This window comes from Sideroxydans sp. (genome assembly GCF_054604835.1).
Map to the genome: position 1 here is coordinate 57,672 of NZ_JBTSFG010000003.1, position 112,731 is coordinate 170,402.

Annotated in this window: 115 protein-coding genes and 1 other RNA gene (2 of these 116 running past the window's edge); 32 read left to right on the forward strand and 84 right to left on the reverse strand. The window is 58.8% G+C overall.

The window, feature by feature from the left end; genetic code table 11:
• On the reverse strand, positions 1-243 hold the beginning of the coding sequence (locus tag ACYCZ5_RS05865; RefSeq protein WP_461543860.1) for an HD domain-containing phosphohydrolase. It extends 1,674 nt beyond the left edge of the window; 243 of the gene's 1,917 nt are visible here — the first part of the coding sequence; it begins with the start codon at positions 241-243; the stop codon falls past the left edge of the window.
• A 119-nt stretch (positions 244-362) separates the two neighbouring features.
• On the opposite strand from ACYCZ5_RS05865, the gene ACYCZ5_RS05870 reads away from it, so the two are divergent.
• Positions 363-1,970, forward strand: coding sequence for an NAD(P)/FAD-dependent oxidoreductase (locus ACYCZ5_RS05870; RefSeq protein WP_461543861.1), 1,608 nt, complete (start codon positions 363-365; stop codon positions 1,968-1,970).
• Between the two features lie 12 nt (positions 1,971-1,982).
• On the opposite strand, the gene cysC is transcribed toward ACYCZ5_RS05870, so the two are convergent.
• From cysC to ACYCZ5_RS05935, 13 genes are all read right to left on the reverse strand, one after another.
• Positions 1,983-2,582: an adenylyl-sulfate kinase gene (gene cysC / locus ACYCZ5_RS05875; protein ID WP_461543862.1), complete on the reverse strand. Its 600-nt coding sequence runs from the start codon at positions 2,580-2,582 to the stop codon at positions 1,983-1,985.
• Positions 2,583-2,655: 73 nt separating this feature from the next.
• Positions 2,656-3,537, reverse strand: coding sequence for an Hsp33 family molecular chaperone HslO (gene hslO / locus ACYCZ5_RS05880; protein ID WP_461543863.1), 882 nt, complete (start codon positions 3,535-3,537; stop codon positions 2,656-2,658).
• Positions 3,538-3,733: 196 nt separating this feature from the next.
• Positions 3,734-4,756, reverse strand: coding sequence for a M48 family metallopeptidase (locus ACYCZ5_RS05885; RefSeq protein ID WP_461543864.1), 1,023 nt, complete (start codon positions 4,754-4,756; stop codon positions 3,734-3,736).
• A 1-nt stretch (position 4,757) separates the two neighbouring features.
• Complete coding sequence (locus tag ACYCZ5_RS05890) at positions 4,758-5,741, reverse strand: YjgN family protein (RefSeq protein ID WP_461543865.1); 984 nt, start codon at positions 5,739-5,741, stop codon at positions 4,758-4,760.
• A 165-nt stretch (positions 5,742-5,906) separates the two neighbouring features.
• A complete protein-coding gene (locus tag ACYCZ5_RS05895; protein WP_461543866.1) occupies positions 5,907-6,461 on the reverse strand; it encodes a diheme cytochrome c in 555 nt (184 codons plus the stop codon).
• A gap of 21 nt (positions 6,462-6,482) precedes the next feature.
• Entirely contained in the window at positions 6,483-6,881 is a 399-nt protein-coding gene (locus ACYCZ5_RS05900; RefSeq protein ID WP_461543867.1) for a DUF1924 domain-containing protein, read from the reverse strand.
• 9 nt (positions 6,882-6,890) lie between these two features.
• Positions 6,891-7,520: a hypothetical protein gene (locus ACYCZ5_RS05905; RefSeq protein WP_461543868.1), complete on the reverse strand. Its 630-nt coding sequence runs from the start codon at positions 7,518-7,520 to the stop codon at positions 6,891-6,893.
• 49 nt (positions 7,521-7,569) lie between these two features.
• Positions 7,570-8,160: a cytochrome b/b6 domain-containing protein gene (locus ACYCZ5_RS05910; RefSeq protein WP_461543869.1), complete on the reverse strand. Its 591-nt coding sequence runs from the start codon at positions 8,158-8,160 to the stop codon at positions 7,570-7,572.
• A 166-nt stretch (positions 8,161-8,326) separates the two neighbouring features.
• Complete coding sequence (locus tag ACYCZ5_RS05915; RefSeq protein ID WP_461543870.1) at positions 8,327-10,777, reverse strand: EAL domain-containing protein; 2,451 nt, start codon at positions 10,775-10,777, stop codon at positions 8,327-8,329.
• A complete protein-coding gene (locus tag ACYCZ5_RS05920; protein WP_461543871.1) occupies positions 10,755-13,952 on the reverse strand; it encodes an EAL domain-containing protein in 3,198 nt (1,065 codons plus the stop codon). Before ACYCZ5_RS05920 ends, ACYCZ5_RS05915 begins: the two co-directional genes overlap by 23 nt.
• Positions 13,949-15,655, reverse strand: a complete 1,707-nt coding sequence (locus ACYCZ5_RS05925; RefSeq protein WP_461543872.1) for a GGDEF domain-containing protein — start codon at positions 15,653-15,655, stop codon at positions 13,949-13,951. Before ACYCZ5_RS05925 ends, ACYCZ5_RS05920 begins: the two co-directional genes overlap by 4 nt.
• Before the next feature lie 4 nt (positions 15,656-15,659).
• Positions 15,660-18,461: a bifunctional diguanylate cyclase/phosphodiesterase gene (locus ACYCZ5_RS05930; RefSeq protein WP_461543873.1), complete on the reverse strand. Its 2,802-nt coding sequence runs from the start codon at positions 18,459-18,461 to the stop codon at positions 15,660-15,662.
• Positions 18,462-18,591: 130 nt separating this feature from the next.
• Positions 18,592-21,846, reverse strand: coding sequence for a bifunctional diguanylate cyclase/phosphodiesterase (locus tag ACYCZ5_RS05935; RefSeq protein WP_461543874.1), 3,255 nt, complete (start codon positions 21,844-21,846; stop codon positions 18,592-18,594).
• Positions 21,847-22,017: 171 nt separating this feature from the next.
• On the opposite strand from ACYCZ5_RS05935, the gene acnA reads away from it, so the two are divergent.
• Positions 22,018-24,705 carry an aconitate hydratase AcnA gene (gene acnA / locus ACYCZ5_RS05940; protein ID WP_461543875.1) on the forward strand — a complete coding sequence of 896 codons (2,688 nt, stop codon included), beginning with the start codon at positions 22,018-22,020 and terminating at the stop codon, positions 24,703-24,705.
• Positions 24,706-24,781: 76 nt separating this feature from the next.
• Here the strand turns inward: acnA and ACYCZ5_RS05945 are convergent, their stop codons facing one another.
• The 22 genes from ACYCZ5_RS05945 to rpoE form a co-directional block, all read right to left on the reverse strand.
• Positions 24,782-26,722 carry a diguanylate cyclase domain-containing protein gene (locus ACYCZ5_RS05945; RefSeq protein WP_461543876.1) on the reverse strand — a complete coding sequence of 647 codons (1,941 nt, stop codon included), beginning with the start codon at positions 26,720-26,722 and terminating at the stop codon, positions 24,782-24,784.
• A gap of 234 nt (positions 26,723-26,956) precedes the next feature.
• Complete coding sequence (locus tag ACYCZ5_RS05950) at positions 26,957-27,421, reverse strand: cytochrome C (protein WP_461543877.1); 465 nt, start codon at positions 27,419-27,421, stop codon at positions 26,957-26,959.
• Positions 27,422-27,499: 78 nt separating this feature from the next.
• The gene (gene def, locus ACYCZ5_RS05955) at positions 27,500-28,033 is read right to left on the reverse strand and encodes a peptide deformylase (protein WP_461543878.1); all 534 of its coding nucleotides are present in this window, start codon (positions 28,031-28,033) and stop codon (positions 27,500-27,502) included.
• Positions 28,023-28,769 carry an S-methyl-5'-thioinosine phosphorylase gene (locus tag ACYCZ5_RS05960; RefSeq protein WP_461543879.1) on the reverse strand — a complete coding sequence of 249 codons (747 nt, stop codon included), beginning with the start codon at positions 28,767-28,769 and terminating at the stop codon, positions 28,023-28,025. The genes def and ACYCZ5_RS05960 overlap by 11 nt, the downstream gene beginning before the upstream one ends.
• 1 nt (position 28,770) lies before the next feature.
• Positions 28,771-29,319, reverse strand: a complete 549-nt coding sequence (locus ACYCZ5_RS05965; RefSeq protein ID WP_461543880.1) for a hypoxanthine-guanine phosphoribosyltransferase — start codon at positions 29,317-29,319, stop codon at positions 28,771-28,773.
• A 64-nt stretch (positions 29,320-29,383) separates the two neighbouring features.
• The gene (locus ACYCZ5_RS05970; RefSeq protein ID WP_461543881.1) at positions 29,384-29,728 is read right to left on the reverse strand and encodes an SWIM zinc finger family protein; all 345 of its coding nucleotides are present in this window, start codon (positions 29,726-29,728) and stop codon (positions 29,384-29,386) included.
• A 1-nt stretch (position 29,729) separates the two neighbouring features.
• Complete coding sequence (gene ligA / locus ACYCZ5_RS05975; RefSeq protein WP_461543882.1) at positions 29,730-32,087, reverse strand: NAD-dependent DNA ligase LigA; 2,358 nt, start codon at positions 32,085-32,087, stop codon at positions 29,730-29,732.
• Complete coding sequence (locus ACYCZ5_RS05980) at positions 32,087-33,139, reverse strand: cell division protein ZipA C-terminal FtsZ-binding domain-containing protein (protein ID WP_461543883.1); 1,053 nt, start codon at positions 33,137-33,139, stop codon at positions 32,087-32,089. The genes ligA and ACYCZ5_RS05980 overlap by 1 nt, the downstream gene beginning before the upstream one ends.
• Before the next feature lie 39 nt (positions 33,140-33,178).
• Positions 33,179-34,234: a beta-N-acetylhexosaminidase gene (gene nagZ / locus ACYCZ5_RS05985; protein WP_461543884.1), complete on the reverse strand. Its 1,056-nt coding sequence runs from the start codon at positions 34,232-34,234 to the stop codon at positions 33,179-33,181.
• Complete coding sequence (gene acpS / locus ACYCZ5_RS05990; protein ID WP_461543885.1) at positions 34,234-34,617, reverse strand: holo-ACP synthase; 384 nt, start codon at positions 34,615-34,617, stop codon at positions 34,234-34,236. The genes nagZ and acpS overlap by 1 nt, the downstream gene beginning before the upstream one ends.
• On the reverse strand, positions 34,614-35,330 hold the full coding sequence (gene pdxJ / locus ACYCZ5_RS05995; RefSeq protein ID WP_461543886.1) for a pyridoxine 5'-phosphate synthase: 717 nt from the start codon (positions 35,328-35,330) through the stop codon (positions 34,614-34,616). The genes acpS and pdxJ overlap by 4 nt, the downstream gene beginning before the upstream one ends.
• Positions 35,327-36,058, reverse strand: a complete 732-nt coding sequence (recO, locus tag ACYCZ5_RS06000; RefSeq protein WP_461543887.1) for a DNA repair protein RecO — start codon at positions 36,056-36,058, stop codon at positions 35,327-35,329. Before recO ends, pdxJ begins: the two co-directional genes overlap by 4 nt.
• On the reverse strand, positions 36,051-36,944 hold the full coding sequence (gene era, locus ACYCZ5_RS06005) for a GTPase Era (protein ID WP_461543888.1): 894 nt from the start codon (positions 36,942-36,944) through the stop codon (positions 36,051-36,053). The genes recO and era overlap by 8 nt, the downstream gene beginning before the upstream one ends.
• A complete protein-coding gene (gene rnc, locus ACYCZ5_RS06010; RefSeq protein ID WP_461543889.1) occupies positions 36,941-37,615 on the reverse strand; it encodes a ribonuclease III in 675 nt (224 codons plus the stop codon). The genes era and rnc overlap by 4 nt, the downstream gene beginning before the upstream one ends.
• Before the next feature lie 7 nt (positions 37,616-37,622).
• The gene (locus tag ACYCZ5_RS06015) at positions 37,623-37,991 is read right to left on the reverse strand and encodes a DUF4845 domain-containing protein (RefSeq protein WP_461543890.1); all 369 of its coding nucleotides are present in this window, start codon (positions 37,989-37,991) and stop codon (positions 37,623-37,625) included.
• Between the two features lie 23 nt (positions 37,992-38,014).
• A complete protein-coding gene (lepB, locus tag ACYCZ5_RS06020) occupies positions 38,015-38,818 on the reverse strand; it encodes a signal peptidase I (protein ID WP_461543891.1) in 804 nt (267 codons plus the stop codon).
• Positions 38,819-38,832: 14 nt separating this feature from the next.
• The gene (lepA, locus tag ACYCZ5_RS06025) at positions 38,833-40,626 is read right to left on the reverse strand and encodes a translation elongation factor 4 (protein ID WP_461543892.1); all 1,794 of its coding nucleotides are present in this window, start codon (positions 40,624-40,626) and stop codon (positions 38,833-38,835) included.
• Between the two features lie 89 nt (positions 40,627-40,715).
• Complete coding sequence (locus ACYCZ5_RS06030) at positions 40,716-42,107, reverse strand: DegQ family serine endoprotease (protein WP_461543893.1); 1,392 nt, start codon at positions 42,105-42,107, stop codon at positions 40,716-40,718.
• A gap of 23 nt (positions 42,108-42,130) precedes the next feature.
• Complete coding sequence (locus tag ACYCZ5_RS06035; protein WP_461543894.1) at positions 42,131-42,571, reverse strand: SoxR reducing system RseC family protein; 441 nt, start codon at positions 42,569-42,571, stop codon at positions 42,131-42,133.
• A complete protein-coding gene (locus ACYCZ5_RS06040; RefSeq protein ID WP_461543895.1) occupies positions 42,564-43,553 on the reverse strand; it encodes a MucB/RseB C-terminal domain-containing protein in 990 nt (329 codons plus the stop codon). Before ACYCZ5_RS06040 ends, ACYCZ5_RS06035 begins: the two co-directional genes overlap by 8 nt.
• A 5-nt stretch (positions 43,554-43,558) precedes the next feature.
• Positions 43,559-44,032, reverse strand: a complete 474-nt coding sequence (locus tag ACYCZ5_RS06045) for a sigma-E factor negative regulatory protein (RefSeq protein ID WP_461543896.1) — start codon at positions 44,030-44,032, stop codon at positions 43,559-43,561.
• A 2-nt stretch (positions 44,033-44,034) separates the two neighbouring features.
• On the reverse strand, positions 44,035-44,634 hold the full coding sequence (rpoE, locus tag ACYCZ5_RS06050; RefSeq protein WP_461543897.1) for an RNA polymerase sigma factor RpoE: 600 nt from the start codon (positions 44,632-44,634) through the stop codon (positions 44,035-44,037).
• A gap of 188 nt (positions 44,635-44,822) precedes the next feature.
• On the opposite strand from rpoE, the gene nadB reads away from it, so the two are divergent.
• A complete protein-coding gene (gene nadB / locus ACYCZ5_RS06055; protein ID WP_461543898.1) occupies positions 44,823-46,400 on the forward strand; it encodes an L-aspartate oxidase in 1,578 nt (525 codons plus the stop codon).
• Here the strand turns inward: nadB and ACYCZ5_RS06060 are convergent.
• The 10 genes from ACYCZ5_RS06060 to ACYCZ5_RS06105 all read right to left on the reverse strand — a co-directional run bounded on the left by ACYCZ5_RS06060 (position 46,391) and on the right by ACYCZ5_RS06105 (position 54,810).
• Entirely contained in the window at positions 46,391-46,825 is a 435-nt protein-coding gene (locus ACYCZ5_RS06060; protein WP_461543899.1) for a protein YgfX, read from the reverse strand. The genes nadB and ACYCZ5_RS06060 overlap by 10 nt on opposite strands.
• Before the next feature lie 14 nt (positions 46,826-46,839).
• On the reverse strand, positions 46,840-48,012 hold the full coding sequence (locus ACYCZ5_RS06065) for a serine/threonine-protein kinase (protein WP_461543900.1): 1,173 nt from the start codon (positions 48,010-48,012) through the stop codon (positions 46,840-46,842).
• A 22-nt stretch (positions 48,013-48,034) separates the two neighbouring features.
• A complete protein-coding gene (locus ACYCZ5_RS06070) occupies positions 48,035-48,442 on the reverse strand; it encodes a TssQ family T6SS-associated lipoprotein (RefSeq protein WP_461543901.1) in 408 nt (135 codons plus the stop codon).
• 25 nt (positions 48,443-48,467) lie between these two features.
• A complete protein-coding gene (locus tag ACYCZ5_RS06075) occupies positions 48,468-49,643 on the reverse strand; it encodes an adenylate/guanylate cyclase domain-containing protein (RefSeq protein WP_461543902.1) in 1,176 nt (391 codons plus the stop codon).
• A 97-nt stretch (positions 49,644-49,740) separates the two neighbouring features.
• Positions 49,741-50,565 (reverse strand): 23S rRNA pseudouridine(2605) synthase RluB, encoded by an 825-nt coding sequence (gene rluB / locus ACYCZ5_RS06080; protein ID WP_461543903.1) that lies wholly within the window; start codon positions 50,563-50,565, stop codon positions 49,741-49,743.
• Positions 50,562-51,161: a recombination mediator RecR gene (gene recR, locus ACYCZ5_RS06085; protein ID WP_461543904.1), complete on the reverse strand. Its 600-nt coding sequence runs from the start codon at positions 51,159-51,161 to the stop codon at positions 50,562-50,564. The genes rluB and recR overlap by 4 nt, the downstream gene beginning before the upstream one ends.
• A complete protein-coding gene (locus ACYCZ5_RS06090; RefSeq protein ID WP_461543905.1) occupies positions 51,162-51,479 on the reverse strand; it encodes a YbaB/EbfC family nucleoid-associated protein in 318 nt (105 codons plus the stop codon). It abuts the gene before it with no gap.
• 16 nt (positions 51,480-51,495) lie between these two features.
• The gene (gene dnaX, locus ACYCZ5_RS06095) at positions 51,496-53,097 is read right to left on the reverse strand and encodes a DNA polymerase III subunit gamma/tau (RefSeq protein ID WP_461544162.1); all 1,602 of its coding nucleotides are present in this window, start codon (positions 53,095-53,097) and stop codon (positions 51,496-51,498) included.
• Between the two features lie 53 nt (positions 53,098-53,150).
• Positions 53,151-53,249: signal recognition particle sRNA small type (ffs, locus tag ACYCZ5_RS06100), an RNA gene on the reverse strand.
• A 40-nt stretch (positions 53,250-53,289) separates the two neighbouring features.
• The gene (locus ACYCZ5_RS06105) at positions 53,290-54,810 is read right to left on the reverse strand and encodes a fumarate hydratase (RefSeq protein ID WP_461543906.1); all 1,521 of its coding nucleotides are present in this window, start codon (positions 54,808-54,810) and stop codon (positions 53,290-53,292) included.
• A 97-nt stretch (positions 54,811-54,907) separates the two neighbouring features.
• Here ACYCZ5_RS06105 and ylqF point away from each other — a divergent pair, with 97 nt between their 5' ends.
• Positions 54,908-55,801: a ribosome biogenesis GTPase YlqF gene (gene ylqF / locus ACYCZ5_RS06110; protein ID WP_461543907.1), complete on the forward strand. Its 894-nt coding sequence runs from the start codon at positions 54,908-54,910 to the stop codon at positions 55,799-55,801.
• A complete protein-coding gene (locus ACYCZ5_RS06115) occupies positions 55,788-56,525 on the forward strand; it encodes an MlaA family lipoprotein (RefSeq protein ID WP_461543908.1) in 738 nt (245 codons plus the stop codon). The genes ylqF and ACYCZ5_RS06115 overlap by 14 nt, the downstream gene beginning before the upstream one ends.
• A 50-nt stretch (positions 56,526-56,575) precedes the next feature.
• On the opposite strand, the gene htpX is transcribed toward ACYCZ5_RS06115, so the two are convergent.
• A complete protein-coding gene (htpX, locus tag ACYCZ5_RS06120) occupies positions 56,576-57,460 on the reverse strand; it encodes a protease HtpX (protein WP_461543909.1) in 885 nt (294 codons plus the stop codon).
• Between the two features lie 185 nt (positions 57,461-57,645).
• Between htpX and ACYCZ5_RS06125 the strand changes: the two genes are divergently transcribed.
• Positions 57,646-58,185, forward strand: a complete 540-nt coding sequence (locus ACYCZ5_RS06125) for a cytochrome b (RefSeq protein ID WP_461543910.1) — start codon at positions 57,646-57,648, stop codon at positions 58,183-58,185.
• 11 nt (positions 58,186-58,196) lie between these two features.
• Here the strand turns inward: ACYCZ5_RS06125 and ACYCZ5_RS06130 are convergent, their stop codons facing one another.
• The 8 genes from ACYCZ5_RS06130 to ACYCZ5_RS06165 form a co-directional block, all read right to left on the reverse strand.
• Positions 58,197-59,513, reverse strand: a complete 1,317-nt coding sequence (locus ACYCZ5_RS06130) for a diguanylate cyclase domain-containing protein (RefSeq protein WP_461543911.1) — start codon at positions 59,511-59,513, stop codon at positions 58,197-58,199.
• On the reverse strand, positions 59,510-60,436 hold the full coding sequence (locus tag ACYCZ5_RS06135; RefSeq protein ID WP_461543912.1) for an ABC transporter substrate-binding protein: 927 nt from the start codon (positions 60,434-60,436) through the stop codon (positions 59,510-59,512). Before ACYCZ5_RS06135 ends, ACYCZ5_RS06130 begins: the two co-directional genes overlap by 4 nt.
• Positions 60,437-60,597: 161 nt before the next feature.
• Positions 60,598-61,197: a LexA family protein gene (locus ACYCZ5_RS06140; protein ID WP_461543913.1), complete on the reverse strand. Its 600-nt coding sequence runs from the start codon at positions 61,195-61,197 to the stop codon at positions 60,598-60,600.
• A gap of 146 nt (positions 61,198-61,343) precedes the next feature.
• Complete coding sequence (locus ACYCZ5_RS06145; protein ID WP_461543914.1) at positions 61,344-61,598, reverse strand: YfhL family 4Fe-4S dicluster ferredoxin; 255 nt, start codon at positions 61,596-61,598, stop codon at positions 61,344-61,346.
• A 3-nt stretch (positions 61,599-61,601) separates the two neighbouring features.
• A complete protein-coding gene (gene coaD, locus ACYCZ5_RS06150) occupies positions 61,602-62,087 on the reverse strand; it encodes a pantetheine-phosphate adenylyltransferase (RefSeq protein WP_461543915.1) in 486 nt (161 codons plus the stop codon).
• Positions 62,084-62,623, reverse strand: coding sequence for a 16S rRNA (guanine(966)-N(2))-methyltransferase RsmD (gene rsmD, locus ACYCZ5_RS06155; RefSeq protein WP_461544163.1), 540 nt, complete (start codon positions 62,621-62,623; stop codon positions 62,084-62,086). Before rsmD ends, coaD begins: the two co-directional genes overlap by 4 nt.
• On the reverse strand, positions 62,620-63,927 hold the full coding sequence (locus ACYCZ5_RS06160) for a M16 family metallopeptidase (protein WP_461543916.1): 1,308 nt from the start codon (positions 63,925-63,927) through the stop codon (positions 62,620-62,622). Before ACYCZ5_RS06160 ends, rsmD begins: the two co-directional genes overlap by 4 nt.
• On the reverse strand, positions 63,917-65,269 hold the full coding sequence (locus tag ACYCZ5_RS06165) for a M16 family metallopeptidase (RefSeq protein ID WP_461543917.1): 1,353 nt from the start codon (positions 65,267-65,269) through the stop codon (positions 63,917-63,919). The genes ACYCZ5_RS06160 and ACYCZ5_RS06165 overlap by 11 nt, the downstream gene beginning before the upstream one ends.
• Before the next feature lie 67 nt (positions 65,270-65,336).
• Between ACYCZ5_RS06165 and ftsY the strand changes: the two genes are divergently transcribed.
• The 4 genes from ftsY (at position 65,337) to rpoH (ending at position 68,776) form a co-directional block, all read left to right on the forward strand.
• Positions 65,337-66,290 (forward strand): signal recognition particle-docking protein FtsY, encoded by a 954-nt coding sequence (gene ftsY, locus ACYCZ5_RS06170; protein ID WP_461543918.1) that lies wholly within the window; start codon positions 65,337-65,339, stop codon positions 66,288-66,290.
• On the forward strand, positions 66,287-66,952 hold the full coding sequence (gene ftsE, locus ACYCZ5_RS06175; RefSeq protein ID WP_461543919.1) for a cell division ATP-binding protein FtsE: 666 nt from the start codon (positions 66,287-66,289) through the stop codon (positions 66,950-66,952). The genes ftsY and ftsE overlap by 4 nt, the downstream gene beginning before the upstream one ends.
• Entirely contained in the window at positions 66,949-67,854 is a 906-nt protein-coding gene (gene ftsX / locus ACYCZ5_RS06180) for a permease-like cell division protein FtsX (RefSeq protein ID WP_461543920.1), read from the forward strand. The genes ftsE and ftsX overlap by 4 nt, the downstream gene beginning before the upstream one ends.
• 64 nt (positions 67,855-67,918) lie before the next feature.
• The gene (gene rpoH, locus ACYCZ5_RS06185; RefSeq protein WP_461543921.1) at positions 67,919-68,776 is read left to right on the forward strand and encodes an RNA polymerase sigma factor RpoH; all 858 of its coding nucleotides are present in this window, start codon (positions 67,919-67,921) and stop codon (positions 68,774-68,776) included.
• A gap of 44 nt (positions 68,777-68,820) precedes the next feature.
• Here the strand turns inward: rpoH and ACYCZ5_RS06190 are convergent, their stop codons facing one another.
• The 7 genes from ACYCZ5_RS06190 to ACYCZ5_RS06220 all read right to left on the reverse strand — a co-directional run bounded on the left by ACYCZ5_RS06190 (position 68,821) and on the right by ACYCZ5_RS06220 (position 74,146).
• Positions 68,821-69,216 carry a ClpXP protease specificity-enhancing factor gene (locus ACYCZ5_RS06190; RefSeq protein ID WP_461544164.1) on the reverse strand — a complete coding sequence of 132 codons (396 nt, stop codon included), beginning with the start codon at positions 69,214-69,216 and terminating at the stop codon, positions 68,821-68,823.
• An 8-nt stretch (positions 69,217-69,224) separates the two neighbouring features.
• Positions 69,225-69,824 carry a glutathione S-transferase N-terminal domain-containing protein gene (locus tag ACYCZ5_RS06195; RefSeq protein WP_461543922.1) on the reverse strand — a complete coding sequence of 200 codons (600 nt, stop codon included), beginning with the start codon at positions 69,822-69,824 and terminating at the stop codon, positions 69,225-69,227.
• A 125-nt stretch (positions 69,825-69,949) separates the two neighbouring features.
• Positions 69,950-70,657 carry a cytochrome c1 gene (locus ACYCZ5_RS06200; RefSeq protein ID WP_461543923.1) on the reverse strand — a complete coding sequence of 236 codons (708 nt, stop codon included), beginning with the start codon at positions 70,655-70,657 and terminating at the stop codon, positions 69,950-69,952.
• Positions 70,658-70,676: 19 nt separating this feature from the next.
• Positions 70,677-71,912 (reverse strand): cytochrome b, encoded by a 1,236-nt coding sequence (locus tag ACYCZ5_RS06205; RefSeq protein ID WP_461544165.1) that lies wholly within the window; start codon positions 71,910-71,912, stop codon positions 70,677-70,679.
• A complete protein-coding gene (petA, locus tag ACYCZ5_RS06210) occupies positions 71,912-72,541 on the reverse strand; it encodes a ubiquinol-cytochrome c reductase iron-sulfur subunit (RefSeq protein WP_461543924.1) in 630 nt (209 codons plus the stop codon). Before petA ends, ACYCZ5_RS06205 begins: the two co-directional genes overlap by 1 nt.
• Before the next feature lie 206 nt (positions 72,542-72,747).
• Entirely contained in the window at positions 72,748-73,179 is a 432-nt protein-coding gene (locus ACYCZ5_RS06215; RefSeq protein ID WP_461543925.1) for a c-type cytochrome domain-containing protein, read from the reverse strand.
• A gap of 220 nt (positions 73,180-73,399) precedes the next feature.
• Positions 73,400-74,146, reverse strand: a complete 747-nt coding sequence (locus tag ACYCZ5_RS06220; protein ID WP_461543926.1) for a Nif3-like dinuclear metal center hexameric protein — start codon at positions 74,144-74,146, stop codon at positions 73,400-73,402.
• Between the two features lie 38 nt (positions 74,147-74,184).
• Between ACYCZ5_RS06220 and ACYCZ5_RS06225 the strand changes: the two genes are divergently transcribed.
• On the forward strand, positions 74,185-75,345 hold the full coding sequence (locus ACYCZ5_RS06225) for a Do family serine endopeptidase (protein ID WP_461543927.1): 1,161 nt from the start codon (positions 74,185-74,187) through the stop codon (positions 75,343-75,345).
• Between the two features lie 27 nt (positions 75,346-75,372).
• On the opposite strand, the gene ACYCZ5_RS06230 is transcribed toward ACYCZ5_RS06225, so the two are convergent.
• From ACYCZ5_RS06230 to hisC, 12 genes are read right to left on the reverse strand one after another with little or no spacing between them, the layout of a single operon-like run.
• Entirely contained in the window at positions 75,373-77,949 is a 2,577-nt protein-coding gene (locus ACYCZ5_RS06230) for a tetratricopeptide repeat protein (RefSeq protein ID WP_461543928.1), read from the reverse strand.
• On the reverse strand, positions 77,939-78,688 hold the full coding sequence (tatC, locus tag ACYCZ5_RS06235) for a twin-arginine translocase subunit TatC (RefSeq protein WP_461543929.1): 750 nt from the start codon (positions 78,686-78,688) through the stop codon (positions 77,939-77,941). The genes ACYCZ5_RS06230 and tatC overlap by 11 nt, the downstream gene beginning before the upstream one ends.
• Complete coding sequence (gene tatB, locus ACYCZ5_RS06240) at positions 78,685-79,026, reverse strand: Sec-independent protein translocase protein TatB (protein WP_461543930.1); 342 nt, start codon at positions 79,024-79,026, stop codon at positions 78,685-78,687. Before tatB ends, tatC begins: the two co-directional genes overlap by 4 nt.
• 4 nt (positions 79,027-79,030) lie before the next feature.
• Positions 79,031-79,228, reverse strand: coding sequence for a Sec-independent protein translocase subunit TatA (gene tatA, locus ACYCZ5_RS06245; RefSeq protein WP_461543931.1), 198 nt, complete (start codon positions 79,226-79,228; stop codon positions 79,031-79,033).
• 17 nt (positions 79,229-79,245) lie between these two features.
• Positions 79,246-79,596 carry a histidine triad nucleotide-binding protein gene (locus ACYCZ5_RS06250; protein WP_461543932.1) on the reverse strand — a complete coding sequence of 117 codons (351 nt, stop codon included), beginning with the start codon at positions 79,594-79,596 and terminating at the stop codon, positions 79,246-79,248.
• Positions 79,593-79,907, reverse strand: coding sequence for a phosphoribosyl-ATP diphosphatase (locus ACYCZ5_RS06255; protein ID WP_461543933.1), 315 nt, complete (start codon positions 79,905-79,907; stop codon positions 79,593-79,595). Before ACYCZ5_RS06255 ends, ACYCZ5_RS06250 begins: the two co-directional genes overlap by 4 nt.
• A complete protein-coding gene (gene hisI, locus ACYCZ5_RS06260; RefSeq protein WP_461543934.1) occupies positions 79,904-80,293 on the reverse strand; it encodes a phosphoribosyl-AMP cyclohydrolase in 390 nt (129 codons plus the stop codon). Before hisI ends, ACYCZ5_RS06255 begins: the two co-directional genes overlap by 4 nt.
• Positions 80,290-81,048: an imidazole glycerol phosphate synthase subunit HisF gene (gene hisF / locus ACYCZ5_RS06265; protein WP_461543935.1), complete on the reverse strand. Its 759-nt coding sequence runs from the start codon at positions 81,046-81,048 to the stop codon at positions 80,290-80,292. Before hisF ends, hisI begins: the two co-directional genes overlap by 4 nt.
• Complete coding sequence (gene hisA, locus ACYCZ5_RS06270) at positions 81,048-81,806, reverse strand: 1-(5-phosphoribosyl)-5-[(5-phosphoribosylamino)methylideneamino]imidazole-4-carboxamide isomerase (RefSeq protein WP_461543936.1); 759 nt, start codon at positions 81,804-81,806, stop codon at positions 81,048-81,050. The genes hisF and hisA overlap by 1 nt, the downstream gene beginning before the upstream one ends.
• Before the next feature lie 16 nt (positions 81,807-81,822).
• On the reverse strand, positions 81,823-82,458 hold the full coding sequence (hisH, locus tag ACYCZ5_RS06275; RefSeq protein WP_461543937.1) for an imidazole glycerol phosphate synthase subunit HisH: 636 nt from the start codon (positions 82,456-82,458) through the stop codon (positions 81,823-81,825).
• Positions 82,459-82,463: 5 nt separating this feature from the next.
• Positions 82,464-83,051, reverse strand: coding sequence for an imidazoleglycerol-phosphate dehydratase HisB (hisB, locus tag ACYCZ5_RS06280; protein WP_461543938.1), 588 nt, complete (start codon positions 83,049-83,051; stop codon positions 82,464-82,466).
• 8 nt (positions 83,052-83,059) lie between these two features.
• Positions 83,060-84,154, reverse strand: coding sequence for a histidinol-phosphate transaminase (gene hisC / locus ACYCZ5_RS06285; protein WP_461544166.1), 1,095 nt, complete (start codon positions 84,152-84,154; stop codon positions 83,060-83,062).
• A gap of 97 nt (positions 84,155-84,251) precedes the next feature.
• On the opposite strand from hisC, the gene ACYCZ5_RS06290 reads away from it, so the two are divergent.
• From ACYCZ5_RS06290 to ACYCZ5_RS06340, 11 genes are all read left to right on the forward strand, one after another.
• Complete coding sequence (locus ACYCZ5_RS06290) at positions 84,252-85,760, forward strand: sensor histidine kinase (RefSeq protein WP_461543939.1); 1,509 nt, start codon at positions 84,252-84,254, stop codon at positions 85,758-85,760.
• A 10-nt stretch (positions 85,761-85,770) separates the two neighbouring features.
• Positions 85,771-86,403: a response regulator gene (locus tag ACYCZ5_RS06295; RefSeq protein ID WP_461543940.1), complete on the forward strand. Its 633-nt coding sequence runs from the start codon at positions 85,771-85,773 to the stop codon at positions 86,401-86,403.
• A 102-nt stretch (positions 86,404-86,505) separates the two neighbouring features.
• Positions 86,506-88,146 carry a GGDEF domain-containing protein gene (locus ACYCZ5_RS06300; protein WP_461543941.1) on the forward strand — a complete coding sequence of 547 codons (1,641 nt, stop codon included), beginning with the start codon at positions 86,506-86,508 and terminating at the stop codon, positions 88,144-88,146.
• A 127-nt stretch (positions 88,147-88,273) separates the two neighbouring features.
• Positions 88,274-88,990 (forward strand): flagellin, encoded by a 717-nt coding sequence (locus tag ACYCZ5_RS06305; RefSeq protein WP_461543942.1) that lies wholly within the window; start codon positions 88,274-88,276, stop codon positions 88,988-88,990.
• A 59-nt stretch (positions 88,991-89,049) separates the two neighbouring features.
• Entirely contained in the window at positions 89,050-89,406 is a 357-nt protein-coding gene (locus ACYCZ5_RS06310) for a flagellar protein FlaG (protein ID WP_461543943.1), read from the forward strand.
• A gap of 16 nt (positions 89,407-89,422) precedes the next feature.
• Positions 89,423-90,841, forward strand: a complete 1,419-nt coding sequence (fliD, locus tag ACYCZ5_RS06315) for a flagellar filament capping protein FliD (protein WP_461543944.1) — start codon at positions 89,423-89,425, stop codon at positions 90,839-90,841.
• A 6-nt stretch (positions 90,842-90,847) separates the two neighbouring features.
• Positions 90,848-91,318: a flagellar export chaperone FliS gene (gene fliS / locus ACYCZ5_RS06320; protein WP_461543945.1), complete on the forward strand. Its 471-nt coding sequence runs from the start codon at positions 90,848-90,850 to the stop codon at positions 91,316-91,318.
• Positions 91,319-91,321: 3 nt separating this feature from the next.
• The gene (locus ACYCZ5_RS06325) at positions 91,322-91,642 is read left to right on the forward strand and encodes a flagellar protein FliT (protein WP_461543946.1); all 321 of its coding nucleotides are present in this window, start codon (positions 91,322-91,324) and stop codon (positions 91,640-91,642) included.
• Between the two features lie 19 nt (positions 91,643-91,661).
• Complete coding sequence (fliK, locus tag ACYCZ5_RS06330; RefSeq protein ID WP_461543947.1) at positions 91,662-92,711, forward strand: flagellar hook-length control protein FliK; 1,050 nt, start codon at positions 91,662-91,664, stop codon at positions 92,709-92,711.
• A complete protein-coding gene (locus ACYCZ5_RS06335) occupies positions 92,708-93,004 on the forward strand; it encodes an EscU/YscU/HrcU family type III secretion system export apparatus switch protein (RefSeq protein ID WP_461543948.1) in 297 nt (98 codons plus the stop codon). The genes fliK and ACYCZ5_RS06335 overlap by 4 nt, the downstream gene beginning before the upstream one ends.
• Positions 93,005-93,046: 42 nt before the next feature.
• On the forward strand, positions 93,047-93,826 hold the full coding sequence (locus ACYCZ5_RS06340) for a flagellar brake protein (RefSeq protein ID WP_461543949.1): 780 nt from the start codon (positions 93,047-93,049) through the stop codon (positions 93,824-93,826).
• Between the two features lie 280 nt (positions 93,827-94,106).
• Here ACYCZ5_RS06340 and ACYCZ5_RS06345 read toward each other — a convergent pair whose 3' ends face one another.
• The 10 genes from ACYCZ5_RS06345 to fliE form a co-directional block, all read right to left on the reverse strand.
• Entirely contained in the window at positions 94,107-96,560 is a 2,454-nt protein-coding gene (locus ACYCZ5_RS06345; RefSeq protein WP_461543950.1) for a glycosyltransferase, read from the reverse strand.
• Positions 96,561-96,642: 82 nt separating this feature from the next.
• Positions 96,643-97,470 carry a phytanoyl-CoA dioxygenase family protein gene (locus tag ACYCZ5_RS06350; RefSeq protein WP_461543951.1) on the reverse strand — a complete coding sequence of 276 codons (828 nt, stop codon included), beginning with the start codon at positions 97,468-97,470 and terminating at the stop codon, positions 96,643-96,645.
• A 3-nt stretch (positions 97,471-97,473) separates the two neighbouring features.
• Entirely contained in the window at positions 97,474-98,421 is a 948-nt protein-coding gene (locus tag ACYCZ5_RS06355; RefSeq protein ID WP_461543952.1) for a glycoside hydrolase family protein, read from the reverse strand.
• Between the two features lie 6 nt (positions 98,422-98,427).
• Positions 98,428-99,231: an FkbM family methyltransferase gene (locus ACYCZ5_RS06360; RefSeq protein WP_461543953.1), complete on the reverse strand. Its 804-nt coding sequence runs from the start codon at positions 99,229-99,231 to the stop codon at positions 98,428-98,430.
• A gap of 10 nt (positions 99,232-99,241) precedes the next feature.
• Positions 99,242-99,901, reverse strand: a complete 660-nt coding sequence (locus ACYCZ5_RS06365; RefSeq protein ID WP_461543954.1) for an acetyltransferase — start codon at positions 99,899-99,901, stop codon at positions 99,242-99,244.
• Positions 99,894-100,535, reverse strand: a complete 642-nt coding sequence (locus tag ACYCZ5_RS06370; RefSeq protein WP_461543955.1) for a class I SAM-dependent methyltransferase — start codon at positions 100,533-100,535, stop codon at positions 99,894-99,896. Before ACYCZ5_RS06370 ends, ACYCZ5_RS06365 begins: the two co-directional genes overlap by 8 nt.
• The gene (locus tag ACYCZ5_RS06375; RefSeq protein WP_461543956.1) at positions 100,532-101,233 is read right to left on the reverse strand and encodes a WbqC family protein; all 702 of its coding nucleotides are present in this window, start codon (positions 101,231-101,233) and stop codon (positions 100,532-100,534) included. The genes ACYCZ5_RS06370 and ACYCZ5_RS06375 overlap by 4 nt, the downstream gene beginning before the upstream one ends.
• Before the next feature lie 8 nt (positions 101,234-101,241).
• Positions 101,242-102,354 carry a DegT/DnrJ/EryC1/StrS family aminotransferase gene (locus ACYCZ5_RS06380; RefSeq protein ID WP_461543957.1) on the reverse strand — a complete coding sequence of 371 codons (1,113 nt, stop codon included), beginning with the start codon at positions 102,352-102,354 and terminating at the stop codon, positions 101,242-101,244.
• Positions 102,351-103,466, reverse strand: a complete 1,116-nt coding sequence (locus ACYCZ5_RS06385) for a methyltransferase domain-containing protein (RefSeq protein ID WP_461543958.1) — start codon at positions 103,464-103,466, stop codon at positions 102,351-102,353. The genes ACYCZ5_RS06380 and ACYCZ5_RS06385 overlap by 4 nt, the downstream gene beginning before the upstream one ends.
• A gap of 53 nt (positions 103,467-103,519) precedes the next feature.
• On the reverse strand, positions 103,520-103,855 hold the full coding sequence (gene fliE, locus ACYCZ5_RS06390; RefSeq protein WP_461543959.1) for a flagellar hook-basal body complex protein FliE: 336 nt from the start codon (positions 103,853-103,855) through the stop codon (positions 103,520-103,522).
• Positions 103,856-104,085: 230 nt separating this feature from the next.
• Here fliE and fliF point away from each other — a divergent pair, with 230 nt between their 5' ends.
• From fliF to fliO, 10 genes are all read left to right on the forward strand, one after another.
• On the forward strand, positions 104,086-105,705 hold the full coding sequence (gene fliF / locus ACYCZ5_RS06395) for a flagellar basal-body MS-ring/collar protein FliF (RefSeq protein WP_461543960.1): 1,620 nt from the start codon (positions 104,086-104,088) through the stop codon (positions 105,703-105,705).
• Positions 105,702-106,694 (forward strand): flagellar motor switch protein FliG, encoded by a 993-nt coding sequence (gene fliG, locus ACYCZ5_RS06400; RefSeq protein WP_461543961.1) that lies wholly within the window; start codon positions 105,702-105,704, stop codon positions 106,692-106,694. The genes fliF and fliG overlap by 4 nt, the downstream gene beginning before the upstream one ends.
• Positions 106,687-107,328, forward strand: a complete 642-nt coding sequence (locus tag ACYCZ5_RS06405; RefSeq protein ID WP_461543962.1) for a flagellar assembly protein FliH — start codon at positions 106,687-106,689, stop codon at positions 107,326-107,328. The genes fliG and ACYCZ5_RS06405 overlap by 8 nt, the downstream gene beginning before the upstream one ends.
• 3 nt (positions 107,329-107,331) lie before the next feature.
• Positions 107,332-108,735, forward strand: a complete 1,404-nt coding sequence (gene fliI / locus ACYCZ5_RS06410; protein WP_461543963.1) for a flagellar protein export ATPase FliI — start codon at positions 107,332-107,334, stop codon at positions 108,733-108,735.
• An 8-nt stretch (positions 108,736-108,743) separates the two neighbouring features.
• Positions 108,744-109,208: a flagellar export protein FliJ gene (gene fliJ, locus ACYCZ5_RS06415; protein ID WP_461543964.1), complete on the forward strand. Its 465-nt coding sequence runs from the start codon at positions 108,744-108,746 to the stop codon at positions 109,206-109,208.
• Between the two features lie 12 nt (positions 109,209-109,220).
• Positions 109,221-110,381 (forward strand): flagellar hook-length control protein FliK, encoded by a 1,161-nt coding sequence (locus ACYCZ5_RS06420; RefSeq protein WP_461543965.1) that lies wholly within the window; start codon positions 109,221-109,223, stop codon positions 110,379-110,381.
• 92 nt (positions 110,382-110,473) lie between these two features.
• Entirely contained in the window at positions 110,474-111,103 is a 630-nt protein-coding gene (locus ACYCZ5_RS06425) for a flagellar basal body-associated FliL family protein (protein ID WP_461543966.1), read from the forward strand.
• Positions 111,104-111,118: 15 nt separating this feature from the next.
• Positions 111,119-112,117 carry a flagellar motor switch protein FliM gene (fliM, locus tag ACYCZ5_RS06430; RefSeq protein WP_461543967.1) on the forward strand — a complete coding sequence of 333 codons (999 nt, stop codon included), beginning with the start codon at positions 111,119-111,121 and terminating at the stop codon, positions 112,115-112,117.
• A complete protein-coding gene (fliN, locus tag ACYCZ5_RS06435; protein WP_461543968.1) occupies positions 112,110-112,511 on the forward strand; it encodes a flagellar motor switch protein FliN in 402 nt (133 codons plus the stop codon). The genes fliM and fliN overlap by 8 nt, the downstream gene beginning before the upstream one ends.
• A 14-nt stretch (positions 112,512-112,525) precedes the next feature.
• Positions 112,526-112,731: the 5' end (the start) of a flagellar biosynthetic protein FliO gene (gene fliO, locus ACYCZ5_RS06440; protein WP_461543969.1), read on the forward strand. It continues 244 nt past the right edge of the window; 206 of the gene's 450 nt are visible here — the first part of the coding sequence; the start codon lies at positions 112,526-112,528; the stop codon falls past the right edge of the window.

Genomic DNA, 112,731 nt, shown 5'->3' on the forward strand with positions numbered 1-112,731 from the left:
TTGCCGCAGATCGTTCTCGCTGGCCCGCGTGCGCGTCCCGTCCTGCATGGCGACCTGGCGGGACTGCTCGACCATGCTGCGCATGGTCACGCGCATCTGCCCGGTCAGGTTCAGGATCAGGTAATCGTGCTTGCGCAGGTTGAGCTCGTAGAAGGTAAAGCCGAGCACACTGCACAGCACGACCGCCATGAGCGCGATCACCCCCCATAACTGGAGGCGCAGGGAAGAAGTAGGTTCGGTCATCGGCACCTCTTGGGACACAGGAAGGACGGCTGCCATGCACTGCCATCCGCATGGCTGGAATCTACCAGCATTCGCTACAGCCAACCACCCTGAACTGCCTCTCGGGTAGAATCGCGCCCATGTTACGACTCACCGAGATCCGCCTCCCGATCACCCATCCCGCCAACGACCTGCCAGCCGCCATCCTCAAGCGGCTGGGCATCGCGGCGAATGATCTGACCGAAATTTCCGTGTTCCGGCGCGGCTTTGATGCGCGCAAGAAGAACGCCATCGTGTTCGTCTATACGGTCGATGTGGCAGTGAACAACGAAGCGGCGCTGCTGAAAAAGAACATCACGCATGTGACGCAAGCGCCGGACATGAGTTACCGCGTGGTGGCGCAGGCACCGCAAGGTTTGACTGAGCGGCCGGTGGTGATCGGCACCGGACCCTGCGGCATCTTCGCCGGGTTGCTGCTGGCGCAAATGGGTTTCAAACCCATCATCCTCGAACGCGGCAAGGAAGTAAGAGAGCGCACCAAAGACACCTGGGGCTTGTGGCGCAAGGGCAAACTCGATCCTGAATCGAACGTGCAGTTCGGCGAGGGCGGTGCGGGCACTTTCTCCGACGGAAAGTTGTACAGCGGCATCAAGGACCCGAAGTTCTATGGTCGCAAGGTGATGACCGAGTTCGTCAAGGCGGGCGCTCCGGAAGAGATCCTGTACGTGAGCAAACCGCACATCGGTACCTTCCGTCTGGTCGGTATGGTGGAGCAGATGCGCCACGAGATGGAGGCGCTCGGCGCGGAGATCCGCTTCCAGAGTCGCGTGGAAGACATCGAGATCGAGAACGATGAAGTGCAAGGCGTGGTGCTGGCCAACGGCGAACGCATCGCCACCAAGCACGTGGTGCTGGCCGTCGGCCACAGCGCGCGCGACACCTTCGAGATGCTGCACAAGCGCGGTGTCTATATGGAGGCCAAGCCCTTCGCCATCGGCTTCCGCATCGAACATCCGCAATCGCTGATCGACCGCGCGCGCCTCGGCGCGAATGCGGGCAATGAATTGCTCGGGGCGGCGGATTACAAACTGGTGCACCACGCCAGCAACGGCCGTGCGGTGTATAGCTTCTGCATGTGCCCAGGCGGTACGGTGGTGGCGGCGACTTCCGAGGAAGGCCGCGTGGTGACCAACGGCATGAGCCAGTATTCACGCAACGAACGCAATGCCAACAGCGGCATCGTGGTCAACATATCGCCGGACGATTATCCGGGTGATGTATTGGCGGGCGTGGCGTTCCAGCGCCAGTGGGAATCGCGCGCGTTCGAACTGGGCGGAAAAAATTATTCTGCGCCGGCGCAGCGCGTCGGCGACTTCCTCGCCGGACGACCCTCGACACACTTGGGCGAAGTCGTGCCCTCCTACACCCCGGGCGTGACGCCGACCGACCTCTCCACCGCCCTGCCCGACTACGCCATCGCCGCCATCCGCGAAGCGCTACCCGCGTTCGGCAAGCAGATCAAAGGTTTCGACATGGACGACGCGCTGCTCACCGGCGTGGAGACACGCACCTCGTCGCCGGTGCGCATCAAGCGCGGCGACAACTATCAGAGCATCAACATCAAGGGCTTGTATCCGGCCGGAGAAGGCGCGGGTTATGCGGGCGGGATTTTGTCGGCGGCGGTGGACGGCATCGAGGTGGCGGAAGCCGTGGCGCTGGATATGACGGCCGGCGCTTCAGGCAAATAGATTCAAACCCGGCTATCCATTTTCGGGCAGCAGCCCGATCAACTGCGCGAGCGCCTCTTCGCGCGAAAACTTACTTGTGTCGAGTTCGAGTGACGGGGCTTCTGGGGCTTCATAGGGCGCGCTGATGCCGGTGAAGTCGGCGATCAGACCTGCGCGGGCTTTTTTATACATCCCTTTCGCATCGCGTTGTTCGCACACTTCGATGGGGGTGTCCAGATGCACTTCGATGAATCTGTCAGCACCGATGATCTCTTTCGCCATCGCGCGATCCGAGCGGTAAGGTGAAATGAATGCCGCCATCACGATCAGTCCCGCATCATTCATCAACTTCGCCACCTCCGCGATGCGGCGGATATTCTCGCTGCGATTCGTTGCCGTGAAGCCAAGATCCCGATTCAGTCCGTGCCTTACGTTATCGCCATCCAGAACGTAACAGGCGCGCCCCCTGTCCACCAGTTCGCGCTCCAGAAGAAAAGCAATGGTGGACTTCCCCGCCCCGCTCAAACCGGTGAACCAGAATGTCGCGGGCTGCTGGCCGAGCAACACGGCACGCTCTGCCGAAGTCACATGCCCGTTGTGCCACACCGCATTGGATGATTGTCTTTCACTCATGCTTGCTACCTCAGTAAGCGGCATCGGACGGCATCGAAGTGGCCGAGGCGATGGCGCCGGAAATGGTCTAAAGCTAGTGCAGCGTCTTGCTGGCGCTCACCGCCGGCACATCCACGAACACCGCATCGGCATCCACCCTGTCAAACACGTAGCGTTCGTTGCAGAACTCGCAATGCACTTCGATCTCTTCGCGCTCGGCCAGTATCTCGTCCACTTCTTCGCGCCCGATCATGCGTAGCATGTTGGCCACGTTGTCGCGCGAGCAGGTGCAGCGGAACACCACGGACTGCGGGTCGAACATGCGGATGTCTTCTTCGTGGTAGAGGCGGTGCACCAGTTCTGTCGCGGGCAGCCCCAGCAATTCTTCCGGCTTGAGTGTATCGGCGATCTGTGTCGCGCGCCCCCAGGCATCCTCGTCTTCAGTCTCGCCCTGCTCCGGCAGTTTCTGCAGCAGCATGCCGCCCGCGCTCGAACCGTCCGCCGCCAGCCACAGGCGTGTTTCCAACTGCTCGGAGCGTGCCATGTAGCCTTCCAATATCTCGGCGATGCTGTTGCCTTCCAGCGGCACGATGCCCTGATAGGCCTGGCCGCCGTCCTTGGGATCCAGAGTGATGACGAAGCGTCCGTCGCCGACCAGTTCCGGCAGCGTGCCGTGGGTGATCTCGCCTTCCCACTTGGCGGTGGCGCGCAATTCCATATCGCCCGTGCACTCCACCACCAGCAGCTTCACCGCGCCCTTGCCATGCACTTGCAGGATCATGGAACCGTTCAGCTTGAGCGTGGCGGCCAGCAGCACGGCTGCGGCGCATAGCTCGCCCATCATGTCGCGCAGGATGGGCGGATAGTCGTGGCGGTCGATCACATGCTGCCAGACGGCGTCGAGACGCACGATCTCGCCGCGCAGCGGCAGGTGTTCGAACAGGAAACGGGAAAGGGAGTCGGCTGATGTTTTCATGGCGCGCGATGATACCGCAGCGAGCGGTTCAAGGAAAAATTCAGTTGTCCACGAAAGGCACTAAAAGACACGAAAAAACCAAAGGCCGCGATAGTTTTTCGCCATCACCTGAAGTGCGACTACTGCAATGTAGTGCAACAGCCGGCCTCACATTTCGTGAATTTCGTGTCTTTCGTGGACGAATGAGGTTTTGGAATCAATGCGCGGGGCAGAGCAGTGCGGAACGTTCCTGCGTGGCCGGATGGCTGGCCAGATAGTCCATCACCGAGCCGCCGTTGTCCTTGCGCGCATCGGCCTGGCGTTTGGCATGCGCGGCTTCCAGTTTCTGCAGGATGTCGGGCAGCAGGCAAGGAGACTTCGCGTTCAACTGCAGGGTGCGCGCCGCGTATTCATCGGCTTCGCGTTCCATGTCGCGCGAGTAGCTGGCTTGCACCAGCATGGCCGGCACCGTCGCCAGTAATGAACTGACGTCGCCCATATACCAGGTCATCGCCAGACCCACCGCCGAGCTCTGCAACACCATGCGCAGGGCGTGGCGCTGTTCGACATGGCCGCGTTCATGGGCCAGCACTGCGATGATCTCGTCATCGTCCTGCGTGAGCGCCACCAGTTCGTCCAGCATGACGATGTTGCCGTCCGGCAGAGCGAAGGCGTTGGGACCGATCTGCGGGGCGCTGCGGAATTCGATGCGGTAGGCTAGCTGCGCGTCGGGCAAGGGCGACAACTTGGCATAGGCGTCACGAAGTGCCTGCTGGCGCTCGGGGGCGAGCTTGCTGGGTTCGAGCATCAGCTTGTCCAGCGTCTGCAAGGAAGACGCGCCCATCTTCTGCAACATGTTGGGCGGTATGCTGCGCGCGACGACCTCGCCCCCCCATGGCAACAGGTAACGGTAGGCGGCGGCAAAAACCAGCACGATGAGCACTGCGGAGATCAGCGCCCAGCGCATGCTGTGCTGCATGCCGTCCAGCCAGCTGCTGCGGTAACCGCCTTGCTTGAGCAACACATCCAGCGCGGCATGGTCAGTCACTTCACAGTGACCGCCATCCGGCAAAGTTATCCGGCGCGGCGTATCACCCAAACGCTCACTGACCTTCACATCCCGCAACGGCCACTCGCGCGCCAGCAGATCACCGCGCAGTTGCAACCACTCGCCGTCCAGTGTCAGCGTCACCGCGTGCGCGGCGGCAGTGCGCCCGTCGAAATATTGCGCAGCGACCATATCAGAGCGAGATATCCAGATCGAACATCTCGGCCGTCTCTTCGCCGGTGGCGCTGTCCGTCTGCACCTGCCCTGCCACGAACTCGGCCAGATCGCCCTGCGCCAGCAGTCCCATGCAACTGAACTTGTAGTGCGCCATGCGGATCTGCGCGAACGGGATGTACAGACCCAGCGTCAACACGATGCCCAGCAGGTTGGTGAAAGCGATCCACAGGTACTTGCCGACTTCCATGCGACTGTACAGGTCGTGCTCGCCCAGACCGGTCTTGCTCCAGATCAGGTTGGGCAGCCGCACCGCCAGAAAGCCGACGATGTACAGATAGAGCAGCGGCAGGACCACCACCAGGACAGGCATGTTCAAGGCGACGGAGATGCCGAAGAACACACCGGCCAGCAGAAGCAAACCCAGAGCTTTGAGATAGATGCCGTAAAAGTTGCCCGCCGTGGCGTCGAAACGGAAGAAGGTGTCGCCGAAGCGGCTGTTGTTGTGCTGGTACTGTTTGATCTTGAACTGCGTGAACGGTGTCAGCAGTGACAGCGTTGGAATGGCCAGAATAGGCCACAGCAGAAACACCACATAGGCACCACCGTCACTACCGGCAAAGCCGAAACGCAGACCGCGATAGCTACTGTTATAGAGCTTGAAGCGTAGCGAGCGCACGATCAGCCAAGGCATGACAGCGACAAGTAGCAGGAAGGTCGACACACCCAACAGCAAGTTCATCTGGGCGGCAATGGTGTATATCAACAGCAGCACGAAAGCGATGATGCGGCCCTTGAGGATGGTGATGGGCGTGCCGTGGTATTCGAAGCTGGCACCGACCAACTGTGTGTTGCGGTAGAAATATTGCAGACGGCGCACCTTGGCCCAAGCGCTGTAGATACCCAGCGTGAGGATGGACAGCAGCAGGTTGACGATCCATATCCTGAAATATTCCCAGCCCTTGCCGGTGAACTCGAATGCATGTTCCTGTTGTGTCTGCATAACGTCTCCAAATGAAATGATTGCCCTCCCATGGGCAAGCGCCCGCGCACTATAACTGCGGCACTTTCAATTATCGATATATACCACGGCCTATATACCGGCCTATACCCGCCATGAAAAAAAGCAGCCGAAGCTGCCTTTTTTCATGCGATCAACAAGATACGATCAGTCTTCCCAATCCGGATAGTTGGGGATACGCACGGTGTCCTCGTCGAACACGCCCTTCTTGGCCTGGGTGTGGCAAGCGTCGCAGTAGCTCAGCGACTTCACATCCTTGTTGCCCTTGATCATCTTCTCGGGAATGTCGTGGTGCTTGCGCTTGATGTAACGCACCTCGGTGATACGCAGCGGTGCTTCGCCGTTCTCGGTCGACTTGGCGATCTTGCGGGCACGCTTGTACCAGGACTTGTCGGCCGCATTCTCCAGCGCGAAGGCACGCACTTCCTTCAGCGTGTCGGCATCCAGCTCGGCGTTCTCGCCGAAATGGTCTTCCAGCGCCTTGGCGTCCAGCAGCTTCTCCCACGACTGCGTGGGCAGCAGGCCGGGCTGGTAGGCGAAGTGGCAGGAACCGCATTCCTCCTGCCAGGCCGCATTGCTTACGGGGTTCACTTCGTTCTGGCGCCAGATGGTGCCCAGCCAAGTCCACACGGATTCTTCGGCGTGCGCCGCGCCGGTCGCGCCCAACAGGGCCGCCAGCAGGATCATGGATTTAATCTTCATATACATATTCGTTCTCCGGAATTATTGAGCCAGCATGAAGGTCAGGAAATCAACCTTCTCCTGCACGGTACATTCGCGCCCCCAGGCATCCTTGCAGTTGCGCTTGAACCATTTCTCGATCTTCTTCACGTCGCTATAGCGCTCCGCGTTGACCTTCATCGACATCGGTTCGATCACCTTGCCGGTGCGGTGGTGCTTGCCCGGCTTGCTGAAATCGGTACCGTGGCAGGTGGCGCAGGACATCTTCTCGCCTTCCACCACTTCCTCGCGCGTCCAGTCCTTCTTCGCCTTGGCGGCATCGGGTGCTTTCGCGCCCTCGGCCTTGTAGCGCGCCAGCAACGTGTCGCTGGCCGGCGTGGCGACCGCCGGCAACGCAACGAACAGCCCCAGCACCATCAACATCGCAGTAAGTCTCTTCATGATGTGTCCTTACCAGGCGATCTTGACGGCGGCGATCATGCCGTAGGCACCGGCCATACCCATGCCGGCATGACTCACCGGTGTGGTCGAACCGGCCGACTTGGCGGTGGCATAGGCCATCAGCGCCGCACCGGTCATGCCGAGGATGACGTGCAGGTTATCCGGATCGGTCAGACCGTCTTCCAGATGGAAGTCGTCCCAGTGGTAGTACAAGCCGGTTGCCACGGTCGCGATGGCCAGCGCCGTAGTGACCTTGGCCAGCTTGGCATGCGTGCCGTCGGTCTCGCGCGGGGGGGCAACATAGCCGGGCGGACATGTGTCTTCGCATCCTTCGCCGGGAGCGGTCGCACCGGTGGCGAGTGCCGTCACGATGGTCGCCAGACCCAGCGCCATGTGGGCGTTGCTGCCCGTGAACAGCGAAGGTTCGAATTCCGGCTGCGCGGCCGGCTTGACGATATTGGATGACGTCTGGGTTGTTGCCACACTGTCGTTCGCGGCCAGCATCATCGGCATCGCGCGTTGTGCGTAGGCCTGCGCCGGTGTGGAAAGATCGAGCGGCGCTTCCTGCGCGGATGCCAGACCTATCCAAGCCAGCAGTGCGACGGCCAGCATCATTCTGTAGCGTTGATTCACTTGCATTGCTTCCTCCTGTTGAAAAATCGAACTTACTTTTATTGAACTCTTTAACTCATCCTTCTGTCGGCACCTTGCGCTTCATGCCCGTCACCATCGCCCGCACCAGATTCTCCTTGTGCTGCAGGCTGCCGCTCACCACCCCCAGCAGATGCAACGGGATCAGAATCAGCGCGATATTCACCATCCAGTCATGCGCATCGCGGAACAGATACGCCGTCTCGTCGCTGACCTCGTTGGCCAGGAACAACAGCGGCCCTTCGAAATCGATCACCGCCAATGTCACCAGACCGCTACCGAAGATCGCCAGCAGCACCGCGAGCAACGCGAACACCATCAGCGCCCCGGCCGGGTTGTGGCCGTAATAATGCTTGGCGTGACCGCTGCGTATGCCGCGCACATAGGCCAGCGTCTCCTGCAGCGTGAAGATAAAAGACTTGAAGCGCGCGTACTGGTTGCCGGTGAATCCCCACACCACACGGAACAACAGCAAGGCGACCAAGGTATAGCCCACCCAGACATGCAGCCCCATCTTGTGCATCTCGGCGGAGAGATAGGCGGTGACGAATCCCGCCACCAGCATCCAATGGAACACCCTGACCGGCACGTCCCAGACCTTCACCTGCGTTGCTTCTTTATCCGACATCGTTCTACGGCTCCTCGAAAACGGGCGCGATTCTATAGGCGTTTTGATTTTTGCAAAGTTGACAATCTCGCGCGCATCGTTTAGCGCCGCATCGGCAAGCGCGACACACCCGACGCCTGCGACCGGGCGGCATGGAATTGGTTCAATCCGACGGAGAGGAAGTTGCTCAGGAGGCCTTGCCACTATCCTGCAGCAAGGCCTGGAAAGCTTGCAGCGGCAGCGGTTTGCTGAACAGATAACCCTGATAGTCGTGACAGCCGTTGCGATGCAGGATGTCGCGTTGCACCTCGGTCTCGACACCCTCGGCGATCACGTTCAATCCGAAGTTGCGCGCCATATCGATGATAGTGCGCACGATCACCTCATCGCTGCTGTCCGATTCCAGTTCGCGCACGAAGCTCTGGTCGATCTTGAGTTGGTCCAGCGGCAGACGCTTGAGGTAAGACAGCGAGGAATAGCCGGTGCCGAAGTCGTCCATGGAGAAGCGCACGCCCAACGCGCGCAACGCCCCCATCTTGGCGATGGTGTCGTCCACATCGGCCAGCACCAGACTCTCGGTCAGCTCCAGTTTGAGCATCTCCGGCTGGATGCCGAAGCGCCGCAGCGTCTGCGCCATCAGCGTGACGAAACCGGGCTGCCGGAACTGGCGGGCACTGACGTTGACCGACAATGACAGATGACGCAGCGCGGGCTGTTGTGCCCACTGCTGCAACTGTGCGCAGGCTGACTCCAGCACCCAGGCACCGATGGGCAGGATCAGTCCGCTGTCCTCGGCGATGGGGATGAACTCGGCCGGCGAGATGAAGCCTTGTTCGGCGTTGAACCAGCGCAGCAGCACCTCGGCGCCGACGATGCGCCCGCCCTCGCCGACCTGCGACTGGAAATACAGCTCCAGTTCGTCGCGCGCCAGCGCATGGCGCAACCGCCCTTCCAGCATCGCGCGCGCTTCCACCGCCACCTGCATCGCGCGCTCGAAGAAGCGCACCATGTTGCGGCCGCTCTGCTTGGCCTGATACATAGCGGTGTCGGCCCGCTTCAGCAGTTCTTCCAGACTGGCATCGTGCCCGTGGTACAGGCACACGCCCAGGCTGACACTGGCGTGATGCTCCAGCCCCTTCAACTGATAGGGCAGGCCCAGTTCCTCCACGATCTTCTCGGCCAAGATCTCCGCCTGGCTCGCCGCCTGCATCGGCGCATCACCCAGCTCATGCAGGATCACCACGAACTCGTCGCCGCCCAGCCTCGCCACCGTGTCGCTCTCGCGCACGCACTTTTGCAGGCGCTGCGCCACCTGAACCAGCAGCAGGTCGCCCATATCGTGGCCGCGCGTGTCGTTCAGCACTTTGAAATTGTCCATATCCATGAACATCAGCGCACCGTAGCCGCCGCTGCGCTGGCTACCGGCCAGCGCCTGCTGCAGGCGGTCGGTCAGCAGGCGGCGGTTGGGCAGGCCGGTCAGCGTGTCGAAGAAGGCCAGCCGGTGGATCTCCTCCTCCGCCCGCTTGCGTTCGCTGATGTCCATGAAGATGGCGACATAGTGGGTGACCTCTCCGCCCACACTGCGCACTGCGGACATGGTCACCCATTTCGGATACAGCGTACCGTCACGGCGCCTGTCCCACATCTCGCCCGACCAGGCATCCTTGGTCAGCAGATCGCTCCACAACGCCCGGTAGAAGGCCTTGTCGTGCTTTCCCGACTGCAGGATGTTGGGGTTCTTACCGATGGCCTCGGCGGCGGAATAACCGGTCAAGCGCTCGAACGAACGGTTGACGCTGATGATGCGCGGCTCCGTGTCGGTGACCATGATGGCTTCCTGCGTCTCGAAGGCGATGGCCGAGATGCGCAACTGCTCCTCGGCCTCCTTGCGCTCGCTGATGTCCTGCACCGTACCCATCGAGGTCAGCGGTTTCCCCTCCGCATCGTAGTCGGTGTGGCCGTGCTCGCTCACCCACTTGACGCGCCCGTCGGGGAACAACAGGCGGTGTTCGATGGCGTAATCGCTGCGCTCCAGCACCGAGCGCTCGTAACTGTCCGCCACCAGCGCGCGGTCCTCGGGGTGGATCAGATTGAGGAAGGCCTCGTAGGAGGCACCGAAGCGCGCCGCATCGATCTCGAAGATGCGGTAGATCTCGTCCGACCAGGTCAGCTTGCCGTTGAGCAGGTCCAGCTCCCAGTAACCCAGCCGCCCCAGCCGCTGCGCCTCTTCCAGCATGCGCTGCTGGCGCATGCTCTCGGTGATGTCTGTGCGGATGCAGATGAAATATTCGAACTTACCCTGCGCGTCGGACACCGGCACGATGGTGGTGCGCACCCAGAAACGGTCGCCGCGCTTGGTACGGTTGCAGATGTCGCCCTGCCACACCTCGCCCGCATACAGGCTGCGGTAGACGGCCTCGAAGAACGCAGCCGGCTGCACGTCAGCGAGCAGGATGCGGTGATGCTGGCCGACCAGTTCCTCGCGCGTATAGCCGCTGATGGCGCACAGATTGTCGTTGACATGCACGATGCGGTCGTTGGCATCGGTGATGGAGACCAGCGCGTGCAGGTCCAGCACCTCCTGCATCTTCTGCAGGATGGCCGGGATGTGCAGGTCAGTGCCCTGCCGCTTTGCCATGTTGCACCATCTCGATGATATGTTCCTCGAACGTCGCGCAGGGCAGCGGCCTGCTGAACAGATAACCCTGGAAATAACCGCAGCCGTAACGGTGCAGCAGGGCGAACTGTTCTTCCGTCTCCACGCCTTCGGCCACCACATCCAGTTCGAAGTTCATGCCCAGGTCTACGATAGTCATCACCATCACCCGGTCGGCATTGTCGCTGGCGATGCTGCGCACGAAGCTTTGGTCGATCTTGAGCTGGTCCAGCGGCAGGTTCTTGAGATAGGAGAGCGAGGAATAGCCGGTGCCGAAATCGTCCATCGCGAAACTGACGCCGAACTCGTGCAGCGCCTTCATCTTGGCGATGGAATCCAGCACATCCTCCAGCACCAGACTCTCGGTCAGCTCCAGCTTGAGCGAGGTCGGCGCGATGCCGTGACGCATCACCGCCGCCTGCACCTGCTCCACGAAATCCGCCTGGCGGAACTGGCGCGCGCTGACGTTCACCGACAGCGCGAGGTTGCCCAATTGCGGATGGTTGCGCCAGACCTTGAGCTGCGCGCAGGCCGTGTCCAGCACCCAGGCACCCATGGGCAGGATCAGCCCGGTCTCTTCCGCCAGCGGGATGAAGTGCATCGGCGACACCAGCCCGCGCTGCGGATGACGCCAGCGCAACAGCGCCTCCGCCCCTTGCGGACGGCGCGCCGCATCCACCTGCACCTGATAGAACAGCTCGAACTGCTGCTGCGCCAGTGCAATGTGCAGATCGGCCTCCAGCGCGGCACGTGTCTCCACCGCCGCCTGCATGGTCGGATCGAAGAAACGGATGCTGTTGCGCCCAGCATCCTTGGCGCGGTACATCGCCATGTCGGTCCATTTGAGCAACTGGTCCACGCCGTCCGCCTGCTCACGGAAGATGGTGATGCCGATGCTGGACGAACAGTGATGGATGATGGGATCGCCGGCATCGCGCGTCAGCAGATAAGGCTGTGCCAGCGCCAGCCTGATCTTCTCTGCCACCGCTTCCGCCTGCACCACCGCTTCCTGCGTTTCGCCAGACAGTGCTTCCAGCATCACCACGAACTCGTCGCCACCGAAGCGCGCCACGCTGTCCTCCTCGCGGATGCAGGTGCGCAGCCGTTGTGCCACCTCGAACAGCATGCGGTCGCCGATGTCGTGGCCGTGCAGGTCGTTCAGCGTCTTGAAATGGTCCAGATCGAGGAACATCAGCGCGGCATGGCGGCGCGTGCGTTCGCAGGCCGCCAACGCCTTGTGCAGGCGGTCTAGCAGCAGGCGGCGATTGGGCAGGCCGGTCAGCACATCGTAGAACGCCAGTTCGTGCATCTGCTGTTCCAGCCGCTGGCGCTCGGTGATGTCGTGGATGATGGAGAACAGCAAATTACGTCCGTCCACCTCGACGGGCGAGGAATGTACCTCCACCGAGCGCATGCTGCCGTCGGCCAGCCGGTGCGGGAACACGAAATAGTTGCGCTCCTCGCGCAGGGCCAACTGGCGTTCGTGCAACAGCTCCTCGCGCGTCTGGGTGTTGATGTCGGCGATGTTCATCAGCCGCATCTGCTCTATCCCGTATCCGTAGAACACTGCGGCGGCATCGTTCGCGCTCACGATGGCGCCGCTGTCGGGATCGATCAGCAGCATCGGTGAAGAATGGCTCTCGAACATCTGGCGGAAACGCGCCTCGCTCTGCTGCAAGGCCTGCTCGATCTGCTTCATGGGCGTAACGTCATAGAACCAGCCAAGGATGGCCGGCTGCCCCTCGAAATCGAAGTGCATATACGAAGCCAGCGCCCAGCGCGTGCCGCGCCGCGCGAAATTCAGCTCGACCAGCCGGTCGTTGATGCGCTCGCCTGACTGCAGTCTGCGCAACAGTGCCTGATAGTCGGCCGGATCAGCGTAGAACTGTTGCGGATCGGCACCGATCGCCTCGCCGCTCGCCACCCCCAACAAGGTCTCGTAGGCGGGATTAGCGAATGCCACACGATGCCCGCCATCCACCGCGATACGGATGGCGATCGGGCTGGACTGCATGATCTCGCGAAAACGCGCCTCGCTCTTTTGCAGATCCTGCGTGCGTAGCGCCACCTTGTTTTCCAGCGTGGCATTGGCCTGCTGCAACGCTTCGTCCAGTCGCGCCTGCTCCTGGAAACTCGCACGCAGACGCCGGTTGACACGCGCCAGATGGATGGCCGCCCACAACACCAGCAACAGCGCTCCCAGGCCGGACAACAGCATCGGGAACATGTATTTGTTGAGAATGTCGCGCAGATCGAACTCGACTTTTTGGTCCGGCATCATGCGCAGCCGCGTCATCACCGCCTCCACCGGCGCGTAGTTGCCCGGCGGCGAGAAGCCGAAATAGTTACCTGAGCGCGCGGCCTTGTCGGCGGAGTCGATGCTGAACAATGCCTGCGCAACCTGCTTCTTCAGGCGCTCCGGCACGCGCGGCATGGCGGAGAACGCCCATTCCGGATACAGCTCGGTCGACAGGGCTTGCGGGAAACTATCCACCGGCTGACGGTTGATGACCTTCACCTGATCCATCTTCAATTTGCCTTCGCGCACCATGCGTTCCAGCATGCCGGTGCGCACGAAGCCCACGTCCGCTGCGCCCGACAGCACGTCTTGCACCGCATTGTCCTGCGGCATGCCGGTGAAACGCATGCGGCCGATCTCGCCGATGTTGATGCCATGTTTGTACAAGGTCCAGCGCTGCATCATGTAGGCGCCGAACGACTTGTCCTGCACCGACGACACCACCTTGCCGCGCAGGTCTTCCAGCGTCGCGATGTCGGCGCGGTCGGCGCGCGTGAAGATGACGCCGCCGAACTGACCGACAGGATGACCTTCCGCCAGCGGCATCAGCGTGGAGATCGCCGACAGGCCGTAGCTGGCGCGCAGCGCGATGTAATGTTCGGGATTGGTCAGCACGAAATCGAAACGCCCGTGCTCCATCGCCTGTTCCATATCCGGGAAGAACAGCACTTCGACAGTGAAACGGTGACCGGCGATGCGCGCGTTCAAATGGTCCGCCGTCGCCTGCCATTGCTGCCGCGCCTGCTCCAGCGGCCGGAAGGACAGCACGCCGATGCGCACTTCCTGAGCAGCTTGTGCCGCTGTGGCAAGCAGCGTCAGCGCAACAAACAGGGAGAGGAAATAACGCAATACGCTCACACCTTCCCCGTCCCGGAAGACAACCGCACGCAGTTGCGTCCATCCGCCTTGGCCGCATACAGCGCACGGTCCACCTGCTGCAACATGGCATCCGGCGTCTGCGGCGTCTGCGGCCTGTGTGCGCCGATACTGGCCGTAAAGGAGAACTGATGCTTGCCGGTATCGATCTGCAGCGCTTCGATACGGGTGCGGATGCGCTCGGCGATGGCGAGCAGGTCATCCTCGCTGCAGTCCGGCAACAGAATGAGGAACTCCTCCCCCCCCCAACGCGCGGCATGATCATAGGCACGCATCACACCGCCCAATACTTTTGCGGTAGCGCACAACGCAAGGTCTCCCGCAGCGTGCCCGTACGTATCGTTCACATTTTTGAAATAGTCGAGGTCGAGCAACAACAGACCGAGCGTGCCATCCTGACGTGCCTGCCGCGAGATCTCCTGCTCGAAGCGCGCCATCATGCCGCGCCGGTTGAGCAGGCCGGTCAGCGAATCAGCCTCGCTCAGGCGCTGCAGGGCTTCGGTGCGTTCCTTCACCTTGGCTTCCAGCTCATGGTTGGTGTTGCGCACTTTCTCTACCATCTGCCTGAATGAACGCGACAAGGACTCGATCTCGCCTATGCCGACGATGGGCGGCTCAATCAAGTTATTTCCGTTCTGGATCGCCAGGCTGGCAGCATGCAGCTGCTTGATCGGCAACAACACCCAGCGATGCAGCAACCCGCCCATGATGCTCAATGCCAGCAAGACCACCAGCAGGAAAGCCAGCGGCACCCATGTGAATCCCTGCAAGACGATCCCGCTCTGTTCATCCATCAACGTGAGGTCATACCATCCCAATTCCGGCATCCAGGATATGCCCAGCAGATGGCGCTCCCCCTTGTATTGCACCCATAGCGTCGCCACTTCGCCGGCAGGCTTTTCGAGCAGCTCCCTGGCCACCCGATGCAACGCATCGACGTCCTTGCTGTCTTTGAACAACACATTGATACGGATGCGTTCATCCGCTTTCTTCGCGATGCTCGCATAGTCGATCAGCGCGGGATCGGTGGATAGCTGGATGGCCAGATTCCTGTCCACGAAGAAGTTATCCACGCCTTCCTGGTGGATGCCTACACTCTCTTTGAGGAACTCGGTGAGATCGAGACCTGTGCCCACCACCCCCAATGTTTGCCCGTCCTGTTTCAGCAGCACATTGATCCAGACTTTCACCACATTCAAGTGCGTGTCGGGGTCGACGTTGACCTGATAGTCCGTATCCGATTGCAAAGTGGCATAGAACCACTGGTCGTCCCGCTTTTTCGGCGACAAGTTGTAGCGGTGCTGGCGACCGGAAAACCGATTGTCGGCATCGTTGTAGTAGTAAGCGCCGTTCTCGGCCAGTGCCACGAAGTAACTGTGATCGCTGAAGTGGATGCGGTATCCCTCCAGCACCTTCAGAGCATTCTGCTTCAGTGCTGGCTCGTCAGGATGCTGCGCCAGCGCGATCAACGCCGGCTCGCTCGCCATGCGCCGCGCCAATGCGATCTCGCCGATCAGCGGCGACAAGGTGCGGTATTTGTCGAACAACACCTGGCGCTGCGCAAGCTCCTGCCCCCATTTGCGATTGATGCCCTCCACCATCGCCTCGAAAGTCAGCCAGAAGAAGACCGCCACAACCAGCATCATCGCAGCGCGCAACAACAGGAATCGGGTGGTCAGCCGCATCGCATCACCCCAGGAAGCGCACCGCCTCGGCTGCCGGCAGTGGCGGGCTGAACAGATAGCCCTGATATTCCTCACATTGCAGCGACTGGATGAACTGCAGCTGACCCGGCTGCTCAACACCTTCCGCGATCACCTTCATGCCCATGGCATGCGCGAGCGCGGCGGTGGCGCTGACGATGCTGCGGTCGTTCGCATCGCTGGCGATGTCGCGCACGAAGGACTGGTCGATCTTGAGCGACTGCATGGGCATCATCTTCAGGCGGCTGAGGGATGAATAGCCGGTGCCGAAATCGTCCAGTGCCAGACTGAAGCCGGCTTCATTCATCCGCTGCAGCACATCGCCGTGGTCGATGGCGGATTCCATCAGCATGCTCTCGGTCAGCTCCAGCTCGATGAAGCGCGGCTCCAGTCCGCCCTCGCGCACGATGCGCTGGATGCGCTCCGCCAGATCGCTCTGCTGGAACTGCGCGACGGAAAGATTGACCGCCACCGGCACGATGGCGTGCCCCTGCGATTGCCACAGGCGCTGCTGCAGCACGGCTTGACGCAACACCCAGTCGCCGATCTCGTTGATCAGACCTGTCTGCTCCGCCACCGGGATGAACACCGCCGGGGAGACGAAACCGAACTCGGGATGCTGCCAGCGCAATAGCGCTTCCATGCCCACCACCGCGTTGTCGGCGCACGCCACCTTGGGCTGGTAATACAACATGAGCTGCTGCTGATCGATGGCGCTGCGCAGGTCGTTCTCCAGACGCAGACGCTCCACCGCCTTGATGTTCATCTGTTCCTCATAGAAGGCGAAGCGGTTGCGCCCGCTCTCCTTGGCGCGGTACATGGCCAGATCGGCGTTGCGCATCAGTTGCACCTGCGTATTGCCATCGTCCGGACACATGCTGATACCGATACTCGGCGTCACATGCAGATGATGGCCGTCCACCTGGAACCCGCTGGCGCAGGCGGACACCATTTTCTCTGCAACATAGCCGGCCTCGGCCTCGCTTTCGATATCGGTGACCAGTGCGATGAATTCATCGCCGCCCTGGCGCGCCAGCGTGTCGGTGCGGCGCAAGCAGGCCTTCAACCGTTCCGCAACCTGCTTCAGCAATTCGTCACCGATGTCGTGGCCGAGCGAATCGTTGATGTGCTTGAAATGGTCGAGATCGATGAAAAGCATCGCCAGCTTGCTGCCATGGCGCTCGGCCTGTGCCACACCCTGCTCGACGCGGTCGGCCAACAGGTTGCGGTTGGGCAGCCCGGACAGCGCGTCATAATTGGCCAGACGGATGATGCGTTCTTCTTCTTTCTTGCGTTCGGTGATGTCGATGAACACGCCGATGTAATGGGTGATCACGCCTGCCTCGTCGCGCACGGTGCTGATGGTCAGCAGCTCGGGGAATATCTCGCCGTTCTTGCGCTTGTTCCATATCTCGCCGCGCCAGTTGTTCTTGTCCAGCAACTCGCGCCACATCGCGCGGTAGAACTGTATCGACTGGCGGCCCGACGCCATGAAGCGCGGGTTGCGCCCCAGCACCTCTTCCTCGCTGTAGCCGGTGATCTCGCAAAAGGCACGGTTGACCATCGCGATCTGGTTCTCGGCATCGGTGACGATGATGGCCTCGCTGTTCTGCTCGAACACCTTGGCCGACAAACGCAGCCCCGCCTCGGCTTCGCGCCGCTGTTTGATCTCGCGCGTCAGGTTGGCCACCATGTCGTGGATGGCCCGGCTCAAGTGGCCGACCTCGTTGTCGCTGCCCTGCGGCGGCACGTCGTATTGCAACTCGCCCGCTGCGACCTTTTCCGCCGCCTGGCTGATGCGGCGGATAGGCTGGGCGATGCGCCCCGCCATCAGCCAGGTCAGCCAGGTGAAGAACAGACCGACCAGCGCGCCCACCGTCAGGATATGTCGCTGCAAGGCGCGCGCCGGTGCGAACGCGGTGGTGATGTCCTCGCGCACTAGCGCCGTCCAGCCGAAACCCTTGTAATCACGGTAACCGGAAGAGGTGGCATGGCCGACCAGATAGGTGCGGCCATTGCTGAACTGCTCTATGTGGTAACCCGCTTTGTCACCCGAGTTGATCTGCCGCATGGTGTTTGGTGCCATCGTGGCGAAGTCCGCCCACGCCGCTTCCGGGCCAGACAGCACTTGGCCTTGGCTGGAGAGCAGGAAGATGTCCTGACCCGGCGTGAGCTTGCTGTCCAGCGCCTCGGATGCCCAAGTCCAGTAGATATGCCCGCACAACACGCCCAGCAGATTGTTCTTGTGGTCGAACACCGGCGAAGCCACATCCACCAGATAGAAGGTCTCGCCGCTGGGGTTGGGCAGCAGTTTGGCCAGCAACAGCGCATCGTGCACGTCGCCGATGTAGTCGCCCTTGCGCCCCTCGGTACACCACGGACGCTTGGACAGGTTCTTGCCTTCCAGATAGCCGCCGGTACCGGCCAGTCCCATGCCGTCCGGTCCGCAGAAACCGATCCAGGCATAGGCATCGAAGTTCTTCTGCAGACGCTCCATCAATTCGCGCTTGCGCAGCAAGGGCACCTTCGGGTCGCGCATCTCGTCCAGCAGCGCAGCATTGCGTATCTCGCGACTGCGCTCGTACATGCCGCGGTCCAGCACATCCAGCACCGTCTGCGCGCGGCGCACGAAGGCCTCGCCCTCGCTCTGCTCGATCTGGCGCTTGCTCACGTCGGCTGCATAGAAGCTCAGTGCCGTGGACAGCAACAACACGATGGCACCGCTGGCAAGACTGATCTCGGCACGCAGGCTGCGGCGCGGATCGATCATGCTGAAAATTGAACTCATACACCCTCCAGATACTGCTTATAGATTTTTGGCCATAGTAATTGAGTTAACCCGAGATTGGCGAGGGGATTACCACCCTATCGAGAACATGGGCAAGAGATCAGTCTATCTGCGCGTGAGACTTTATGCCTTAAAGCGAAGCTTCGAATTCTGCCAGTGGCACCGGCCTGCCGAACAGATAACCCTGGAAACTGTGGCAACCGCGTAATTCCAGGAATTCCTGCTGCGCCGCGGTCTCCACGCCTTCCGCGATCACATTCAGGCTGAGCGCCTCGGTCATGGCGATGATGGTCTGCACGATGGCAGCATCGTTGGGGTCGCTGGCGATGTCGCGCACGAAACTCTGGTCGATCTTGATCTGGTCCAGCGGCAGACGCTTGAGATATTGCAGCGAGGAGTAGCCGGTGCCGAAGTCGTCCATGGAGAAGCTGAGGCCGAGCAACTTCAGCTCGCGCATCTTGGCGATGGTGTCTTCCACGTCCAGCAACACGGTGCTCTCGGTGAGCTCGAGTTTGAGCAGCGAGGGACGCACCCCGGTCTCCAGCAACACACGCCGCACCTGATCGACGAACTCCGACTTGCGGAACTGGCGCGCGCTGACGTTGACGGCCAGCGTGAGATGGCGCGTATGCGCATTCTGCTGCCAGACTTTGAGTTGCAGACAGGCGGTGCGCAAGGCCCACATGCCCATCTCCACGATCTGCCCGGTGTCTTCCGCCAGCGGGATGAACTGTGCGGGTGACACCAGACCGCGCTGCGGATGCAACCAGCGCATGAGCACCTCCGCACCGAGCGGGCGGCGCAAACCGTCGACTTGCACCTGATAGTAGAGCTGCAACTGCTGTTCGCGGATGGCGATGTCGAGTTCGTCTTCCAGTTCCAAACGGCTATCGATGGCGGCCTGCATCGCCGGGTCATAGAAACGGATGGTGTTGCGTCCCGCCTGCTTGGACTGGTACATGGCGATATCCGCGAACTTGAGCAGGTTCTCGAACGCTTCCTGGTGCCCGCGATAGAGCACCACGCCGATGCTGGGCGAGCTGAGGTGGCGATTGCCATCCAGCAGATAGGGTTCGTTCAGGAAATCGCGGATCTTCTCGGCCACCGCTTCGGCCTGAGGAGCCGCTTCTGCGGAACTGATGCTCAACTCTTCCAGCACCACCACGAATTCGTCCCCGCCCAGTCGCGCTACCGTGTCGCCTTCGCGCACGGCCGCACGCAGGCGGCGGGCCACCTCACAGAGCATCAGGTCGCCGACATCATGCCCCTTGCTGTCGTTGACCTTTTTGAAGTCGTCCAGATCGAGCAGCATCAACGCACCGTAGCGACCGCTGCGCGCGCTGACCGCCAAGGCCTGCAAAGCACGATCCATCAACAGACGCCGGTTGGGCAACTGTGTCAGGGAATCATAGAAGGCGAGCTGGTGGATGTCGCGTTCGGATTGCTTGCGGTCGGTGATGTCGAGGATGACGCCGATGATGCCGACCGGCACGCCGCCGCTGTCGTTCAAACGTGCCTTGTGGAAGATCACGTCATGCAAGTTGCCGTCGGCGTGCTTCACATTGCTTTCATATACCTGCACATCTTCTTCCGAGGAGAGCAGGTCCAGATCGTGGTCGCGATAGACCGCCGACTGCGTCTGCGGTGCGATCTCGAATACCGTCTTGCCGATGATGTCGGTTTTTTTCTTGCCGATGAACTCCGCGAAAGCGGTGTTGCAGCCGGTATAGCGCCCCTCGGTATCTTTATGGAACACCGGCACCGGCATGGTCTGCAGCAGGGATTCGCTGAAAGAGACGCTCTCCTGCAAGGCAACTTCGTTCTTCTTGCGTTCGCTGATATCGAGGAAGGTGACCACCGCACCGATCGCCTGCCCGTTCCTGTGCATGGGCTGCGACCAGTATTCCACCGCAACGGCCGTACCGTCCTTGCGCCAGAACACTTCGTCGGTTGAGTGGGTGGCTTCGTTGCGGATATAGGCCTGATAGGCATGGCATTCGCTCGCCGGATACGCGCGGCCGTCCGGATACGCGTAATGGATCACTTCATGCAGATGCTTGCCCAGCAATTCCTCTTCGCGCTCATAACCGAGGATGCGCAGCAATGCCGCATTGACGAAGGTGCAACACCCTTCGGTGTCCACGCCGTACATGCCCTCGGCGATGGAGTCCATGAATGTCTGCATCTGCTTCTGCGAATCATGCAGCGCACGCTCGGCTGCTTTGCGGTCGCTGATGTCACGGCAGGAACCGTACACCCGACCGTTCGGCAACAGCACGGCGTTCAGTTCCATCGGCACCCGGTTGCCGTCGCGGGTGACCAGACGCACTTCCATCACATGCCGCTTGTGATCACTGACGATGCGCCTGCCGCCTTCGCGATAGCGCTCGCGCCAATCTTCCGGCACCAGATCGAACACCGTCATCGCATACAGCTCGTCCCGCCCGTAACCCAGCAGACTCACCACGTTGTCGTTGACATAGACGATGCGCCCGTCCTGCTCGGTGATGAACACGGCGTCCGGAGCGTTTTGCAAGGTCATGCGCAACCGTTCCTCGCTCTCGCGCAGCACGCCGATCATCTCCTGCGTATCGCGCTCCGCGCTGTCCATCAGATCACGGTGTTCCTGCTCCAACTCGGCCAGCGCCTGCGCGTTTCGGCGCGCCATGCGCTGGTCGAACAGGCTGGCCAGCAGGCCGCCGCCGAACCACACCAGCGCGGTCAGCGACAGCAGGGTCGCCAGGATGTGCGGCTCGATGCGCAGGTCGCCTGCCTGACAGACGGCGTCCGCCGAGATGTGCATGCCGGACATGGCGGTGTAATGCATGGCAGCGATGGCCACCCCCATCACAACTGCGCCCAACAGCAGGCGCGCGAGCGGCCCCAGCCGCCCCCACTGTTCGCGATACATGATGTAGAGCGCCGCCCAAGAGGCAACGATGGCGATCAGCACAGAGAGCGCGAAGACCGCTGGATCGTAGGCGATGTCCGGCGACATCTTCATCGCCGCCATGCCGAGATAGTGCATGCTGCTGATACCGATGCCCATCAGCACACCGGCCGTCAGGATCAGGCGGCGACTGACCTGCACCTCGCGCAACACGCGGAAGGCGAGCAGCGCGGCAATCACCGCCGGCAGCAGCGACAGCAGCGTCAGGAAAGGATCGTAGCCGACTGGGACGGGCAGATGCAGCGCCAGCATGCCGACGAAGTGCATGGACCAGATGGCCACACCCAGCGTGCTGCCGCCGGCCAGCATCCAGATGGTGGCGGTGTAACCGCGGTTCTCGCGCATGCGCCGCGCATGGGTGAGCGCCGTCAACGAGCCGATGATGGCGATGAGGATGGACAGGACGACCAGCGAAGTATCCCAGGTGAACGGCACGCTACAGACTCTCGGTTATTCTTTAGACCGCGCGATGATACGCGAAGACGGCGTGACTGACTTGCATCGGCACGTATGGGCGGAAGACCGTGCCAGACGCCGCTCGCCGCCCTTTGCTGCTTGGGTCTATAATCACGCCCTCGTTTTCACGCCATCCCGGAGCCTTACGCCATGTCCCACAACCTGTTCGATACACGCCAGTCCTTCAAACTCGCTTCCGGCAAGGAAGCCACGCTGTATTCCCTGCCCGCGCTGGAAAAAGCCGGCATCGGCAACATCTCGCGCCTGCCCGTCTCCATCCGCATCGTGCTGGAATCGGTGCTGCGCAACTGCGACGGCAAGAAAGTGACCGAACAGCATGTGCGCGAACTGGCCAACTGGAAGCCGACCGGCGACCGCACCGAAGAGATCCCCTTCGTGGTGGCGCGCATCGTGCTGCAGGACTTCACCGGCGTGCCGCTGCTGGCCGACCTCGCCGCCATGCGCGATGCCGCCGCCAAAGCTGGCAAAGACCCCAAGGTCATCGAACCGCTCGTCCCAGTGAATCTGGTGGTGGACCACTCGGTGCAGATCGACAGCTATAACAACCCGAACGCGCTCAAGATCAACATGGAGATGGAGTTCGAGCGCAACACCGAGCGCTATCGCTTCATGAAATGGGGCATGCAGGCCTTCGACACCTTCAAGGTCGTGCCGCCCGGCATCGGTATCGTGCACCAGGTCAACCTGGAGTATCTGGCGCGCGGCGTGCTGCAGAAGGACGGCGTGACCTATCCCGACACACTGGTCGGGACCGACAGCCACACCACCATGATCAACGGCATCGGCGTGGTCGGCTGGGGCGTGGGCGGCATCGAGGCGGAGGCCGGTATGCTGGGCCAGCCGGTGTATTTCCTGACGCCGGACGTGGTCGGCGTACACCTGAAAGGCAAACTGCGCGAAGGCGTGACCGCCACCGATCTGGTGCTGACCGTCACCGAACTGATGCGCAAACATAAAGTGGTCGGCAAGTTCGTCGAGTTCTTCGGCGAGGGCACTTCCGCCCTCACCCTGCCCGACCGCGCCACGATCGCCAATATGGCGCCGGAATACGGCGCGACCATGGGCTTCTTCCCGGTGGATGACGTGACTGTGCAGTTCATGAAGAACACCGGCCGCACCGCCGACGAAGTGGATGCTTTCGAAGCCTACTTCAAGGCGCAGGGCCTGTTCGGCATCCCCAAGGCAGGCAGCATCGACTACAGCAGCGTGGTGGAACTCGACCTCGACAGCATCGTGCCCTCGCTGGCCGGACCGAAGCGCCCGCAAGACCGCATCGCACTGCCTGCGATGAAAGACACCTTCAACACCCTGTTCAGCAAGCCCATCGCCGAGAATGGTTTCAACCAACCCGCCGACAAACTAAATACACGTTATGCGACCGGTAAGGATGGCTTGGAGATCGGCAACGGCGACGTACTCATCGCCGCGATCACCAGCTGCACCAACACCTCTAACCCCGGTGTGCTGCTCGCTGCCGGTCTGTTGGCGAAGAAGGCCGTGGCGAAAGGCTTGAAAGTCGCGCCGCACATCAAGACCACGCTAGCCCCCGGATCGCGTGTGGTAACCGAGTATCTGACCAATGCCGGTCTGCTGGAACCGTTGACCACGCTGGGCTTCGGTCTCGCCGCCTACGGCTGCACCACCTGCATCGGCAACGCCGGTCCGCTGCGCGAAGACATCGACAAGACCATCACCGACAACAACCTGATCTGCGCCGCCGTGCTCTCCGGCAACCGCAACTTCGAAGCACGCATCCATCCGAACCTGAAGGCGAACTTCCTCGCTTCGCCGCCGCTGGTGGTTGCCTACGCCATTGCGGGCAAGATGAACATCAACCTCGATACCGATCCGCTGGGCGTTGGTAAAGACGGCCAGCCGGTGTATCTGAAAGACATCTGGCCCAACAGCGCTGAGATCCAGACCGTGATGAAGTTCGCCGCCGACCCGGCGGTGTATCAAAAATTGTATTCCGATCTGACCAAGGACCTGCCGCTGTGGAACGCCATCCAGGCCCCCACCGGCGACCTGTACCAGTGGGACGACTCCACCTACATCGCGCGTCCGCCGTTCTTCGATGCCGCCACACCCAAGGTCGGCGACGTCAAGGGCGCGAAGGCGCTGGCGCTGTTCGGCGATTCCGTCACTACCGACCACATCAGCCCGGCAGGCAGCTTCAAGCCCACCACACCGGCGGGCAAATATCTGCAAGGCCACAAGGTAGAAGTGAAAGACTTCAACAGCTACGGCTCGCGCCGCGGCAACCACGAAGTGATGATGCGCGGCACCTTCGCCAACGTGCGCGTGAAGAACCTCATGCTGCCGCCCAACACAGACGGCAGCCGCATCGAAGGCGGCTACACCTTGTACAAGGGTGAACAGATGGCCATCTACGACGCCGCGATGAAACACATCGCCGACCACACACCGACGGTGATCTTCGCCGGTGAAGAATACGGCACCGGCTCCAGCCGCGACTGGGCGGCCAAAGGCACACAGTTGCTGGGCGTGAAGGCCGTGATTGCAAAAAGCTACGAACGCATCCACCGCAGCAACCTGGTGGGCATGGGCGTGCTGCCCTTGCAGTTCAAAGGCGGCGACAGCATGGCCAGCCTGAACCTCACCGGCGACGAAACCTTCGACCTGATCGGCATCAACGACAACCTGAAACCGCAGCAGGACGTGACGCTGACCATTACCCGCAAGGACGGCAGCAAGCAGAACGTTGCACTGCTGCTGCGCATCGATACACCTATCGAAGTGGACTATTACAAGAACGGCGGCATCTTGCCGTTCGTGTTGAAGGAGTTGGTAGGTTAAGCGTAAGCGTTCAGTTCACGACGCAGTAAAAGAAGAAGCCCGCGAAATGCGGGCTTCTTCTTTTCAATCGTGGCGATCAGTCGCCCGCGATGGCTTCACTGATAGAGGGGTGATAGAGCGAATAGCGATTGCGCCCGCCCAGCTTGGCTTGATACATGGCTTGGTCGGCTTTTTTCAGCAGGCCGCCGGCATCCACTTCCTCGGAGGGGTACAGGCTGATGCCGATACTGACGCCGATGGAGACTTGCTTGCCGTCTATCCGCCACTCGGATTCCATGGTCTGCAAGATCTTGCTGGCGACATCCTCGGCGTCCGATTCGTTCTTGATCTCCTTGAGCAGCACCGCGAATTCGTCGCCTCCGATACGGGCGAAGGTATCGCTGCGGCGCATCAATGCGGATACGCGCCTCGCGAATTCGACCAGCAACTGGTCGCCTGCTTCGTGCCCGAGTTCGTCGTTCACACCTTTGAAGCCGTCCAGATCGAGGAACATCACGGCGATAATTTGCTTGGAGCGGCGGGCATGGCTGATCTCATGCTCCAGCCGGTCGAGGAACAGCACGCGATTGACCAACTCGGTGAGCGGATCATAAAAAGCCAGACGCGTTATCTTGCTGTCGGTGATGTCTTTGCCGGTGGAGACGAAGTGGGTGACATTGCCTTTTTCATCGAGCAAGGGGGCGATGGTCTTTTCCTCGTAATACAGCATGCCGTTCTTGCGGCGATTGATGAACAAGTCCTGAAAGTTCTCGCCTTGTTTGATGCGCTTCCACATGTCCGCGTAGAACTCGCTGGAATGCTGGCCGGATTTCAGCAGGCGCGGATTCTCCCCGATGACTTCGCGCTGTTCGTATCCGGTCGCGAGACAGAAGGCCGGATTCACATAGTCCATGCGACCTTTCTGATCGGTGATCAGCACATGATCGGTGGTCTGCTCGACGACCTTTGCCAATTTTTGCGCTTGCTGCATGGCAGCGGCGGAAAGTATCTTGAGCTTGCCCCAGCCGCGCATCACGAACGCCCAGATCGACAGCCCAATAACGAGCAACACCAAGGCGATCTGCAATCTTTCGTAGGCCGGTGCCAATATCGTCGCCACATCCATCTGCCCGCTCACCAACCAGTAGGGATCGGCGCTGCTGATGCGGTCGTTCGTCCAGCCGCCCAGATTATCGATGTCGACCAGATCGGTCGGCAGCACGCGTCTGGTAACGCCGCGAACGGGGCCGGACGCCCACTTCACCAAATCTTCTCCTTGCCGCGTCGGCAACATGGACCAGGCTTGCGGGTCCGCCTGTTTGAAAGTCCGGCCATGCTCAAGCATGTCACCCCAACGATCCTGCTCGGCACCACCGGCCAACCAGGCCCCCTGCGCATTGAGCAACATCATGCGAAGACCGGACGGGTCTTCAGTATTGAACAGCTTCACCAACACCGGTGCCACCCCGTAGTTGATGACGACAACACCAAGGCGCCGGCCTCGCGGGGAAACCACCGGAACCGAGAAACGCAACATGGGATTGAGCGGTCGCTCGATCTGGCCATGTTCGATATTCAGATCCAGATGCGACAGGCGTAGAGAGTTGGCAGGCAGGCTTACCGCTTCCTGGAAATAGTCGCGCCCGGATTTGTCCTGCAATTCATCTTCAGCCACGCGCCAGACCTTGCCGCCGACCGAGTTGACACGCACACGTTCCATACCGGAGACATCGATGAAACGTATCTGCTGGTAATGGGGATGGAAGCGGGCCAGCGATATGAAGCGTTCAGCCAGCATATCCATCGCCTGTACGGACTGATGCTGCAACAAGCTGTCATCGGCCAGCAGCATCGTGTCCGTCGACGCCTCGCGAAGATCGGCCATCAGGGTGGCGGATGTCCTTTGCACTTGCGTTTCCATGCTTTGCTGCCACTTGTCCAGCGTCGTTGAGCGATCAGCCAGATGCAGACTGAGTACGATCAGAATTGCCGGAATAGCGATAGCGAGGAAACGCCAAATAAACATTTGGCGGGTCATGATCTCTACTCTCCTGTACGCCACCTTTGCAGTGCGCACGAATTATTTTGTCCGGCTCTTGATGCCGGTGGGCGCGCATTATATGGCCATATTCCCGATGCGCCTATTAATGCCAGAGCATTGCGCTCAGGCTTTCCTTATTACAAACAATGCATTGCCGATAAATTACTGAACAAGTCCCTGGTTCGCGGTGAGTCCTTCGACAGCGCGAACGGACTTACTCAGCGCTGAGTATCAATCATCATCGCCATGGCGCTGACCCGACTTGCGCAGGTCACGCTCGGACCAGCGGGTATGGCCGACCACGTTGTGACAGGCCTTGCAGTTTGAGGGAGTCTTCACATCGGGATGCACCCATTCCTTGGGGGAGATGCTGCGGTGCTCGCGCTTGAACCATGGCGTTTCGGTGATGCGCAGGCTGGCCGAGTGATGGCGCGCCTGCGTGCCCGCGTTCTCCACCAGAAATCGCGTGATAGCTTTACGCTCTTTGGCATCGAGTTCTGCATTCGAGCCGAAATGGCGCGCCAAGCCGTCCATCATGGTCTTCCAGTTGTCGGCCGTCAGCAGCTGAGGCGGGAACGGCACATGGCAGGCACCGCATTCCGTCTCCCACAAGGCATTGCGCGGCACTTTAAGGTCGTCGGCTTGAGCGTGTTGCACTGCTGCAAGCAGGAAGACCAGGATGGCGATTCGTTTCAATGTTCTCTCCAGGTGAGGGGGCGCGCCGTACAGAGCATGGTCGCGGGGAAAAGTTCCGTGCCGACTGGCGGCAGCGGTTCAATCGTCTTGCAGATTCTGGCCGGGGAACAATACGTCGCTGAAACCGAAGTCGCGCATGTCGCGGATGCGCATGGGATAGAGGATGCCATCCAGATGGTCGCATTCGTGCTGCACCACGCGCGCATGGAATCCGCTCACCGTGCGGTCTATCAGTGCGCCGTGTTCATCGCGCCCCTGATAGCGCAGTTTGCTATAGCGCGGCACCAGTCCACGCATGCCGGGCACTGAAAGACAGCCTTCCCAGCCTTCCTCCATCTCGTCCGACAGCGGCGTCAGCACGGGGTTGATGAGCACGGTCTGCGGTACGACTTCCGCGTCGGGGTAGCGTTCATTTTTATCCACGCCGAAGATCACCACGCGCAAGGGCACGCCGATCTGCGGTGCGGCCAGCCCGACACCGCTCAGCGCCTGCATGGTGTCGCGCATGTCTTGCAGCAAGGTTTGCAGCGCATCGCTGCCGAAGTCACTGATCGGCTCGGCGCGCTGCAACAGGCGCGCATCGCCCATGCGCAATACGTCTTTAATCGCCATCGCACTCCACCACGCATTCCAGGATGCGACGCACGCGCTCCATCGCCGGCTGTGCGACCGCACCGATCTTGTCTAGCACGATGCCGCCTTGGCTGCTGCGGCGCCCGGCTGCATCGTTCACCACCACGGCGATGGTGGCGTAGTTCACGCCTAGTTCGCGCGCCAGTGCTGCCTCCGGCATGCCGGTCATACCGGCCATATCTGCGCCGTCCTTTTCATAGCGGTTGATCTCGGCCAGCGACTCCAGTCGCGGCCCCTGCATTGCGGCATACACGCCGCCGTTCAGCAGCGGCTCGTTCGCCTGCTGTGCCGCGCTCAGGATGCGCTGGCGCAAAGTCTCGCTGTACGGCCAGGTGAAATCGACATGCGCGACGGTCTTTTCGTGCCCGTCGAAATAGGTGGCTTCACGTCCGTAGGTGTAATCGATGATCTGATCCGGCACGACCAGAACACCCGGTGTGAGATCGGAACGTATGCCGCCCACCGACGAGATCGCCACCACATTGCTCGCGCCCTGGTCATGCAGCGCCCACATGTTGGCGCGGTAGTTCACCAGATGGGGCGGGATGGTGTGACCGTAACCGTGGCGCGCGATGAACATCACTTCGTGACCGCGCAAGGTGCCGAAGGTCATCGGGCCGGAAGGTTCGCCATAGGGCGTGCGCATCACTTGCCGGTGGGTGATGACGAGGTTGGACAACTGGGCAAAGCCGGTACCGCCGATGATCGCTATCACTTCATTCCTCCTTCACTGCATAGATCGCGGGCAGGTTGCGCCACGCGCCGTGGATATCCATACCGTAACCGAACACGAAGCGGTTCGGCAACGTCAGGCCGACGAAATCTGCGCTGATGGGCTTGGCTCGGCCATGTTCCTTGTCGGCGAACACCGCACTGTAGAACGCCGTCGCGCCCAGTTCCAGCACACGCTGCTTGATGGCAAGCATGGTCTCACCTTCGTCCAGGATATCGTCCAGCACCAACACCACCTTACCGCGCACGTTCTCGCGCGGCGCGACCTTCCAGTGCAATTGCCCGCCCTGCTTCTCGTTGCCGTAGCGCGAGACATGCAGGTAATCGAAGTCGAGCGGAAAATCGAGCAGCGGCAGCAACTGCCCGCTGAACACCACCGCCCCGCCCATCACCGACAGCACCAGCGGATGCTGGCCTGCCAATGCTGTGTTGATCTCTTGCGCCACGCGCTGCAAAGCGCGCTGCACCGCTTCGGCATCGTGCAGCAATTCGGCCTTCTCGAGAAGGCGAAGCGCATCTTCATTGGATAACATCAAATCTCCGACTTCAATTAATCTAGGTTCTAACTAACGGGAAGTCTGATACCAATAAAGATTGTCAGACTTTCAGTCCAGCCCTTACAGAATTTTCCAATGCCTTCTTAGCGCTTCCCAACTTCGTTTTGGCCATCAGCACATCCTTTTCCGCCTGCTGAACAGCATCAACAAGTTGTGGAAATATTGACTTCCCCACTAAATTTCTTAGCTCATCAATCACAGCAGAATCCAAGTCCCCCGGCATTTTGGTATCACCAGACATTAAGGCCATCTTGTGCTTGCACCACTTCCCTAATTCACCAGCAGGACAACTGCAAAACACATTAAGCACCCCTTCTTCGACCGTAAATCCTGCCAAATAGGAACGGATACCATCGCTAGACAAAATTGAAAATTCTCTCTTCATCTTAAATATCCAAGGTCATCTGCCCAGGCAATGAGACCATTTTTTCCAATTCAGCCTCATCAATAGTTTTTACTCCAAGCCTTATTGCCTCTTGCAATTTGCTTCCCGGATCATTCCCAACAACAACGTAGCTAGTCTTCGAAGAAACACTACTTGAGACCCTTCCTCCAGCAGTTTCAATTAATTGCTTTGCGTCATCTCTACTAAGAGTTGGCAACGTTCCAGTTAATACAAATGTCTTGCCACTAAAAACAAGGCGTTCGTTTGTATCTTGAATGTTCGTTCGGCCATCCCAATGCATTCCGAATTTCTTTAATTGCTCCTCAACTTTAATTGCATATTTGTGTCGCTCATCATCAGAAAAATATTCGACAACACCTTGTGCGGCTTTACTGCTTATTGGAACAAGCAATAAGTCTTGCTTGCCGGAGAGTGCAATATTTCTTAGTGCCCCAAAATGGCTCGCAAGCTTTTCTGCGCCCCCCTTACCTAATCCAGCAATTGATAATTTATCAATCAAACCACCCAAGGTTGGCATTGAAGACAACTGAGTAGATACAGCCCGCTCAATCTCCCATGAAATCCCTAAAGCACGTAGTTCTCGAATAACTTTTTGGTTATGCAGATCAGAGAAAAATGCATATATCGCCTGCGCTGCTTCATGGCCTATATTGGGGATAAATTCCAGAACCTCAGGTAGCGCTTCTGCAAGCCTGTCGAAGCTACATAAAGAGGCCGCCAAATCCTTTGCAGTCCCCTCGCCAACCTCAGGTATTCCAAGTGAAAAAATAAAGCGAGCTAGAGTAGTATTTTTGCTCTCCGCAATGGCCTTCAATAGGTTGTTAGCTGAAATCTCCCCCATTCTCTCTATCGCAATAAGCTCAGAGAACTTTAAACGATATAAATCAGCAGGGGTTTCTACTAACGAACCGTCGACTAATTGATCGACTATCTTCTCTCCCAAGCCATCGATATTCATGGCCCGTCGATTTGCAAAATGAATTAGCGCCTGCTTCCTTTGCTCTGGGCATGACAATCCACCGATGCATCTGTAAGCAGTACCCTCGGTAACATGTGTTTTCGTCTTTAATTTTTTTTTCTTTATTAACTTAACAACTTTTGCGCCACAAACAGGGCATTGATTAGGCATGACGAACTTTCGAACGTTTTCAGTTCTACGTTCCTTGACCACACCAACGATTTCAGGAATTACATCACCTGCACGCCTAACAATTACTGTATCGCCGATGCGAATATCCTTTAGGTTGATTTGATCCTCGTTGTGCAACGTTGCATTCTTAACGGTGGTCCCATCAACGAAAACTTCTTGAAGTCTGGCGACAGGTGTCAATACCCCGGTACGCCCCACCTGAACATCAATATCTAGCAAAAGAGTCATTTCCTCTTGCGGTGGATATTTATGCGCGACAGCCCACTTGGGGTCTCTGCTCCGCATCCCAAGTTGGCGCTGTAAATCCAATGAATTAACCTTATAGACAACCCCATCAATATCAAAAGGCAGCCTATCTCGCTTCTCATGAACACGTGCATGGAAATCAACCAGACCTTGCGCACCAATGACAACAGCTCGTTCATCACATACTGGCAAACCTAGTTGTTCAAGCGAATCAAGAATAGCGCTTTGTGTTTTGGGAATACTCCAGCCCTTCACCTCACCAAGCCCATATGCGTAGAAAGAAAGATGGCGCTGGGCTGCAAGTTTTGAATCAAGCTGACGAAGACTCCCTGCCGCACCATTGCGTGGATTGACCAATGTATCCAAGCCCAATGCTCGTTGCTTCTCGTTATATTTATTGAAATCCTTTCGTGACATATAAACTTCGCCACGCACTTCAATAACATCTGCTTGGCAGTCTTTTAGGCGCAAAGGGATGCAATGGATGGTGCGGATGTTCTGCGTAACGTCCTCGCCGGTCTCGCCGTCGCCGCGCGTGGCGGCCTGCACCAGCACACCGCGCTCGTAGCGCAGGTTGATGGCCAGACCGTCGAACTTGAGTTCGCAGGCGTATTCGATCTCGTTGCTCGATTTCAGCAAATTCTTTACGCGCGTGTCAAAGTTGAAGGCGCCGCTTGCCTCTTTATCTGTCTCAGTTTCAATTGAAAGCATGGGCACGGCATGGCGCACCGGCGCAAAGCCATCCAGAACCTTGCCGCCGACGCGCTGCGTGGGCGAATCGGCGGTCAGCAGTTCGGGATATTGCGTCTCAAGGGATTGCAGTTCGCGGAACAGCTTGTCGTATTCCGCATCGGGGATGGTCGGCGCATCCTGCACGTAATAGGCATGGTTGTGCCGCTCTATCACTTCGCGCAACTGCGCGATACGCAGCTTCGCATCCATCAGGAGAACAGCCGCAGGGTCTGGGCACTACCTGGCACGAGGCCGCCGGCCAGCATGCGCTGCTCGACCGCTTCGACGCTGTCGCGGATATGGGCGATCGCGCCCTGGCTCAGGATCACGCGTTGGTCGTCGACCAGCGTGAGACGCAACGCGGGCGCGATGTCCAGCGCAAGCAGGATCATGTCGTCGAAACACTTGGCCGGTTCTTGTACACGCGGAATATCCAGCAGCAGGGTGAGACTGGTCACCTGCATCTTCTCCAGCGTGTGATGCTGGAACGGCGTGCCGTCCGATACGGACAGGGTGTATAGCGTGGCCCCGTCCGGCGCGAATTGATGGAAGGTGCCGTCGGCCTGCAAGCTCATGCCAGACAGTTGCACGGCCTGCGCGACTTCGCTGGCGAACAGCGGACGTTCTCCGCGGCTGATCAGGTTGAGACCTATCATCTGATCAACGCTGGCACAGAATTCATCCAATTCGCGCGCACGTTCCAGTGCGCTGTCGGCCAGCGGCAGCACCATGTCGGCATCCTGCTTGCGCCCGATCTCTCCCAGCAGTTCGCGAAAATCCGCCAGACGGGTATCGCTGATGATGCCGTTACGGTCCACCAGTTGCAGGGCGATCTTCAGTTCGCTGTAGTTGGCCGGACTTTCCGGGATGACCCGTTCCCATGCGCCGGTGGCGGCGTTGCAACCGCAGGTCTGGATGGTCTTGCCGTAATCGAAGCGACGCGGCCAAAAGTCGTCCAGCACCTCGGCGCTCACCGGGAACTTGGGTGTCATGCTGACGATAAAATCGAGTTTGTCGTCCAGCAGGTCGCAGGCCTCTGCGGCGGGCTTGTCCGCGATGAAATGCTCGGCTGGAATTTCCACTGGCGCCGCAGTGACCGCAGCTTCTGGCTCCGGCACGACGGCGCGTTGTGTCGCACGCGGCTCGGCATTGCCCCGATCCAGACTGCGCCGGTAGCGCCACTGCTGCCAGTAACCATAGGCGTATACCGCGACCACAACCAGTATCGCGATGACCAATAGACTTTTCTGAAATTCACTCATGTCCCTGCCGATGCTCTCAGTGAAGAATGACCGGGCTGATTATAACGACACCAGCGGCAGTTCGCCCTCGCTCATGCCGATCTTTCCGATGTTGTGCAAAGTACGGACGAAATCCGGGTCCTCATGCAGTTGTGCATGGGTGCGGGGATGCGTATGGCCGTGCATCTGCGCCAGCCTAGCGCGACTGGGGGCCGGCAGCTCCCATTTCAAGCCAGCCAGCAGCTCATCGGCCAAGTCGGGGCGGTTACATACCAGCACCATGTCGCATCCGGCCTGCAGCGCTGCTTCGGCGCGTTGCACGATACCTCCGGCCACGGTCGCGCCTTCCATGCTCAGGTCGTCGCTGAAGATGCAGCCGTCGAAACCCAGCTCGCCGCGCAGGATGTCCTTCAGCCAGCGCTTGGAGAAACCTGCAGGCTTGTCATCGATCTTGGGGTAGATCACATGTGCGGGCATCACGGCGGTCAAACCGAAATGCACCATCTGCCGGAACGGGATCATGTCGCACAACTCGATATCGGTGTAGCTGCGCTCGTCCACCGGAATCGCCAGATGCGAGTCGGCAGCGACGAAACCGTGCCCGGGGAAATGTTTGCCCACGGTCGGCATGCCGCCCTGCTTCAGGCCCTGCAGCAGACTGTGCGCCAGCTCGGAGATAGCTTGCGGTTCGCTGTGGAAGGCGCGGTCGCCGATCACCGTACTGGCACCGTAATCCACGTCCAGTACCGGCGTGAAACTGAAATCCACACCATAGGCGCGCAATTCGGAAGCGAGCACGAAGCCCACTTCCTGCGCCAGATGGCGGGCTTGTTTGGGATGCGCATCCCATATCTTGCCCAGTTCACGCATGGGCGGGATGCGCGTGAACCCATCGCGGAAACGCTGCACGCGCCCGCCTTCGTGATCGACGGCGATCAACAGCGGCGGTGTACGCAAGGCATGGATGCTGGCGGTCAGCGCGGCCAGTTGTGCGGGGGATTCGTAGTTGCGCGCGAACAAGATGACGCCGCCGACCAGCGGATGGCGCAAGCGCGCCTCGTCCTCCGGCGTCAACGTCTTGCCCGCCACATCCAGCATCACCGGTCCGATACCCATCAACTTTCCCCTTCCAGAATGACGAAAGCGACGGCATGTTCATGCTCGTCGCTGATGCTCAGATGATGGCGAGAAACGCCACGTGTATTTAAATAAGCTTCCAACTCCGGCGCGAACTCGAAAGCCGGTTTACCGAGCGCGTCATGACCGACTGTGATGTTGTGCAGACTCACCGGATGGCGCAGCCCCTGTCCTGTTGCTTTGGCAAAAGCTTCCTTGGCGGCGAAACGCTTCGCCAGAAAACGCGCCGGATGGGCCTGCACCGAATACTCCGCCAGTTCCGGCGCAGTGAGCAGACGCTCGGCGAACGCGGCACCATGCCGCTCGCAGGCCGCCTCGATGCGTGCCGTGGAGACGATGTCGGTGCCGATGCCGAGGATCATGCGCGCAGCAGCGCCTTCATGTTCTTGACCGCTTGCTCCAGCCCGATGAACACGGCTTCGGCCACGATGGCATGACCGATGTTGAGCTCGGCGATATGCGGGATGGCGACGATGTCCCGCACGTTGTGATAATGCAGACCGTGGCCGGCGTTCACTTGCAGGCCGAGTCCGTGCGCGTACTGCACGGCATCATGGATGCGCTTCAATTCCGCTGCACGCTCGGGCACGCTGTCGGCATCGGCATATTTGCCGGTATGGATCTCGATCACCGGTGCGCCGGCCTTCACGGCGGTATCGATCTGCTTCTCGTCTGCATCGATGAACAGCGAGACGCGGATACCCGCTGCAGTGCAACGTTGTGTGGCGTGTTGAACCTGATCGAAATACTTCACCACGTCCAGCCCGCCCTCGGTGGTGAGTTCTTCGCGCTTCTCGGGCACCAGACAAATGTCGTGCGGTTTGACGCGCACGGCGTTGTCTATCATCTCGTCAGTGACGGCGCATTCGAGGTTCATGCGCGTCTGCAGCATGCCGCGCAGGATGTCGACATCGGCATCCTGGATGTGGCGGCGGTCTTCGCGCAGGTGGATGGTGATGGCATCCGCACCGGCTTCTTCGCACACCAGCGCGGCACGCACCAGATTGGGATAACGCGCACCGCGCGCTTGGCGCAAGGTGGCGACGTGGTCGATATTCAGTCCTAACTTGATCATAGTTTCTGTAAATCTCTCATCAGTTCACGAGTGTGCAATGTTTTTCCGGCAAGGTGATGATCCAGCAGCATGCGCATCAGTTGCTTGCTCTGGCGCGCCGTCACCGCGTCGCGGTAGTCGTCAGCCGACATATCCAGCAGCGTCTTTCCGTCCACCGGCATGCCTTGCGAACTATCCGCCGTTTCGGCCACCGCGCCGCGCTCAAGTATATAGCGGTAGCTGCGCTCCGGCACCACGGGGCGAGTACTGCCCGCTTCCGTTTCCAGCGACAGGGCGTAGCCCAATTCTTGCAGCATGTGCTTTTCGAAACTGCGCAGGGTGAAGGCATGATCCTGCTCCTGCGCCAACCGTTGCAACGTCTGCTGGTAATAGTCGAACAGGCTTTCGTGCGGATCGTCGCGCGCCATCAGGTTGAGCAGCAGTTCATTCAGATAGAAACCGCACAGCAAGGCCGTACCCTGCAACTGCGGCTGCCCGCCCTGCCATTCCGCACTGTGCAAAGTACGCAATTCATGCTTGCCGAACCAGCTCAGGGCGAGCGGCTGGAACCCCATCAGCAGGCCGCGCACCGCAGAGCGCGGACGCCGCGCACCGCGCGCCACCAGCGGCACGCGGCCATGGTTGCGGCTGAACACTTCCACGATCAGGCTGGTCTCGCGGAACGGGTAGCTATGCAGTACGAAAGCGGGCTCGTCCTGGATACGGTGTCTGGCAGACGCGTTAGTCATACCCCAGCGTCTTCAGCATGTGCGCGCTGTCTGCCCAACCACTGCGCACTTTGATGAACACTTCGAGGAACACCTTGCCGTCGAACAGTTTCTCCATGTCGAGGCGCGCCTGCGTGGCGATCTCCTTGATCTTCTCGCCTTTGCTGCCGATCAGCATGACCTTGTGCGCTTCCTTGTCCACCAGGATGGCGGCGCTGATGCGGCGCATCTTGCCGTCCATCTTGAACTGTTCGATCACCACACTGACCGAGTACGGCAATTCATCGCCAGTGAAACGGAACACTTTCTCGCGCAAGATCTCGGCGGCGAGGAAGCGCTCGTTGCGGTCGGTGATGTCGTCCTCACCGTACAGATGCTCACCCTCCTGCAGATGCGGCTGCACGGCTTGCAGCAAGGTATCCAGATGTTTCTCCAGACGCGCACTGACCGGCACGATGGCATCGAACTGGCGCAAGGCTGCGACCTTTTCGATGAAGGGCAGCAGTTCGTTCTTGTCCTTCATCAGGTCGGCCTTGTTGATGACCAAGATGACCGGTCTGTCCTTGGGCAGCAGCTCCAGCACCTGCTGGTCGCGCTCATCGAAGTGGCGCGCTTCGATGACGAACAGCACCACGTGCACCTCACGCAGGCTGCTGGTCACCACACGGTTCATGTTGCGGTTCAGTGCGTTGGTGTGCTGGGTCTGGAACCCGGGCGTATCGACGAACACATATTGTGTCGTGCCTTCGGTGAGGATGCCGGTGATGCGATGGCGTGTGGTCTGCGCCTTGCGCGAGGTGATGCTGACCTTCTGCCCGATCAGGTGATTGAGCAGTGTCGATTTGCCCACGTTGGGACGGCCGACGATGGCGATGAAGCCGCTATGCAGGTTTTCGGATTCGGTCATGATTGGTTCTGTATGAGTTGATAGGCGCGCTCGGCGGCGATCTGTTCGGCAGTACGGCGACTGCTGCCCTCGCCGCGCGCAATGACTTTCAGTTTCGGGACTTCGCAGGCTACCGTGAATATCTGCGCCTGCCCCTTACCGTTCGTTTCGACAATGCTGTATTTCGGCAGAGGCAGCTTGCGTCCCTGCAACAGTTCCTGCAACTGGGTCTTGGCATCCTTGCCCACCGCGCGCAGGTCGATGTTGGCGATGAAGGGGATATACAGTCCAAGCACCACTTGCTGTGCAGTCGCAAAATCCGCATCCAGCCACACCGCGCCGAACAATGCCTCAAGCGCATCGGCAAGTATGGAAGGACGCTCGGCACCTCCGCACTTGATTTCCCCCTCACTCAGCAACAGGTGCTGCCCCAGATGGAGCTGCTGGGCCAGTATCGCCAATGTCTGCTGGTTGACCAGACTGGAACGCAAGCGGTGCAGATCACCCTCGGGCAGATCAGGGTAGGTTTCGAACAGATGTTTGGCGATGGTGCAGTTAAGCACGCTGTCGCCGAGAAATTCCAATCGCTCGTTGTGATCCGCATTGTGGCTGCGGTGCGTCAGTGCCCGCTGCAACAGTTGCGGTTGCGTGAAGTTGTAGCCGATCTGTCGGCACAGTGCGGCATGCTTCATCGACGGATCATGAACTGGAAGGTTTGAATTCGAGCAGCAGGGTGATGTTGCCGACCAGCTTGATGCGCACTTCGTATTCCGCGCTCAGCGACAAAGTGCCGCCCTCCTCGCGCACGATGGCGATATCCTCCACTTTCAGGTCCTGGATGTCGTTGATATTCGCGCGCTTGCGATAGGACATCTCGACTTCCGGGATACTCGCGGTGCGCATCGCCGGATCGGCCACGATCTCGCGGAATATCTGACTGATTTGCGCGCTATGCAGGTAAGCAGGGATCAGCTTCAATCCCAGCAGGGCCACAAAGATCAGCGCGAACGCGCCCATGATAAAGCCAGAAAAACTCAGACCGCGCTGCCGACTGCTCAATCCGTACATGTTCTGCTCCTTTCCATAAACGCTCATTTGACCGACAAACCGATACGCTCCAGCTCGCCGAAATTCATCCAGATGAGAAACGCTTTGCCCACGATCATCTCATCCGGCACGAAGCCCCAGTATCGACTGTCTCGGCTGTTGTCGCGGTTATCGCCCATCATGAAGTAATGACCGGCCGGAACGATACAGCGCATCTCCCGCTCACTATAACTGCATTGGTCCCGCCCCGGAAAGTCATCCACCTTGCCCAGATGGATCTGGTCCAGCTCGGGATTGACCAGCATGGCATGCTCGCGCTCGCCGAGTTTCTCCATATAGCGTTCGGTATGCACAAAGCGCAGGCCGCTTTCAACGTAGTTGAAATCTCCATCCGGGGTGCGCGTCTGCAGCACACCGTTCACCCACAATTGTTTGTCCCGATAGACGACCTCATCTCCCGGCAGGCCGATCACACGCTTGATGTAGTCGACCGATGGATCGTTCGGAAAATGGAACACCATCACATCGCCGCGCTGCGGCTGATTGATGTCAATCAACTTCTTGTTAAGAATGGGCAATCGTAGCCCGTAGGTATAGCGATTGACCACGATGAAGTCGCCCACGTGCAAGGTCGGGATCATCGAACCGGAGGGGATCTTGAACGGCTCGATCACGAAGGATCGCAACATGAACACCGCCAGGATGACCGGGAAGAAGCTGATGGAATACTCCACCCACCACGGCTCTTTCTCGCCTTCCTGACGCTGCTTGCGCAGGCTGTGCTTGTCCAGCAACCAGATGGCGCCGGTCACTACCAGCAGCACGAACATGATGAGTGAAAAGGTCATATCTTCCCTGCCCCTTATTTATCGTCGACACGCAGGATCGCCAGGAAGGCTTCCTGCGGGATCTCCACGCTACCCACCTGCTTCATGCGTTTCTTACCTGCCTTCTGCTTCTCCAGCAGTTTCTTTTTGCGCGAGATATCACCGCCGTAACACTTGGCCAGCACGTTCTTGCGCAACGCCTTCACGTTCTCGCGCGAGATGATGTTGGAGCCGATGGCGGCCTGGATCGCCACATCGTACATCTGGCGCGGGATCAACTCGCGCATCTTGGCCGCCACCTCGCGGCCGCGATACTGACTATTGGCGCGGTGCACGATGATGGACAGCGCGTCCACCTTTTCGCCGTTGATTAGCATGTCCACCTTCACCACGTCCGCCGGACGGTATTCCTTGAACTCATAGTCCATCGAGGCATAGCCGCGTGACACAGATTTCAACTTATCGAAGAAATCGAGCACGATCTCGCCCATCGGCATCTCGTATTTCAGCAGCACCTGCTTGCCGTGGTAGCTCATGTCGATCTGCATGCCGCGCTTCTGCGTGCACAGGGTGATCACCGCGCCCACATATTCCTGCGGCATGTACAGATTCACATTCACGATGGGTTCGCGGATCTCTTCGACCTTGGACAGGTCGGGCAGCTTGGACGGGTTGTCCACCATGATCACCGAGCCGTCGCGCTGCACCACCTCGTAGATCACGGTGGGCGCGGTGGTGATCAGGTCCATGTCGAACTCGCGTTCGAGACGTTCCTGCACGATCTCCATATGCAGCAGGCCGAGAAAGCCGCAGCGGAAGCCGAAGCCCAGTGCCTGCGACACTTCCGGCTCGTACATCAGCGCGGAATCGTTCAGTTTCAGTTTTTCCAGTGAGTCACGCAGCGCTTCGTACTGGTTCGATTCCACTGGGAACAATCCAGCGAACACCTGTGGCTGTATCTCTTTGAAACCTGGCAAAGCGGATGCGGCGGGCTTGGCCAAATGGGTGATGGTGTCGCCGACCTTAGCGTCCTTCAATTCTTTGATGCCGGCGATGACGAAACCGACCTGTCCGGCGGACAGCGACTCGCGATCCTGCGACTTGGGGGTGAACACGCCGAGGTGCTCGGTCAGATGCTGCGCGCCGGTGGCCATGAACAGGATCTTTTCCTTGGGCTTGAGCGTGCCGTTGATGATGCGCACCAGCATCACCACACCGACATAGTTGTCGAACCACGAGTCGACGATCAATGCCTGCAGGGGCGCGGCCGGATCGCCCTTGGGCGGCGGCACTTTGACGATCAAAGATTCCAGCACATCCTCGACTCCAAGCCCAGTCTTGGCCGAGCAATGCACCGCCTCCTGCGCATCGATGCCGATCACATCCTCGATCTCGGCGATGGCGTTCTCAGGATTGGCGGATGGCAGGTCTATCTTGTTCAATACCGGCACCACCTCCACGCCCAGATCCAGCGCTGTATAGCAGTTGGCCACGGTCTGCGCTTCCACACCTTGCGAGGCATCCACCACCAGCAGCGCGCCTTCGCAGGCGGAAAGAGAACGCGATACTTCATAAGAGAAGTCCACGTGTCCAGGGGTGTCGATCAGGTTGAGGTTGTACACCTGCCCATCTCGCGCCTTATAGCTCAGGGCCGCGGTTTGCGCTTTGATGGTAATGCCGCGTTCGCGTTCGATATCCATCGAGTCCAGCACTTGCGCTTCCATCTCGCGCGTGGCCAAACCTCCGCAGAGATGGATGATGCGATCGGCCAGCGTGGATTTGCCGTGATCGATGTGGGCGATGATGGAGAAATTACGGATATGTTGCATGAGGTTTGAAATAAAAATCCCGTCAAATTCGGTAGTTGCGCAGGGCGCGCATTCTAGCCGATTTTGACGGGCACTGCCGGAAGGCAGGGTTATTTTTCGTCCAGACGGACAGGGATGTAGACCGTGCCGTCGTTGCGGCGCACCAGCAAGGCGATACTGCGGCCCGGCGGCACTTGTTTGAGGATCTCGTTGAATTGCGCCACGGTGCGTATCTCGATATTGCCTATGGCCAGGATCACGTCACCGCGCTGCATCTCGATCCGAGCAGAAGCGCCTTTGGCATCGACCACCAGCAAGCCGCCTTCCACCTGCAGTTCGGCCTTCTGTTCGTCGGTAAGTTCGATCACGCTCAGGCCCAAGCGGAGCACGCTCTGAGTCTGCGCATCGGCGGGGTCGATCTGCGCCGCCACCTGCTCGCTCGGATCCTGGATCTCGCCCACGACCAAGGAAACTTCCAGCGTATTGCCTTTGCGCCAGATCAACACCGGCACCTTGCTATCCGGCTTGGTTGCCGCCACGATGCGCGGCAGGTCGGAAGAGCTTTCCACCGTTTTTCCATCGAACTTCAGGATCACGTCGCTCGCACGCACCCCGGCTTTATCCGCCGGACCTCCGCGCTCGACACCGGAGATCAGTGCGCCAGCGGCTTTCTTCAAACCGAAGGACTCGGCCAATTCACGCGTCACTTCCTGAATGGTGACGCCGATGCGCCCGCGTGTGACTTTACCCGTGGTACGCAACTGCTTGACCACATCCATCGCCACATCGATGGGGATGGAGAACGACAGTCCCATATACCCGCCGGAACGACTGTATATCTGGGAATTGATACCGACCACTTCCCCCTTCATGTTGAACAACGGCCCGCCCGAGTTGCCTGGATTGATCGCCACATCGGTCTGAATGAACGGCACGAAGTTCTCCTGCGGCAGGGAACGCCCTTTGGCGCTGACGATACCCGCCGTCACGCTGCTGTCAAAACCGAACGGCGAACCGATCGCCAACACCCATTCACCGACCTTGAGCTGATCCGGTTTGCCCAGCTCCACCGTGGGCAAACCGCTGGCTTCGATCTTGAGCAAAGCCACATCGGTGCGTTTGTCGGCGCCTACCACGCGTGCCTTGTATTCCCGCTTGTCGGTCAGGCGCACAGTGATCTTGTCGGCCCGATCCACCACATGCGCATTGGTCAGGATGTAACCATCCGCACTGATGATGAAACCGGAACCCAGTGATTGCGATTCCTGTTGGCGCGGCATTTGAGGCGCGAAGCGCTTGAAGAATTCATAGAAGGGATCGTTTTCGGGCAGGTTGGGCAAACCGGGCATCATCTGCTGCGCAGAGACGGCCTGCGTAGTACTTACGTTCACGACAGCAGCCCCCTGCTTTTCAACCAAACCGGTGAAATCGGGCAGATCCTTGGCTGACACGTTGCCCACCAGCAATATGCCGAGCAGTAACGCGAGTGATCGTTTGAACATCCAAACCTCCTGTCAGATTATATTCAGGAACCGGCGGCACTCACGACCGAGCGCACCACAGCTTGCATCCCGGATCGTTTCGTCAACTGCCGCACCACTAAGAATCCCGCCAGCAATCCGGACACCGCGCCCAGCATGGCAGCGCCATCCGGCGCCTCGGCAAAGAGGGCGGAAGCCAGCAAAGCAGCCACCAACATGAATGTCAGCGGCAACACGTACATCAATATCGAATTGCGCAGCAACACGCCATCCGGCAGTCCGACGTTCACTTCATCGCCCACTCTTGCGTTAGCAGCATTGCCAACTTTAAAGGTGCGCGGCTTGCTGCTGCAAAACAGTTGGGACAACTTTCCGCTCCCACAACCTTTACCGCTCGCGCAACGACCACATCCATTCCCGCCGACCGGCTCGATCTCCGCCTCGGCGCCATGCAGGCTCCGCACGATGGCACGCATCTCATTCATTCGGCACCCCTGCGTAACGCACCGAATCGGCAACCTGTATGACCGCGCGCGGCGGGAGCTCGCCAACCACCGTCACCAATTGGTCGCCTATCAGCCTGCTATAGATATGTACCGCTCCCTGGCTTTTCAAGCCGGCCCGATACCCTGCTGCATCGGAGGCCTGTTCGACGAATACGGACAGCGCAGCCAGACCGTCGGAATAGACGATATGCACGACGGGGAACTTCTTGTCGCGCATATTGCGGCTCATTTCCAGAATCTTCTTGAATCCGGGCGGGATGCCATCCACCTGCCAACCACTGGCCGCATTCGCCACATTGTGGCGCGGCAGCGGCGACAGATGCTTGCGCCCCGCCAGTTTTGCGGCATCTTTTGCGTCGGGCACAGCCCATTTGCTTTCGATATCGCCGCCGATCTGCAACTGCAAGAAGGCGTATTGCTCGATTACCTTGCCGCGCTCATCCAGCACCACCGCCTTCAACAGCAGGCCGGATTCGCTGTGCGCCCACATCTTGCGCGTATAGCGCAAAGTATCCTTGGGCTGCAGCAACAACGTGTGGGCGTGGTAGTCCGCCACACGATCCTCTTCCTGCTGGATGATGTTGTAATTCTCTTTGAGGCTCTGGATCTGCTCCGGAAGGAGTGCGGGGAATGCCCGGCGCGGACGTTGCTGCTCGAAGTGCACTTTCTTGTCGCCCAGCTGCAGCCAGACTTGATCGTTGTTGCGTATCACTTCTCGCCGCTGGCCATCCAAACCTTGCAATCGCTCATGCTCGCCGTGCTTGTCGACCACATGCGTGATGCGGGAGGTCTCGACCCGGCCGCCGGCCTGATAGACGAATACGCCGCTGTAATTGGTCTCGTGCGCCGCAAAAGCCATGGTTCGCAACCAGTCGGCATCATCCAGCAAGGGATCAGCCTGCACCATTGCCGCACACAGCGGCAACAATGCGACCAACAGCCCGGCTTTCGCGATCTGCATACGCACTATTTTGCCGCCACCGAATGGATGTATGTTGCCGCCCCCTGTACATCGGCACTGGGAGAGAACTCCTGGTGTGCCATCAGGTAGTCGCTGGCATGGAATGCCACCGGGCGCACCATGTTCTGCTGTTGCACACTGACCATCTGCGGAGCCGGCTCTTGCCCGACCTGCATAGACAGCCAGGCCACCAGTGCCAGCGCCATGACCGAAGCGGCGGCTGACAATGCATACTGTTTGATGCGCTGCTGCTGGCGACGGCGAGGCGCAAGGATGGTGGGCTCTGCCTGCAATCGCTCGTGGAAGACCGCCATGAAGTCGCGGTTGATATGATCGGGTTGGCGCAGGGCGTCGCCGATCAGGTGATATTCGGCCCAGTCACGGTCTGTCTCGGGGTGGCGCTTCAACTTATCAAGGAATACGTCCGCTTCGTCCTCGAACATCTCGCCATCCATCAACACCGAAATTTCCTGTTTCATGCTCACCACCTCTTGTCTTCGCTAGTACCCAGCAACGGACGCAAATTCGCTGCCACCACCTCTCGCGCCCGGAAGATACGCGACCTTACCGTGCCGATCGGACAATTCATCACCGATGCGATCTCTTCATAACTCAGCCCCTCGATCTCGCGCAGCGTCAAAGCGGTGCGCAAATCCTCAGGCAACTGTTGCAGGGAAGAGTTCACCACCTCGACCACTTGCTTGCTCATCAACTCGTTCTCGGGCGTCGACACCTCATGCAATAGCGAAGCATCCTCGAAGGCCTCGGCCTCCTCGGCATCCATCGGCGTACTGGTCGGTGCCCTGCGCCCCTGCGACAGCAAATGGTTCTTGGCTGTATTGATGCCAATACGATACAACCAGGTGTAGAACGCACTGTCCCCACGGAATGCCGGCAATGCACGATAAGCTTTGATGAATGCTTCCTGCGTGACATCCTCGGCTTCGCCAGGATTACGGACGAAACGCGAGATCAAACGCCCCAAACGGCGCTGATACTTGGCCACCAGCAGCTCGAACGCGTGCTTGTCGCCGCCCTGCGCGCGCTCCACCAGCTGTTGATCGACCTCCCTGTCACCCATTCCGTTTCCCGGTTTTGTATTGTTTGCGCCACGATGCGCGGCGCGAGAGTATAACCGGACGGGTGCACATCGTCAGCCTTGCCCGTAACGCGCCAATTGACAGTCCTGTTTGAAATAAGTTCATTTCCACGTTTTAATCACAAGTTTTGCTATAGTCGGGCCAATGATTCCTCCGCATTTCTCCTATCGTGTTGCGCTTTGATACTCTGATCATCGGTAGCGGCCTGGCCGGCTTGACGCTGGCTTTGAAGCTGGCCGACCGGCAACAGGTCGCCATCGTCACCAAACGTTCGCTGCTGGATGGCGCCAGCGCATGGGCCCAGGGCGGCATCGCCGCCGTACTAAGTCCCGATGACAGTCACGATGAGCACATCCGCGACACCCTGACGGCAGGGGCAGGTTTATGCGACCCCGAGACTACGCGCTTCGTGGTTGAGCGCGGGGCTGCCGCTGTCGGCTGGCTGATCGATCAGGGTGTGCCATTCTCGAAAGAGGACAACGCAAGTCAGGATTTCCACCTCACCCGCGAAGGCGGACACAGCAAGCGCCGCATCATCCATGCTGCCGATGCCACAGGCAAAGCTGTCCAGCAGACGCTGGCCGACAAGGTGCGCGCCCATCCCAATGTGACCGTGCTCGAACATCACATCGCGATCGACCTGATCACCGGTCGCAAGATCGGCAAATCTCCGACACGCTGTTTCGGTGCCTATGTGCTGGACACCCTCAGCGACAGAGTCGTTACCCTCTCCGCGGCGCGTACCGTCCTGGCGACCGGCGGTGCCGGAAAGGTCTATCTCTACACCACCAATCCGGACACCGCGACAGGCGACGGCATCGCTATGGGATGGCGCGCCGGCTGCCGGGTGGCGAACATGGAGTTCATGCAATTCCATCCTACCTGCCTGTACCACCCGCATGCAAAATCTTTCCTCATTAGCGAAGCGGTGCGCGGCGAAGGCGGCATCCTGAGACTGCCCGACGGCACCCGCTTCATGCCTTGGCACGACGAGCGTGCAGAGCTGGCACCGCGCGATGTGGTCGCCCGCGCCATCGACTACGAGATGAAGAAAGGCGGATTGGACTGCGTCTATCTGGATATCACGCACCAGTCCGAAGCCTTCCTGCGTGAGCACTTCCCCACCATCCATGAACGCTGCCTGGCACTGGGTATAGATATCGCACGCCAACCCATACCCGTGGTGCCGGCGATGCACTTCACCTGCGGCGGCCTGATGACCGATCTGGCGGCACGCACGGATATCGACGACCTGTATGCGATCGGCGAGACTGCCCATACCGGCCTGCATGGCGCCAACCGCCTCGCCAGCAACTCACTGCTGGAATGTCTGGTGTTCGCAGAAGCCGCCGCACAAGACATCCTTGCCGGAAGTTCGGAGGAAATTGAGCCGCTACCCGATTGGGATGAGAGCCGCGTCACTGACGCGGATGAACTGGTGGTGGTGTCACACAACTGGGATGAGCTGCGCCGCTTCATGTGGGATTATGTCGGCATCGTGCGCACGACCAAACGGTTACAACGCGCCCAGCATCGCATCAGCCTCTTGCATGAAGAGATCAGCGAGTATTACCGGAACTTCCATGTGACATCCGACCTGCTTGAGCTGCGCAATCTGGTCGAAGCGGCCGATCTCATCGTGCAAAGCGCACTGGCGCGCCACGAGAGTCGCGGCTTGCATTACAGCAAGGATTTTCCGCTGACCACCCCCGAAGCACTGCCGACGATATTGACCCCTCATGATTGAAGACGTTCCGAGTTCCGTAGCAATACACGCAAACGGCGATGTCCATCAACAGGCATCGCGTCCGGAAACAGCAGCAGACTTCTTCTTCCATGGCCCGCAGTAGCCACATTGAGCAATACCAGCCAAGGCGAAACCAGCGTATCAGCGCAAACCTCGCCGGCAATCTGCTCGCCGTCGCGCAGTTCCAAGACAATGTGTCGGTCTTTGCCGTACACAAGCGCAATGCATGACCGCCTTGAAAGTAACGCCACATCTCGCCTGAGCAGCCATGCAGTGCTGAGCGAGGTCACCAAATAGCCCACCCAATGCCAGCCAGTGGCGATTGGTAACGTGGATATCATCAGAATCGATATGACCGCTGAAGCAACCAGCAAGACGAAATGCGCGCGCGATGCATGCAGTGTGACCCGGACTTGAGTGTCCATCCTGCGTGCTGGACTCAGAAGATAAGTGCGGAAAGTAAACCGAGCACAATCATGGCAACGAGGACCAGTAGCAAGTAGCCGCCGCCCTTGCCCGGCTGCTCTGCTCTGTGACGAGCAAGATGCTGCGCTGCCTTGGGGGCCGCCCGATTGATCTCAGCCATGCTGGGTCGCTCCGTGCGCAGGGTCTTGGATAGCTCTTCGACCTCCTCCTTGCTCGCCGTCATCGCGGCCAGACGCATGGTCGCCTCATTCGAATCGAAGGACGAAGACAAACCCAGCGCGATCACAGCCTTGTCTTCATCCCCGTCTGTTGCCCGCGTGACCAAGGCGGATCGCTTGGCTTGTTGCGCCCCATCCGTTGCGCGCGGCAACGCTTCACGGCAAGCGCGCAGATCGTTCACCATCTCACCTGCATTCTGATAGCGCGCGTCCAGATCCTTGGCCAGCGCCTTGGCGACGATATAGTTCAACATCTCCGGTACCGCCGGATTGGCATTGCTGGGCGGCGCGGGGATGGCATTCAGAGTCTGGTACATGATGGCATTGACGTTCTCGCCGATGAACGGCACCTGCCCGGTCAACATCTCATACAACATCACACCGAGGGAGAAGATGTCCGAACGCTGATCGGTCACCTTGCCCAGCACCTGTTCAGGAGACATATACTTGGGCGAACCCAGCACCATGCCCGTCTGGGTGCGCACCGCGGCAGAGGCCATGCGCGCGATGCCGAAGTCAGTGATCTTCACGTGCCCGTCCCGCACGACCATCACGTTGGACGGCTTCACATCACGGTGCACGATCTCATGTTCGTGGGCATAGGACAGCCCTTGTGCCACCTGAATGATGACGTCCAATACCTGCGCTACAGGCAATATCTTGTTTTCGTTGAGCACATCGCGCAGTTCGCGACCATGCAGATATTCCATCGCGATATAAGCAATGTCGCCGGTGCGGCCCACATCGTAGATGGTCACGATATTCGGATGACTCAATCGCCCGGCTGCCTTGGCTTCCTGATAGAAACGCGCCTCGTATTCTTCGCGCTCTTCCAGGGCCAGACTTAGATTGATGGTCTTGATCGCCACTTCGCGATCGATCAGCGGATCGCGTGCTTTGTACACGACCCCCATAGCACCCTGGCCTAGCTCACTTATGACTTCATAACGACCGAGTTGGCTGATCATGTCCCGTAACAACTCCGAGTGATTACTTCGAGCTTGCACCCTTCACGCTGCGGAAGACTGGCCCCCACAGCGGATGTCCCGCTTCGGCGGCCGTCAGATCGAAATTCGGATTGATCTCGAGCACGTTCTTGAAATGATTCCGACACAGCTTCTGATCGCCGGAAACGCAATAGATGAAAGCCAGATATTTGTTTGCCCATAATGTCTCGTGTCGAGTGGCATACTGGTTCTCCAATACACCTTGCAACGCGGTTTTGGCATTGACGTAGTTGCCAGTCTCATATTCGCTGACACCTTTAGCCAGATACCGCTTGGCGACGCTATCCCCGAACAGGCGAATGCCGCCGCTGCCGTCTTCGCAGGTCCCGACCACCGATCCGCAGCCGGCAAGCACCAGCGAAGCCAGGCCCGCAATAATCCAACGTAACATCCTTCAACTCTCCTGTTCGATCAGGCTACTTGAAACTGTGCCTGATCTTTATGTTCGCGCCCGGTTTGACACTTATAACCTTCTTATGCACCGGGAATGTCGAATTTCTGATTTCCAGCGTATGCCGCCCTGCCACCACCTGCAACTCCATCAGCGGCGGACTCACGCCCTGCTTCTTTCCGTCAAGATAAACCTCACCCCAAGGCAAGATCGCCAAGCTGATCACCGCCGGCCCCCCGGTCGTATCCTCGAGCGTGCGGACACGCGCGCTCTCCTTAACCCCTTGTATCTTCTTTTCTGGCGGCGGGGTCGCGACCTTTGCTGCGGGAGCTGGAGAAGCTTCAGGCGCTGGTTTGCTCGAAGTTGTCTGCGGCGCAGCTGCTATGACTGGGATTGCCGATTCCGGTTCACTCCGATGCGCAAGTTTATATGCCGCCAGCACCGAAGTGGCCAGCACCAATACCGCCACCCCGACAATCGCTGCGCGCTGTTGCTTGGTCGCACGTTTGAATATGGCCACCGCATGTCGCTCGTACCCAGATGCCTGACGCAGGAACTCATACCAGTAGCGCTTGGACAACGCCACGATCCGCTGCACACCTTGTGTGTGCTCGATCTCTTCCTCTATCTCCACGCTACGTTGTGTCGTGGTGAAGTCGCCCGGATAACCGATAGCATAGACCTCATGTTCGCGCACGTGCTTGTCGGTGCGGGAACCCTGATAGTGGAACATGCCTGCATATTCCTGCGACAGGCGCGAAACCGCATCATAGTAGGAGCGCGACACCAGTATCTGCCCCGGGTCGGCAAAACCCATCACGCGCTGGGCCACATTGATGCCGTCGCCGACGATGTTGGGCTGACTGTTGATATCCTTGACCAGACGCACAGGACCAAGATTGATACCCATGCGCACCAGCAGGGGCGGATCCATACGCACCCCCTCTCCCAGCAAGCTGCTGCGCACACTCAGCGCGGCCTGCAGGGCATCTTCTATATCACCCAGAAAACTGATCGCAGCGCCATCACCCGTATCCAGAATGATGCGATCCGCCACCGGCACATCGCGAATAGCGATGGACAGGAATGCGTTGAAACGCTCCTTCAGGGATATCTGGCCTGACACGGACTTCTTGGAATATTCAACGATATCCAGAAAAAAGACCGAGCAAACGATGGTTTTATTGCCTCTTTGTTCCATGTGTCCTATCTGTCATTCGCGTTCCATCCACGAAAACCGCAGAGTCCGCCAAAAATAACCTGCCGGATTCTAACGACACCGGGGGTTTACCGCCAGTTCAATTTTTACGCACCTTGGCTCTGGTCATCTTGCTCTTGCGCACATCCGGACGCTGTTGGCGCGGCGCGGGAACAGGCAGGTCGACCCAGTCCATGATAGCCCTCACTTCGCCCTCGCCAAGCTCGGCCATCATGCCGCGCTTGATGCGGGGCGGCAGATTGACGATGCCGAAGCGGACGCGCATCAGCCGACTGACCGGCAAACCCAAGGCCTCGAAAGTGCGACGCACTTCCCGATTCCGCCCTTCCTTGATGACGATGCGATACCAGTGATTGAAACCTTCACCACCTTCGTCGCTCAGCTTGTCGAACTTCACCACACCGTCTTCCAGCTCCAGACCCTGATTGGTCATCTGCTTCATTTGTTCCGGCGACATCTCGCCCTGCACGCGCACCGCATATTCGCGTTCGACTTCAAAGCGCGGGTGCATCAGACGATTCGCCAGCTCACCTGAAGTCGTGAAGATCAGCAGCCCGCTGGTATTGAAATCCAAACGTCCGATGGCGATCCATTTCTGTCCGCGCAATCTCGGCAGCTCATCGAACACATTGGCCCTGCCGTCCGGGTCGTCCCGGCTGACGATCTCGCCTTCCTGCTTGTGATAGAGCAGCACGCGCGGCAATTGCGGCTCAGCCTCGAGCTTCAAGCGAACGTTGCGGCCATCCACCTGCACGCGGTCACCCTCGGCGATACGCAGCCCCAAGGTCGCCACTGCGCCGTTCACCACGATGCGCCCTGCAGCGATCCAGGCCTCCATCTCGCGGCGCGAACCAAGGCCCGCCTGCGCCAGCACCTTCTGCAACCTTTCGCCTTGTTCACTCATGCTGCTATCTCTCGCCTTTCGAATACGGCTTGCGCCAGGGTGCCACTATCCACATGTTCCAATTCGCCGCCTACCGGCAAGCCTCGCGCGATACGCGACACTTTGATCCCCTGCGATTTCAGCAAGGTTGCCAGATAATGCGCCGTCGCCTCGCCCTCCACCGTGAAATTGGTAGCGAGTATGACCTCGCATTCCAGCTCCAGCGCACGCCTGACCAAGCGCTCCAGCGGCAATTCGCGCGCGCCCACCCCGTCCAGCGGCGACAAGCGCCCCATCAGCACGAAATACATGCCGCGATAACACTGCGCCTGTTCCATCATCAACAGGTCGGCGGGCATCTCCACCACACATAGCAGATCACCTTCACGCTGCGCCGAACTGCACATGGAGCAGACATCCTGTTCGGAAAAATTATTGCATTTGCTGCAGTGCTTCACGCTCTCCACCGCATGACTGAGGGAGTGCGCCAGATGCATGGCCCCGTCACGGTCGCGTTGCAGCAGGTGATAGGCCATGCGTTGCGCGGACTTCGGCCCCACACCCGGCAGACAGCGCAATGCGCCGATCAGATCTTCCAGACTGGAAGGAGTCTTCATTTAAAACGGCAGACTCATGCCCGGCGGCAGCTTGGCAGTGAACCCACTCATGCGTTGTTCGGTGGTCTGGGCAGCCTTTTTGTTGGCGTCGTTGACAGCGGCAACGATCAGGTCTTCCAGCATCTCCTTGTCGTCCATCACGCTGTCATCCAATGTCACGCGGCGCAATTCATGCGCGCAGGTCATGGTCACTTTGACCATACCGGAGCCGGACTGCCCTTCCACCTCGACAGTGGCCAGCTCATCCTGTGCCTTCTTCATGTTCGCCTGCATCTGCTGCGCCTGCTTCATCAGCCCGGCCAATCCGCCCTTCATCATTTCCTGCTTCCTCCAGTTAAACGGGTCTGATCGACCCTTCTATCAATTGCGCGCCCAGCATGGCCTGCGCATCGCGTACGAATGCATCCTGCCGGATGGCGTCTTCCGCCTGTTGCTGACGGTTCTGTTTGTCCTGCTGCTCGACCACTGCGGGGGTGGTCACCTCGTTAGTGGCCCCCATCTCGACTTCCAGCCTGACGGGACGGGCGAAATATTCACCCAATGCAGCCTGCAATTTTTCCTGCGCGATCTTGTTGCTTTGCAGATGTTTATGTTGCGGCGGCAGGTGCAGCAGCACACGACCTTCGGTAAAACTGGCCAACATGCTGTTCTTCGCCAACTGCAACGCCATTCCCGACAGATTGAGTTGCGACAACAAGGTATTCCAATCCAGATCGGCCCCGACCGACATGCTCGGCGCGACTGCGGCTCGGGCAGGTGCGGGTTCCGCAGCTTTCTGAGGGACATTTGCTGTCGGCGCACTGCGCGGAGCTGCTTGCTGGACGCTCGAACTCGGGCTGGCGCCCGTAGCCTGCGGTGCAAAGGCCAGCATGCGCAGCAAAGTCATGGTGAAACCGGCATATTCGTCGGGTGCCAGTTCGATCTCGTTGCGACCGTGTATGACGATTTGATAGTTCAGCTGTATCTCTTCCGGCGTGAACTGTTGCGCCAGCTCCATCAAACGCACGCGCTCCGGCTCATCATCCGGGATGGCCTGCGGAATGGTTTGCGCCAGCGCGATGCGATGCAGCAAGGTCGCCAACTCCTGCAAGGCAGCCTCGAACGCGATCGTGCGCAGTGCCATATCGTCTGCGATGCGTAGCAACCCGGCACCGTCACCGGCACGCAGGGTTTGCAACAAGTCGAACAGATAGCACTGATCGATGGCGCCCAGCATGGTGCGCACCAACGCTTCGTCCACCTTGCCGGATGAATAGGCGATGGCCTGATCCATCAGGCTCAAGGCGTCGCGCATACTGCCCTGCGCCGCGCGGGCCACCAGATTCAGCGCGCCGTTCTCGAACGGGATCGCTTCCTGACCCAGCACATATTGCAGATGCGACACGATCAGCGCAGGCGGCATCTGCTTGAGATTGAACTGTAGGCAGCGCGACAGCACGGTGACCGGGATCTTCTGCGGATCGGTGGTGGCAAGGATGAATTTCACATGCGCAGGCGGCTCTTCCAGCGTCTTCAACATCGCATTGAACGCCGACTTCGACAGCATGTGAACTTCGTCGATGATGTACACCTTGAAACGGCCGCTGGTCGGCGCATACAGCGCGCTTTCCAGCAGCTCGCGCATATTGTCGACCTGCGTGTTGGATGCCGCATCCAGCTCGATCAGATCGACGAAGCGACCGCTGTCGATCTCCTTGCAGGCGCTACATACGCCGCACGGTTCGGCGGTGACGCCGGATTCGCAATTCAGGGATTTGGCAAAGATGCGCGCGATAGTGGTCTTGCCCACGCCGCGCGTGCCGGTGAACAGATAGGCGTGATGCAGACGGTTCTGCATCAGCGCATTGCTGAGCGCCTGTACCACGTGCTCCTGCCCGGCCAATTGGGCAAAGCTCTTGGGACGCCATTTGCGTGCTAAGACCGAAGTCGCCGACATATCGCCTCTCGCCCAACCGTTGACCACATCGAGTGTGACACCCTCGAACATAAGGAGGCGAGCCTTACCCCCGGCACTTACAGACATCAGCTGTGGCTGCTTCCTTCCGGACCTGACCAGGTTCACTGCGCTGCAATGCGGGGAGACCCGCCAAACCATTGAAGCCCCGCAATAACTACGAGGCCTCGAAAACTATATCTGCTTGACCGGGATCATCCCGATCCGCTGCTTCCATTCCGCCGGACCGATCTCGTGCACCGCCCGGCCTTGCGTATCCACCGCGACGGTGACCGGCATATCCTGCACCTCGAATTCGTAGATGGCTTCCATGCCCAGATCGGCGAAAGCCACCACTTGCGAGTGCTTGATCGCCTGCGCCACCAGATAGGCTGCGCCACCGACCGCCATCAGATAGACCGCTGCGTGTTTCTTGATAGCTTCCAGACCGACCTTGCCGCGCTCCGCCTTGCCGATCATGCCGATCAGACCGGTCTGCGCCAACATGGTCTCGGTGAACTTGTCCATGCGTGTCGCCGTCGTCGGTCCGGCGGGCCCGACCACCTCGTCGCGCACCGGATCGACCGGGCCGACATAGTAAATGAATCGACCATTGAAATCCACCGGCAACGGCTCCCCCTTGGCCAGCATGTCGACCATGCGCTTGTGCGCCGCATCTCGGCCGGTCAGCAGCTTCCCGCTCAGCAACAAGGTCTCGCCCGGTTGCCATTGCGCGATATCCTCGCAAGTGACCGTATCCAGGTTCACCCGGCGCGCATCGGGTGCGGGCTGCCAGTGCACATCGGGATAATCGTCCAGCTTCGGTGGCGTGAAGCTTGCCACCCCACTGCCATCCAGTGCGAAGTGCACATGACGTGTCGCTGCGCAGTTCGGGATCAGTGCGACCGGCTTGGAGGCCGCATGCGTCGGATAATCCAGTATCTTCACATCCAGCACGGTGGTCAGTCCGCCCAATCCCTGCGCACCGATGCCCAGCGCATTCACCTTGTCATACAGTTCGATGCGCAATTCCTCGATACGGTTCTGCGCGCCCCGCGCCTTCAGCTCGGTCATATCGATGGGCTGCATCAGCGCCTCTTTCGCCAGCAACATGGCTTTTTCCGCCGTGCCGCCGATACCGATACCGAGTTGTCCCGGCGGGCACCAGCCCGCACCCATGCCCGGCAACTGGCTGAGCACCCATTCCACGATGTCATCACTGGGATTGAGCATGGCGAAACGCGACTTGTTCTCGGAACCGCCGCCTTTGGCCGCGACATCCACCTCTACCCTGTCGCCCGGCACCAGCTCGAAATGCACCACGGCGGGTGTGTTGTCGCCGGTGTTCTTGCGCCGCCCGGCCGGGTCGGCCACGATGGAAGCGCGCAACACGTTGTCCGGCTCAAGATAGGCGCGGCGTACCCCTTCGTTCACCATCTCGGTGACGCTCATCGTCGCATCTTCCCAGCGCACCGCCATGCCCACCTTGACGAAGGCGACCACGATGCCGGTATCCTGGCAGATCGGGCGTTTGCCCAAGGCGCACATACGCGAGTTGGTCAGGATCTGCGCCATGGCATCCTTGGCGGCAGGCGATTCCTCGCGCCGGTAGGCTTCGGCCAGTGACTGCACGTAGTCCTGCGGGTGGTAATAAGAGATGAATTGCAGCGCGTCGGCGATGCTGGCGATAAAATCCTGCTGGCGGATAGCGGTCATGACGAGGCCTCGGTGGGTGGTGGCCGATTATGGAAGTGTGAGCAGTCAGCGTCAAACGGTTAGAATGCGCGCCTCAACCCAACTCCCGACTCTCAGCATGGCGATTCAATGGTTCCCCGGTCACATGACCTCGGCGAAGAAAAAAGCGACCGAGACCATGGAGCGCATCGATGTCGTCATCGAAGTGCTGGATGCGCGCGTGCCGGAGGCATGCAGCAATCCGATGCTGCGCGAGATGCGCGAACACCGGCAGCGCCCCTGTCTCAAGGTCTTGAACAAGGCCGACCTCGCCGATCCGGTTGCAACCAAGGCATGGCTGGACTATTTCAACAGTCAGAAGAACGTCAAAGCCGTCGCGCTGTCCTGCAAAAAGCCCGGCGACGCGGCGAAGATACCCAAGCTCTGCCTGCCACTGGCACCGCATCGCGGCACCACCATCAAACCCCTGCGCATGATGGTGATGGGCATCCCCAACGTGGGCAAATCTACCTTCATCAATGCCCTGCTCAAGCGGCGCACGGCGGCGGTGGGCGATGAGCCGGCCATCACCAAGAGTCTGCAACATTTCGATCTCAGCCCCACCCTGCAACTGACGGACACGCCCGGCATGATGTGGCCGAAAATCGAACACGAGAGCGACGGCATATTGTTGGCCGCCAGCAATCTGATCGGCCGCAATGCCTATGACGAGAGCGAAGTCGCGGCCTACCTTGGCGACCTGCTAGCAGCGCACTACCCTGCCTTGCTTGAATTACGCTACAAATCTCCCATGCAGGGGCTGGATGGCGTGGCGCTCATCGAAACCATCGCCCGCAAGCGCGGCTATCGCATCAAGGGACAGGAATTCGATCTGGAGAAAGCCGCGATCACCTTGCTGCAGGACTATCGCAGCGGCGCCCTGGGTTGCATCAGCCTGGAAACACCGGCATCACGCGCGCAGATGTTAGCTGCATCAGAAAATGCTTATAATCCACCGCATGATGAAACCTGAACTCTCCTTTGTGCCCGCTTCGCGCCTGTCGCTACTGCTGGCATGCCTGCTCTTCAGTGCCTGCAGCACGACCCACTTGAGCCGCTACACGCAGGAGAAGGATCCTTTCGAGTCCTACAACCGCATGGCTTACAGCTTCAACGATGCTTTGGACAGAGCGATCCTGAAACCGGTCGCGCAGGGTTACGTCAAGTACATGCCGCAGCTGGGAAAGATGGCGACGGAGAACTTCTTCTCCAATCTGGACGATGTGACCGTAACTTGCAACGACGTGCTACAACTCAAATTCAAGCAAGCGGCCAGCGATGGCAGCCGGGTGTTGTTCAACACCACCTTTGGCTTGTTCGGGCTGATCAATGTAACGAGCAGATTGCCCAAGCACAATGAAGATTTCGGCCAGACATTGGGCTACTGGGGCGCCGCAAGCGGCCCCTATCTGGTCATTCCGGTGCTGGGCCCGAGCTCCGTGCGTGATGGCGTCGGCCGTTACGCGGACAGTTTCGTCAGCGTCATCGGCACCACCGACCATGTGCCGACACGCAATTCCGCTTATGTAGTGGAGGGCATCGTCACACGTGCCGGCCTGCTGGATAACGAGAAGATCCTGGAGAACGCCACCATCGACCGTTACAGTTCGCTGCGCGACGCCTACCTGATGCGCAGGCGCAGCCTGGTCTATGACGGCGACCCGCCGCGACAGCGCTACGAGGATTTCGACGACTAATAAAATAACGGCGGGAAAACCCGCCGTTATTTATCGTACTGCCAGCAAACTCAAAGACCCGACTTCAACGCCTCGATACGCTCGTCCAAAGGCGGGTGCGTCATGAACAGTCGCGAGAACCCGCCGCCGCTGGAAATCGCCATGGCGGACATATTCTCCGGCAACGCTGCCGCCTGCTCGTGGTTGGCCTTCAGACGTTGCAGCGCGGCGATCATCTTCTGGCGCCCCGCCAGACTGGCACCGCCCGCGTCGGCACGGAACTCGCGCTGGCGCGAGAACCACATCACGATCGTGCTGGCCAGAATACCCAGCACGATCTGCGCGGCGATCTCGGCCACGAACATGCCGATGCCAGGACCGTCTCGACCGTCGTTCTTCAGAAGCACGCGATCCACGAAATAACCGAACAGTTTGGCGAAGAACACCACAAAGGTATTCACCACGCCCTGGATCAACGCCAGTGTAACCATATCGCCGTTCGCCACATGACTCACCTCGTGCGCCAGCACGGCTTCCGCCTCGTCGCGGCTCATACTGTGCAACAGGCCGGTGCTCACCGCGACCAGCGCATTGTTGCGGTTCCAGCCGGTGGCAAAGGCGTTCACGTCCGGCGCATCATAGATCGCCACTTCCGGCATGCCGATGCCGGCGGCCTGCGCCTGACGGCGCACGGTGTCGACCAGCCAACGCTCGGTCGGATCCTGCGGATTCTCGATGACATGCGCGCCGACCGAGCGCTTGGCCATCCACTTGGACATCAGCAGCGACACGATGGAGCCGGAGAAACCAATCACGGCGGACAGCACCAGCAAGGCATTGAAATCGATGGCACCGCTGGCATCCATCCAGCGATCCACGCCGAGGATACGCAGGGTGATGCTGATCACCGCCAGCACGGCGATGTTAGTCAACAGGAACAAGAAGATACGCTTCATTCGACACTCTCCGTCATTTATGGGATCAGATTCATGCGGACTTTTGTCCGCTCGGTGAGCCATATGGGGCTACCGATTCACAATTTCAAGCCGCGCTTGTGACGATATTCCGCGCCAGAAGTTCGCTTGCCGGATCGATTTTATGGCGTTAACCTGCCCCGACCGTTCTTCCAAGGATCAGCGCCATGTCGAACCGATACACACGCACCGCCCTCTCGCTGCATTGGCTCATCGCATTGCTGATCTTCGCGGCCTTCCCGCTGGGGATCTATATGCACGACCTGCCGCTGTCGCCCTTCAAGCTGCAGCTGTATAGCTATCACAAGTGGATAGGGGTGACCGTATTCCTGCTGATGCTATTCCGGCTCTACTGGCGCATGACGCACCGACCTCCCGCACTCCCGGAAAGCATGCCACGCTGGGAGCGGATCGCGGCGGAAGGCGTGCATTATCTGCTGTATGCCTTGCTGCTCCTGATCCCGCTCAGCGGCTGGCTGATGAGTTCCGCCAAGGGTTTTCAGACTGTCTGGTTCGGCGTGCTGCCGCTGCCCGATCTGGTCGGCAAGGACAAGATGCTGGGGGAATCGCTGCAGCAGATCCATGAGTTGCTCAACTTCACGCTGTTCGGCGTACTCGGCGGTCATATCGGGGCCGCCCTCAAACATCATTTCATCGAACGCGACGACATCCTGGCCCGCATGATCCCTTGGCTAAAGAGATCCTAGTGGCAACATTCTCAGCCCATCGACTCATCCATGAACTGGATCGCATTGCCGCTCTCCTTGGCCTGATACATGGCCGCATCCGCACGGGCCAATACTTGTTCGTGATTGGCCTGCTGGCCATGAAACAACACCATGCCGATGCTTACCGTGCACTCATGGTCCACAGCCAGCGGCGGCTGATCGACCGTTTGGTACAGCAGGTGATAAGGCTGCGATAAAGTGGCACGGATCTTCTCGGCCACGATCTGCGCCTGCCTGATCGAGCGCTCGCGGTCCACGTCCAGTTCGTTCAGCAACACCACGAATTCATCGCCGCCGAAACGGGCGACCGTATCCACGGCACGCAGACAGCTTTCGATGCGGCGTGCGGCATCGATCAACAGCAGATCGCCCACACTATGGCCGTACTTGTCATTGAGCGGCTTGAATTTGTCCAGATCCATGAACATCACCGCCGCATACCGTTCGCTGCGCATGCTGGCTGCCAACACCTGATTCAGTCGATCGCTCAGCAAGCGCCGGTTGGGCAACCCGGTCAGGGTGTCGAAGAATGCCAACTGTCGCAACTGTTCGGTCGCTTCATCTATGCGCAGTTGCAACAGCGCCCTTTCCTGCTGCAGCTGTTCGGCCATGACATTGATGCCATCCGTCAACTTGCCCAATTCATCGATCTCGACTTCGTGGCGTATCCGGGTATGCAGCTCCCCGCGACCGATCGCCTGGATCGCACCACTCAGACGGTAGACCGGGTCGATCAATTTGCGACTGGCCCGGAACACCCTGTACAACACGAGCAATAGAAACCCCAAGGTAGCAGCGATGACCACAAACATCATTTTGATCTGCTCCTGACGCGTCTGCTTCCAACTCATGGCGACCGCCACGGTACCGATCTGCTGCACAGCGGGCTTATCCTCCAGATCGTCCAGTGCCAGCTGCGTAGAAGATATCGGCTGACGGAACAGCAATATGTCCCCTGTCGGATCCTCCCGCCCCTCGGCAGCCGACATCAGCGGCACGTCCACTTCTCCAACAGCCGCCATTTCCCGCCCTTCGCGGTCGGTGATACGCACTGCCAACACGTCCGGCTCATGCAGCACCTGCAAACTCAAAGCACGCAAGAACTCCCGGTTATATGAGAACACACCATATTCGCTACTCGCGGCCAGTTGCCGCACCAACAGTTCCCCGCGCGCACGCAGGTTCTGCGCCATGTTCTCCGTGCGATCATGCAGGAACACTGCTTCGAGAAGCACCGACATCACCAGCAATGGCAGCAGCGTCAGCCAGGCGACATATCTGCCTATCTTGTAGCGTCTGTTCATCATTCCCGACTTCCTTCCACGCGATCTATTTCGATACGCAAGGCATCCACCGAACGGATATTGAGGCGCATCGAGCGTGCAACTTCGGCGTTCAATGCGATCTGGTAAAGCAGTGGGAATCGGGGCGATGGCAAGGTGCCCCGTTGCAGGAACTCCGACACCATGCCGGCAGACTGCGCGGCATGCTGCTCTGGCGTCGAATAAACCGCACACAAGGCACCGGCGCTGACATAGGCTGCGGACAAACCGATTACGGGGATCCCGCGCCGATAACTGCCAAGCAGGATATTTCGTATGGTAGAAGAGTTGTATATCTTGCCATCCGGCACTGCCAGCAAGACATCGCTCTGTGCCAGCATCGCTTCGAGCTTGCCAGCAAGACTATCGTCCGACTGAACCACCTGGGGAACCAATACCGCCCCCTGTCTGGCCAGTTCACGCTGCAACGGCTGCGAGAGGAAATCCCCACCCGCCGTATACAGCACCCCCACCCTTTTCAACGATGGCAGCGCCGCACGAACCAGCGCGACTTGGCGCGCGAGCGGTTGATCGAGGAATAGAGCCGACAAGGGATGCGGAAGCGGCTTTTGCGATTGCATCTGCTGGAAGCTTCTGCTGGGCAACATGGTGGCCAGCATCGCGCCATGCCATTGCTCTGCAGCCCATTGCGAGGCTTTGCTTCCAGCCGTCACCAGGATGTCTGCCTTGGGAATATCTGCCTGTTGCGCCAGCGTGCGCACTTCCAGTTGCACGTCCGCCGGCAGATTCTGCTCGAATGCCTGCCGAAAATGCTGATATGCCGCATGCTGCTCGCTGAGCAACAGCAAGACCTTCCTGGGTTCGGCAGCCAAGGCTTCGGATACAGAGATGAAACAGAGCAACACCACCGCCAGACATCTCAAGCATGTCGGAGCAATCGTGCTCAACAGATACCCTTCATCATCAGCTCCCTGTGAAACAGCGATCACCAGATGCCTGAGGCAAGCGCTGGTGAATATCTCAGACGTAGGTCATTCAGGAGGGACGCCCCCGCAGGATGGAACATACGTGAGATAAGGGATTCTGTCAGCAGTGCGCGCGGAGTGCGTCAGCGATATTTGCGCACGAGACCGACAAGAACGCCGAATATCTCCAGCGAGCCTTGCGGGCGGATGACCGGATATGCAGGATTCTGCGGGCGCAGGATGAATTTTCCGCGCTCCTTGTCCAAAGTCTTCAAAGTGAATTCCCCGTCGACGATAGCCACCACGATATCCCCTGCATTGGCCAGATTGCGTTTTTCCACCACAGCCACATCGCCATCGTGGATACCCGCGTCCACCATCGAATCTCCCTTGACCGTTATCAACGTGGTCCGGGATGGATTTTCGATCAGCATCTCGTCCAGCACATAATATTCGCCCTGTGTGGCATGGACCGTGACCGGCATCCCGGCCGGCACGGCGCTTTCGGCCAGGGGACGTGCAAAGAACTCACGCGTCGGGATCCACATGCCGTCCGGCGTGCGTTCAAGGAAGCCAGCTTCCCCCAATCGATCAAGGATGGCTTTCACCCAGGACTTCGAAGCGATGCGGAACACGTCGCACAGCGCGGCATAGGAAGGGATGCTCTTCCAGTCGGAATAGTAATCCTGCAGTCTGGCCAGATATTCGGCGTCGCGTTGCGCGGATGGATGGGAATCGGTCATGGCGTCACCTGTACAGAACGAATGTGCTGCATGGTAGAGAACGTACGTTCTGCTGTCAAATGCAATGCGCCGGCAAGAAAGTTGATGCCAAATGAAAACGGGCTGCCAGTTTGGCAGCCCGGTCATTACCGCTGACTACAAGCCGATCAGCCCTTGGCAGCCATCAGCTTCTCATACTTGGCCTGCAGCTGTTCCTGCGACTCCACATGATTCGGATCCTTGGGGATACAGTCGACCGGACATACCTCCACGCACTGCGGAGTGTCATAGTGGCCGACACACTCGGTACACTTGTTCGGGTCGATGATATAGATGGTGTCGCCTTGCGAGATCGCGTCGTTCGGGCACTCCGGCTCGCACACGTCGCAATTGATGCATTCGTCGGTGATGATCAGTGACATTGTTTACTCTCCTTTAATTGATCTTTTTTGTTTCAATCTTTCCGCCACGGCGGGTGATACGAACTTGCTGACATCACCGCCGAAGCGCGATATCTCGCGCACCATACTGGCGGAGATGAAGTTGTACTGCTCCGCCGGGGTGAGGAATACCGTCTCCACCTCTGGATCCAGCGTGCGGTTCATGCCCGCCATCTGGAACTCGTACTCAAAATCCGACACGGCGCGCAATCCGCGCAACACGACGCGCGCGTCCAGCCTGCGCACGTAGTTCATCAGCAGATCGTCGAACCCCTCGACCCGAACATTGGCAGAATCGGCGAACACCTCACGCGCCATCGCCACCCGCTCGTCCAGCGAGAACAGGGTCGCACTGCGACTCGCTGCCACGGCCACGACGACCTCGCCGAACAAGCCGGCGGCACGGCGCACCACATCTTCGTGGCCGCGCGTGATGGGGTCGAATGTGCCCGGATATACGACTCTGATCATGGCTGGGTGCGTTCCAATAGTTGGTAATGTACCGCTCCGGCGCGTTGTTGCTTCAGCACCTGCCAGTCGGCCCCAGCATCGAACGCCCCGCCGCTCTCCACATAGACCACGCCGTCTTTGATCAGTAGCTGCGCCAATCGCGGCATCAGTCGCGTCAGAAGATCGCTCTGGAACGGGGGATCGAGAAAGACGACGTCGAACGTCAAATTCGTCTGCATGGCGAATTTTAGCCCATCATTGCAGTGCAAGGCTACATTAGGCATGTCCAGCTTCCTGAGCGAGTCCTGCAATACCTTATAGACAGAACGGTCTTGCTCCACCATCACCACCTGCTCCGCCTCACGGGAAGCCGCTTCGAAACCCAGCGCGCCACTCCCGGCGAACAGGTCCAGGCAGCGTTTGCCATACAGCGATTGGCCCAACCAATTGAACAGCGTCTCGCGCACGCGATCGGGCGTCGGGCGCAGACCGGCACTGTCAGGGAACGTGATGATGCGGCTGCGATGTGTGCCGCCGATGATTCTGACCTTGTTTATTTTGCCACTCCCTGTCCGCCGACGATCACAGTCGCCATGACGTCCGGATCGATACGACGACGGAAAGCATCATTGACCGTCCGCACATCCACCTGCTCGACTCGCATCTGGAAGTCATCCAGATAAGTGAGCGGCAGATTGTAGAAACCGATCACGCTCAGATATTCCAGAATCTTGTGATTGCTGTCGATGCGCAACGGAAAGCCGCCGATGATGTTCTGTTTGGCGGCGTGCAGCTCCGCTTCGGTCACGCCTTTTTCCACGAAATCGCGCACGGTCGTGCGCACCACCTGCAAAGCCTCACCAACTTGCTCATTCTTGGTCTGCAAACCGATCTGGAACGCACCCGGTTGCTGCATAGGTATGAAATAGCTGTAGACGCTATAAGCCATACCGCGTTTTTCGCGCACTTCGTTCATCAGGCGCGAAACGAAACCGCCGCCGCCCAAGATGTAGTTGCCGACATACAAGGGGAAATAATCCGGATCGTTGCGCGCGATCCCCGGCGCGCCGATCAGAATATGACTTTGGCTGGCAGGATGCGGGACGCGCTGTTCGCTGGGACCATCAAGGCCGGCGACAGCAGGCACAGGCGCCACACTGCCACTTTGCGGCAATTGCGCGGTCAACTGTTGCGCGATGGCCTCCGCCTGTTGACGCGTGACATCGCCCATCAAGGCGACTACCACATCTTTTGCGCCATAGTGCGCACGGAAGAATTCGAGCAAGTCGGTACGCTGTACCTTTTCGATATCCGCCACTTCAGTCTGCCAGCCGTAGGGATGCGTACCAAACACTGCCTTGCCGAACGCCTTCTCGGACAGGAACTCCGGCTTGGTCTCTGCTTCACGCAAGGATGCGATCAGGCGCGTCTTTTCACGGGCCAGCACCTCTTGCGGGAACAAAGGCTGTTGCAGCACGCGCGCAAGGATGTCCAGCGCCACCTCACGCTCAGCCGGACTACTCAGGGTACGCAAGGTCACGGCAGAGCGATCAGCATCGAAACTACTGCCGACGCGCGCGCCGACATCGGCCAGGTTGCGTGCGATGTCGTCTTCGCTCATTCCCTCTACGCCCAGATCAAGCAGGCCGTGCGTCAGACCTGCCACGCCCTTCTTGTCTGCTTTATCGTAAGCGCTGCCGGCGTGAAAACTGACCGCCACATCCAGCATGGGCAGGTTATGATCTTCCACGAAATAGACGCGTGCGCCGCTAGCTGCTTGCCAGTGTTGTATCTGTGGCGTGGCGAACGCCCCAGTGGCGAATCCGCACAACAGAACAAACGAGATCAGTTTAGTGCGCATGAGCATTGCCTCCTTGCTGCGGCTTGTCCGCTGCAAGCGGTTGCGGATCGAGCACCGCGACCGTCAACTGGTCGTCGCGCAGGATGTCGCGCGCTACCGCCTGTACCTGTTCCGCGGTCACGGCTTGCAGTTTCTTCAGCATCACCGGCAGGTCATGCTGTGACAAACCGATACTCTCAATCTGTCCGATCTGCATCGCCTGATAGAACAAGGAATCGAGCTTGTACACTTCGGCGGCCGTGACTTGGGCGCGCACGCGGCGCAATTCTTCCTCGCTCACGCCGTCGCGCACGATCATTTGCAGTTGTTCGCGTATCGCCACCTCCAGCGCCGCCACCGATGTGCCTGCTGCAGGCGTAGCTTCCAGTGAGAACATGGTCGGACCGCGCGAGGTATTGGCATAGCCGGCTCCGATGCTGGTCGCCACTTGGTGTTCCCGCACCAAAGACTTGTTCAGGCGTGCCGAATCGTTGCCGTCGAGCACCCCTGCCAGCACCGACAGCGCGTAGGGCTGCCAGTCTTTGTCCACATCACGCAGGGTGGGCGCATGCCAGGCCATGACCAGATGCGGCAATTCGGCCGGTGCCTTCACCACGATACGCTTGATGCCAAGCTGGGCCGGTTCTTCATAGGGTTTGCGGAGCGGCAGCTTGCCGACGTGGATACGTCCATAGTATTTCTTTGCCAAAGCGAACACCTGCTTCGCATCGACATCACCGGCGATCACCAATGTTGCATTGTTGGGGGCATACCAGGTCTGGTACCAGAGGCGCGCATCGTCCGCCGTCATGTTCTTCAAATCGTTCATCCAACCGACGATGGGATTACGGTAGGGATGTTCCTGATAGGCGGTCGCCATCAAGCGCTCATCCAGCAAGGCACGCGCATCATCATCGGTGCGCCAGCGGCGTTCTTCCATCACCACGCGGATCTCTTTGGCGAACTCCTCATCGCTCAGCCTCAGGTTGTGCATGCGATCGGCTTCCAGCTTCATCGCCAATTCCAGTTGCGATTTGTGCAGTTGCTGGAAATAGGCGGTGTAATCATAGCTGGTGAACGCGTTCTCGCGACCGCCGGCCGCGGCGATGCGGCGCGAGAACTCACCGGCGGGGACTGCCTTGGTACCTTTGAACATCATGTGTTCCAGCACATGCGCCACGCCGGTCACGCCGGTCATCTCGTCCATGCTGCCAGCGCGATACCAGATCTGCTGCACGATCACCGGTGCGCGGCGATCTTCTTTCACGATGACCTTCAGTCCGTTGGATAGTGTCTGCTCGAACACCTCGGCTTGTGCGCCAATAGCTATGAGCAAACCCAAACAGAATGCATAAAATCTCATGTAATTCGTCCTGAAACGTTAAAATGCGGGCGCATTATGCGACATTCCCCCAAACCTTTCCCAGCCCATGTTCAGTTTTCTGAAAAAACAAAGCCCTGACAACAAGTCCAGCGATAGCGGCTGGGCCAAGCGCTTGCGCGATGGCTTGGCGCGGACCGGTGGACAACTGACCGCACTGCTGGTTCCCGGCGCGCGCATCGACGACGAACTCTACGAAGAGTTGGAGACCCTGCTCATCACTGCCGATGTGGGCATGGAAGCCACGCAGACCCTGCTCGCCGATGTGCGCCGCCAAGTGAAAGAACAACGATTGAGCGAGGCGAGTCAGCTGAAAGAGGCGTTGGCGCATGCGCTGCTGAAATTGCTGCAGCCGCTGGCCAAGCCGCTGGACGTCACGACGAGCAAGCCCTTTGTCATCATGCTGTGCGGCGTCAACGGCGCTGGCAAGACCACCTCCATCGGAAAACTGGCCAAATATTTCCAGATTCAGGGCAAGTCGGTGCTGCTCGCCGCAGGCGACACCTTCCGCGCCGCGGCACGCGAACAACTGATGGAATGGGGCAAGCGCAACGATGTGACCGTCATCGCACAACAGAGCGGCGACGCCGCCGCCGTGATCTACGACGCAGTACAGGCAGCACAAGCCCGCGGCATCGACGTGGTGCTGGCCGACACCGCTGGTCGATTGGCGACGCAGGCACACCTGATGGAAGAGATCAAAAAAGTGAAGCGCGTGATCGACAAGGCGCTACCCGGCGCGCCGCATGAGGTGCTGCTGGTGCTGGATGCCAACACCGGCCAGAACGCCTTGTCGCAGGTGAAGGCTTTCGCTGACGCACTGGATGTCAGCGGTCTGGTGTTGACCAAACTGGATGGCACGGCCAAAGGCGGCGTCATCGCCGCCATCGCGCGCGCGCATCCCATCCCCGTGCGTTTCATCGGTGTCGGCGAAGGACTGGACGACCTCAAGCCGTTCAACGCGGAAGACTTCATCGCCGCCCTGCTGGATATCGAACGATGATCCGTTTCGGCCAGGTCTACAAACGCTACCCGGGCGGACACGAGGCCTTGCAGGACGTGAGTTTCGACATCGCAAAAGGCGAGATGGTCTATCTCACCGGTCATTCCGGTGCCGGCAAAAGTACCTTGTTGAAGCTGGTCGCCGCCATCGAACGCCCCACCAGCGGCAGCGTGCTGATCAACGGCCAGAATATCCGCTCCATCAAACGCGAAGCGATCCCGGCCTTGCGCCGCAACATCGGCCTGATCTTCCAGGACCACAAACTGCTGTTCGATCGCAACGCCTTCGACAATGTGCTCCTGCCTTTGCAGATCAGCGGCTTCGACCACCGCGAGGCCGCCAAGCGCGTGCGTGCGGCGCTGGACAAGGTCGGCCTGCTCACGCGCGAGAAAGCCAACCCGATCGCACTTTCCGGCGGCGAGCAACAGCGCTTGTGCATCGCACGCGCTATCGTCAGCCGGCCCGATATCCTGCTGGCGGATGAACCGACCGGCAATCTCGATGCGGAATATTCCAGCGAGATATTGAACATTTTCAAATCGTTCCATCAAGTGGGTGTGACACTGCTGATCTCCACCCACGACCAGAGTGTCCTGCAACGCTTCCCGGCCAGAGCGCTGCATCTCGATCATGGCGTGCTGCAACAAGTGGCGAACGCATGAAGACACTGCGTGAACACCTTCATGTACTGCATGCCACCTTGCAACGACTGTGGCTGACACCCGCCGCGTCGCTACTCAACATGACCATCATCGGCATCGCACTGAGTTTGCCGGTCGGCGCCTATGTGCTGTTGAAAAGTGTGCAACAACTTGCCTCCACCGTAGCTGATGCGCCCCAGATCAGCGCATTTCTGGATGCAGGCAAGCGTGACTCCGAGCTAAGTGCCCTAAAGGGAAAGCTGGAAAGTGATGCGCGCATCGCCAAAGTTGAATTCGTCTCGCGTGATGCAGCACTGCAGCAATTGCAGCAAAGTACCGGCGTATCGGACATGATTGGCGACCTGCCTCACAACCCGCTGCCGGATACTTTCATCATCTATCCCAAGGTAACTGACACCAAGGCTATGGAAGCGCTGTATCAGGAGTTACAGTCTTGGAAGCAGTTCGATCATGTACAGCTGGACTCGGCATGGATAAAGAAACTCGATGCCTTGCTGGATCTAGGCCGATTGGCCACCGCCATCCTCGCCACCACTTTGAGCCTGGCGCTGATTGCCATCACATTCAATACCATACGCTTGCAGATCCTGACCCGGCGCGACGAGATCGAAGTGACCAAACTGATCGGCGCCAGCGACAGCTTCATCCGCCGCCCCTTTCTGTATTTCGGCTTGCTACAAGGACTGACCGGAGGCGTCGTGGCTTGGCTGCTGGTCTCCGCCAGCCTGTGGTTATTGAACGGCAGTCTGGCGAACCTCACCCAGCTGTATGCCAGCGATTTCCAGTTACATCCGCTCACCTTGCCGGATAGCCTTGCCTTGTTCGCCTTTTCCGGCTATCTGGGCTGGTTGGGTGCCTGGTTCTCCGTCTCGCAACATCTGTGGCAGATCGAGCCCCGTTGAACTAAATTCCACTTTGGCACTCTCTTAGCAAGAGTGCTAGAATTATTGCTAAGGAGGAAAGACCATGAATGCAAGCATGAATCTACCGATGCCATCCGCTGCAGGCGGGCTGGAAGGGTATGTGCAGGCCGTCAATCGCTTTCCGGTACTGACTCATGAGCAGGAACTGGAGTTGGCGACGCGTTTCCGCCAACAGAACGATCTCGAGGCAGCACGCCAACTGGTGTTGTCACATCTGCGCGTCGTCGTCAGTGTGGCGCGAGGCTATACGGGCTATGGTTTGCCCCAAGCCGATCTGATCCAGGAAGGCAATATCGGCCTGATGAAAGCGGTAAAGCGTTACGACCCGGAGCGCGGCGTACGTCTGGTTTCGTTCGCCCTGCATTGGATCCGTGCCGAGATCCACGAGTTCGTGATTCGCAACTGGCGCATGGTGAAGATCGCTACCACCAAGTCACAGCGCAAACTGTTCTTCAACCTGCGCAGCCTGAAAAAGGGGCTGGAGCCTCTGCGTCCGCAGCAGGTGAGCGAGATCGCCCAGCAACTGAACGTCAGCGAACATGATGTGGTGGAGATGGAAGCCCGTTTTGCCGGACACGAACTGTCACTCGACCCCATGTCCGGCAATGACGAAGATGAGAGTTACTCACCCGTGCAATATCTGGCGGATGACGAGGCGCATGAGCCTTCCGTCATTCTGGAGACATCGGAGCGTGAACACTTGCAGTCGGCGGGACTGGCGAATGCATTGTCTGCACTGGACGAGCGCAGCCGCCGTATCGTGGAAGCACGCTGGCTGACCGAGGATAGCAGCGCCACACTGCATGAATTGGCCGATGAGTTCGGCGTGTCTGCAGAGCGCATCCGTCAGATCGAACAGAAGGCTTTCAGCAAGATGGGCGGCCTGCTGGCGCAAACTTGAACGAGCGTCTTCTGCAGAAAAAAGCCCGGCGATTGCCGGGCTTTTTATTTGACGACCTTAAGCTGCGGCCTGCCAGGGGTGGCGGGAGGCGGCTCCTCCGGCGGCTCTGACGATGACGCAGGAGCAGATTCGCCCGCCTGAAATACCAGCCCCTGCCCGGTCTCCTTGGCAAAGATACCGATGACAGCCGCAACAGGGATCATTAATTGGTGGGCGACACCGCCGAAACGACCATTGCAGCTGATATCCTCGTTGCCGAGCTGGAGGTTCTTCACCGCATCCCCGCCGACATTCAGGACGATCTGCCCATCCTTCACGTAGCCAGCCGGCACTTGCGTGTATTCGTCCACCTGCACCGCCAGATATGGGGTATATCCGGCATCCGCACACCATTCGTAGATGGCGCGGATCAGATAGGGCTTGGTGGACGGCTCGTCTATCACGGCGATTACTTGCGCATGGCCTTTTCGGCTGGCGTCAATGCTTCGATGAAACCTTGGCGCGAGAACAAACGCTCGGCGTACTTCATCATCGGCGTGGCATCCTTGTCGAGGTGGATGCCATAGTGCTCAAGTCGCCACAACAACGGTGCGATCGCCACATCCAGCATGGAGAATTCGTCACCCAGCATGAACTTCTGCTTGGCGAAGATCGGTGCGATCTGGGTCAGATTGGCCTGCACTGCCGCACGCGCCTTCTCTTGTACTTTGGCGTTGCTGCTTTCCAGACCTTCGATGTGACAGAACAATTCCTGCTCGAAGCGATGCAGGAACAAGCGAGCGCGTGCGCGCATCACAGGATCGGGGGGCATCAACTGCGGATGCGGGAATCGCTCGTCGATATATTCGTTGATGATATTGGCCTCGTACAGGATGAGGTCGCGTTCGACCAACACCGGCACCTTGTTGTACGGATTCATCACAGCCAGATCTTCCGGCATGTTGAATACATCCACATCGATCACCTCGAAGTCCATGCCTTTTTCAAACAGCACGAAACGGCAACGATGGCTATAGGGGTCGGTTGTACCCGAGTAAAGTGTCATCATAAAAAACCACCTAAAAACAATATGTAGCGTTAAAAACCAAATGGCGGAGCATTTGCCCCGCCATCTCGGCGCAGACTGCAACGGGGGCGGAAACTAACACAAACCGCACCCCGAATTCAATCTCCTCAGTGAATATCCTTCCAGATCTCCTTCTTCAGGGCGTACATCAGGACCAGCAGGATAGACAGGAAGATCAGCACGATCCAGCCGATCTGATGACGGACCAGTATGGCCGGTTCGCTCATGAACACCAGATAGTTGGTCAGATCCGTAATGGCTGCGTCGTACTCGGCGACGGACATGGAACCCGGCGTTTTCAGCACCAGATGTCCGTCTTCCATGGCTTGTTCACCCTGCATGTCCGCCAGCACGAAAGGCATGGCAACGCTCGGGAACGCCTTGTTGTTCCAGCCGCTGGCCTTGCTCGGATCGGCATAGAACGTGCGCATGTAGGTATACAGCCAATCTGCACTGCGCGAACGGGCGATCACGCTCAAGTCGGGGGGCGCCACGCCATAGGCCATCTTGGCTGAGTTGGAGTCCATCGCGGCCTGCATGGTCGAACCCACCTTGACGTCTTCCGGCAGCTCCAGCTCCGCCCTGATCTGATCATCTGACATGCCGATGTCATTCAGGCGGTTGTAGCGCATGGCAGATGCCGAGTGACAGGCCAGACAACGCGAAGTGAACAATTTGGCTCCGCGTTGCAGCGAGGCCTGATCCTGCAGATTCACCGGCGCCTTATCCAGATGCACGCCGCCTTCGCTGGCATGAGCAAACACCGGCATGCAGGCCAGCATCGCCCATACGATTACTCTCTTGATTGCTTTCATTTCAACGAACCCCTCTCAATTATTTGGACGTCACACGATCAGGCTCGGGCTTGCATGCGTCGATCTTCGTATACCAAGGCATCAGGAAGAAGAACGCGAAGTACACCACCGCCAGGATGCGCGAGATCAGAGTGTAGGTTTCCGTTGCCGGCATCAGGCCGAGATAGCCCAGACCGACGAAGCTCACCACGAAAGCCGCCAGGAAGGTCTTGTAGATCGGGCCGCGATAGCGGATCGACTTGACCGGACCGCGATCCAGCCATGGCAACGCGAAGAAGATCACAGTCGCCACGCCCATCGCCACCACACCGGGGAACTGGGAGCCGAACATCGGCGGCACAGCGCGCAGGATGGCGTAGTAGGGAGTGAAGTACCACACCGGGGCGATGTGCTCGGGGGTCTTCATCGGGTTGGCTGGCACGAAGTTGTTGTACTCCAGGAAGTAGCCGCCCATATCCGGTGCGAAAAACACCACCGCACTGAACACCATCAGGAAGGCCACTGCCGCCACGCCGTCCTTGACTACCATGTAGGGGAAGAACGGCACGCCATCCAGCGGTATACCATTGGCATCCTTGTGCTTCTTGATCTCGACACCGTCCGGATTGTTGGAACCCACTTCATGCAATGCCACCAGGTGCGCCACAATAATCAGCACCAGTACCAGCGGGATCGCCACCACATGCAGCGCGAAGAAGCGGTTCAGCGTGATATCGGACACCACGAAGTCGCCACGAATCATGATCGCCAGATCCGGACCGATGAACGGCACGGAAGAGAACAGGTTCACGATCACTTGCGCGCCCCAGAAGGACATTTGTCCCCATGGCAACAGATAGCCCATGAATGCCTCGCCCATCAACGCCAGATAAATGATCATGCCGATGATCCACAGTAACTCGCGTGGCTTGCGATACGAGCCGTACATCAAACCGCGGAACATATGCAGGTAGATCACCACGAAGAACATCGATGCACCGGTGGAGTGGATATAACGCAACAACCAGCCCCACTGCACATCACGCATGATGTATTCGACCGACGCGAACGCGAACAACGCATCCGGCTTGTAGTTCATGGTCAGGAAGATACCGCTGAGGATCTGAATGACCAGCACCAGCAGCGCCAGGCCGCCGAAGAAATACCAGAAGTTGAAGTTCTTGGGCGCGTAGTACTCTGACAGGTGCGCCTTCCAGGTAGAGACCAGCGGGAAGCGTTCATCGATCCAGCCGATCAGATTTTTCAGAAGATTCATCATGCTGCAGCCCCCTTATCAGCGGGTTGACCGCCTTTGAGCTTACTTTTGTCGTCATCCCCGATCAACAGGCGCGTGTCGCTCAGATACATGTGAGGAGGGATGATCAGATTGGTCGGTGCCGGCACGCCTTTGAACACACGGGCAGCCAAATCGAATCGCGAACCGTGGCAAGGGCAGAACCAACCGCCGGCCCATTGCGCGCCCAAGTCGGCAGGTGCGACTTCGGGGCGGAACGTCGGCGAGCAACCCAGATGCGTACAGACGCCCAGCACTACCAGCACCTCCGGCTTGATAGATCGTGTCGGATTATTACAGTACTCAGGTTGCTGCGGAATGGAAGAAGAAGGGTCTGCCAGATCTGCGTCATGCTTGGGCAGCAAGTCCAGCATCTCCTGGGTGCGGCGCACGATCCACACCGGTTTGCCTTGCCATTCGATGCTGATCATCGAGCCAGGCTCGATGCTGCTGATATCGACTTCGACCGGCGCGCCTGCTGCCTTGGCTCGTTCGCTAGGCTGCAAGCTCAATACGAACGGTGCGCCCGCACCGGCGGCGGCAACACCACCTACTGCTGCGGTAGCAGCGATCAGCATTCGTCGCTTGCTGTGATCCACGTTATCTGTCATGACCCTCTTCCTTCCGTAATACGTTGTCAAATATCCACTGGGGCAGCTTCTTGCTGCCCTGGTTTCTCGTCGGTGCTGGAGGATGGCATTGCGTTGTCCGTCGCGTTTTTATCGGACAAGCACAGGATCGGCTCCCCAACTCGATCCCCTGCCGGCGGCGAATACTACTTGGTCAGCTATTTCGCCGCAATTGCTACTCGGAATGCCTAGTTGTTCTTGGCGCCCTGCTTGACCCACTTGCGCAGCGTCAGGATGTATTGGCGATCCAGGGTGCCGCTGGCATTCAAGCCCATCGGCATCTTCAGTCCTTTATTGGTGCCGGTCAGCAATTTGGTGAAGGTGCTGGTCTGGCTATCACCGGGAACGACTACCTTGCCGAACTTGGTGCCTTTCATCAGGCCTTCATAGGAAGTCAGGTCCAGGCCGCTCTTGGCATAACCCTTGGATGTGGGTGACGGATGATGGCAACTCACGCAATAGTCCTGCAGGATAGGCATCACATCCTTGCTGAAACTGACTTCTCCGGATTGCAGAACATTGAGCGCGTTATGCGCCGGCATGAGTGCCTTGTCCTCGGCCAATGCGTTAAAGGAAAGTGCGGCCATCAGCGCGCCGCCTATCATTATTCTGATTCTCATACTTTCTCCCCGTAGCCCCATGTGCGTCACAAGTGCGGCGCAACAGCAAAGCTTACCTCGCAGCGGAGTGGCGCTGCCCCAAACGACCTGAACAACCGGAAGTCGTTGCGTCATCTGCCAGCAGGATCCTGCCGACACATATAACCCGAAATGGTTATATGCCGAATACTACGCAACGCCTTTTCAGAATGCAACGCACACTCGGCGATATACCCACTACCTAAACAGGGACTTCTTCATCAAAGAACATGTGCTCCAGTCCAAACCTTTCGGCCAAATGCGCGCCCAAGGCCTGCACGCCGTAGCGCTCTGTCGCATGATGTCCCGCTGCCATATAAGCCACGCCGCTTTCGCGCGCCATATGCACATTACTCTCGGATATCTCGCCGGTCAGAAAAACATCCACCCCCATTGCGATCGCTTGCTCATAATATCCCTGGGCGGCACCGCTACACCATGCGATGCGGGATATCTTGCCAGACTTCCCGCCCGCTACCAGCGGCTCGAATCGCAATGCCTCAGCCACCACCTTGGCGAATTCGGCCAGCCCCAAAGGCTGAGCCAAGACACCATGGCATGCAACGTCCTGCTCCCCGAAACGCCCACTCTCGACCAGGCCCAATCGCGCAGCGAGCTGCACGTTATTCCCCCATTGCGGATGTGCATCCAGCGGCAGGTGATAGGCCAGCAAACTGATATCTTGTGCCAACAAACTGGCGATGCGCCTTTTCTTGACACCGGTGATGACGGCATCCTCGCTACGCCAGAAATACCCATGATGGACCAGGATGGCATCGGCGCCCCACGCGGCGGCGGCATCGAGCACAGCCTGCGATGCGGTGACCCCGGTCGCGATACGCCTAACCTGCGAGCGCCCCTCGACCTGCACGCCATTCGGGCAATAATCGCGAAAACGGCTGATCGCCAGCTCGCTTCCGATATAATCGGCCAACTCTTTTAATTGCATCGCAACTGTCCTTATCAACGGCCTGACTGGATCATAACATGCGTAAATTCTGGCTTTTGTTCGCGCAAGCTACCACCATCGGGCTGGCAGTTCTGTTCGTCATCCACACCCTCAAACCCAGTCTGCTTCCCACTGCTGCACGCGGCGGCGTCGTGACGCTGTATCAAAACGAGCCGGAAGATACTGGCCAAAACCTGAGCGGCCCCGGCTTCAGCCGTGCCGCACAAAAGGTGATGCCGTCCGTGGTGAACATCTTCACCACCAGCGAAGTGAAGCAATCGACGCACCCGTTCATGGACGACCCGCGGTTCCGCTTCTTCTTCGGTGATGAGTTCGAAGACAATCAGCCACAGCAGAATTCCAGTCTGGGTTCGGGCGTTATCGTCAGCCAGGACGGCTACATCCTCACCAACCACCACGTGGTCGAATCAGCCGACCAGATCGAAGTGGCCTTCGCCGATGGCCGCAATGCCAAAGGTCATATCGTCGGCACCGACCCGGAGACCGATCTCGCCGTGATCAAGGTCGATGTCAACTATCCTCTTCCCGCTATCACCTTTGCCAATGGTGATACCACCCACGTCGGCGATATCGTTCTGGCGGTAGGCAATCCATTCGGCGTGGGACAAACCGTCACCATGGGCATCGTCAGCGCACTCAAGCGCAACCATCTGGGACTGAGCACCTTCGAGAACTTCATCCAGACCGATGCTGCCATCAACCCGGGCAACTCGGGCGGCGCGCTGGTCGATGCCAGCGGCAGTCTGCTGGGCATCAACAGCGCCATCTATTCCCCCAACGGCGGATCACTGGGCATAGGATTCGCCATCCCGGTCAGCACTGCCAAAAAGGTCATGGAACAGATCATCCAGACCGGCTCAGTCACGCGCGGCTGGATAGGCGTGGCAGTACAAGACATGACCCCAGAGCTGGCCGAGTCGTTCAAGCTCAAGGCCGCACATGGCGTACTCATCTCCGAGATCATGCGCGGCGGCCCGGCGGACAAGGCCGGCATCAAGCCCGGCGACATTCTGCTCAGCATCGCCGACAGCGAACTCGTAGATTCGACCGTGATGCTGGAAACCATCTCCGCCCTTACGCCGGGCAAGACTGTAGGCCTGAAATTACTGCGCAACCAGAATGAAGTCGTCGTGCAAGTAAGAGTGGGCAAGCGGCCAAAACCGAAAGTCATGGAATAAGCCCCGCATCCCGGTTGAGATGAATACTTAACGAACTTCCACTTTGGACATTTCGCCCCATATTGACTTCACAGCCTCGCCAAAGTCAGCCGCAAAACACTTGCCGTCCATTAAGGGCGACTTTTCAACCCGTATTCTGAGTTCACTTCGAAGCTCACCCAGCGCAGAGAAATCCGCCGCAAAGCCTACTACGCGCTTAATGTATTCATCTTCCGTAGAAGCTATCCATTCCGGCAATCCGGCATTGATCAGCAAACCAGCTCCCTGACGCGACAAGAAAGAGTCGCCTGCCAGATTCAGAACAGGCACTCCCATCCACAGGCTTTCTACTGTTGTCGTACCGCCCGGATAAGGGAATGGATCCAATGATATGTCTACACGATGATAGGCCTCGAAATATTTCGCACGAGATTCCGCTCCTTCCAAGATCAACCGTTCTGCAGCAATGCCGTTTGCAACAAAACGTTCAATTGTCTGCTGTCGCACCGCGGCATCCGCCAGTTGCTTTGCCTTAAGGAAGAGTCGACTATCTGCCACTGAAGTCAATACCCGCGACCATAGCGCGATTACACTATCGTTGACCTTGGACAGATTATTAAAACAACCGAAAGTGACAAAACCGTTCATCGACGCCGGCAACGGCGAGATTTCCACTTCTATATCCGGACGGCTAAAGCATAGGCGCGTCCGAGGCAACCGCCAAATCTTCTCTGTGAAATATCGCTCCTGTGACGCCAGCAAGGTCGACGGATCTGCGATGAGATAGTCCATCTCAGCCATACCTGTGGTAGCAAAATAGCCCAGCCAAGCGACCTGCATCGGAGCCGGCTTCATGGCAAAAACCGGCAGGCGATTAAAGCGCGAATGACCAGACAAATCTATCAAGACATGCACACCGTCATCGTGGATACGTTTTGCCGCTGCTTCGTCATTCATCCCATAAAGAGGGTGCCAAGCTAAGAAGTGCGACTTGAGGCGTGTAGTCAGTTCGTCAGCCCAAGGATCTGTGGGATAGGCATAGAGTTCGAATGCTTCACGATCAAGATAACGCAGCAAGTTCTCCAAAAAATAGCCGACTGGGTGATTACGGAAGTCGCCAGAAACGAAACCAATACGTAAAGGGCTTTGATTTGCACATAACCATTTGGTGTAGCGCTGCTTCGCAAATGCTGTTACTGACAAACCAAAACGACAAGCCTCATCGAATGCGGTTTGCTGCAAAACATTTTGGCTATAGTTAAGCAGAAACAATAAATTACTATGAGCCTTGAAGTAGTTCATTTTGAGTGACAAAGCGCGCCGATAGGCCGACTCCGCCGCCTCCAAACGCCCTACATCCTGCATCAGCACACCGAAATTATTTTGAACATCTGGCAAATCTGGCGCCAAATGCAAAGCACGAAGATAACAAGACTCAGCCTTACCTAGTTCGCCCATCTCGTGCAACAATGCGCCGAGATTGCTATATATCTCGGCGACATCAGGATTGATTTTCAACGCATGTTGATAGCATTTTTCCGCCTCGTTCTGACGACCAAGACTCTTCAGGGTGATGCCGAGATTGCCATGCGCCTCAACATAATCCGGCTTAATTGACAGTGCGCGGCGCAACATCAGCTCAGCGTCGTCAAGTTGACCTAGTTCGTGTAGCGCGATACCCAGATTGCAACAGGCTTGCGCGTAGTCCGGCCTTAATTCCAGCGCACGGCGATAACTTTGCACTGCTTCCTCGTACCGCCCCATCGCACGCAATGTGTTCCCCAAGTTGTAATGCGCATCAGCTAGGCCGGGCACTAACTTCAATGCACGACGATGACAAGCAGCCGCCTCCTCCAACTTCCCCATATCCTGCAACAAGGTACCAAGATTGCAATGTGCATCGGCATAATCTGGTTTAAGTTTCAGCGCGCGCCGGTAGCTGGCCTCCGCCTCCTTCAATTGCCCCCCATCATGCAGCGCGACACCGAGATTGCTATGCACATCCGCTTCCTTGGGAGACAAGGTCGCAGCTTTCTGCATAGCAGAAATTGCCTCTTCGTTATTGCCCAGCCGCTTCAACGCCAGCCCCAGTACCTTCCATCCGAAACCGTGTTTTGGAAACTGCTCCGTCAACACTCGTGCGTGCGCTGCGGTATCTGCGATCCGCCCCTGATTGAACAAGGCGACCAACTCGTCGAGTTGCGCTTGTGCCGGTGCTTTCTGTCCGGGCTTTATTGGTTGCGCCGATCTGCTGCCTGCAGATAAGCGAGCTTCCAGAGCATCCACCTCTTCACCTTGCAAGCCTTGCTGCTTCCCCATTTGCAAGACCTCACGCGCGGCATCTGTCTGCCCGGCCTGCGCCAATGCATCGATGTAACTCAGCCAGAATCGTGCGCGTTCAGGATCCGCTTCGAGTGCGGCAAGGAAATGTGGAATGGCGGCTAGGGCCTGCCCGTCCTGTAGCAGGATGACAGCCAGCTCGTGGTTGGCTTCGGGATGTTTGGGCTGGATGCTCAGAACGGCCTGATATAGTTCGGCTGCATCTGCCGCGCGTCCGGAGCGATGCAGTTCAACGGCCTGCTGCAGAGTTTGTTCTACCAACGCTTGCGCAGGATCAGTTGTCATCCGTCACGCCGTCGTTCGAGGTGTGATCGCGCACACCGATCCAACTCGCCACCACCATACCCGCCTCGTAGAGCAGCCATAGCGGGATCGCAAGCATGAATTGCGAGACCACATCCGGCGGCGTGACGACCGCCGCCACCACGAATGCACCGACGATGACATAGGAGCGCACCTCGCGCAGCTTTTCCACCGTCACCACGCCCATGCGTACCAGTATCACGACCGCGATGGGCACTTCGAAGGTGATGCCGAAGGCGAGGAACATCCCCATTACGAAGTTCAGATATTTGTCGATGTCGGTCATCACCGCCACACCGGCCGGTGCGGCTGCCGTGATGAAACCGAACACCACCGGAAACACAGCGAAATAGGCGAAAGCCATACCGCACAAGAACAGCAGCGTACTAGCCATGATCAGCGGCAGCACCAGTTTCTTCTCGTGCGTATACAGACCCGGCGCAACGAAACGCCATATCTGATACAGCACAAAGGGTAACGCGATCACGAAGGCCGCCATCATCGCGACCTTGAGCGGCACGAAGAACGGCGTGGTGACATCGGTGGCAATCATCTGGCCACCCTGCGGCAACTTGTCCAGCATGGGCTGCGCCAGCAAGGCATACAGCTCGGCCGCCCACGGGAACAGGCATATGAACACCAGCAACCAGGCCAGAAAGCTGTTCAGCAAGCGCGAGCGGAGCTCGATCAGATGCGCGATCAGTGTTTCGCTTTTGCTCATTTGGGTGTTTTGTCGGGTGTGGCAGGCGGTGTCGCCGGCGATTCGACCGCCGGCTTCTTGTATTGCGCTTGCAGGATGCTCTGCTCCAGAGACAGGCCATTCTCCTGCATGGCTTGCTCGGCTTCAGCGACATGCTTCTCGATATCGTGCTGCAGCTTGGTCACCTCTTCCACCGCCATGTCATGCGCGATGTCTTGCTTGACCTTGTTCACATAGCGCTGCGTCCGGCCCCACCATTCGCCGGCCTTGCGTGCCAGCCTCGGCAGCCGTTCGGGACCGATGACGATCAGCGCAACCAGCGCCACCACCATCAGCTCCGAGAACGCGATGTCGAACATCGACTTACTTCTCTTTCGCTTCGCCTTCGATGGTGCGGGAGTCTTGCGACTTGCCCGCTCCCTCGCCGTCCTTCATGCCTTCCTTGAAGCCTTTGACCGCGCCGCCGAGGTCACTACCCATGTTGCGCAGTTTCTTGGTGCCAAAGATCAGCACCACGACCAGCAACACGATCAACCAATGCCAGATACTGAATGAACCCATGATGCGCTCCTGATAGATTAGCTACGTTTGACCATAGGCGGGATGTTGCCGCCGCCGATGACATGCACATGCAAATGAAACACTTCCTGACCGCCGCCCTTGCCGCTGTTGATGACTGTGCGGAAGCCATTGTCCAGCCCCTGCTCTTTCGCCAACTTCGGTGCCAGCAGCAGCATCTTGCCCAGCAATGCGGCATGCGACTCATCCGCCTCCAGCAGCGACACCACATGCTGCTTTGGCACCAGCATGAAATGCACCGGCGCTACCGGATTGATGTCGTGGAACGCCAGTACGTCGTCATCCTCGTACACCTTGCGGCAGGGTATCTCGCCGCGCACGATCTTGCAGAACAGACAGTTGTCGCTCATTTGCGGCTCGCTTTCTCTGCAATACCGGACACACCTTCGCGACGGGCCAACTCCTGCAACACCTGTTCGACGCTCAATCCCTTGTGGGCCAGCAGCACCATGCTGTGGAACCACAGATCGGCCACTTCATAGAGCAGATGTTGCTTGTCGCCATCCTTGGCTGCCAGCAACACTTCGCCCGCCTCCTCGATCAACTTCTTCAGGATGGCGTCGTCTCCCTTGCTGTACAGCTTGGCGACGTAAGACGTATCAGCCGCTGCGCCCTTGCGCGCTTCCAGCGTCTCGGTCAGTCGTTGCAGGATATCGTTCATTTCTTGTATATCTCGTCCGGGTCCTTCAACACGGCGTCGGTGGCCTTCCACTCGCCGTTCTCCAGCTTGCTGTAGAAGCAGCTCTCGCGGCCTGTATGACAGGCGATGCCGCCTCTCTGCTCGATCTGCATCAGGATCACATCGCCGTCACAATCGAGACGGATCTCTTTCACCTTCTGCACATGCCCGGATTCTTCACCCTTGTGCCACAGTTTCTTGCGCGAGCGCGACCAGTATATCGCCTCGCCGGTTTCCACCGTGCGCTTGAGCGCCTCGCGATCCATCCAGGCCACCATCAGCACGCGGCCGGTCACCGCATCCTGCGCGATGGCGGGGACGAGGCCGTCGTCCGACCAGTTCACCTTGTTCAACCAGTTCTCGCTCATAACCGCACCTCGATCCCCTGCTGCGCCATATGCTGCTTGGCTTGCTGCACCGTGTATTCGCCGAAGTGGAAGATGCTGGCCGCCAGCACCGCATCGGCGCCGCCCAGTGTCACGCCATCTGCCAGATGCTGCAGATTACCGACACCACCGCTGGCGATCACCGGGATCTCCAGTGCATCGGTCACCGCACGGGTCAGTGCCAGATCGAAGCCTTTCTTCTGCCCGTCTTGGTCCATGCTGGTCAGCAGAATCTCGCCCGCGCCCAGTGTCTGCATCTTCTGCGCCCATTCCACCGCATCCAGCCCGGTGGCCTTGCGGCCGCCGTGCGTGAATACTTCCCACTTGCCCGGCGCGACCTGCTTGGCGTCGATGGCGACCACGATGCATTGCGAACCATAGCGACCCGCCGCATCGGCGACCAGTTGCGGATTAACCACTGCTGAAGTGTTGATGCTGACCTTGTCCGCACCCGCATTGAGCAGGTTGCGCACATCCTGCACCTCGCGCACGCCACCGCCCACTGTCAGCGGAATGAACACCTGCTCGGCAACTTTCTCGATGATATGGAAGATGATGCTGCGGTCATCGGAACTAGCGGTGATATCGAGGAAGGTGAGTTCATCCGCACCCTGCTCGTCGTAGCGCTTGGCGATCTCGACCGGATCGCCGGCATCGCGCAGTTCAACGAAACTGACACCCTTGACCACGCGACCGGCAGTCACGTCCATGCAGGGGATGATGCGTTTGGCGAGCATCAGATCTTGGGGGCCAGTTCGTCCGCCAAAGCCTGTGCGGCACGGAAGTCCAGCGTGCCTTCGTAGATGGCACGACCGGTGATGGCTCCGGTGATGCCTTCGCCGCGTACGGCGCACAGCTTGCGCACATCGTCCAGATTGGTGATGCCGCCGCTGGCGATGACCGGCACGTGCAAGGGTTGCGCCAGTTCCACGGTGGCTTCGATGTTCACGCCGTTCATCATGCCGTCGCGACCGATGTCGGTATAGATGATGGCTTCCACACCATAGTCTTCGAAACGCTTGGCCAGATCGGCCACATCGTGACCGGTCAGCTTGGACCAGCCGTCCACCGCGACCTTGCCGCCCTTGGCATCCAGACCGACCATGATGTGGCCGGGGAAGGCATCGCATGCCTCGTGCAGGAAACCGGGGACTTTGACGGCCGCCGTACCAATGATGACGTAACTCAAGCCCAGATCGAGATAACGCTCAATGGTCTCCAGATCGCGGATACCGCCGCCCAGCTGCACCGGAATGTCACTGCCCACGGCTTCGACGATGCTGCGTACCGCCGCTTCGTTCTTGGGTTTGCCAGCAAAGGCGCCGTTCAGGTCGACCAGATGCAGACGGCGCGCGCCCTGCTCCAGCCAGTGTCTGGCCATCGCGGTCGGGTCATCGGAGAACACGGTCGCGCCCTCCATCTCGCCTTGGCGCAGGCGCACACATTGGCCGTCTTTCAGGTCGATTGCGGGGATGATCAGTGTTGAAATATCCATGGCTTTAATATCGTGGTTAAACGGGATTCCAGTTGACGAAATTTTCCAGCAGTTTCAATCCGGCAGCCGCACTCTTCTCGGGGTGGAACTGCACGGCGAACAAGTTACCACGCGACACGGCGCAGACAAAGGGCTGCGGATAATCGCTGCTGCCCTGCACAATGCCCTTGTCCCGCGGTTGCACGTAGTAGCTGTGTACATAGTAGAAGCGCGCATCCTGCGCGATGCCTGCCCAGAGCGGGTGATCGGCATGATGCACGCCGTTCCAGCCCATGTGCGGCACCTTGAGCTTGTTGCCCTGCGCATCCCTGAGCTCATGCGCGAATCGCACCACCTCGCCCTGCAACACGCCCAGTCCCGGGATGTCACCTTCGGCGCTGTGCTCGAACAACATCTGCAGGCCGATGCAGATACCCAGGAACGGTTTGTTCTGCGCCGCATCCAGCACCGCCTGGCGCAGGCCGCGCGCATCGAGTTCCCGCATGCAGTCGGGCATCGCGCCCTGGCCGGGGAATATCACCCGCTTGGCTGCAGCGATCACGTTCGCATCGTCGGTGACTTGCACAGACGCGGACGGGGCGACCTTGCGCACGGCCTGATACACCGAACGCAGGTTGCCCATGCCGTAATCAACGATGGCGATATCGACCATGATGCTTATAGCGTGCCCTTGGTGGAGGGCATCACACCGGCCATGCGCGGATCTTGCTCCAGCGCCACGCGCATGGCGCGGCCGAAGGCTTTGAAGATGGTCTCGGCCTGATGGTGCGCGTTCTCGCCTGCCAGATTATCGATGTGCAACGTCACCAGCGCGTGGTTGACGAAGCCCTGGAAGAACTCACGGATCAGATCGACCTCGAACTCGCCGACGTTGGAACGCACGAACTCGGCATTGAACACCAGTCCGGGACGGCCGGAGATGTCCAGCACCACGCGCGACAAGGCTTCATCCAGCGGCACATAGGCATGACCGTAGCGACGCAGGCCTTTCTTGTCGCCGATGGCTTGCGTGAAGGCTTGCCCCAGCGTGATGCCGATGTCTTCCACCGTGTGATGCGCATCGATATGCAGATCGCCCTTGGCCTTGATGACGAGATCGAGCAGACCGTGACGTGCGATCTGGTCCAGCATGTGCTCCAAGAACGGCAGGCCGGTATCCAGCTTGACCTTGCCGGTTCCGTCGAGGTTCAACTCGACCGCGATCTGCGTCTCGAGGGTGTTGCGGGTGACTTGTGCGCTACGCATGATTTGCCCTATGCGAGTTGGTTAATGGAATCCTGTAGTGCGGCGTAAAACTTCTTATTCTCTTCGGGCGAACCTACTGTGACGCGCAGACAGTCGGCCAATGCCGGATGCCCGCCGTTCAGATTCTTGATCAATACCCCACGCTGTTTCAGGCCTTCGAACACCTGCGTGGCTTTTGCCACACGGAACAGGATGAAGTTCGCCTCGCTGGGATACGCCTGTACGCCTGCCATCGCATGCAAGGCCGCCATCATCTTCGTGCGTTCCGACCTGATGCTCTCCGCTTGGGCCAGCAACACATCATGGTGCGCCAGCAAGGTGCTCGCCACCAGCTGCGGCAGGACGCCCACATTATACGGCAAGCGCAGCTTGTCCAATTGTTCCAGCCACGTTTTATCACCGGCGATGAAGCCCAGACGCAAACCGGCCATGCCGAGTTTGGAGTAAGTGCGCATCACCAGCAGGTTGTCATACTTACCCAACTGCGGGATGAAGCTGTCGCTGGCGAAGGCATAGTAAGCCTCGTCCACCACCACCAGACCGGGGGTGGCCTCGATGATGCGACGCACGGCATCGGCATCGAACAGATTGCCCGTGGGATTGTTGGGATAGGCGAGGAACACCAGTGCGGGACGTTCACGTTCTATCGCCGCCAGGGTCGCATCCAGATCAAGCGAGAAATCCCCAGCCAGCGGCACGCCCACATAGCGCATACCGACGAAGGTGGCGATCATCTTGTACATGACGAAAGAGGGCTCGACACTCAGCAAGACCGCACCCGGTTGCGCCACGGCCATCGCCAGCAACTGGATGATCTCATCAGAGCCGTTACCCAGCAGCACATCCATGCCTTCCGGCAGCTGCGTCACGTCGCGGATGTCTTCTTTGAGTCGCTGCGCACCGGCATCGGGATAACGGTTGATCGCGGCATCCGCCACGCGGCGTGCGATCTCGTCGCGCAAGACCTGCGGCAAGGAATGGGGATTCTCCATCGCATCCAGCTTGATCATGTCGGCAGACGGCGGGACATGATAGGCGTGCAAGGCCTGTATCTCTTTGCGGATCAGTTGTTGCGGGGTCACGGCAGGGCTGGCGGCAGACATGGTGATACGGCTCTGAATAACGGCCCGCATTCTACCTTACTCTGGTGATTTGGCGCGAACGCCGCTTATAATCGGGACATCGCACTAGGGTCTCACAATGGCTACCAAGAAACTCCGCGTACTACTGGTGGAATCATCCGAGCAAGACTCGCACAAGATCCTCGCCAAGCTGGCCGATGCCGGCTATGCGCTGGAACATCAGTGCGTGCAGGACGAGCAGGACATGCAGCAAGCGCTGCTCGCCAGACCCTTCGACGTCATCCTGTGCAGCGACGACCCGGGCAGTTTCGGCGGTCTGGATGCATACCGATTGCTGCACCAGCTCGACCTGGATATCCCTTTCCTGCTACTGGCCAGCAAACTGAAGGAAGAGACCATCATCCACACCATGCAGGAAGGTGTGGACGACTACATCCTCAAAGGCAGTCTCAATCGCCTCGTGCCCTCCATCGAACACAACCTGCGTGAAGCGCGAGTACGCCGCGAATATCGCGAGGCGCAAGCTGCCTTGCAGGAGAACCAGACCCGCATGCACGCATTCATCACCGATCTGCCGGGCATGGCCTATCAGATCGTGCTGAAGGACAAAGGTGAAGTGCACTTCCCCTATGTCAGCGAGGGTTGCTATCCCCTGCTCGGCATCGAGCATCAGGAACTGATTGGCGATGCCAGCCTGTTCGCCGAGATGATCCACCCGGAAGATGCCGGTTCTTATCTCAGAAGCATGCTGTCCTCTGCCAAGAAGCTCACTTTCTGGAACTGGGAAGGGCGCATGCGCACCCGCCCCAAAGGCGAGATCAAATGGATCAATCTGCGCTGCAGTCCGCGCCGCATCGGTGCGGCCGTGCAGTGGGAAGGCATCATGTTGAACATCACCCAGAGCAAGCAGGCGGATGCGGCCTTGCGGCAATCCAAACAGCAACTGCGTGAATTCTCCACCCATATAGAAGAAGCACGCGAACAGGAGCGGGTCGCCATCGCGCGCGAGGTGCATGACGAACTGGGCAGTTTGCTCACCGCCACCAGACTGGACATCGCCTGGCTGATCTCGCGCCTGAAGGACCAGCCGGTGCTGGAAGAGAAAGCGCGCAGCATCGAAGATCTGGTGCAGAAATGCACCCGCTCGGCCAGCAACATCGCGCGCAGCCTGCGCCCCAGCGCACTGGATACTTTCGGCATCGTCGCCGCCATCGAGTCCGAGGCCAAGGAATTCGCGCAGCGCACCGGCATCAAATGCGTCCCGGAAGTCATGGACGAATCGGTCAGCGTCTCGCCGCATGTGGCGATCACACTGTTCCGCATCTTCCAGGAAGCACTGAACAACATCACCAAACACGCCCATGCGAACACCGTCACCATCGCCATCTGCAACCTCGACACCTGCGTCAGCATGACTGTGCGCGATGACGGGCGTGGCATCCACGACGCGGATCGCGCCAAACCGCGCTCCTTCGGCTTGCGCGGCATCTTCGAGCGCGTCGCCCAGTTCGGCGGCGAAGTGAAACTGGAAAGCGCTCCCGGACAAGGCACCCGCCTCAACGTGCGCATCCCGCACCAGCCGGAACAAAATGCAGTACCCGATTCACAAGGCGCGTTATTCGAATAAGATACGGGCCATGATCAATGTACTCATCGCCGACGACCACGAACTCATCCGCAGAGGGCTGAAGCAGCTGCTGGATGACACGGATGACCTGCGCGTCACCGGCCAGGCTGACACGGGCATGGAAGCCGTGAACATGGTGCGCGACAACGAATACGACGTCGTGCTGCTGGATATCAGCATGCCGGATAAACACGGCATCGATGTACTCAAACAGATCCGCGACCTGCGCCCCAACCTGCCGGTGCTGATGCTGAGCATGCATCCGGAAGAGCAATATGCCGTGCGCTCGATGAAGACGGGCGCAGCTGGCTATCTCAACAAGCAGAGTGCGCCCGCCCAGCTGGTCACCGCCATCCGCAAGGTCGCCAGCGGCAAGAAATACATCAGCAGCGAGATGGCCGAGCAGCTGGCCGAAGGCCTGTCGCAGGGCTATTCGGAATTGGCGCACCAGACCCTGTCCAACCGCGAGTATCAAACGTTGTGCCTGATGGCGCAGGGCAAGAAGCTGAGCGAGATGGCCGAGATCATGTCGCTCAGCCCCAAGACCATCAGCGTCTACCGCATGCGCCTGCTGGAAAAGATGAAGCTCAAGACCAATGCCGAAGCCATCCATTATGCGATCAGCAACCACCTGATCGAATGATCCCGGCCAATAGCGGGCAATATCCAGTGCTATTCAGCGAATCGTCGCCGCACCGACAGCCGATAATGCCAACCATAGCGCAGCACCACATACGACATATAGATGAGCAAGCACAAGGAACCCGCAGAACTGGCCCGTGAGACCCTGAAGTTACTGGGTGAACGCGGTCTGGCGCCCACGCCTGAGCATTACGCGAGTGTGTTTAAGGAACTGGGCGGCGACAAAGAAGCAGCAAGCGCTTCTGCTGCGCCCAACTGGTCGGCTCTGATCCGTGACTTGCTGCGTCAACTGGAGATGACGCACAAAGGCGTCACACTCACACGCAAGAAAGAAGGGCTGGAGGTCGTTCTCAATCGCTTCGCCAGCAAGCCGGACGTGATGTCTGAAAAGCTGAATGGCTTGATGCGCTCCTGGGGGAGCGGCTCAGCCGCGCCTGATCTAACTTCCACTGCGGCACCTGAAGTTGCACCAGCCGAGCCTGCCGCCCCCCCTGCACCGACTGCCACTCCCGCAAAATCTGCGGACAAAGCGGCTGGGCATGACCTGCTCAAGCAATTGCGCGAACTGCTTGCGCAGTCGCTGGAGAACTCCTTGCTCACCCACCCCGAACTGGGCGAAGAGATCAAGCGCCTGGTCGTGGTGGTGCGCACCACAGACGACCCCTCCAAGATCAACGAGTTGGCCAAACAACTGCGCCAGTTCTGGCTCAAGTTGGAGCTGCGCGGCGGCGACAAGGTGAAGATACAGGAGGGGCTGTTGCGCCTGCTGCGCCTGCTGGTGGAGAACGTCAGCGAACTGGTGGCCGACGATGAATGGATGCAGGGACAGGTCACCGCGCTGCAGACCATCATCTCGCAACCGATGGACAAGCACGCCATTGCCGATGCCGAACGCAACCTGCGCGATGCCATCATCAAGCAGAGCAGCCTGAAGCAAAGCCTGACCGACGCCAAAACCACGCTCAAGAGCCTGATGACCACCTTCATCGACCGGCTGGGCAACCTCACCGAAAGCACCGGTGAATACCACCAGAAGATCGAAGGCTACAGCCAGAAGATCAGTAAGGCAGACAACCTCACCGTGCTGGGCCACATCCTGGATGATGTGATGCACGACACCCGCGTCATCCAGGCCAGCGCCTTGCGTTCGCATGAAGAGCTGCTGAACACCAAGAAACAAGCCGACGAAGCCGAGGAGCGCATCAAGGCGCTGGAACAGGAACTGATGCAGGTCAGCGAACTGGTGCGCGAAGATCAGCTCACCGGCGCGCTGAACCGGCGCGGGCTGGACGAGACGCTGGACCGGGAACTGAAGCGCGCCGACCGCAACCGCACTCAGCTCTGCGTCGCCCTGCTCGACATCGACAATTTCAAGAAATTGAACGACAGCCTTGGCCATCAAGCAGGCGACCGTGCCTTGACCCACCTCACCCAGGTCATCAAGGACACCCTGCGCCCGACCGACGCAGTGGGCCGTTACGGCGGCGAGGAATTCGTCATCATCTTGCCGGACACGGATCTGCAGGCAGGGATCGAGGCCTTGCAACGCCTGCAACGGGATCTGACCAAGAAGTTCTTCCTGCACAATAATGAACGCATCTTGGTCACTTTCAGCGCCGGGGTCGCCCTGCGCGGCGCGGACGAAGACCAGGAAGACCTGCTGGGACGGGCCGACAAGGCCATGTATCAAGCCAAACAGACCGGCAAGAACCGCGTGATCGCCGCCCCCGGGCTGAAAATATGAGATTTTTCCTAAAGTTTCCCGCCAACTCTCCGATAACTGGTTCAACGGCGGTTGCTAAGCTTCACAAAAAGGCAGCCAAAGTAAGCGGCAACATGGCCGCAAATGAACCAAGTTAAGGAGAACTAAAATGGCACAAGTCATCAACACCAACGTCTCGGCTCTGTTCGGCGGTGCTGCACTGAATAGATCCAACACGGCCTTGCAGGTTGCTATGGAGCGTCTGTCTTCCGGCAAACGCATCAACTCTGCCAAGGATGATGCCACCGGCATGGTGACAGCCAGCGGCTACGAAAAGACCATGCGCGGCGCGAACATCGCGGCCCGTAACGCCAGCGACGGTATTTCCGAAGCGCAGATCAACGACGGCTACCACGCTCAGGTGTATGAGAACTTGCAGCGCATCCGTGAGATCGCGGTGCAATTGGGCGGCACAGCTTCCGGCACCGAATTCACTGCACTCGCGGCTGAAAACACCCGCTTGCTGGGCTTGGCCTCCAACAGTACCGCCAAGGTTATCGGAGCGGATGGCACGCTGGCTTCAGTCGTAGGTGCCAAAGCTACAGTCACCGGCACTGGCGCCATCGCCACGATTGATGCAGACATCACCGCCGTGACCACAGCCCGTGGCACCTACGGTGCAGATATGGCGAAATACCAGTCTGCGGTCAACAACCTGCAGACCCTGTCGGTGAATACCGCAGCCGCTTACAGCCGTGTGATGGATACCGACTACGCGGCAGAGACCACCGCCATGACCCGCAACATGATTCTGCAACAAGCAGGTACAGCGATGCTGGCGCAAGCCAACCAGCTTCCGAACAACGTTCTGAGCCTGTTGCGTTAAACGTAGTAATAAAACCCCGGCCGGGTGACCGGCTGGGGATTTAAACAAGGAGAGGCAAAATGCTCATCCAATCGACAAATAGTGGAGTACCCGCTCCGGCGATGCCTACCAGCAATGGTGGGCAGGCGGTCGTTGCATCGCAGTCTGCGGGGAAACCCGCCCAGGCTGAGGCAGCGCCCCCAACGCCGGCGCAACTGTCGAGCGAGGTCGGTCGTATCAACACCGTCCTGAAGCAGGCGAACAGAAACGTGGAGCTCAGCATCAGCGTGGACGACAGCACCAAGAAACAAGTCGTCAGTTTGAAGGACAAGGAAACTGGGGATACACTGTTGCAGTACCCGTCCGAAGCCGTGCTGGCGATCTCGCGCAGTATCGACGAGTTCCAGCAGGGGCAATTGCTGAATCGTCAGGCCTGACAAAGGAGTAAACGGAATGGCAACTACATCATCAATTTCAGGTGGCGGCATCGATGTCGATGCCATCGTCAGCGGATTGATGACGATCGAACGTCTTCCGCTTGACCAGCTCACCAAGAAGCAAACCAGCTACCAGTCGAAGATCACTGCGCTGGGTACGTTACAAAGCAAGGTAGATGCGCTTCAGACAGCAGCCAAGAATCTGGGCAGTTCCAGCACCAGCAGCTTGACGTCGTTCAAGACCACATCCTCCGACAGCAGCATCCTTTCCGCCACCGCCGGCACCACCGCCGTGGCGGGAACCTATTCCCTGACAGTGTCCAGTCTCGCGGCATCGCAGAAACTGGTCGCTGCCGGACAGACCAGCAGCACCGCCGCCATCGGCAGCGGCGCCGCCACCGTGGTCACGTTCGACTTCGGCACCATCAGCGGCGGCACACTGACCAACGGTGTCTATACCGGCGCCAGCTTCACTTCCGGCGGCACCACCGCCAACATCACCATAGATTCCAGCAACAATACCCTGCAGGGCATACGTGACGCGATCAACAGCGCCAGCATGGGCGTGACTGCCAGCATCGTGAACGACGGCAGCGGCACTCCGTACCGCCTGGCCCTGTCATCCAACGATACCGGCATTGCCAGCAGTATCAAGATCACAACCGACGGCGCGGATGCCAGCATCGCCGGCCTGCTGGCCCATGACCCTGCCGGCACACAGAAACTGGCCGAGACCGTCACTGCCAGCAATGCCCAGTTCAAAGTGAACGGTATCGATATCACCAAGACCACCAATGTCGTGAGCGATGCCATTGACAGCATGACACTGACGCTGAAACAAGTTACCGCCACGCCGGTCACGTTGACGGTGGAGCGCGACAATGCCGGCGTGACCACTGCGGCAACGGCACTGGTCACCGCCTACAACGACCTGTATTCGGCGATGAAGAACTCCACCGCATACAAATCCGGCTCCGCGTTGGCGGGAGACCGCACCCTGCAGTCCCTGCAGCAGCAGATGCGCGAGATTGCCGCGACTGCGGTCGGCAGCGGCACATTGACCAACCTGTTCGAAGTCGGCATCAACTTCAAATCCGACGGCACCATGCAATTGGACAGCACCAGGCTGGCGACAGCGATGGATACCAATTTCAACGATGTCGCGACCCTGTTCAACAGCACGACAGGCTTCGCCACACGCTTCGAAAGCTGGGCCAAGGGGGTCGTCGGCGGCAACGGCATCTTTGAAAACCAGACTACCAGCTGGAACAACACCATCAAGCAACTCACCGTCCAGATCGACGCGATGGAAGTGCGCATGTCCAGTCTGGAGAATATGTACAGACAGCAATACAGTTCGCTGAACAGCCTGCTGGCGAGTATGCAATCGACCAGCTCTTACCTGTCGCAGCAATTAACCAGTAACGGGGGATAACCAATCATGAACGCTCGTGCCGCACTTAATTCCTATGCCAAGGTCGGCATGGAATCCAGCGTTATCAGCTCCGACCCGCACAAGCTGATCTCCATGTTGTATCAGGGGGCCATGCTGGCTATAGCCAATGCCAAGAACGGCATCCTGCGCAAGGACATCGCCGCCAAGGGCGAAGCCATCTCCAAAGCCATGCTGATCATCAGTGAAGGCCTGCAAGCCAGTCTGGACCAGAATGTCGGCGGCGAACTGGCGCTGAACCTCGACGCACTCTACAGCTACATGTGCGTGCGACTGGTACATGCCAACCTGCACAATGACATGGAAGCACTGGATGAAGTCGCACGCCTGCTGAACGAACTGAAGGGCGCATGGGACAGCATCCGCCAAGTGACCGCCACTGCCCAACAGCAAGCGCAGGCAGAACCCGTACCGGCACAGATCAACAAGCAACCCGCACTCGTTTACGGAAGAATGTAAGTCATGAACATGATCGTCGAAGATTACCAACGCCTGTCGGACATCACCGGCAAGATGCGCGAAGCCGCCGCAGCGGGAGAGTGGGACGAACTGATCGCACTGGAGCGCCGCTGCAGCAAGCAGGTCGCCGAACTCAAGCCGCGCGACGGCGTACCCGCCGACGAAACATCCCGGCAGCAGAAAGTTGCGCTGATCAAAAAGATGCTGGCAGACGACAAGGCGATCCGCGACAAGACCGAGACCTGGATGCACCAGTTGGACAGGATCATGAAAAGCGCTCGCAGCGAGCAACGTCTGCAGCAGGCCTATCTGTCGCAAGGCTGATCACGCCCGGCAATGAGCCATGCTGCCCGCAGACCTGCTCGCCGCCACCCTCACCAGGATCGCGACCACCGATAAGCCGCTGATCACCGCCTCGCCCGACAAACAGGCGCAACAGAACAGCCTCAAACTGGAAGTCGGTCAACAAGTGCAGGCGACCGTGCAGGCGAAAGTCGCCGCCGATGTGTTTCAGGTCAAGGTCGCCAACCAGACCATGCAGATGCAACTTCCGGCGTTCGTACGGCCGGGCGATCTGATCACTCTGCAAGTCGTCTCGCTACAGCCCCGCCTCACCTTTTCCTTCGCCGCCTCGGTCAACCCGCTCTCCACTTCCGAACAACTCGGCTCGACCGCGCGCATGCTCTCGTCCTTGTCGCAACAGCCGATACGACAGGATTACGTCCCGCCGACACGCCGCGAGCCGTTATGGATAGGCGAGCGTGCCGCGCCGGACACCTCGCAACTTGCCGGTCGCTTGCAGCAGAGTCTGAACCACAGCGGCCTGTTCTATGAATCGCACCAGGCGCAATGGATCGCCGGCACACGCACCACCCCGCAACTGATGCAGGAACCTCAAAATCTGTTCCGCCCGCAGGTCGCCCTGTCTGCCGCTCAGCCCACTGCATCCCAAGCGGCCATGGCGACGCCGGCCTCCCTCCCCGCAGGCGCCGAATCAAGCCCGCGCATGCCGACCATCCCGGAACATCTGCAACCCCTCGTTCAGCAACAGCTACAGGCTTTGGAGAACAAACAGGTGGTGTGGATGGGGCAGGCCTGGCAGGGGCAGGACATGCGCTGGGAAGTGCGCGAAGAAGATGCTCGATCCGGCAAGGAGGGCGAGGACGCCAAACAATGGGTGACAGAATTGCATCTCGACCTGCCCAAGCTGGGCGGCGTGACCGCTCGCCTGAGCATGAACGGCAACGCAGTCAGCCTGAAGTTCGAAGTCGCCGACGAGCAGACCGCCCGCACGATGGGAGCCGCCACCGAGCAATTGGTCGCGTCGCTGACCGCCCACGGTGTACCCGTGTTGCAGACCCTCATCGAACGCCCGCCCGAGGTGCCGCAATGAACCAGCCCAACCGCCAATTGGCCGTCGCCCTCGCCTATCGCAGCGGCGACACCGCGCCTAAAGTCGTGGCCAGCGGGCGCGGCCTGATCGCACAGGCCATCATCGAACGCGCCAAAGAACACGGGGTGTTCGTGCATGAATCTGAAGAGCTGGTGGCGATGCTGATGCAGGTCGAACTGGATCAGCACATCCCGCCGATGCTTTATCTGGCAGTGGCCGAGCTGCTAGCATGGCTATACCGACTGGAGCGGGGAGAAATCCCTGCTATTCCTCCCACCGTTAAAGCATCCTAACCGTTAGAATCGCGCAGGTATTCATTCAGGATAGGCCGCACCATGCGCAGCAAAGAGATTCCGCTCAAGATCGAAGTATTCGCCCAGGACGACGAGAACGATTTCATCCTGCGCGATCCGCGCGAGATCCTTGCCGTCCTGCGCGACATCGTGCAGCAACGCAATCGCGTGGCACTCTATTACAACGACGACAGCAGCATGGTGCTGACCCTGCTGCTGTCGGCCGACGAGACCGGCATCTGGGTCGACGCTTCGCCCAACCCGGTCGACAACCGCAATATCGAGCGCAGCAACCGCATCGTCTTCGTCAGTACCCACAACATGGCCAAAGTGCAATGGGTATCCACCGAGACCACGCAGGGCCTGTACCAGAATTCTGCGGCGTTCTTCCTGCCGCTACCCAAGAAGTTGTTGCGTCTGCAGCGACGCGACTATTACCGTTTGCTCAATGCCGAGCCGAACGCCCTCAGATGCCTAATCAGGCCATACGCCGCAAAGAAGCATGTCCATCACGAAGTGACGGTGATGGACATCAGCATCGGCGGCGTGGCACTGGTCTGCGCCGAGGACGGCGTGGAATTGACGCCGGGATCGACCTATCAGGATTGCCAGATCGACCTGCCGGATGTCGGCACTATCCGCACCGGCATCGAAGTAAAGAACGTATTCGAAGTCACTGCGCGCAACGGCGAGATAAAACGCCGCGCCGGCTGCGTATTCGTGAATCCGGACGCCGAAGCCCGCATGATGCTGCAGCGCTACGTGGCACAGGCACAGCGCGAGCTGGCCAGGAAAAAAATTCCGAGGAGTGAGTTCGAGTAAAACTACTGGACGGCCTGTTGCTCGCTTGCCATAGCGAGACGCTGATCGGTCATGGGCTGCGATTTGATGAACGATTCGATTTTCACTTCTATGACCTCGACTTCTGCAGGCAAGCCGAGGCACTCAATCTCCGCATGGGGACTTGGCCGCTCTCGGAGATACATGAAAGCGTGGGCAATTTCGGATCGGATGGCTGGATATCTTCCTGCTTGAGATACTTTGAAAAGTGGGGCGACTAATTTGCCACGGGTAGACTGCCGCGCCAGCAATTTCAACCGGATCAATTCGAATCCTGCTTTGCACCTTCCTTGACCGGTTTTAAAACCTCATGCGCCAGCCTGCCGACATATAGTCCAAATATCTCCAGATAGCCCACTTGGCCGGTAACGCGGAACCGCCCCTTCAGCCAATCAGTCACCACCAGTTCATCCAGTACTTTTTCCGTCCCAGGGAACGACATCGGCGCGTGTCGAATATCCAAGGCCAGCTCGCATTGCAGGTGAGACTCTTCCATGAGCACCGTAACCAGCCGCTCAAGAATGAATATCTTCATCTGATAGTCAGTACCCGCACGATACTTAGTGTAGCTGAGCAACCTGGACTTCAGTGCGGAATCCGGACCTTCACAGATCGCATAGATATGCTCAAAGCAGGCGAACCACCGCTTCCAAAACGAATATCTTGCCACGAAATAATTGCTGAAGATGGTTGTCGTCCGGTCGCAAACGATAGATTGCAGATCTATTTTGATGTCCAGTGATTTCAGCACATCCTGGGCAACATCGACCATTCCCGGGTGGTTCACTTCCCCTTGCATGAACGGATTGATGTGTATCGCCCCCTGATCGAAAAACGGAGAGAAACTCACAACCTCATCCACCGACTGCCGAACCACCGCCAGCACATCCTCCCCCCGCATCCGCGTCTTCTCGAAGAACCGTGGCGAAAAGAACCCTAGGTAAGTGTCATCGTCAAAAGTCTGCTCCAGCAACACCTTGCGGATCGGCCAATATTCGCACCAGTCCGGGCGCGGGTTATCCAGATTGTCTAGCGGCATGAATGCCGGATCGAGCTGCGCACGCGTCCTTTCGTCATAGAAAATCTGAAATATCCTGACATCATTTGCCACCTGCCTACACCCTTCACGACTTGCCGGGACCTTCGCTGAGCTGGAGGTCCTATCATCCGTTTGCGCCACTACCGCCAGTCGCTTCCAGAGGTCGGGCGAATCCTGCGGAACATTGGACAATATCTGGCGCAGAGTCTCGATCACATCAGCGTCACCCGGCTGCTCCCGCAAGATGCGCCCCAGAACCTCCAGAGCCGCACCTATTTCGCCCCCAGCCAACTTCATGGAAGCATAGTTCCTTGCCACGATCCCGGCGTTGCCTTCCAGGGTCATACCTTTCGCGAAAAGTTCCTCCGCACGTTTCTGCTCGCCCGCATTGAAACACTGGACAGCAAGGTCGTTGTAAACCTCCCAGCAGGAACTGCCTTGACTAGCCAACTTCTCAAGAAGGTTCCTCCCCTCTTTTGACCTGCCCACAGCGAACAGACGCTCGGCTTCCTCATATCCCGCCCTTTCTGACAGCGGATTGTCTAGGTCTGTCTTTTCTTGAGCTCCGTCTTTCCAAGCATGATCAAATGGCTGATTACTCGTAGCCACCTTGCCTTCCTGAGGAAGCAAGCGTGAAACCATCTCAGTGCATTTGTAGAGTTCATCATTCAGGCGAGTGACCGTTTCAAGCGCGAATACATCGTGCTGACCCGTGAGTGAAATAAGCTCCTTGTAGCTAAACTGATACAACGCTCTGATCTTCTCCTTGGTGTCCGGATCCGTCAGCAGATCGAACAATATCCCGATGGCCAGCAATCTGGCCCACGGAAATGAGTTGTCGCCTAGCGCAGCCATGGCAAAAACGAACTTGGGCACACAATCGTCCGGGCGGCGAAATTGTTCTACTTCGGGAAAGATAGAGACCAATTCGTCGAAGGTGTCGATATGCGAATATCGTTTCAATACATAATGGAACTCCGATCTGTCGCGGATGCGTACCTCCGGTCGGCTCCCGCTCGCATTCATCTCGCCATCACGCACGCGAAACCTGACCAGCCGATCCGGAAGTACGCGAATCTCATACTTGAAACACAGCCGCACCCACATATCGAAGTCGGTTAGCTGCGCTAGAGCATCCTGATACATCCCGCAATCAGCATAGCATTGCTTCCGAATCAGTACGCTGGGATGACAAAGAGCATTGCCGCGGAAGAAGAAATGGCGCAGCCATTCCTGACGTGAACGATTCGGCTGGTTGAATATGCTGTAATGAAAATGCGACTGGTCAGCCAGAGGCTGTCCACGCTCATCGATTGGCTTAGTGTTGGTAAATACCGCCCCGACATCCGGGTTAACCTCAAGGCAATCAACCTGCTTCTGGAGCTTGTCCAACTCCCAGACGTCATCCGAGTGATGGATGGCGATGTACTCGCCTGTTGCGATCTCGGAGATGGCCTTGTTTACTCCGAACACACCGCCGATGTTCTTTTCATTTCGATAAGCTTTGATACGAGGGTCGGAGTATTGCCCGATCAACTCCCACGAATCATCCGAAGAGCCATCATCCCAGATGATCAACTCGAAATCGGAAAAGGTCTGCTTGAGCGCGCTATCGATCGACTCGCGAATGAACTTTGCGTGGTTATAGGAAGAGAGAATGATCGAGACTTTTGGCATATTCAATTTTCGCAGTCAGTTTATTGTTTTCGAACGATGTTACTCAATACCGCATTGATACATCGGCGTTCCCGATAACTGCTCAGTCCTTTTCAGGATCACGAAAAACCGCGTCAATCTGTTCAGCGGAAGGGAAACCAGGAAAGTACTGTGCACGATGGACGGTTCGTTCATACGCACTTGGGTAACAGCGTTCCGCGAAAGTCTTTTCGTCGCCGTTATCGAACCGTGTGGAGGCCGCCAGCCGTAGTCTTCCTTCGGTTCCATTTGTGGAGCTGCGATGGACGGTGAACATGGACATGAAGATGACGTCGCCCACTTCAACCTCGGCCGGAACGAAATCTTCTTCCCGGTACTGATCCGGCGCCACTTCCCATGACACACTCCCGCTCCCCGTCATGGGCAGCAGCCCGCGCTTATGGCTGCCTGGGATCACCTCCAAAGGGAAATTGTCCCGATCCACGTCCACCAGCGGGATCCACACGACCACGCCATCTAGACTCCCCTGCACCGAAGGGAAATCCTGGTGGGTGACCAGACCGAAATAGCCATCGGGGATCTTCAATTCGTGAGCCATGATGTGGACCACCTGCCCGCCCGCGACAAATATATCCGACCAGCCGAATCTATCGCGCAGAAATCCGGTGACCCTCGGGTGATGCATCAGCTGATAGACATCGAGCTTTCGCCAGAGCGCGGCAGCAACTTTCTTGTACCTGTCAAAATCATGGCGATGAAGGGCATGCATCGCCGAGAAGGTATCTTCGCCGCCGACGCCGACTCGTCCGTGCAACTGGTCGGCAAAGGTAGCACTTATGGAATCCTCGACTGCCCGCACGCTCTGCCTGTCCAGCAGCTGCTTCGCTATAAAGAAACCATCCGAGTTGAATGTTGCCAGCTCTGCAGTCATCGGTTAGTCCTCCGCAAACTCGGCATAGCCGAAACCGGTCTGCCCGAAACCGTTGCCGTTATAGAACATATAGCGGCGAGCACCGACGTCCACCACTTCAGGATAGGCCAGCATGAACGAATCCCAGCCCGCGGCGCTCGGCTCAATACCAACCAAGTCGTCCATGCGCTGCCACACCAGTCCGTCGGCTGACTCCGCATAGCCAATACGGTAACTATTCTCCCGTGCACTGCGGTAATCGGCATGACTGCGATAGCTGTACCACATGCGATAGAGTGAACCATCCTTGCGTACGCTCGCGCGCACGATTCCGCCCTCCGCCGGACTCGCATAATCGATGGCGACCCTGCCATCCCTGCGCCAGTGGATGCCATCATTCGATTCGGCATATTTCAGGTGGTAGCGCGGCTCCATCCGGCCATCGAGCATCTCCCAGCCGGTGCATGACAGGTACCAGTTGCGCCAAATCCCATTCTCGATCCGTATGCAAGTCGTTGCGCAAAAATACGGCTCTTCTGCCGTACGGTCCATCACCGGCCCATCGAACATGCGGCGATAACTTTGCCCGCCGTCCTCGCTCACCGCCAGTCCCACCGAGTTGTGGTAGGGCACCGTATTGCGCACGTTCCAGCCGATGTAATAGAGATATTTCAGCCCTCTCCAGCCAACGATCGCAGAGGGCATCATGCCGCAATCATCGAACGTCCCCGGCTGGCCCAGCGGCAATATCGGTTCCGCCTGGATAGCGAGAATATTGGCAGGGTTCTGCGCATCCACTTCCATCTTCGCGATCAGGCTACGGTTGGATTCATCCCGGCTGCTGAACAGCACCCTCAATTGCCCTTCGTCCAGCACGTCCACCGTGGGAATCTGGGCGTGCGTCCGTGCCCACGGCAGGCGCTCATCCACCGAGTAGATCAACCCGCGCTTGTTCCAGCACAATGGCTTCATGACGGATCAGCTTCCTTCTTTCTCAAAGATGCAGTTATAGAGGCCGTCATAGTTCTGCACCTGCACCTTGCATCGCAAAACGAAGCCGCGGCTTTCGAAATGCGAAACGGCAAACGAATCCATGGATTCCTGCGTCAATTCGATAAAGATCGATTGGGCCGATTCCAGACAAGCATCAGCGCCGGACAGCACCTCTGCCTCGGAGCCATCAACGTCGATCTTCAGATACCGCGGCCTGGGCATACCCATCAGACCGCTCAGATCATCCAGCGCGCACTTCAACACCGGATGCGAATGTTCCGGCTGGAACGCATTGCCAAAAACGTCCATCGGCTTGTCCAGTATCTTCTCGTGCCCGCCCAGCTCCATGCGTTTGATGTGGATACGGCCCACCGACCTCGCCGCCGATATCGCCAGGTTGTAGCAGCCCTCCAGTGCCACACCATTCGAACTGGAGTTGAGGAAATTGTTGTACGCCAGCAGAAAGTAGTTCATCGGATCGGGCTCGATTGCGATAACCCGCAAGCCGCAGGCCGCCGCATACATCGCAAAGATGCCGTTGCTCGCGCCGATATCGTACACCACCTCCCCTTGCGGGATCGTGTCGATCCAGTCGAGGATTTCCGGCTCGATGTGCTCATGGCCGCAAGCCATCCACAGCAGGCGACGTGACAGGCAAAGCCAGTCCAGTTTCTTTCCCCGAACCATAGTGCCGTACCTGAAACTCTCCAGGTCGAAACCATCAGCCTTTCTCAGTTGCTCAGGGCCAACCATTGGCTCCAGCGGGATGAACTCTCGTTTGAGCGCCATTATCTCCTCGCTACAGCCTGATCTTGGTACTTGGTATTGACAACTTCTCGGCCGGATTGCCTTTGTATGCCCCCCATGCCTCAGTGTCCTGCGTCACGGCGGCGGCCATCGCAACAAATGAGCCCTCGGCGATCTTCAGCCCGTCACACAGTGTCGAGTTCACCCCGAAGAAGCTATACCGACCGATCTCGCAATGTCCGGACATCACCACATGCGAGGTGAAGGTCACATGATCATGGATAACGCCATGGTGGCCGATGTGATTCCCGCTCCACAGCACCACGTTGTTGCCGATCGTGGTGAATGGCTGGATGGTGTTGTCTTCCAGGATGAAGCAGTTGTCGCCGATCTCGTTGCCGAACACCGTCGCCTTGCTGCTGACGTAGCTGATGCAGCCATAGCCTTTGGCTCTGATCGCGTTGTAGACCTGCTCGCGGTCGCGATTCATGTTCTTTGGCGACATGGGCGCGAAGAACATATGCCCAGCGGGCGGATAGATATCCTGGACCTCTTCGAACGACACTACCGGCAAGCCGCGGAACACACCACCTTGGGGCAGGTAGTCGCGATTGACGCTGAAGGCAACCACATCATGCGGCGAGTCATGCACCAGGTAGAAATGCGCCAGCTCCGAAAAGTCCCTGATACCGAAAATCACGACCTTAGCCATGGAGCGGCTCCTTATAGACATAGACGGTATATTCGTAAAGTCCGTAATCGTTGCGAATCACGAAATGCCGCGTCAGCTCCTTCGTCAGGAATGAGATCAGCAGGTCAGCCGGCAGATGAAACAAGTCCTCCCGCTCCCAGTCGACCGCTTTGGACATCACATTGAAAGCCAGGCCATGGCGCACCCTGGGAAAGACCACGCGCAGCACCTGCTTGAAATACGCGAACATCTCCTCAAACGACAATTCGCGCTTCTCGGTGAATACGCCATTCATCACGACGTAGTCGAATTCGCGCAATCCCTCGGGGGAGTCCAGCACGTCCAGGCAAGTGAAATCAAGATGCGGATATTTGCTGCGGGACAATTCGCAAAAGGCTGCGGAAGCATCCAGCCCGTGATACTCAAGTCCGGCAAACCGACTGTGCTGCAAATACGGATACAGATGCGAGGCGCCGCAGCCAAAATCCAGCAGCGTCATGCCCGACTCCTGTTCGCGCACGACTTCCAGCATCACACGATAGCGCTTCTCTGCATCCTGCCGGTTCGGCCAATCCACCCCAAGGTGGGAGTCGCCATGCTTCGCAAGGCAGTCTTCGTAATGGCCGATAATCTCCCGGTATCGGTGATCGCTCATAGCAGATCCATCTCGGCGAGCAGCCGCCGCGCTTCAGGCTGTGGATTGAACATGAGCACATCGAGGATAGACAGCCACGGCACGAACTCGCCATTCCCTTGCGGATAGCACACCGGCCGAGAACGCAGAAACTTTAGTTGCACGCCCTGCTCTCTGAAGCTGGCGCGGTCATACAGTTCCTCGCCGCCGATTGGGTTGATGTAGACACCCGCCTGTTCCTGCCGGCAGATATCCAGAATGCGTTCCTGCCCGCTCAATTGAGAATTGCGATAGATACGGGATGTGCTTCCTATTTCCACCTCCAGCGCCAGATAACTGGCGATCTCGCGCAAGCTGTTGAGCAGGAATTCGTCCAGTCGGCGCGCGGGGTAGTTGATCAGCTGTTCCATCAGCGCCGAGACCTCGGCATAACAGGGTGCCTTGACATAGGCCTGGCGGATGGTTCGCAACAGTTTGTCGCGCCAGTCTTGCTCTTCCACCAACTCGATGTCGCAGATGAGTCTGTTCTGGCTGGCACCGCGCAACGGTACCGTGAACATATGCCCCGCCCCCTCAAGCAACAGGCGATTGCGGTTCACCCAGCCGCGATTGATGTAATGCACGTCGTCGAACACCACGAACTTGTCCACTGCCGCCATCAGCTGGAAATAGCCGATGTATGGAAGGAAATAAGGCTGCATGATGGCGATGGTCCTCATTCGCCCGCTTATCCCTTGACCAGTCCGATCACTGCATCGAGCTGCTCCTCGGACAGCCCCGGATAGATCGGCAGGCAAAGTACCTCTTGCGATGCCCGGCTTGCCACACTCAGGTTCGCCTGCGCGGCGGACGGCAACCCGCGGTACATTGGGAAATCGCTGATAAGCGGATAGAAGTAGCGCCGCGCGAAGATATCGTGCTCGCGCAGCTTGAGGTAGAGCTCGTCGCGGCTCAGCACATAGCCGGGCTGCACCAGAATGGGGAAATAGGCGTAATTGGCGACATCCTCTTGGACCGCCGAGAGACAGCGTATCCCCTTCACGCCGGAGAAAGCCTGACGATAGCGCGTGTCGATGGCCTTGCGCTGTTGCAGCGCCGCATCGATACCCTTAAGTTGCAACAACCCCAATGCCGCATTGAACTCGCTCATCTTGCCATTGATGCCTGGGGCAATCACGGTCACCTCATCGACGAAGCCGAAGTTCTTCAGATGATCGATTCGCTGCTTGGTCTTTGCATCCGGCGATACGATGGCGCCGCCCTCAAAGGTATTGAACACCTTGGTCGCATGGAAACTCAGCACTGACAGATCGCCATGGTTAAGCAAGCTGCCGGAGTGGTATTGGACGCCGAACGCATGCGCTGCATCGTAGATCACTTTTAGATTGTAGTTGTCCGCGATCTTCTGGATGGCATCGACATCACAGGGATGACCATACACATGCACCGCCAGGATGGCCGTTGTGGAGGGCGTGATGGCGGCTTCGATCTTGGCCGGATCTAGGTTCAGGGTGTCCGGATGGATATCGACAAAGACCGGCTTGATGCCGTTCCAGAGCAGCGAGTGCGCGGTAGCTACGAAAGAATATGGCGTCGTAATCACCTCGCCGGTGATACGTAGCGCCTGCAAAGCAGTGACCAGGCCGATGGTGCCGTTGGTGAAAAGGGAGATGTACTTGACGCCGAGGTAATCACATAGAGCCCGCTCCAGCTGCTGGTGAAAAGAGCCGCCATTGGTGAGGACCTTGCTATCCCATATCTGTTGCAGATAGGGAAGGAACTCTTCCAGTGGTGGCAGGACCGGTCTGGTCACGTAGATCGGCTCATTCGGCTTCGTCATTTGCTCACCACATACAGGATGCTGGAGGGAATCATGCCCAGCGACCGGAAGACATCCTTCCCAAAATACTCTTCCCCGAGCTCGGCCACGCGGAACCCGTGACTGCGGATCTTATTCACGTAGTCATCATGTGCGTAGAGCCTGACATGGTCGTCTTGCCCGTACAATCTCCACCTGCCGGCCGCATCTGTCACGCTCGGATCTTCCACAGTCTTCTCCAACCCCACGATGATCGGAGCAACAAGGATGCCACAACCGCCCGTCTTTGTGATTCGGAAGAGCTCGCGGATCGCCTGGTCATCGCTTGCCACATGCTCGAGCACATGGCTGCAAATGAAGAAGTCATAACTCTCGTCTGCAAAAGGCAGAGACTGAAGATCGACCTTGTAATCCACATGATCCATAGCAAAGTCCGCAGTCTCGTAATTGTCGAACAACTGCCGGAGTCTTTTCGAGAGTGCCTCTTCGGGGGCGAAATGCATCACCTTGCTTGAACGACTTAAGGTGCTGTTTTCGAGTTGCTGATCCAGCCACAGTGCATAAAGACGCTCGCGATCCGAAGCTCCGCAACGGTTGCATGAATAGTATTCCAGCGAAACCATTTCGCCTTTGCCCAGATACGGAAATCCGTGCAACTTCGCACTCTCGAGGTAAAACGCCGGGAGCGGCAAGAAAGAAACAGGCGAACTTCCGCAAACAGGACAAGAGAATTGCGCCAGTTCCGCTGCGAGCGCTTGCTTGCCCTGCAAACTCTCCTCCAGGGTATCGACATCATCTCCGCTCAGACCGTACTGTCTGGCGAGCACAAGAACCTCGCGCGCGACCTCGGTCTGCCCAGCGCTGTGTAGTGCATCAACATAGCTCAGCCAGTATTGTCCGTGTGTTGGTTCGACATCGAGTGCTGCGGTGAAATGCGACAAGCCGGCGGCCGGTTGATCCATCTGAACGTACAGCGTACCCAGATTATGGTTTGCCTTCGGATGACTTGGATCTGAATGCAGAATAGTCCGATAACCGGCTTCCGCTTCGCGCAGTTCACCAGCCTGATGATGTGCGACTGCCTGCTGAAAAATCTGCTCTATATTCAGCATCCCGGCTTTCTGATTTGTCATCACAATGACCCCGTTCACGCTATCAATAGCAGCGTGCTTTCCAAAACAAAGATTTACACCTGCATGTTCATAATGTCATTATAGGCCGCCACGAACTTGTTGCGCACCTGAACGGCGGTCTGGAACGAGATATTGGCTTTCTGCATGGCGATCATAGTGTCGGACAGGCTGACTTTGTCATCCCCCAGTATGAAAGCCTTCTGCAGTGACTCTGACTCTCGCTGCATCTGGTTCACACCATCCAGCGATGATTTCAGCACATTGGCAAAATCGACACCGCCGGCGGCGGTCGTGGATTTCGGGCCGGACAGGGCGTTACCTTGGGCAGCTGCAACCGCCGCCTGCATCTGGGATAACAGATTGTCTACATTGCTCACGTTCATGCTCATGGGGCACCTCCTTTAATCTCGCGCGGCTTGCGCGCATTGACCGATGGCGTCACAGTAACAGGGCAGGAATTGTGGCCTAAAGCCGAATAGCGCCGTAATTTCCCCGCTTTTCCAAAGACCATGCTTGCTCGACAGGCAGATAATCCGCATCGTAAAACGAGTGTAGGTGCGGGCAGACCGTCTGGTTTTAGCCGTGACTTACAAGTTGGAGCATGAACAGGGTGAACAGTATGGCTACTACGAACATCAACAATCCATCGATGGCGCAACTGCTGCTGGGTATCCCCAGCCAGCAGAAACTGGGACTGATGGTCGCTGTCGCGGCAACGGTCGCGCTGCTCGCAGGACTCTGGATGTGGGGGCAGTCTGAAGACTATCGAGTACTGTACGCCAACATGTCCGAGCGCGACGGCGGCGCCGTCATCGAGTCTTTGCAGCAGCAGAACATCCCCTACAAATTCGCCGAAGGCGGTGGCGCGCTGATGGTGCCATCCGACCGTGTACATGAAGTGCGCCTTAAGATGGCTGCACAGGGCCTGCCTAAAGGCGGCACGACCGGGTTCGAACTGATGGAGAACCAGAAGTTCGGCACCAGCCAGTTCCTGGAGCAGGTCAACTTCCAGCGTGCCCTGGAAGGCGAGCTGGCACGCTCGGTGCAGTCCATGGCCTCCGTCGCCAATGCCCGCATCCATTTGGCCATTCCCAAGCCCAGCGTGTTCGTCAAAGACAAACAAAAACCAACCGCCTCCGTGGTGCTGGCGCTCTATGCCGGTCGCACGCTGGATGAAGGTCAAGTCAACGCCATCGTGCATCTGGTCTCCAGCAGCATCCCCAACATGCCCGCGCAGAACGTGACCGTGGTCGACCAGAGCGGCACCCTGCTCTCTGCCGCGCGTGATGGCAACCGCCAGATACTGGATGCTTCGCAACTCAAATATGTGCGCCAGATCGAACAGGATTATGTGAAGCGCATCGAGGACATCCTCAGCCCGATCACCGGCGTGCAGAACGTGCGCGCACAAGTCACCGCCAGCTTGGACTTCACCACGACCGAGCAGACCTCGGAGCTGTTCAAGCCGAATCAGCCGCCGAATGAGGCTGCCGTACGCAGCATGCAGAGCACGGAGGCCCTTAATGGCGTGAAGTCCGCAGGCGGCGTACCCGGCGCACTGACCAACCAGCCGCCTGTGCCGGCTACAGCCCCGCTGGTGACGCCCGCCAATGCAGTCACCGCCGCAAACGGCCCAGCGGCGAACAACACACAAAAAGCGCAGACCACCAACTATGAAGTGGATCGCACCATCCAGCACTCCAAGCTGCCCACCGGCAACATCAAGCGCCTGTCGCTGGCGGTGGTGCTGAACAACCGCAGCGTGGCGGACAAGGACGGCAAGATCGTGTCCACACCGTATACCGAACAGGAAAAAGCCCAGATCGCCTCGCTCATCAAGGAAGCGGTCGGCTTCGAAGAGCAGCGCGGCGACACACTCAACCTGCTCAACAGCGCCTTCAACGACACGACCGAAGTATTGCCCGAGATCCCCATCTGGAAACAGACCGAGATCATCGAGCTGGCCAAGGACATTGTGAAATATCTGCTCATCATCGGCGGCGTGTTCTTCCTGCTGTTCGGCATCATCCGCCCGGCATTCAAGTCGGTGGCAGATTACACACCCGCCCCGGAGTACACGGGTGGCGGTGCAAACGAAGAAGGGATAGCCATGGGGCATGGCCAGCCGATGACGGCAGCCCACGCCTACGAGAACAACCTGCAGATCGCCAAGCAACTGGCCAAGGACGACCCCAAGATCGTCGCCACGGTGGTCAAGGAATGGGTGAATAAAGAATGAGTGACGAAGGCGTAAACAAGAGCGCGATCCTGCTCATGACACTCGGCGCCGACGAGGCCGCCGAGGTGATGCGCTATCTTGAACCCAAGGAAGTGCAGAAGATCAGCTCCGCGATGGTCTCGCTCAAGAACCTGTCGCGCGAACAGATCGCCAACGTGTTCGACGAGTTCCATACCAGCGCCTCGGAGAAGACCACCATCGGCATGGACTCCAGTGACTACATCCGCAACATGCTGAACAAGGCCCTGGGCGACGACAAGGCGGCCGGCCTGCTCGACCGCATCCTGCACAACAGCGACACCAGCGGCATCGAGAGCCTGAAGTGGATGGACCCGGAATCCGTCGCGGATCTGGTCACCAACGAACACCCGCAGATCATCGCCACCATTCTTGTCCACCTGGAACCGGACCAAGCGTCAGCGGTGCTGACCAAATTAACCGAGCGTACGCGCAACGATGTTTTGCTGCGTATCGCCACGCTGGACAGCGTGCAGCCCACGGCGCTGCACGAATTGAACGATGTGCTGACCAAACTGCTGTCTGGTAATGCCATGCAGAAGAAGAGCATACGCGGCGGCATCAAGACCGCCGCCGAGATCCTCAACTATATCGGCAGCACGCAGGAGCAGATCATCGAGTCGGTGCGCACGCACGATGCCGAACTGGCGCAGAAGATCATGGACGAGATGTTCGTGTTCGAGGACATCCTGGAAGTGGATGATCGCGGCATCCAGCTGGTGCTGCGCGAAGTCCAGTCCGAATCGCTGATCGTTGCCCTCAAGGGTGCCAGCGAAGAGATGCGCGAAAAGATCTTCAAGAACATGTCGCAACGCGCCGCCGAGATGCTGCGCGAGGATCTGGAAGCCAAGGGCCCGGTCAAACTCAGCGAAGTGGAATCCGAGCAGAAGGAGATCCTCAAGGTCGTGCGCCGTCTGGCCGACGAAGGCCAGATCGTACTAGGCGGCAAGGGGGAGGATGCATATGTCTGATATCGTCACCAACGAGGCAGATACCCTCACCGCCTGGCAACGCTGGGAACTGCCCGCCTTCGAATCCGGCCGCAATAACGTGCGCGCCAATCTGCCCACCGCCGCCGAGCTGGAGCAGATGCAGCAGCAGGCGCGCGAGGAGGCCTCGCAAGCCGGTTACGAGGAAGGCCGACAACGCGGTTACGCCGACGGTCTGCAGCAAGCGACCCAAGAGAACCAGCATCTGGTCGCGCTCGCAAATTTACTGAGCCAGAAGGTCGATGACCTGGTGGTGCAAGAACTCACCGGACTGGCACTGGATGTCGCACGCCAGGTGATTCAGCAGGCGGTCAAAGTGCAGCCGGAACTATTGCAGGCGGCCGTGCGCGAAGCGATCAACACCCTGCCGGTATTCAATCAGGCCGCGCATGTGATCCTGAACCCTGCTGATGCCGCCATGCTGCGCGAACGCATGGGCGAGCAACTCGCGCATACCGGCTGGAAGATACTGGAAGACGTGCGCATGGCGCGCGGCGATGCCCGACTGGAGACCGCCAACAGCCAGGTCGACGTCACGCTGGCCGCGCGCTGGGAGCGCGTGCTCGCCGCCATGGGAAAAGACGCCCCCTGGTTGATCAGAACGGAAGAAAACTGAACCATGCACACCGCCCACCAACAACGCTGGCAAGATGCACTGCACATCCATCGCGAGATGGCGCAGCAGAGCACGCCTTTGCTGGTGAGTGGCCGCCTGACCAAAGTCACGGGACTGGTGATGGAAGCGGTCGGCCTGCGTATGGCGGTGGGTAGCACCTGCTGGATAGAGCTGCCCAACAACCGCATCGAAGCGGAAGTGGTCGGCTTCGCCGGCGACAGACTGTTCCTGATGCCCGAGAACGATGTGCACGGCCTGGTGCCGGGCGCGCGTGTGACACCAGTGGAACATGTGCGCGCGCCCTACAAGGTCGGCGAACAGGCACCGTTGCGCCGCCGTACTTCCGATCTGGCGCGTCATCTGCCGGTGGGTGACCACTTGCTTGGCCGCGTGCTGGATGGCGCGGGACGTCCGCTCGATCAATACGGTCCGCTGCAGGAAAGCGGCAGCGCCGCCCTGCAGAGCCGCCCCATCAATCCGCTGGAACGCGCGGCCATCGATGAAGCACTCGATGTTGGCGTGCGCGCCATCAACAGTCTGCTCACCGTGGGACGCGGCCAGCGCATGGGCTTGTTCGCCGGTTCCGGCGTGGGCAAGAGCGTGCTGCTCGGCATGATGGCGCGCTACACCAGCGCCGACGTGATCGTGGTCGGGCTGATCGGCGAACGCGGCCGCGAAGTGAAGGAATTCATCACCGACATCCTCGGCAAAGAAGGTTTGAAACGCTCCGTGGTGGTCGCCGCGCCGGCCGACGTCAGCCCGCTGCTGCGTATGCAGGGCGCGGCTTACGCCACCACCATCGCCGAGTATTTCCGCGATCAGGGCAAGAACGTGCTGTTGATCATGGACTCGCTCACCCGTTACGCCATGGCGCAGCGCGAGATCGCGCTGGCCATCGGCGAGCCGCCCGCGACCAAAGGCTATCCGCCCTCGGTGTTCGCCAAACTACCGCAACTGGTGGAACGCGCCGGCAACGGTACCGAAGGCGGCGGCTCTATCACCGCCTTCTACACCGTGCTGACCGAGGGCGACGACCAGCAGGACCCGATCGCGGACAGCGCGCGCGCCATCCTGGACGGCCACATCGTGCTGTCGCGCCGTCTGGCCGAAGCCGGACATTACCCGGCCATCGACATCGAAGCCTCGATCAGCCGCGCCATGAACCATCTGGTGAGCGACGAACAATTTGCGCAGGTGCAGCATTTCAAACGGCTGTACGCGCATTACCAGCGCAACCACGATCTGGTCAGTGTGGGCGCTTACGTAGCCGGTAGCGACCCGTTATTGGATGAGGCGATCGCCCTCTATCCGAAGATGGAAAGATTCCTCAAACAAGGCATGTACCAGGCAGAGGCGTATAGTTCATGTCAGGCGCAGTTCTCTACTTTGTTTGCTGCTAATCAATGAATATCGCCATGACCAAACCGTTCACATTGTCGCCGCTGGTAGATCTGGCACATCAGAAGAATGATGCGGCCACACGCAAACTGGGCAAGCTCAACCAGCAACAGCAGAATGCACAGGCCAAGATGGCCGCGCTGCAGCAATACCGCCGCGACTACGCGACACAGTTCGAGGAAGCAGCCAAACAGGGTATGTCCCCGATGGACATGCAGAACTTCCAGCGCTTCATCGAGCGTCTGGATCAGGCCATCCAGCAACAGCAGGGCGAGATCGCGAAAGCCAGCTCTTCGGTGCAGACAGGCCGCCATGAATTGATGGATACCACACGCAAGATGAGATCTTTCGACACGCTGGCTCAACGCCATGCCGACAACGAGAAGAAGCTGGAAGCCAAAGCCGATCAGCGGCAACAGGACGAACAGAGCGGACGCTTCTCCGCCATGCATCGCGCTGACAAGCAAAACACGAATCAATGAAGGAGAGACGACATGAGCAGCCTGCCCATCCTTAGCAGCCAGACACCGAGCAACGGCAAGATCGATGCCGGAAAACCCGGCAACAACACGCCAAGCGCCGAAGACATCGCCAATGGTTCCGCTCCGTTCGGCGAGTTGCTGGCAAAGCAGTTGAGCCCCCAAGGCCACGACATCAAGAGCGCACTGCTGAAAAAGCTCGCGATCGCGGATGGCGATACATTGCCTGTCGATCCGAATGCACTGTCCCTCCAGGCGTCGGCCGAATTGCGCCCCGACGACATAGCGATCCCGGCAGATCTGCTGGCCAGCCTGATGCACAAGGACCAGCGCATGGCCCGGATCGGCTCAAAAGATACGGCAGCAGCCTCGGCCCCTGACGCAAGGACTACACCCATCACATCCTTGCGCGGGGACGCTGAAGAGCGCGATCCGGCTGCGCGACGCACGCCATCCGGCTTGGCAGGCGAAGACAATCCGGACACCACGCTAGCCACCGGCAAGACAAGCAGACAAGTCGAAGCGCAGGAAGCACGCGAAGCGCGAACAACAAGATCCGGCTCGGCAGCTGACACATCATTCGCTGCCGCCCTGCAAGCCGAGAAGAAAGCAAGCATCTCCGCTGCGACAGGCAAGATCGACACCACCATCCAGAATGTTCTGCCTGCCAGCATATCGACTGCAGCGATAGGCATGCCCAACGCGCTGGCCGCAACACCGGCAGCGCAGGTTGCCGCGACACAGGCCACGATCTCCACGCCCCTGAATCAACCGCAGTGGGCAGATGATTTCAGCCAGAAGGTCACCTGGATCGCGACCCAGCGCTCGCAGAGCGCCGAACTGCACCTGAACCCGGCACAGCTTGGACCGCTGGAAGTCTCGCTCAAGCTCAACGGCGACCAGGCCACCCTGCAGTTCACTTCTGCCCACGCCGCAGTGCGCGAAGCCATCGAGCAATCCATCCCGCGTCTGCGCGACATGCTGGCGGACAGTGGCATCTCGCTGGGCAATACCACGGTCAGCGATCAGGCACCGCGAGAGCAGCAGAAGCAAGGGCAGGCCAGCACAATGCGCGGCAACAGCGAAGCGGACAATTCGCTTGAATCCGACACCCCTACGATGCAGACGACCACGCTAACCAGCCGCCACAACGGCATGGTGGACACCTTCGTCTGAACCTTGAAATACGCCCGAATTTCTGCCTTATTCCCTTGATGGTGTAAGCTTGGCCTTCCGCATAATCATCATCAACAGGAAAGGAATCAGAGATGGCGTCAAAACCCGCAAAGCCCGCAGCACCAGCTGCTCCCGCAGAAGGCGCACCAGCGCCCGCCAAGAGCAATAAACTGCTGATTATCGTCATCGGCCTGCTGGTACTCGTCATGGCAGGCGGCGCAGGCTGGTATTTCACCCAGAGCAAAGCCCCCGCGGAAGAGCATGCAGCCGAGGCGCACAAACCAGAGCCGGTGCTGGAGCCGAAATTCATCCCGCTGGGCGAGAAATTCACCGTCAACCTGCAGCGCGAGGAAGGCGACCAATACCTGCAAGCGGGTATCACACTAAAGATCCTTGATCCCGAGCTGGAACTCAAGATCAAGAACGCCATGCCCGAGATCCGCAGCAAGCTGCTTTTCCTGCTGTCCAGCAAGAAGCCATCCGAGCTAGTGTCTTCCGAAGGCAAAACGATCCTGGTCGAGCAAGTGATCGCCGAAGTGGACGGCATTCTGGGTTTCAAGAGCGAAGCACAGGCCGCCCCTGCTGAAGCGCACGCCCCTGCCGCACACGGCGAAATGGCTCACGGCGAATCCGCTCCGGCACCCGCTGCTCCGGCCGCTCCGAAAGAACCGAAAACCACCGGTGTGGTGGATGTGTTGTTCAGCGATTTCATCATCCAGTAAAAGTGAATTGAGGCCATGAGCGAATTCTTATCCCAGGACGAAGTCGACTCGCTGCTGCGGGGCGTCACGGGTGAGACCGAGGAAGTCAAGGACGCCTCGGAAGCGGGAGGTGTCCGCTCCTACAACATGGCCACACAGGAGCGCATCGTGCGTGGGCGTATGCCCACCATGGAGATCATCAACGAGCGCTTCGCACGACTGTTCCGCATCGCGCTGTACAACTTCATCCACCGCTCCTCCGAAGTGTCAGTCGGGCCGGTCAAGGTGATGAAGTTCTCCGAATTCATCCGCAACCTGCCGGTGCCGGCCAACCTGAATCTGGTGCAGGTCAAACCCTTGCGCGGCAATGCGCTGTTCATCTTCGACCCCAATCTGGTGTTCATGGTGGTGGACAGCCTGTTCGGCGGCGACGGACGTTTCCACACCCGCGTCGAAGGACGCGAGTTCACGCAGACAGAACATCGCATCATCCAGAAACTGCTCGACGTGCTGTTCGAGGCGTACGAGAAATCATGGGAGCCGGTCTACAAACTGGACTTCGAGTTCCTGCGTTCCGAAGTCAACCCGCAGTTCGCCAACATCGCCACACCGAACGAGGTGGTGGTGGTGACGACCTTCGAGGTCGAATTCACCGGCGTCGGCGGATCCATCCATATCTGCATGCCTTACGCGATGATCGAACCGATCCGCGAGCTGCTCTACAGCACCATGCAGGGCGACCATGTCATCGCCGACAAACGCTGGCTGCACATGCTGTCCAAGCAGATCCAGTCGGCGGAGATCGAACTCAACGCCATACTCGGCCATGCTTCGACCACGCTGGATCATGTACTGCGCATGAAAGTCGACGATGTCATCCCGCTGGATGTCCCCGAGAATGTCAGCGTGATGGTGGATAACGTGCCGGTGATGGAATGCAAATACGGCATCTCCAACTCGCACTACGCATTAAAGGTCGAACGTATGGTGAAAACAGATACGGGCGAAGCTCAAACTGGAGGAAAAAATGGCTGAAGACACCACAGAAGAAGCAATCAGCGCCGACGATTGGGGCGCGGCGATGGCCGAACAGGCCGCAGTCGAGACCCCGGCGGCACAACCGCATGTGTTCGAGCAGTTCGCCGGTGAAGGCGGCGCGACCGCGCACAACGATCTGGACATGATCCTGGACATCCCGGTGCAACTGACCGTGGAGCTGGGACGTACCAAGATGCCGATCAAGAACCTGCTGCAACTGGCACAGGGTTCGGTGGTGGAACTGGCCGGTATGGCAGGTGAGCCGCTGGATGTATTGATCAACGGCTTCCTCATCGCCCAGGGCGAAGTGGTGGTGGTGAACGACAAGTTGGGCATCCGCCTGACCGACATCATCACGCCGTCCGAACGCCTGCGCCGCATCAACAAATAACCCGGGACACAACCATGCTCACCCGTTTGTTTGCTGCCCTGTTTGCAGCATCCTGCTCTGCGCTCGCCCAAGCGGCGGATGCTGCGCGCAATGCCTACGTCCCGCCCCCGCCGCCCGCCGGCGTGTCGTCCGGCAGCGTGGTACAGGTGGTCGTCAGCCTGCTGCTGGTGCTGGCGGCCGTGATGGCCGTCGCATGGTTCCTGAAACGCATCAACCATCC

What these genes read in the sequence shown, in the direction of transcription:
- ACYCZ5_RS06385 (WP_461543958.1), bottom strand. Translation starts at nt 103,466, where the DNA reads ATGACAAATCAGAAAGCCGGGATGCTGAATATAGAGCAGATTTTTCAG.
- ACYCZ5_RS06130 (WP_461543911.1), bottom strand. Translation starts at nt 59,513, where the DNA reads ATGATGAACAGACGCTACAAGATAGGCAGATATGTCGCCTGGCTGACG.
- ACYCZ5_RS06340 (WP_461543949.1), top strand. Translation starts at nt 93,047, where the DNA reads ATGCGCAGCAAAGAGATTCCGCTCAAGATCGAAGTATTCGCCCAGGAC.
- fliN (WP_461543968.1), top strand. Translation starts at nt 112,110, where the DNA reads ATGGCTGAAGACACCACAGAAGAAGCAATCAGCGCCGACGATTGGGGC.
- ACYCZ5_RS06140 (WP_461543913.1), bottom strand. Translation starts at nt 61,197, where the DNA reads ATGACCGATTCCCATCCATCCGCGCAACGCGACGCCGAATATCTGGCC.
- ACYCZ5_RS06335 (WP_461543948.1), top strand. Translation starts at nt 92,708, where the DNA reads ATGAACCAGCCCAACCGCCAATTGGCCGTCGCCCTCGCCTATCGCAGC.
- ACYCZ5_RS06225 (WP_461543927.1), top strand. Translation starts at nt 74,185, where the DNA reads ATGCGTAAATTCTGGCTTTTGTTCGCGCAAGCTACCACCATCGGGCTG.
- nagZ (WP_461543884.1), bottom strand. Translation starts at nt 34,234, where the DNA reads ATGGGTATCGGACCGGTGATGCTGGATGTGGCGGGCAAGACGTTGACG.
- lepB (WP_461543891.1), bottom strand. Translation starts at nt 38,818, where the DNA reads ATGACCTTTTCACTCATCATGTTCGTGCTGCTGGTAGTGACCGGCGCC.
- coaD (WP_461543915.1), bottom strand. Translation starts at nt 62,087, where the DNA reads ATGATCAGAGTCGTATATCCGGGCACATTCGACCCCATCACGCGCGGC.
- ACYCZ5_RS06355 (WP_461543952.1), bottom strand. Translation starts at nt 98,421, where the DNA reads ATGAAGCCATTGTGCTGGAACAAGCGCGGGTTGATCTACTCGGTGGAT.
- recO (WP_461543887.1), bottom strand. Translation starts at nt 36,058, where the DNA reads ATGACTAACGCGTCTGCCAGACACCGTATCCAGGACGAGCCCGCTTTC.
- htpX (WP_461543909.1), bottom strand. Translation starts at nt 57,460, where the DNA reads ATGAAGCGTATCTTCTTGTTCCTGTTGACTAACATCGCCGTGCTGGCG.
- acnA (WP_461543875.1), top strand. Translation starts at nt 22,018, where the DNA reads ATGTCCCACAACCTGTTCGATACACGCCAGTCCTTCAAACTCGCTTCC.
- ftsE (WP_461543919.1), top strand. Translation starts at nt 66,287, where the DNA reads ATGATCCGTTTCGGCCAGGTCTACAAACGCTACCCGGGCGGACACGAG.
- ACYCZ5_RS05905 (WP_461543868.1), bottom strand. Translation starts at nt 7,520, where the DNA reads ATGCAAGTGAATCAACGCTACAGAATGATGCTGGCCGTCGCACTGCTG.
- ACYCZ5_RS06295 (WP_461543940.1), top strand. Translation starts at nt 85,771, where the DNA reads ATGATCAATGTACTCATCGCCGACGACCACGAACTCATCCGCAGAGGG.
- ACYCZ5_RS05965 (WP_461543880.1), bottom strand. Translation starts at nt 29,319, where the DNA reads ATGTTATCCAATGAAGATGCGCTTCGCCTTCTCGAGAAGGCCGAATTG.
- ligA (WP_461543882.1), bottom strand. Translation starts at nt 32,087, where the DNA reads ATGGATGCGAAGCTGCGTATCGCGCAGTTGCGCGAAGTGATAGAGCGG.
- ACYCZ5_RS06045 (WP_461543896.1), bottom strand. Translation starts at nt 44,032, where the DNA reads ATGAAACAGGAAATTTCGGTGTTGATGGATGGCGAGATGTTCGAGGAC.
- ACYCZ5_RS06375 (WP_461543956.1), bottom strand. Translation starts at nt 101,233, where the DNA reads ATGAGGACCATCGCCATCATGCAGCCTTATTTCCTTCCATACATCGGC.
- petA (WP_461543924.1), bottom strand. Translation starts at nt 72,541, where the DNA reads ATGACAGATAACGTGGATCACAGCAAGCGACGAATGCTGATCGCTGCT.
- ACYCZ5_RS06195 (WP_461543922.1), bottom strand. Translation starts at nt 69,824, where the DNA reads ATGATGACACTTTACTCGGGTACAACCGACCCCTATAGCCATCGTTGC.
- fliE (WP_461543959.1), bottom strand. Translation starts at nt 103,855, where the DNA reads ATGAGCATGAACGTGAGCAATGTAGACAATCTGTTATCCCAGATGCAG.
- ACYCZ5_RS05890 (WP_461543865.1), bottom strand. Translation starts at nt 5,741, where the DNA reads ATGCAGACACAACAGGAACATGCATTCGAGTTCACCGGCAAGGGCTGG.
- ACYCZ5_RS06035 (WP_461543894.1), bottom strand. Translation starts at nt 42,571, where the DNA reads ATGAATGAGATGCGTGCCATCGTGCGGAGCCTGCATGGCGCCGAGGCG.
- ACYCZ5_RS06420 (WP_461543965.1), top strand. Translation starts at nt 109,221, where the DNA reads ATGAGCAGCCTGCCCATCCTTAGCAGCCAGACACCGAGCAACGGCAAG.
- ylqF (WP_461543907.1), top strand. Translation starts at nt 54,908, where the DNA reads ATGGCGATTCAATGGTTCCCCGGTCACATGACCTCGGCGAAGAAAAAA.
- ACYCZ5_RS06070 (WP_461543901.1), bottom strand. Translation starts at nt 48,442, where the DNA reads ATGTTACGTTGGATTATTGCGGGCCTGGCTTCGCTGGTGCTTGCCGGC.
- hisH (WP_461543937.1), bottom strand. Translation starts at nt 82,458, where the DNA reads ATGGTCGATATCGCCATCGTTGATTACGGCATGGGCAACCTGCGTTCG.
- fliS (WP_461543945.1), top strand. Translation starts at nt 90,848, where the DNA reads ATGAACGCTCGTGCCGCACTTAATTCCTATGCCAAGGTCGGCATGGAA.
- hisA (WP_461543936.1), bottom strand. Translation starts at nt 81,806, where the DNA reads ATGGATATTTCAACACTGATCATCCCCGCAATCGACCTGAAAGACGGC.
- fliJ (WP_461543964.1), top strand. Translation starts at nt 108,744, where the DNA reads ATGACCAAACCGTTCACATTGTCGCCGCTGGTAGATCTGGCACATCAG.
- rluB (WP_461543903.1), bottom strand. Translation starts at nt 50,565, where the DNA reads ATGAGTGAACAAGGCGAAAGGTTGCAGAAGGTGCTGGCGCAGGCGGGC.
- ACYCZ5_RS06145 (WP_461543914.1), bottom strand. Translation starts at nt 61,598, where the DNA reads ATGTCACTGATCATCACCGACGAATGCATCAATTGCGACGTGTGCGAG.
- hisI (WP_461543934.1), bottom strand. Translation starts at nt 80,293, where the DNA reads ATGAGCGAGAACTGGTTGAACAAGGTGAACTGGTCGGACGACGGCCTC.
- ACYCZ5_RS05930 (WP_461543873.1), bottom strand. Translation starts at nt 18,461, where the DNA reads ATGAGTTCAATTTTCAGCATGATCGATCCGCGCCGCAGCCTGCGTGCC.
- ACYCZ5_RS06255 (WP_461543933.1), bottom strand. Translation starts at nt 79,907, where the DNA reads ATGAACGATATCCTGCAACGACTGACCGAGACGCTGGAAGCGCGCAAG.
- ACYCZ5_RS06065 (WP_461543900.1), bottom strand. Translation starts at nt 48,012, where the DNA reads ATGATCAGCCAACTCGGTCGTTATGAAGTCATAAGTGAGCTAGGCCAG.
- ACYCZ5_RS06405 (WP_461543962.1), top strand. Translation starts at nt 106,687, where the DNA reads ATGTCTGATATCGTCACCAACGAGGCAGATACCCTCACCGCCTGGCAA.
- recR (WP_461543904.1), bottom strand. Translation starts at nt 51,161, where the DNA reads ATGAAGACTCCTTCCAGTCTGGAAGATCTGATCGGCGCATTGCGCTGT.
- fliG (WP_461543961.1), top strand. Translation starts at nt 105,702, where the DNA reads ATGAGTGACGAAGGCGTAAACAAGAGCGCGATCCTGCTCATGACACTC.
- ACYCZ5_RS06125 (WP_461543910.1), top strand. Translation starts at nt 57,646, where the DNA reads ATGTCGAACCGATACACACGCACCGCCCTCTCGCTGCATTGGCTCATC.
- ACYCZ5_RS05910 (WP_461543869.1), bottom strand. Translation starts at nt 8,160, where the DNA reads ATGTCGGATAAAGAAGCAACGCAGGTGAAGGTCTGGGACGTGCCGGTC.
- ACYCZ5_RS05870 (WP_461543861.1), top strand. Translation starts at nt 363, where the DNA reads ATGTTACGACTCACCGAGATCCGCCTCCCGATCACCCATCCCGCCAAC.
- ACYCZ5_RS06230 (WP_461543928.1), bottom strand. Translation starts at nt 77,949, where the DNA reads ATGACAACTGATCCTGCGCAAGCGTTGGTAGAACAAACTCTGCAGCAG.
- ACYCZ5_RS06325 (WP_461543946.1), top strand. Translation starts at nt 91,322, where the DNA reads ATGAACATGATCGTCGAAGATTACCAACGCCTGTCGGACATCACCGGC.
- dnaX (WP_461544162.1), bottom strand. Translation starts at nt 53,097, where the DNA reads ATGTCGGCGACTTCGGTCTTAGCACGCAAATGGCGTCCCAAGAGCTTT.
- ACYCZ5_RS05895 (WP_461543866.1), bottom strand. Translation starts at nt 6,461, where the DNA reads ATGAAGATTAAATCCATGATCCTGCTGGCGGCCCTGTTGGGCGCGACC.
- ACYCZ5_RS06040 (WP_461543895.1), bottom strand. Translation starts at nt 43,553, where the DNA reads ATGCAGATCGCGAAAGCCGGGCTGTTGGTCGCATTGTTGCCGCTGTGT.
- ACYCZ5_RS06200 (WP_461543923.1), bottom strand. Translation starts at nt 70,657, where the DNA reads ATGAAAGCAATCAAGAGAGTAATCGTATGGGCGATGCTGGCCTGCATG.
- ACYCZ5_RS06015 (WP_461543890.1), bottom strand. Translation starts at nt 37,991, where the DNA reads ATGTACGGATTGAGCAGTCGGCAGCGCGGTCTGAGTTTTTCTGGCTTT.
- hisF (WP_461543935.1), bottom strand. Translation starts at nt 81,048, where the DNA reads ATGCTCGCCAAACGCATCATCCCCTGCATGGACGTGACTGCCGGTCGC.
- ACYCZ5_RS05980 (WP_461543883.1), bottom strand. Translation starts at nt 33,139, where the DNA reads ATGAGTGAATTTCAGAAAAGTCTATTGGTCATCGCGATACTGGTTGTG.
- ftsX (WP_461543920.1), top strand. Translation starts at nt 66,949, where the DNA reads ATGAAGACACTGCGTGAACACCTTCATGTACTGCATGCCACCTTGCAA.
- ACYCZ5_RS05925 (WP_461543872.1), bottom strand. Translation starts at nt 15,655, where the DNA reads ATGCGGCTGACCACCCGATTCCTGTTGTTGCGCGCTGCGATGATGCTG.
- ACYCZ5_RS06215 (WP_461543925.1), bottom strand. Translation starts at nt 73,179, where the DNA reads ATGAGAATCAGAATAATGATAGGCGGCGCGCTGATGGCCGCACTTTCC.
- ACYCZ5_RS06060 (WP_461543899.1), bottom strand. Translation starts at nt 46,825, where the DNA reads ATGGACACTCAAGTCCGGGTCACACTGCATGCATCGCGCGCGCATTTC.
- rpoH (WP_461543921.1), top strand. Translation starts at nt 67,919, where the DNA reads ATGAATGCAAGCATGAATCTACCGATGCCATCCGCTGCAGGCGGGCTG.
- ACYCZ5_RS06165 (WP_461543917.1), bottom strand. Translation starts at nt 65,269, where the DNA reads ATGAGATTTTATGCATTCTGTTTGGGTTTGCTCATAGCTATTGGCGCA.
- ACYCZ5_RS06250 (WP_461543932.1), bottom strand. Translation starts at nt 79,596, where the DNA reads ATGAGCGACAACTGTCTGTTCTGCAAGATCGTGCGCGGCGAGATACCC.
- ACYCZ5_RS06310 (WP_461543943.1), top strand. Translation starts at nt 89,050, where the DNA reads ATGCTCATCCAATCGACAAATAGTGGAGTACCCGCTCCGGCGATGCCT.
- ACYCZ5_RS06350 (WP_461543951.1), bottom strand. Translation starts at nt 97,470, where the DNA reads ATGACTGCAGAGCTGGCAACATTCAACTCGGATGGTTTCTTTATAGCG.
- ACYCZ5_RS05900 (WP_461543867.1), bottom strand. Translation starts at nt 6,881, where the DNA reads ATGAAGAGACTTACTGCGATGTTGATGGTGCTGGGGCTGTTCGTTGCG.
- ACYCZ5_RS06030 (WP_461543893.1), bottom strand. Translation starts at nt 42,107, where the DNA reads ATGTTCAAACGATCACTCGCGTTACTGCTCGGCATATTGCTGGTGGGC.
- ACYCZ5_RS06345 (WP_461543950.1), bottom strand. Translation starts at nt 96,560, where the DNA reads ATGCCAAAAGTCTCGATCATTCTCTCTTCCTATAACCACGCAAAGTTC.
- ACYCZ5_RS06115 (WP_461543908.1), top strand. Translation starts at nt 55,788, where the DNA reads ATGATGAAACCTGAACTCTCCTTTGTGCCCGCTTCGCGCCTGTCGCTA.
- ACYCZ5_RS06220 (WP_461543926.1), bottom strand. Translation starts at nt 74,146, where the DNA reads ATGCAATTAAAAGAGTTGGCCGATTATATCGGAAGCGAGCTGGCGATC.
- ACYCZ5_RS05915 (WP_461543870.1), bottom strand. Translation starts at nt 10,777, where the DNA reads ATGGCAAAGCGGCAGGGCACTGACCTGCACATCCCGGCCATCCTGCAG.
- ACYCZ5_RS06425 (WP_461543966.1), top strand. Translation starts at nt 110,474, where the DNA reads ATGGCGTCAAAACCCGCAAAGCCCGCAGCACCAGCTGCTCCCGCAGAA.
- def (WP_461543878.1), bottom strand. Translation starts at nt 28,033, where the DNA reads ATGGCGATTAAAGACGTATTGCGCATGGGCGATGCGCGCCTGTTGCAG.
- hisC (WP_461544166.1), bottom strand. Translation starts at nt 84,154, where the DNA reads ATGTCTGCCGCCAGCCCTGCCGTGACCCCGCAACAACTGATCCGCAAA.
- ACYCZ5_RS06105 (WP_461543906.1), bottom strand. Translation starts at nt 54,810, where the DNA reads ATGACCGCTATCCGCCAGCAGGATTTTATCGCCAGCATCGCCGACGCG.
- ACYCZ5_RS06370 (WP_461543955.1), bottom strand. Translation starts at nt 100,535, where the DNA reads ATGAGCGATCACCGATACCGGGAGATTATCGGCCATTACGAAGACTGC.
- ACYCZ5_RS06160 (WP_461543916.1), bottom strand. Translation starts at nt 63,927, where the DNA reads ATGCGCACTAAACTGATCTCGTTTGTTCTGTTGTGCGGATTCGCCACT.
- fliF (WP_461543960.1), top strand. Translation starts at nt 104,086, where the DNA reads ATGGCTACTACGAACATCAACAATCCATCGATGGCGCAACTGCTGCTG.
- hslO (WP_461543863.1), bottom strand. Translation starts at nt 3,537, where the DNA reads ATGAAAACATCAGCCGACTCCCTTTCCCGTTTCCTGTTCGAACACCTG.
- era (WP_461543888.1), bottom strand. Translation starts at nt 36,944, where the DNA reads ATGACCGAATCCGAAAACCTGCATAGCGGCTTCATCGCCATCGTCGGC.
- ACYCZ5_RS06090 (WP_461543905.1), bottom strand. Translation starts at nt 51,479, where the DNA reads ATGATGAAGGGCGGATTGGCCGGGCTGATGAAGCAGGCGCAGCAGATG.
- lepA (WP_461543892.1), bottom strand. Translation starts at nt 40,626, where the DNA reads ATGCAACATATCCGTAATTTCTCCATCATCGCCCACATCGATCACGGC.
- ACYCZ5_RS06380 (WP_461543957.1), bottom strand. Translation starts at nt 102,354, where the DNA reads ATGACGAAGCCGAATGAGCCGATCTACGTGACCAGACCGGTCCTGCCA.
- ftsY (WP_461543918.1), top strand. Translation starts at nt 65,337, where the DNA reads ATGTTCAGTTTTCTGAAAAAACAAAGCCCTGACAACAAGTCCAGCGAT.
- ACYCZ5_RS05970 (WP_461543881.1), bottom strand. Translation starts at nt 29,728, where the DNA reads ATGAAGAGAGAATTTTCAATTTTGTCTAGCGATGGTATCCGTTCCTAT.
- ACYCZ5_RS06300 (WP_461543941.1), top strand. Translation starts at nt 86,506, where the DNA reads ATGAGCAAGCACAAGGAACCCGCAGAACTGGCCCGTGAGACCCTGAAG.
- ACYCZ5_RS06290 (WP_461543939.1), top strand. Translation starts at nt 84,252, where the DNA reads ATGGCTACCAAGAAACTCCGCGTACTACTGGTGGAATCATCCGAGCAA.
- hisB (WP_461543938.1), bottom strand. Translation starts at nt 83,051, where the DNA reads ATGCGTAGCGCACAAGTCACCCGCAACACCCTCGAGACGCAGATCGCG.
- tatA (WP_461543931.1), bottom strand. Translation starts at nt 79,228, where the DNA reads ATGGGTTCATTCAGTATCTGGCATTGGTTGATCGTGTTGCTGGTCGTG.
- tatC (WP_461543929.1), bottom strand. Translation starts at nt 78,688, where the DNA reads ATGAGCAAAAGCGAAACACTGATCGCGCATCTGATCGAGCTCCGCTCG.
- ACYCZ5_RS06365 (WP_461543954.1), bottom strand. Translation starts at nt 99,901, where the DNA reads ATGGCTAAGGTCGTGATTTTCGGTATCAGGGACTTTTCGGAGCTGGCG.
- ACYCZ5_RS06205 (WP_461544165.1), bottom strand. Translation starts at nt 71,912, where the DNA reads ATGAATCTTCTGAAAAATCTGATCGGCTGGATCGATGAACGCTTCCCG.
- ACYCZ5_RS05945 (WP_461543876.1), bottom strand. Translation starts at nt 26,722, where the DNA reads ATGACCCGCCAAATGTTTATTTGGCGTTTCCTCGCTATCGCTATTCCG.
- ACYCZ5_RS05885 (WP_461543864.1), bottom strand. Translation starts at nt 4,756, where the DNA reads ATGGTCGCTGCGCAATATTTCGACGGGCGCACTGCCGCCGCGCACGCG.
- fliM (WP_461543967.1), top strand. Translation starts at nt 111,119, where the DNA reads ATGAGCGAATTCTTATCCCAGGACGAAGTCGACTCGCTGCTGCGGGGC.
- tatB (WP_461543930.1), bottom strand. Translation starts at nt 79,026, where the DNA reads ATGTTCGACATCGCGTTCTCGGAGCTGATGGTGGTGGCGCTGGTTGCG.
- ACYCZ5_RS06360 (WP_461543953.1), bottom strand. Translation starts at nt 99,231, where the DNA reads ATGGCGCTCAAACGAGAGTTCATCCCGCTGGAGCCAATGGTTGGCCCT.
- rpoE (WP_461543897.1), bottom strand. Translation starts at nt 44,634, where the DNA reads ATGGGTGACAGGGAGGTCGATCAACAGCTGGTGGAGCGCGCGCAGGGC.
- acpS (WP_461543885.1), bottom strand. Translation starts at nt 34,617, where the DNA reads ATGATCCTCGGCATCGGCACCGACATCGTCTCCACGGCACGCATCGAG.
- cysC (WP_461543862.1), bottom strand. Translation starts at nt 2,582, where the DNA reads ATGAGTGAAAGACAATCATCCAATGCGGTGTGGCACAACGGGCATGTG.
- ACYCZ5_RS06305 (WP_461543942.1), top strand. Translation starts at nt 88,274, where the DNA reads ATGGCACAAGTCATCAACACCAACGTCTCGGCTCTGTTCGGCGGTGCT.
- fliK (WP_461543947.1), top strand. Translation starts at nt 91,662, where the DNA reads ATGCTGCCCGCAGACCTGCTCGCCGCCACCCTCACCAGGATCGCGACC.
- rnc (WP_461543889.1), bottom strand. Translation starts at nt 37,615, where the DNA reads ATGAAGCATGCCGCACTGTGCCGACAGATCGGCTACAACTTCACGCAA.
- fliI (WP_461543963.1), top strand. Translation starts at nt 107,332, where the DNA reads ATGCACACCGCCCACCAACAACGCTGGCAAGATGCACTGCACATCCAT.
- fliD (WP_461543944.1), top strand. Translation starts at nt 89,423, where the DNA reads ATGGCAACTACATCATCAATTTCAGGTGGCGGCATCGATGTCGATGCC.
- ACYCZ5_RS06075 (WP_461543902.1), bottom strand. Translation starts at nt 49,643, where the DNA reads ATGGAACAAAGAGGCAATAAAACCATCGTTTGCTCGGTCTTTTTTCTG.
- pdxJ (WP_461543886.1), bottom strand. Translation starts at nt 35,330, where the DNA reads ATGATCAAGTTAGGACTGAATATCGACCACGTCGCCACCTTGCGCCAA.